Annotated in this window: 116 protein-coding genes (2 of these 116 cut by a window edge); 49 read left to right on the top strand and 67 right to left on the bottom strand. The window is 43.5% G+C overall.

Annotation, left to right across the window (positions count from 1 at the left end):
• The 8 genes from MARME_RS09245 to MARME_RS09215 all read right to left on the bottom strand — a co-directional run.
• Positions 1 to 158, bottom strand: the start of a protein-coding gene (locus tag MARME_RS09245; RefSeq protein ID WP_013660995.1) for a DUF1441 family protein. It extends 322 nt beyond the left edge of the window; only the first 158 of its 480 coding nucleotides appear in the window; it begins with the start codon at positions 156 to 158; the stop codon falls past the left edge of the window.
• 181 nt (positions 159 to 339) lie between these two features.
• Complete coding sequence (locus tag MARME_RS22280) at positions 340 to 507, bottom strand: hypothetical protein (protein WP_013660994.1); 168 nt, start codon at positions 505 to 507, stop codon at positions 340 to 342.
• Entirely contained in the window at positions 504 to 1,022 is a 519-nt protein-coding gene (locus tag MARME_RS09240) for a hypothetical protein (protein WP_013660993.1), read from the bottom strand. Before MARME_RS09240 ends, MARME_RS22280 begins: the two co-directional genes overlap by 4 nt.
• Positions 1,019 to 1,312 carry a phage holin family protein gene (locus tag MARME_RS09235; RefSeq protein ID WP_013660992.1) on the bottom strand — a complete coding sequence of 98 codons (294 nt, stop codon included), beginning with the start codon at positions 1,310 to 1,312 and terminating at the stop codon, positions 1,019 to 1,021. Before MARME_RS09235 ends, MARME_RS09240 begins: the two co-directional genes overlap by 4 nt.
• A 364-nt stretch (positions 1,313 to 1,676) precedes the next feature.
• Positions 1,677 to 1,937, bottom strand: a complete 261-nt coding sequence (locus MARME_RS09230) for a hypothetical protein (protein WP_013660991.1) — start codon at positions 1,935 to 1,937, stop codon at positions 1,677 to 1,679.
• Between the two features lie 114 nt (positions 1,938 to 2,051).
• Positions 2,052 to 3,323, bottom strand: coding sequence for a translesion error-prone DNA polymerase V subunit UmuC (gene umuC / locus MARME_RS09225; protein WP_013660990.1), 1,272 nt, complete (start codon positions 3,321 to 3,323; stop codon positions 2,052 to 2,054).
• Complete coding sequence (gene umuD / locus MARME_RS09220) at positions 3,320 to 3,763, bottom strand: translesion error-prone DNA polymerase V autoproteolytic subunit (RefSeq protein ID WP_041647849.1); 444 nt, start codon at positions 3,761 to 3,763, stop codon at positions 3,320 to 3,322. Before umuD ends, umuC begins: the two co-directional genes overlap by 4 nt.
• Positions 3,764 to 3,834: 71 nt before the next feature.
• Entirely contained in the window at positions 3,835 to 4,413 is a 579-nt protein-coding gene (locus tag MARME_RS09215; RefSeq protein ID WP_223295021.1) for a KilA-N domain-containing protein, read from the bottom strand.
• 362 nt (positions 4,414 to 4,775) lie between these two features.
• Between MARME_RS09215 and MARME_RS09210 the strand changes: the two genes are divergently transcribed.
• The gene (locus MARME_RS09210) at positions 4,776 to 5,375 is read left to right on the top strand and encodes a hypothetical protein (protein ID WP_013660987.1); all 600 of its coding nucleotides are present in this window, start codon (positions 4,776 to 4,778) and stop codon (positions 5,373 to 5,375) included.
• Positions 5,376 to 5,979: 604 nt separating this feature from the next.
• Here the strand turns inward: MARME_RS09210 and MARME_RS21410 are convergent.
• The 9 genes from MARME_RS21410 to MARME_RS09160 form a co-directional block, all read right to left on the bottom strand.
• A complete protein-coding gene (locus MARME_RS21410; protein WP_013660985.1) occupies positions 5,980 to 7,338 on the bottom strand; it encodes a hypothetical protein in 1,359 nt (452 codons plus the stop codon).
• 142 nt (positions 7,339 to 7,480) lie between these two features.
• Positions 7,481 to 8,647: a site-specific integrase gene (locus MARME_RS09195; RefSeq protein WP_013660984.1), complete on the bottom strand. Its 1,167-nt coding sequence runs from the start codon at positions 8,645 to 8,647 to the stop codon at positions 7,481 to 7,483.
• A complete protein-coding gene (locus MARME_RS09190; protein WP_013660983.1) occupies positions 8,644 to 9,171 on the bottom strand; it encodes a hypothetical protein in 528 nt (175 codons plus the stop codon). The genes MARME_RS09195 and MARME_RS09190 overlap by 4 nt, the downstream gene beginning before the upstream one ends.
• Positions 9,144 to 9,338 (bottom strand): hypothetical protein, encoded by a 195-nt coding sequence (locus MARME_RS09185; protein ID WP_013660982.1) that lies wholly within the window; start codon positions 9,336 to 9,338, stop codon positions 9,144 to 9,146. The genes MARME_RS09190 and MARME_RS09185 overlap by 28 nt, the downstream gene beginning before the upstream one ends.
• 2 nt (positions 9,339 to 9,340) lie before the next feature.
• Complete coding sequence (locus MARME_RS09180) at positions 9,341 to 9,688, bottom strand: hypothetical protein (protein WP_013660981.1); 348 nt, start codon at positions 9,686 to 9,688, stop codon at positions 9,341 to 9,343.
• Positions 9,689 to 9,697: 9 nt separating this feature from the next.
• On the bottom strand, positions 9,698 to 10,636 hold the full coding sequence (locus MARME_RS21405; RefSeq protein ID WP_013660980.1) for a hypothetical protein: 939 nt from the start codon (positions 10,634 to 10,636) through the stop codon (positions 9,698 to 9,700).
• The gene (locus MARME_RS09170; RefSeq protein WP_013660979.1) at positions 10,633 to 11,322 is read right to left on the bottom strand and encodes a DUF2786 domain-containing protein; all 690 of its coding nucleotides are present in this window, start codon (positions 11,320 to 11,322) and stop codon (positions 10,633 to 10,635) included. The genes MARME_RS21405 and MARME_RS09170 overlap by 4 nt, the downstream gene beginning before the upstream one ends.
• Before the next feature lie 3 nt (positions 11,323 to 11,325).
• Positions 11,326 to 11,766 carry a phage regulatory CII family protein gene (locus MARME_RS09165; protein ID WP_013660978.1) on the bottom strand — a complete coding sequence of 147 codons (441 nt, stop codon included), beginning with the start codon at positions 11,764 to 11,766 and terminating at the stop codon, positions 11,326 to 11,328.
• A gap of 47 nt (positions 11,767 to 11,813) precedes the next feature.
• The gene (locus MARME_RS09160; RefSeq protein WP_013660977.1) at positions 11,814 to 12,026 is read right to left on the bottom strand and encodes a helix-turn-helix domain-containing protein; all 213 of its coding nucleotides are present in this window, start codon (positions 12,024 to 12,026) and stop codon (positions 11,814 to 11,816) included.
• A gap of 113 nt (positions 12,027 to 12,139) precedes the next feature.
• Here MARME_RS09160 and MARME_RS09155 point away from each other — a divergent pair, with 113 nt between their 5' ends.
• Positions 12,140 to 12,790, top strand: coding sequence for a LexA family protein (locus MARME_RS09155; RefSeq protein ID WP_013660976.1), 651 nt, complete (start codon positions 12,140 to 12,142; stop codon positions 12,788 to 12,790).
• Here MARME_RS09155 and MARME_RS09150 read toward each other — a convergent pair.
• Together MARME_RS09150 and MARME_RS09145 are read right to left on the bottom strand one after the other, a co-directional pair.
• Positions 12,787 to 13,335, bottom strand: a complete 549-nt coding sequence (locus tag MARME_RS09150) for a DUF4411 family protein (protein ID WP_013660975.1) — start codon at positions 13,333 to 13,335, stop codon at positions 12,787 to 12,789. The two genes, MARME_RS09155 and MARME_RS09150, sit on opposite strands and share 4 nt — an antisense overlap.
• Entirely contained in the window at positions 13,335 to 14,459 is a 1,125-nt protein-coding gene (locus MARME_RS09145) for an XRE family transcriptional regulator (RefSeq protein WP_013660974.1), read from the bottom strand. Before MARME_RS09145 ends, MARME_RS09150 begins: the two co-directional genes overlap by 1 nt.
• Before the next feature lie 261 nt (positions 14,460 to 14,720).
• On the opposite strand from MARME_RS09145, the gene csrA reads away from it, so the two are divergent.
• The 4 genes from csrA to MARME_RS09125 are packed head-to-tail and all read left to right on the top strand — an operon-like array spanning position 14,721 to position 15,942.
• Positions 14,721 to 14,909: a carbon storage regulator CsrA gene (gene csrA / locus MARME_RS09140; RefSeq protein WP_013660973.1), complete on the top strand. Its 189-nt coding sequence runs from the start codon at positions 14,721 to 14,723 to the stop codon at positions 14,907 to 14,909.
• A 19-nt stretch (positions 14,910 to 14,928) separates the two neighbouring features.
• A complete protein-coding gene (locus MARME_RS09135; protein ID WP_013660972.1) occupies positions 14,929 to 15,360 on the top strand; it encodes a hypothetical protein in 432 nt (143 codons plus the stop codon).
• Positions 15,361 to 15,362: 2 nt separating this feature from the next.
• On the top strand, positions 15,363 to 15,593 hold the full coding sequence (locus MARME_RS09130; protein ID WP_013660971.1) for a hypothetical protein: 231 nt from the start codon (positions 15,363 to 15,365) through the stop codon (positions 15,591 to 15,593).
• Positions 15,583 to 15,942, top strand: coding sequence for a pyocin activator PrtN family protein (locus tag MARME_RS09125; RefSeq protein WP_013660970.1), 360 nt, complete (start codon positions 15,583 to 15,585; stop codon positions 15,940 to 15,942). Before MARME_RS09130 ends, MARME_RS09125 begins: the two co-directional genes overlap by 11 nt.
• Here the strand turns inward: MARME_RS09125 and MARME_RS09120 are convergent.
• On the bottom strand, positions 15,920 to 17,062 hold the full coding sequence (locus MARME_RS09120; protein WP_013660969.1) for a site-specific integrase: 1,143 nt from the start codon (positions 17,060 to 17,062) through the stop codon (positions 15,920 to 15,922). The genes MARME_RS09125 and MARME_RS09120 overlap by 23 nt on opposite strands.
• 192 nt (positions 17,063 to 17,254) lie before the next feature.
• Between MARME_RS09120 and dusA the strand changes: the two genes are divergently transcribed.
• The 3 genes from dusA (at position 17,255) to MARME_RS09105 (ending at position 20,663) form a co-directional block, all read left to right on the top strand.
• A complete protein-coding gene (gene dusA / locus MARME_RS09115; protein ID WP_013660968.1) occupies positions 17,255 to 18,301 on the top strand; it encodes a tRNA dihydrouridine(20/20a) synthase DusA in 1,047 nt (348 codons plus the stop codon).
• Positions 18,302 to 18,314: 13 nt separating this feature from the next.
• Entirely contained in the window at positions 18,315 to 19,265 is a 951-nt protein-coding gene (tal, locus tag MARME_RS09110; protein WP_013660967.1) for a transaldolase, read from the top strand.
• A gap of 183 nt (positions 19,266 to 19,448) precedes the next feature.
• On the top strand, positions 19,449 to 20,663 hold the full coding sequence (locus tag MARME_RS09105) for a PQQ-dependent sugar dehydrogenase (protein ID WP_013660966.1): 1,215 nt from the start codon (positions 19,449 to 19,451) through the stop codon (positions 20,661 to 20,663).
• An 85-nt stretch (positions 20,664 to 20,748) separates the two neighbouring features.
• On the opposite strand, the gene MARME_RS09100 is transcribed toward MARME_RS09105, so the two are convergent.
• From MARME_RS09100 to hrpA, 3 genes are all read right to left on the bottom strand, one after another.
• A complete protein-coding gene (locus MARME_RS09100; protein ID WP_013660965.1) occupies positions 20,749 to 23,049 on the bottom strand; it encodes a putative bifunctional diguanylate cyclase/phosphodiesterase in 2,301 nt (766 codons plus the stop codon).
• A 324-nt stretch (positions 23,050 to 23,373) separates the two neighbouring features.
• Entirely contained in the window at positions 23,374 to 24,216 is an 843-nt protein-coding gene (locus MARME_RS09095; protein WP_013660964.1) for an MlaA family lipoprotein, read from the bottom strand.
• Between the two features lie 28 nt (positions 24,217 to 24,244).
• On the bottom strand, positions 24,245 to 28,108 hold the full coding sequence (gene hrpA, locus MARME_RS09090; RefSeq protein WP_041647842.1) for an ATP-dependent RNA helicase HrpA: 3,864 nt from the start codon (positions 28,106 to 28,108) through the stop codon (positions 24,245 to 24,247).
• 290 nt (positions 28,109 to 28,398) lie between these two features.
• Between hrpA and cysK the strand changes: the two genes are divergently transcribed.
• A complete protein-coding gene (gene cysK / locus MARME_RS09085) occupies positions 28,399 to 29,364 on the top strand; it encodes a cysteine synthase A (RefSeq protein ID WP_013660962.1) in 966 nt (321 codons plus the stop codon).
• Between the two features lie 56 nt (positions 29,365 to 29,420).
• On the opposite strand, the gene MARME_RS09080 is transcribed toward cysK, so the two are convergent.
• From MARME_RS09080 to zapE, 8 genes are all read right to left on the bottom strand, one after another.
• Positions 29,421 to 29,807, bottom strand: a complete 387-nt coding sequence (locus tag MARME_RS09080; protein ID WP_013660961.1) for a ClpXP protease specificity-enhancing factor — start codon at positions 29,805 to 29,807, stop codon at positions 29,421 to 29,423.
• 79 nt (positions 29,808 to 29,886) lie between these two features.
• Positions 29,887 to 30,519 (bottom strand): glutathione S-transferase N-terminal domain-containing protein, encoded by a 633-nt coding sequence (locus MARME_RS09075; RefSeq protein ID WP_013660960.1) that lies wholly within the window; start codon positions 30,517 to 30,519, stop codon positions 29,887 to 29,889.
• A gap of 95 nt (positions 30,520 to 30,614) precedes the next feature.
• On the bottom strand, positions 30,615 to 31,400 hold the full coding sequence (locus MARME_RS09070) for a cytochrome c1 (RefSeq protein ID WP_013660959.1): 786 nt from the start codon (positions 31,398 to 31,400) through the stop codon (positions 30,615 to 30,617).
• A 5-nt stretch (positions 31,401 to 31,405) separates the two neighbouring features.
• The gene (locus MARME_RS09065; RefSeq protein WP_013660958.1) at positions 31,406 to 32,635 is read right to left on the bottom strand and encodes a cytochrome b; all 1,230 of its coding nucleotides are present in this window, start codon (positions 32,633 to 32,635) and stop codon (positions 31,406 to 31,408) included.
• Positions 32,628 to 33,251, bottom strand: a complete 624-nt coding sequence (gene petA / locus MARME_RS09060) for a ubiquinol-cytochrome c reductase iron-sulfur subunit (protein WP_013660957.1) — start codon at positions 33,249 to 33,251, stop codon at positions 32,628 to 32,630. Before petA ends, MARME_RS09065 begins: the two co-directional genes overlap by 8 nt.
• Before the next feature lie 250 nt (positions 33,252 to 33,501).
• Positions 33,502 to 33,894: a 30S ribosomal protein S9 gene (gene rpsI, locus MARME_RS09055; protein ID WP_013660956.1), complete on the bottom strand. Its 393-nt coding sequence runs from the start codon at positions 33,892 to 33,894 to the stop codon at positions 33,502 to 33,504.
• Between the two features lie 14 nt (positions 33,895 to 33,908).
• Positions 33,909 to 34,337, bottom strand: a complete 429-nt coding sequence (gene rplM, locus MARME_RS09050) for a 50S ribosomal protein L13 (RefSeq protein WP_013660955.1) — start codon at positions 34,335 to 34,337, stop codon at positions 33,909 to 33,911.
• Positions 34,338 to 34,560: 223 nt separating this feature from the next.
• Entirely contained in the window at positions 34,561 to 35,670 is a 1,110-nt protein-coding gene (zapE, locus tag MARME_RS09045) for a cell division protein ZapE (protein WP_013660954.1), read from the bottom strand.
• Positions 35,671 to 35,796: 126 nt separating this feature from the next.
• Between zapE and MARME_RS09040 the strand changes: the two genes are divergently transcribed.
• A complete protein-coding gene (locus MARME_RS09040; protein WP_013660953.1) occupies positions 35,797 to 36,246 on the top strand; it encodes a ZapG family protein in 450 nt (149 codons plus the stop codon).
• Between the two features lie 92 nt (positions 36,247 to 36,338).
• Here the strand turns inward: MARME_RS09040 and MARME_RS09035 are convergent, their stop codons facing one another.
• Positions 36,339 to 37,100 (bottom strand): Nif3-like dinuclear metal center hexameric protein, encoded by a 762-nt coding sequence (locus MARME_RS09035; RefSeq protein WP_013660952.1) that lies wholly within the window; start codon positions 37,098 to 37,100, stop codon positions 36,339 to 36,341.
• 15 nt (positions 37,101 to 37,115) lie between these two features.
• On the opposite strand from MARME_RS09035, the gene MARME_RS09030 reads away from it, so the two are divergent.
• Positions 37,116 to 38,153 carry a S1C family serine protease gene (locus MARME_RS09030; protein ID WP_013660951.1) on the top strand — a complete coding sequence of 346 codons (1,038 nt, stop codon included), beginning with the start codon at positions 37,116 to 37,118 and terminating at the stop codon, positions 38,151 to 38,153.
• A gap of 150 nt (positions 38,154 to 38,303) precedes the next feature.
• Here the strand turns inward: MARME_RS09030 and MARME_RS09025 are convergent, their stop codons facing one another.
• From MARME_RS09025 to MARME_RS08980, 10 genes are all read right to left on the bottom strand, one after another.
• Positions 38,304 to 38,876 (bottom strand): SRPBCC family protein, encoded by a 573-nt coding sequence (locus tag MARME_RS09025; protein WP_013660950.1) that lies wholly within the window; start codon positions 38,874 to 38,876, stop codon positions 38,304 to 38,306.
• An 8-nt stretch (positions 38,877 to 38,884) separates the two neighbouring features.
• Positions 38,885 to 40,195 (bottom strand): histidinol dehydrogenase, encoded by a 1,311-nt coding sequence (gene hisD, locus MARME_RS09020; RefSeq protein WP_013660949.1) that lies wholly within the window; start codon positions 40,193 to 40,195, stop codon positions 38,885 to 38,887.
• A gap of 3 nt (positions 40,196 to 40,198) precedes the next feature.
• Positions 40,199 to 40,840, bottom strand: a complete 642-nt coding sequence (hisG, locus tag MARME_RS09015) for an ATP phosphoribosyltransferase (protein WP_041647840.1) — start codon at positions 40,838 to 40,840, stop codon at positions 40,199 to 40,201.
• A gap of 2 nt (positions 40,841 to 40,842) precedes the next feature.
• On the bottom strand, positions 40,843 to 42,105 hold the full coding sequence (gene murA, locus MARME_RS09010) for a UDP-N-acetylglucosamine 1-carboxyvinyltransferase (protein WP_013660947.1): 1,263 nt from the start codon (positions 42,103 to 42,105) through the stop codon (positions 40,843 to 40,845).
• Positions 42,106 to 42,125: 20 nt separating this feature from the next.
• Positions 42,126 to 42,362 carry a BolA family protein gene (locus tag MARME_RS09005; RefSeq protein WP_013660946.1) on the bottom strand — a complete coding sequence of 79 codons (237 nt, stop codon included), beginning with the start codon at positions 42,360 to 42,362 and terminating at the stop codon, positions 42,126 to 42,128.
• A 102-nt stretch (positions 42,363 to 42,464) separates the two neighbouring features.
• Positions 42,465 to 42,737, bottom strand: coding sequence for a hypothetical protein (locus MARME_RS09000; protein WP_013660945.1), 273 nt, complete (start codon positions 42,735 to 42,737; stop codon positions 42,465 to 42,467).
• A gap of 14 nt (positions 42,738 to 42,751) precedes the next feature.
• Complete coding sequence (locus tag MARME_RS08995; RefSeq protein ID WP_013660944.1) at positions 42,752 to 43,366, bottom strand: MlaC/ttg2D family ABC transporter substrate-binding protein; 615 nt, start codon at positions 43,364 to 43,366, stop codon at positions 42,752 to 42,754.
• Positions 43,363 to 43,827 (bottom strand): outer membrane lipid asymmetry maintenance protein MlaD, encoded by a 465-nt coding sequence (gene mlaD, locus MARME_RS08990; RefSeq protein ID WP_013660943.1) that lies wholly within the window; start codon positions 43,825 to 43,827, stop codon positions 43,363 to 43,365. The genes MARME_RS08995 and mlaD overlap by 4 nt, the downstream gene beginning before the upstream one ends.
• Before the next feature lie 2 nt (positions 43,828 to 43,829).
• Positions 43,830 to 44,612, bottom strand: coding sequence for a lipid asymmetry maintenance ABC transporter permease subunit MlaE (gene mlaE, locus MARME_RS08985; protein ID WP_013660942.1), 783 nt, complete (start codon positions 44,610 to 44,612; stop codon positions 43,830 to 43,832).
• A complete protein-coding gene (locus MARME_RS08980) occupies positions 44,609 to 45,412 on the bottom strand; it encodes an ABC transporter ATP-binding protein (protein ID WP_013660941.1) in 804 nt (267 codons plus the stop codon). The genes mlaE and MARME_RS08980 overlap by 4 nt, the downstream gene beginning before the upstream one ends.
• Before the next feature lie 176 nt (positions 45,413 to 45,588).
• On the opposite strand from MARME_RS08980, the gene MARME_RS08975 reads away from it, so the two are divergent.
• The 9 genes from MARME_RS08975 (at position 45,589) to yjgA (ending at position 52,542) form a co-directional block, all read left to right on the top strand.
• Entirely contained in the window at positions 45,589 to 46,545 is a 957-nt protein-coding gene (locus tag MARME_RS08975) for a calcium/sodium antiporter (protein WP_013660940.1), read from the top strand.
• 6 nt (positions 46,546 to 46,551) lie between these two features.
• On the top strand, positions 46,552 to 47,139 hold the full coding sequence (gene lptC, locus MARME_RS08970; RefSeq protein ID WP_013660939.1) for an LPS export ABC transporter periplasmic protein LptC: 588 nt from the start codon (positions 46,552 to 46,554) through the stop codon (positions 47,137 to 47,139).
• On the top strand, positions 47,114 to 47,632 hold the full coding sequence (gene lptA, locus MARME_RS08965) for a lipopolysaccharide transport periplasmic protein LptA (RefSeq protein WP_013660938.1): 519 nt from the start codon (positions 47,114 to 47,116) through the stop codon (positions 47,630 to 47,632). The genes lptC and lptA overlap by 26 nt, the downstream gene beginning before the upstream one ends.
• Positions 47,632 to 48,357, top strand: a complete 726-nt coding sequence (gene lptB / locus MARME_RS08960; RefSeq protein WP_013660937.1) for an LPS export ABC transporter ATP-binding protein — start codon at positions 47,632 to 47,634, stop codon at positions 48,355 to 48,357. The genes lptA and lptB overlap by 1 nt, the downstream gene beginning before the upstream one ends.
• Before the next feature lie 66 nt (positions 48,358 to 48,423).
• Positions 48,424 to 49,893 carry an RNA polymerase factor sigma-54 gene (locus MARME_RS08955; RefSeq protein ID WP_013660936.1) on the top strand — a complete coding sequence of 490 codons (1,470 nt, stop codon included), beginning with the start codon at positions 48,424 to 48,426 and terminating at the stop codon, positions 49,891 to 49,893.
• 17 nt (positions 49,894 to 49,910) lie between these two features.
• Positions 49,911 to 50,360, top strand: coding sequence for a PTS sugar transporter subunit IIA (locus tag MARME_RS08950; protein ID WP_013660935.1), 450 nt, complete (start codon positions 49,911 to 49,913; stop codon positions 50,358 to 50,360).
• Positions 50,361 to 50,371: 11 nt separating this feature from the next.
• Positions 50,372 to 50,641 carry an HPr family phosphocarrier protein gene (locus MARME_RS08945; RefSeq protein ID WP_013660934.1) on the top strand — a complete coding sequence of 90 codons (270 nt, stop codon included), beginning with the start codon at positions 50,372 to 50,374 and terminating at the stop codon, positions 50,639 to 50,641.
• 9 nt (positions 50,642 to 50,650) lie between these two features.
• Entirely contained in the window at positions 50,651 to 52,003 is a 1,353-nt protein-coding gene (gene mgtE / locus MARME_RS08940) for a magnesium transporter (protein ID WP_013660933.1), read from the top strand.
• 5 nt (positions 52,004 to 52,008) lie between these two features.
• On the top strand, positions 52,009 to 52,542 hold the full coding sequence (yjgA, locus tag MARME_RS08935; protein WP_013660932.1) for a ribosome biogenesis factor YjgA: 534 nt from the start codon (positions 52,009 to 52,011) through the stop codon (positions 52,540 to 52,542).
• 121 nt (positions 52,543 to 52,663) lie between these two features.
• Here yjgA and MARME_RS08930 read toward each other — a convergent pair whose 3' ends face one another.
• From MARME_RS08930 to MARME_RS08900, 7 genes are read right to left on the bottom strand one after another with little or no spacing between them, the layout of a single operon-like run.
• Positions 52,664 to 53,485: a carbon-nitrogen hydrolase family protein gene (locus tag MARME_RS08930; protein ID WP_013660931.1), complete on the bottom strand. Its 822-nt coding sequence runs from the start codon at positions 53,483 to 53,485 to the stop codon at positions 52,664 to 52,666.
• A gap of 14 nt (positions 53,486 to 53,499) precedes the next feature.
• On the bottom strand, positions 53,500 to 57,315 hold the full coding sequence (locus tag MARME_RS08925; RefSeq protein WP_013660930.1) for a YhdP family phospholipid transporter: 3,816 nt from the start codon (positions 57,313 to 57,315) through the stop codon (positions 53,500 to 53,502).
• Positions 57,316 to 57,331: 16 nt separating this feature from the next.
• Positions 57,332 to 58,786 (bottom strand): ribonuclease G, encoded by a 1,455-nt coding sequence (gene rng, locus MARME_RS08920; RefSeq protein WP_013660929.1) that lies wholly within the window; start codon positions 58,784 to 58,786, stop codon positions 57,332 to 57,334.
• A complete protein-coding gene (locus MARME_RS08915; protein ID WP_013660928.1) occupies positions 58,779 to 59,375 on the bottom strand; it encodes a Maf family protein in 597 nt (198 codons plus the stop codon). The genes rng and MARME_RS08915 overlap by 8 nt, the downstream gene beginning before the upstream one ends.
• An 8-nt stretch (positions 59,376 to 59,383) precedes the next feature.
• Complete coding sequence (mreD, locus tag MARME_RS08910; protein ID WP_013660927.1) at positions 59,384 to 59,857, bottom strand: rod shape-determining protein MreD; 474 nt, start codon at positions 59,855 to 59,857, stop codon at positions 59,384 to 59,386.
• A complete protein-coding gene (gene mreC / locus MARME_RS08905) occupies positions 59,854 to 60,690 on the bottom strand; it encodes a rod shape-determining protein MreC (RefSeq protein WP_263053303.1) in 837 nt (278 codons plus the stop codon). Before mreC ends, mreD begins: the two co-directional genes overlap by 4 nt.
• Positions 60,691 to 60,711: 21 nt before the next feature.
• Entirely contained in the window at positions 60,712 to 61,755 is a 1,044-nt protein-coding gene (locus tag MARME_RS08900) for a rod shape-determining protein (protein ID WP_013660925.1), read from the bottom strand.
• Positions 61,756 to 61,997: 242 nt separating this feature from the next.
• Between MARME_RS08900 and gatC the strand changes: the two genes are divergently transcribed.
• Genes gatC through gatB form a run of 3 tightly spaced genes read left to right on the top strand, consistent with a single transcriptional unit; the run spans position 61,998 to position 65,209 of the window.
• Positions 61,998 to 62,285: an Asp-tRNA(Asn)/Glu-tRNA(Gln) amidotransferase subunit GatC gene (gatC, locus tag MARME_RS08895; RefSeq protein WP_013660924.1), complete on the top strand. Its 288-nt coding sequence runs from the start codon at positions 61,998 to 62,000 to the stop codon at positions 62,283 to 62,285.
• A 15-nt stretch (positions 62,286 to 62,300) separates the two neighbouring features.
• Positions 62,301 to 63,761, top strand: coding sequence for an Asp-tRNA(Asn)/Glu-tRNA(Gln) amidotransferase subunit GatA (gatA, locus tag MARME_RS08890; protein ID WP_013660923.1), 1,461 nt, complete (start codon positions 62,301 to 62,303; stop codon positions 63,759 to 63,761).
• Between the two features lie 2 nt (positions 63,762 to 63,763).
• On the top strand, positions 63,764 to 65,209 hold the full coding sequence (gatB, locus tag MARME_RS08885; RefSeq protein ID WP_013660922.1) for an Asp-tRNA(Asn)/Glu-tRNA(Gln) amidotransferase subunit GatB: 1,446 nt from the start codon (positions 63,764 to 63,766) through the stop codon (positions 65,207 to 65,209).
• A 94-nt stretch (positions 65,210 to 65,303) separates the two neighbouring features.
• Here gatB and MARME_RS08880 read toward each other — a convergent pair whose 3' ends face one another.
• Positions 65,304 to 66,527, bottom strand: coding sequence for a response regulator (locus MARME_RS08880; RefSeq protein WP_013660921.1), 1,224 nt, complete (start codon positions 66,525 to 66,527; stop codon positions 65,304 to 65,306).
• Positions 66,528 to 66,687: 160 nt separating this feature from the next.
• On the opposite strand from MARME_RS08880, the gene MARME_RS21830 reads away from it, so the two are divergent.
• Both MARME_RS21830 and MARME_RS08875 read left to right on the top strand, forming a co-directional pair.
• Positions 66,688 to 66,972, top strand: coding sequence for a YkgJ family cysteine cluster protein (locus tag MARME_RS21830; RefSeq protein ID WP_013660920.1), 285 nt, complete (start codon positions 66,688 to 66,690; stop codon positions 66,970 to 66,972).
• 21 nt (positions 66,973 to 66,993) lie between these two features.
• A complete protein-coding gene (locus MARME_RS08875; protein ID WP_013660919.1) occupies positions 66,994 to 68,682 on the top strand; it encodes a L,D-transpeptidase family protein in 1,689 nt (562 codons plus the stop codon).
• 64 nt (positions 68,683 to 68,746) lie between these two features.
• Here the strand turns inward: MARME_RS08875 and rlmM are convergent, their stop codons facing one another.
• The 3 genes from rlmM to MARME_RS08860 form a co-directional block, all read right to left on the bottom strand.
• The gene (rlmM, locus tag MARME_RS08870) at positions 68,747 to 69,802 is read right to left on the bottom strand and encodes a 23S rRNA (cytidine(2498)-2'-O)-methyltransferase RlmM (protein ID WP_013660918.1); all 1,056 of its coding nucleotides are present in this window, start codon (positions 69,800 to 69,802) and stop codon (positions 68,747 to 68,749) included.
• Between the two features lie 79 nt (positions 69,803 to 69,881).
• Entirely contained in the window at positions 69,882 to 70,568 is a 687-nt protein-coding gene (locus MARME_RS08865; protein ID WP_013660917.1) for a pseudouridine synthase, read from the bottom strand.
• A gap of 11 nt (positions 70,569 to 70,579) precedes the next feature.
• On the bottom strand, positions 70,580 to 71,683 hold the full coding sequence (locus MARME_RS08860; protein WP_013660916.1) for a GGDEF domain-containing protein: 1,104 nt from the start codon (positions 71,681 to 71,683) through the stop codon (positions 70,580 to 70,582).
• 571 nt (positions 71,684 to 72,254) lie between these two features.
• Between MARME_RS08860 and MARME_RS08855 the strand changes: the two genes are divergently transcribed.
• From MARME_RS08855 to MARME_RS08820, 8 genes are all read left to right on the top strand, one after another.
• Entirely contained in the window at positions 72,255 to 73,808 is a 1,554-nt protein-coding gene (locus MARME_RS08855) for an ABC transporter ATP-binding protein (protein ID WP_013660915.1), read from the top strand.
• Entirely contained in the window at positions 73,805 to 74,872 is a 1,068-nt protein-coding gene (locus MARME_RS08850) for an ABC transporter permease (protein ID WP_013660914.1), read from the top strand. Before MARME_RS08855 ends, MARME_RS08850 begins: the two co-directional genes overlap by 4 nt.
• Before the next feature lie 8 nt (positions 74,873 to 74,880).
• Positions 74,881 to 75,813, top strand: coding sequence for an ABC transporter permease (locus MARME_RS08845; protein ID WP_013660913.1), 933 nt, complete (start codon positions 74,881 to 74,883; stop codon positions 75,811 to 75,813).
• 67 nt (positions 75,814 to 75,880) lie between these two features.
• Positions 75,881 to 76,948 (top strand): BMP family ABC transporter substrate-binding protein, encoded by a 1,068-nt coding sequence (locus MARME_RS08840; RefSeq protein WP_013660912.1) that lies wholly within the window; start codon positions 75,881 to 75,883, stop codon positions 76,946 to 76,948.
• Between the two features lie 216 nt (positions 76,949 to 77,164).
• A complete protein-coding gene (gene xdhC, locus MARME_RS08835; RefSeq protein ID WP_013660911.1) occupies positions 77,165 to 78,010 on the top strand; it encodes a xanthine dehydrogenase accessory protein XdhC in 846 nt (281 codons plus the stop codon).
• Positions 78,007 to 79,029, top strand: a complete 1,023-nt coding sequence (locus tag MARME_RS08830) for an adenosine deaminase (RefSeq protein WP_013660910.1) — start codon at positions 78,007 to 78,009, stop codon at positions 79,027 to 79,029. Before xdhC ends, MARME_RS08830 begins: the two co-directional genes overlap by 4 nt.
• A 25-nt stretch (positions 79,030 to 79,054) precedes the next feature.
• Complete coding sequence (locus tag MARME_RS08825) at positions 79,055 to 79,414, top strand: DUF2750 domain-containing protein (protein ID WP_013660909.1); 360 nt, start codon at positions 79,055 to 79,057, stop codon at positions 79,412 to 79,414.
• 89 nt (positions 79,415 to 79,503) lie between these two features.
• Positions 79,504 to 80,304 carry a M48 family metallopeptidase gene (locus MARME_RS08820; RefSeq protein ID WP_013660908.1) on the top strand — a complete coding sequence of 267 codons (801 nt, stop codon included), beginning with the start codon at positions 79,504 to 79,506 and terminating at the stop codon, positions 80,302 to 80,304.
• A gap of 78 nt (positions 80,305 to 80,382) precedes the next feature.
• On the opposite strand, the gene gbdR is transcribed toward MARME_RS08820, so the two are convergent.
• Both gbdR and MARME_RS08810 read right to left on the bottom strand, forming a co-directional pair.
• Positions 80,383 to 81,498 (bottom strand): choline metabolism transcriptional regulator GbdR, encoded by a 1,116-nt coding sequence (gbdR, locus tag MARME_RS08815; RefSeq protein WP_013660907.1) that lies wholly within the window; start codon positions 81,496 to 81,498, stop codon positions 80,383 to 80,385.
• 447 nt (positions 81,499 to 81,945) lie between these two features.
• On the bottom strand, positions 81,946 to 83,073 hold the full coding sequence (locus MARME_RS08810) for a hybrid-cluster NAD(P)-dependent oxidoreductase (RefSeq protein ID WP_013660906.1): 1,128 nt from the start codon (positions 83,071 to 83,073) through the stop codon (positions 81,946 to 81,948).
• A 285-nt stretch (positions 83,074 to 83,358) separates the two neighbouring features.
• Here MARME_RS08810 and MARME_RS08805 point away from each other — a divergent pair, with 285 nt between their 5' ends.
• Positions 83,359 to 84,627, top strand: coding sequence for an aromatic ring-hydroxylating oxygenase subunit alpha (locus tag MARME_RS08805; protein ID WP_013660905.1), 1,269 nt, complete (start codon positions 83,359 to 83,361; stop codon positions 84,625 to 84,627).
• A gap of 135 nt (positions 84,628 to 84,762) precedes the next feature.
• On the opposite strand, the gene MARME_RS08800 is transcribed toward MARME_RS08805, so the two are convergent.
• From MARME_RS08800 to MARME_RS08775, 6 genes are all read right to left on the bottom strand, one after another.
• A complete protein-coding gene (locus tag MARME_RS08800; RefSeq protein WP_148231016.1) occupies positions 84,763 to 85,218 on the bottom strand; it encodes a hypothetical protein in 456 nt (151 codons plus the stop codon).
• Between the two features lie 269 nt (positions 85,219 to 85,487).
• Positions 85,488 to 87,116 (bottom strand): aminotransferase class V-fold PLP-dependent enzyme, encoded by a 1,629-nt coding sequence (locus MARME_RS08795; protein ID WP_013660903.1) that lies wholly within the window; start codon positions 87,114 to 87,116, stop codon positions 85,488 to 85,490.
• A gap of 9 nt (positions 87,117 to 87,125) precedes the next feature.
• Complete coding sequence (locus tag MARME_RS08790; protein WP_013660902.1) at positions 87,126 to 87,596, bottom strand: Lrp/AsnC family transcriptional regulator; 471 nt, start codon at positions 87,594 to 87,596, stop codon at positions 87,126 to 87,128.
• A gap of 223 nt (positions 87,597 to 87,819) precedes the next feature.
• Positions 87,820 to 89,826, bottom strand: coding sequence for a hypothetical protein (locus tag MARME_RS08785; RefSeq protein ID WP_013660901.1), 2,007 nt, complete (start codon positions 89,824 to 89,826; stop codon positions 87,820 to 87,822).
• 658 nt (positions 89,827 to 90,484) lie between these two features.
• Positions 90,485 to 91,684, bottom strand: a complete 1,200-nt coding sequence (locus MARME_RS08780; protein WP_013660899.1) for an IS256 family transposase — start codon at positions 91,682 to 91,684, stop codon at positions 90,485 to 90,487.
• A gap of 112 nt (positions 91,685 to 91,796) precedes the next feature.
• Positions 91,797 to 93,476: a methyl-accepting chemotaxis protein gene (locus MARME_RS08775; RefSeq protein WP_013660898.1), complete on the bottom strand. Its 1,680-nt coding sequence runs from the start codon at positions 93,474 to 93,476 to the stop codon at positions 91,797 to 91,799.
• Positions 93,477 to 93,897: 421 nt separating this feature from the next.
• Here MARME_RS08775 and MARME_RS08770 point away from each other — a divergent pair, with 421 nt between their 5' ends.
• Genes MARME_RS08770 through MARME_RS08760 form a run of 3 tightly spaced genes read left to right on the top strand, consistent with a single transcriptional unit; the run spans position 93,898 to position 99,727 of the window.
• A complete protein-coding gene (locus MARME_RS08770) occupies positions 93,898 to 95,289 on the top strand; it encodes a TolC family protein (RefSeq protein WP_013660897.1) in 1,392 nt (463 codons plus the stop codon).
• A complete protein-coding gene (locus tag MARME_RS08765) occupies positions 95,286 to 96,569 on the top strand; it encodes an efflux RND transporter periplasmic adaptor subunit (RefSeq protein WP_013660896.1) in 1,284 nt (427 codons plus the stop codon). The genes MARME_RS08770 and MARME_RS08765 overlap by 4 nt, the downstream gene beginning before the upstream one ends.
• On the top strand, positions 96,569 to 99,727 hold the full coding sequence (locus MARME_RS08760) for an efflux RND transporter permease subunit (protein ID WP_013660895.1): 3,159 nt from the start codon (positions 96,569 to 96,571) through the stop codon (positions 99,725 to 99,727). Before MARME_RS08765 ends, MARME_RS08760 begins: the two co-directional genes overlap by 1 nt.
• A 39-nt stretch (positions 99,728 to 99,766) precedes the next feature.
• On the opposite strand, the gene MARME_RS08755 is transcribed toward MARME_RS08760, so the two are convergent.
• Positions 99,767 to 100,663, bottom strand: coding sequence for a LysR family transcriptional regulator (locus MARME_RS08755; protein ID WP_013660894.1), 897 nt, complete (start codon positions 100,661 to 100,663; stop codon positions 99,767 to 99,769).
• Between the two features lie 183 nt (positions 100,664 to 100,846).
• Here MARME_RS08755 and MARME_RS08750 point away from each other — a divergent pair, with 183 nt between their 5' ends.
• On the top strand, positions 100,847 to 101,848 hold the full coding sequence (locus MARME_RS08750) for an SDR family NAD(P)-dependent oxidoreductase (protein ID WP_013660893.1): 1,002 nt from the start codon (positions 100,847 to 100,849) through the stop codon (positions 101,846 to 101,848).
• Between the two features lie 41 nt (positions 101,849 to 101,889).
• On the opposite strand, the gene MARME_RS08745 is transcribed toward MARME_RS08750, so the two are convergent.
• From MARME_RS08745 to MARME_RS08735, 3 genes are all read right to left on the bottom strand, one after another.
• Positions 101,890 to 102,342: a methyltransferase family protein gene (locus MARME_RS08745; protein ID WP_013660892.1), complete on the bottom strand. Its 453-nt coding sequence runs from the start codon at positions 102,340 to 102,342 to the stop codon at positions 101,890 to 101,892.
• 95 nt (positions 102,343 to 102,437) lie between these two features.
• Positions 102,438 to 103,385, bottom strand: a complete 948-nt coding sequence (locus tag MARME_RS08740) for an IS30 family transposase (protein ID WP_013660891.1) — start codon at positions 103,383 to 103,385, stop codon at positions 102,438 to 102,440.
• A 117-nt stretch (positions 103,386 to 103,502) separates the two neighbouring features.
• A complete protein-coding gene (locus tag MARME_RS08735; protein ID WP_013660890.1) occupies positions 103,503 to 104,504 on the bottom strand; it encodes an AraC family transcriptional regulator in 1,002 nt (333 codons plus the stop codon).
• A 145-nt stretch (positions 104,505 to 104,649) separates the two neighbouring features.
• Here MARME_RS08735 and MARME_RS08730 point away from each other — a divergent pair, with 145 nt between their 5' ends.
• Together MARME_RS08730 and MARME_RS08725 are read left to right on the top strand one after the other, a co-directional pair.
• Entirely contained in the window at positions 104,650 to 105,474 is an 825-nt protein-coding gene (locus MARME_RS08730; RefSeq protein WP_013660889.1) for an NmrA family NAD(P)-binding protein, read from the top strand.
• Positions 105,475 to 105,613: 139 nt separating this feature from the next.
• Positions 105,614 to 105,961 carry an anthrone oxygenase family protein gene (locus tag MARME_RS08725; RefSeq protein WP_317623679.1) on the top strand — a complete coding sequence of 116 codons (348 nt, stop codon included), beginning with the start codon at positions 105,614 to 105,616 and terminating at the stop codon, positions 105,959 to 105,961.
• 138 nt (positions 105,962 to 106,099) lie between these two features.
• Here MARME_RS08725 and yghU read toward each other — a convergent pair whose 3' ends face one another.
• Complete coding sequence (gene yghU, locus MARME_RS08720) at positions 106,100 to 106,987, bottom strand: glutathione-dependent disulfide-bond oxidoreductase (protein ID WP_013660887.1); 888 nt, start codon at positions 106,985 to 106,987, stop codon at positions 106,100 to 106,102.
• 194 nt (positions 106,988 to 107,181) lie between these two features.
• Here yghU and msrA point away from each other — a divergent pair, with 194 nt between their 5' ends.
• From msrA to MARME_RS08680, 8 genes are all read left to right on the top strand, one after another.
• Positions 107,182 to 107,811, top strand: a complete 630-nt coding sequence (gene msrA / locus MARME_RS08715) for a peptide-methionine (S)-S-oxide reductase MsrA (RefSeq protein ID WP_013660886.1) — start codon at positions 107,182 to 107,184, stop codon at positions 107,809 to 107,811.
• Positions 107,812 to 108,037: 226 nt separating this feature from the next.
• Positions 108,038 to 108,562: a peroxiredoxin gene (locus tag MARME_RS08710; RefSeq protein WP_013660885.1), complete on the top strand. Its 525-nt coding sequence runs from the start codon at positions 108,038 to 108,040 to the stop codon at positions 108,560 to 108,562.
• Positions 108,563 to 108,732: 170 nt separating this feature from the next.
• Entirely contained in the window at positions 108,733 to 108,915 is a 183-nt protein-coding gene (locus tag MARME_RS08705) for a DUF2986 domain-containing protein (protein ID WP_013660884.1), read from the top strand.
• Between the two features lie 367 nt (positions 108,916 to 109,282).
• Positions 109,283 to 110,299 (top strand): LacI family DNA-binding transcriptional regulator, encoded by a 1,017-nt coding sequence (locus MARME_RS08700; RefSeq protein ID WP_013660883.1) that lies wholly within the window; start codon positions 109,283 to 109,285, stop codon positions 110,297 to 110,299.
• 75 nt (positions 110,300 to 110,374) lie between these two features.
• Entirely contained in the window at positions 110,375 to 111,715 is a 1,341-nt protein-coding gene (locus MARME_RS08695; RefSeq protein ID WP_013660882.1) for an ABC transporter substrate-binding protein, read from the top strand.
• Between the two features lie 141 nt (positions 111,716 to 111,856).
• Positions 111,857 to 112,723 carry a carbohydrate ABC transporter permease gene (locus MARME_RS08690; RefSeq protein WP_013660881.1) on the top strand — a complete coding sequence of 289 codons (867 nt, stop codon included), beginning with the start codon at positions 111,857 to 111,859 and terminating at the stop codon, positions 112,721 to 112,723.
• A gap of 4 nt (positions 112,724 to 112,727) precedes the next feature.
• The gene (locus MARME_RS08685; protein ID WP_013660880.1) at positions 112,728 to 113,690 is read left to right on the top strand and encodes a carbohydrate ABC transporter permease; all 963 of its coding nucleotides are present in this window, start codon (positions 112,728 to 112,730) and stop codon (positions 113,688 to 113,690) included.
• A gap of 25 nt (positions 113,691 to 113,715) precedes the next feature.
• Positions 113,716 to 114,840: an ABC transporter ATP-binding protein gene (locus tag MARME_RS08680; protein WP_013660879.1), complete on the top strand. Its 1,125-nt coding sequence runs from the start codon at positions 113,716 to 113,718 to the stop codon at positions 114,838 to 114,840.
• A 104-nt stretch (positions 114,841 to 114,944) separates the two neighbouring features.
• Here MARME_RS08680 and MARME_RS08675 read toward each other — a convergent pair whose 3' ends face one another.
• Positions 114,945 to 115,343, bottom strand: partial view of a mechanosensitive ion channel family protein gene (locus tag MARME_RS08675; protein ID WP_013660878.1) — the final stretch only. Its footprint extends 432 nt past the window's final position; the window shows 399 of its 831 coding nt (coding positions 433-831); its start codon lies beyond the right edge, outside the window — the gene reads right to left on this strand; its stop codon occupies positions 114,945 to 114,947.

Here is a 115,343-nt window from a genome sequence, read left to right as displayed (position 1 = left end):
ATGGCCGGAGCTGCCACATTCATATGATAGTAAGCAGTATTTCCCTTCACTGTATGAGCAGATACCTCAGCTTTCCTCAATCGTTTCCTTACCGTGTCACGATGCAAACTAAACGCTTCTGCAAGCTCAGTAATATTAAAAACATATTTAGAACTCATAGTAGATTTTTAGGCAGCACCGTCAGTATGAAAGTCTTTTAATTCAGATAGTTAAGAAAGGTAGTGCTGACGATCCCTTTTTTTGCGAAAAATACGCAAAGAACGCAGGGACGGCTGCCGCCTCGCGTACATTCCAGAACGCCAGGGTCCCAGACCTTTTTGGAGCAAAAATGCACCAAAACTATGCATTCAATGCCTTTTTTACTTCCTCGACTAGCTTATCGTCGAGAGTATTCGTGGTCTTTTTTGTCAGGAATTCGGCCACATGTAGAAATACGGAAATTAACACCTTTTCCGTAACCAATTTAGTGAGTAATGTCTTCAAAATAGCTAATAAAATTGTGCTCATACGTATTGCTCCTTATCGATTCCATATAACTCATACGGGAAGTGGTTAATGAACTCGTCAACAGTCCCCGCGCCTTTAAACGTGTTGTAATGATCTTTCCAGTATTCACCTAAAGCCTTGATATTATTGGCTTCTGGCAATGTTTGAGGTTTACGCCAGTAATGAACACGGCACATTGCGACCGCATACTTGAGGTTGGTAATTAACTCTGTGTCATCAGGAACACCACACACTTCAAACACATCGTCGGCTTCTGCTGAGAGCAATGCTCGTAGATCTACCGTTAATCGCTTTGTATAACGTACGAAATTACGCCAAATATCGGCGTGTGTGGCGGGTTCCATCTGGATCAAACCCAGTGCGGGGCCTTTTCCGAGTTGCTTTAAGTACGTTCCACGCGACTCTTGAGCAATCGTCCCCATTACAAGCTGCTCCGCTGCTAGGCTGTACATTCCTAGGTTTGAAAGCGTTGGAACGACCACAAGGTCACGTAACTGCGCAAGGTCTAAGCTCATGAGAGGCCTCGTTTAAAACGGTTAATAAATAGTTTGATTGCTTCGTCGCCCATCAGACCTGCGACACCTGCCATAAAGCCAGTAAGTGGGCCTCCCATATTCATGGAAGTACATAAAAAATACGTCAACATCCCTAAGAAACCACCTGTAAACACGGCGATAAGCATATGAATTAATGAGAATTTTTTAGCTTTATGCTGAAAATCACGGAGGTATTTCACAGCGCCACCCAGCACACCGACCACCACAAATACTGCCGTTTGAAGAAGCTCATCCGGTAGGTACTTCATACAGTGCGTCCAGTCCAGAAACGAAAAAGCCCCGCAATTCGCGAGGCTAGAAATGAAAAAGCCCAACACATTGGCTGGGCTTAAATGATTTGCGTGCCGCTCAGATACAATCTTCACAGCTTGAGGAAACTTTAACGTCTAATTCCCGAGGTCGCAAGCGTTACGCGCGAGATTTTAAAATGTCGTTCTCTTCTTATGAAAGCGACATTTTGTATATAAAGCCTTGTGTTTATTGGGCTAGAGCAAAGCGGTTTCACAACTCAATGGCGGCATGTTGGCGGCAAAACACATATCTTTTTTGATGGATATGTTTAGTTTAGGCATAAAAAAACCACCCGAAGGTGGTCTAGATTTTACTAATACTTCAATGATACCCTTTTCCGAAACATACCATACAAGCCTCTTCACGCCGCTTTTGAACCATCCTTGCCCCTGATAAGTTATTTTCAGGCTCTGTATATGTTTTCCAAACCTTCCCAGTACCAGCACAATTCATACACGCAATCGGCTTTTTTTGAGCGCTGCCAGAATTTTTTGAATGGGTACTGTTAGATTTCGCTGACCCTGAATTAGTTAAAGCATTAATAATTACAACGACTACAATAAAAACGATTATTAATTCCATCTGAATCCCTCCGCAAATAAAAAAAGAAAAACGATCAAACCGCAATTTAAGATTAGACTAAAAATCACTCAACATCTTACGATTAGCAGCGACATTTAGAAAAATTTCACCCCCTCACCTCACCCTAGGCAAGTCCTCCCACCTAGTCGTATAAGCCGGTGATAGATGGTCGCGTTTCATTGACCATTGTGGTGTCGTGCCTTGGGCGGCGAAGAAGACGTTACCAAGGCCGCTGTGGTTGATTCGGTCAACCACTTCCATTAGATGTTTTGCATTGTCGCGTTGAGCGTTAGATCGAAATAAATCAGCCTGAAAGGTGCCGTGTTCGTAAAAGTCGCTAAGCATTACGCCTGCTTTTGCGTAACGAAACCCCGCTTTGAAAATTCGCCGAAAGAGAACATCGGTGGCTTCTAGCAGGTCTCTCGTATCGTCCGTCGGGTTTGGAAGTTCAACGCTTAACGAATTGGAATATCGAGGATCATTCGGGTTAAACACACCTGTCCGAATAAACACCTGTACCACTCTTGCGAGCCGCTTCTCCCCTCTTAGCTTTTCCGCCGCGCGGGTCGTGTATTTGGCAATGGCTTCTCGTAGCTCGGCTTTATCCGTTATTCGGTTCCCAAACGAGCGACTGCATACAATCTGCTTTTTAGTGGGGGCCACGCTTTCAAGCTCAAGACACGACACGCCATTCAATTCACGGATCGTGCGCTCCAACACAACGGAGAACTCACTTCGTAAAGATTTAGGGTCGCTGTCTGCGAGATCCAACGCAGTGTAAATGCCTAGCGCTCTCAACTTCTCAGAGATTCGACGACCGACACCCCACACGTCTCCAACCTCCACCAATGCCATGAGTTTTCTTTGTCGCTCTGCATTCATTAAATCCACCACGCCACCCGTCGCGGTGTACTTTTTGGCGGCATGGTTAGCAAGCTTGGCAAGTGTTTTAGTGGGCGCAATGCCGATACCAACCGTAATGCCTGTCCATGTATCAATCTTATGTTTTACACGACGAGCAAAGGCTTCGTAATCTATCGCGGTTTCAATGCCTGATAAATCCATAAACGCCTCATCAATCGAATACACCTCAACGCGGGGCGCCTCCTCTTCTAATAGCGTCATTACCCTATTTGATAGATCCGCATAAAGCGCATAATTCGACGAGAAACAGACAATACCGTGCTTTTCGATCTCGTCTCGAATCTTAAAGACGGGCACGCCCATTTTAATACCGAGCGCTTTTACCTCTTTTGAGCGCGCGACAATGCAGCCGTCATTATTCGACAACACCGCAACGGGTTTGTATTTTAGATCTGGGCGGAACAGCTTTTCACAGCTTGCATAGAAGTTATTGCAATCAACCAACGCAAAGACCGTACTCATCGTTCTATCTTACGCACGACACCAGTGACAACACCAAACACCTCTAAACCGCTTTCTTCCGAGATAGGGATAACAGGGTACGCTTTATTACGTGGTCGCAACGCGACAGCAGGCATTAACTCCAATACCTTAACAGTCATTTCCCCATGCACACACGCAATAACGATGTCGCCATGTTTAGACGTTAGCGAGCGATCGACCACCAGAACATCCCCGCAATGAATCCCCGCTTCTATCATCGAATCCCCCTGAGCACGTACAAAAAACGTTGCACTGGGGTGTTGAATGCACAGCTCGTTTAAATCAAGCGTACGCTCAACAAAATCCTGCGCTGGAGACGGAAACCCGGCAGACACAGACTCGACATAAAGCGGGATCTGCATCTTGTTCGAAGACAAAAAAGCCGACGATTCCGCCGACCCAAGGTAAGTCACACGCATAGCAAGCACCATATACTGTATATTTATACAGTATAGCGATAACTATCACATTCGCTCAAGAAAAAGTTGTGTTATATCCCATCACCAAAACCCCGTCCTGTTGCGGTTTTCACACGTTCGATGGTTTGGTCGACCCATGCGGGGTTGGTTTGGATTCTGGCGAGTTGTTGTTGGTAGTTTCGGATGGTTTGGATCATGGCCATGATGTCGGTGGCGGAGACGACGGCGATGCTTTCGGTAATGCCTAAAGATTTGGCAACGTCGTTAATGAGTTTGAGTTTTTCGTCGTCTTGGATTGGGGCGGGTAAGCTTTGTTGAATGGGTTCTGGCGGTTGTTCTGTTTGGGCTTGATCGAAGGCGCGAATTACTTCTAGATTGAACTTCGGGCTGATCCACATGGCGTAAGCATAAACCAGTTCTTTGCAGACCCAAGTGCCACCGCTTCTACCCTGATTTTTATTTACCGCTAAACTATGCGAATTAGCATAGTTATCAATTTCAGCTATTAATTCTTTTGTTTGTTGGTTTCTTAGGAACTGAGCGGGTAAATGGCGCGATTCTGAGCCAGACGCTTTATGAAGATCATTAAGGGAATACAATCCGTCGAGTGTGCGGATGTCTTTTGAAGCAATCATTAAGTGAGCCATCATTGGCCTCCTACGGTCGAAGTTTGACCACCCTAAAGAGGTACTAATCTCTATTAAGGTGGTGGATCTAAATCAGGTTAGTACTACCGCCCGTAGGAACGGCCTAGCCGAAGCTAGCCCAAAATAGACCCACCATAACAGGCGGATTTCGGCCACAAAAAAACACGCGGTGCGTGTCTTAGGCCGCTACGGTTAAACGGGGTACTAATCCCGACACTGGATTTTGCCAGTGCAGGGTAATGTTAGTATTAGCTTGAATGCATTTCAAGCATTAAGCCCTTTAATTTAATAAGTGCTATATTAAACGCCATAAAATTTAATACGACGATTACAATGCAAAAACAGTCAGAAAAGGTGTGAAAAGTATGTTCAAGGATGCTAGTTGGTGGGTGTGCAGTTTTTTTATTGGGTTATTTTGCTACATGCTAGGGGCTGTCGGAGGAGACATTGCTCTATCCCACATTGCTAGTTTCGCAGGCATTGTTGCCGGATGCGCCACCGCCTTCGCGGCATTTTTTGCTTATAAATCTTTCAGCACTTGGGAAGAGAGAACAAAAAAACAGCATTTCTTAGAGAATAAAACAGCCGCTATTAAAGAGCTTAGCCTTTGCTATGAAATGCATATTTCGGAGCTATTTGTGTATCTTGACGAGCTATATCACTTTAAAAAATACATACGTCAAAATAGAACCCATGATGAAGGGCATAGCAAAAAGGAAGACGATACTAAAAGAAAACTTCAGAAAGTTAATGAAAGTTGGGCCAGATATAAATCTTCTTTAATTTTCACGCAATCATTCTATACAGAAACGATACTGAATGGCTATCAACCTAATGACCTAATTAGCCTTCAAAAAAGTGTATGTAAAATTGCCAAAGATGGTGGTTCTTGGGATGGAGAGCTGAGGAATTTTGCAAATGAAGGAACCAAAAAAATCTTAGCATTGTATAATAACCAAGACTAGACCACATCGTCCAACTTGCCTGTGATTCCCAAAACTAAGGTCTCAATCTCAATAGAGGTGGTGGGTCAAATAACAGGTTGAGACTACCGCCCAAAGGTACGGCCTAGCCGAAGCTAGCCTGATACCGACCCACCATACAGGCGGATTCCGGCCACAAAAAAACACGCGGAGCGTGTTCTAGGCCGCTACGGTTAAACGGGTACTAATCCCGACACTGGATTTTGCCAGTGCAAGGTAATGGTAGATCAGGACGATGGCACGATCAATACACTTAAGATTTAATATCTGTAATATTAAATAACAACCCCACCTCTTGCCTTCACGATGAAAATTTAGCGAATAATCAAGACCCACTCAATCACAAAAACATATTATTGAAAGCGATTCCTTAATATTTTAACTAGGTTAAAATCAGATTCTGTATAGTTAACTTGATATTGACAAAGCTCGTACACAGACTTTTTCTTCTTTAATTTTTTATTAGGACTTAATATTTCACTATCTTCAAAGTTAAAAGATGATGGTGATTGACAAATATGAATTTTTCTTTTCATAAACTCCCCCTATCTCTACCCCATTATATTATAAAGGCACTGAGACAGCTCTATTTATTTTCTTTTAATGACTCTGTTTCAAAGTTATTTAAAGGGATATATTCCCAGTCAAGCGCTTGTGAAAACGCGGGAAAAACCTTCTTTAAGGATATTAAATATTTAATAATATTAATGCCTTTTTCGTCCAAAATTTCTATAGCACAACTGATATCACTATGATCACTACTTTCCCCTCCCATTGAGTAGACTAAATAATCTAAATAGCAAGTCCTTTTCATATTGCTTCGATTCACTGTATTGAAATGATAATCAGGGTATTCCGACATCAAAATTATCTTTTTTTTCTGATGCGACACATCAATCAAGTTTACGGACTCAATTGGAATATCGCCTGGATACCTATGACCGTCTGGTCGAGTTGAGAAAACACAGCGATAAACCCCATCATCTTCAATACGCAACCTCACAGACAGATAAGTAGAATTCTGTGGTAGTAAACATTTATTAAAGCTCGTGGTTATCAAGCTAATACGTTCAGCGTGAAGGCAGTTTAGTTTGCGGCCAAATTCACCTCTATTTAACCAAAAGCCTTTCTTAAGTTTTGCAAACTTTTCGCTGTAATCGGCATTAATATTATTAGCCTGCGAAATAAAACAACAAAGACTAAAATCTATTTTTTCGAACAAAGTTAGCTCCTCATTGCTCTTAGAGCAATTAAAGAAAGTATATCGAGCACTTTCAAGAGACAGTAAATAGTTTCGAGGCAAGTCGTCTGGCTCTGGGATAAGGCGACATTCCTCCTTTTGATTTCTGGTAAAGTAGGAAGGCGAATTCTCTGTAAGTGGCTCAAAGGGATAGCCAAAGACCTCGTCCTGCTTTGGAGTAAAACAGGACGGTTGCTCATCATTCTGTGAATTTGTTAAGCAAGGTTCCGAAATGTTCTGATGTTTATTCTTCCGCTTGTAGTTGTACACACTATATTTACGACATAAACAATTAGTAATCCATGCTGATGCCATAGCATATAACAAGTAGCATAGTAACATACCTGCGAAGTCAAGATCGGATAAAACAAGTGCAATTGAGGCTTTACTAAATTTACTAACTTCACTGACTTCACTGACTTCACTGACTTCACTGACTTCACTAACTTCACTTAGTTCACTAACTTCACTTAGTTCACTAACTTCACTACTATCCTTATTGTACATATTAAGAAAGTTCAGCGTCACAAAAATTAAAGTTGGTAATAGAAAGACACTTGATTTTAAAAGAAGAATATTTGTAGAGTGAGAGTTATTAAGTTTGAAATAACTACGTACAAATATAGTAAAAATTATTGGGAGAAACAAAAAGAAATAATTATTTTCTAGTAAATTACCATAGCTATTAAAAAGTACAATATCCATGAACATCCCCAAAAGAATAAATGAACCTCAAAATTCAATATCTCTCACTACAATGTTAGAATACGTCTGTTTCCATGCATTTTGTTAGTTTAATATTGGCTCATTGTTTTAGATTGTCAAACCCAAAAGAGAAGTCATTACATTAAATAACACTACATACACAAAATACATCCCCCCACTCTCCCAACGCCCTTTTCATCTGTTCTCTGGAATGGGCGTGCATGTACCGTTTATCCAACCCATCCCGTTCGTGGTTGAGTAGCATTTCCCCTATTACCCAGTCGATGCCCATGTCTTGCCAGCAGTCACGGGCGAGTTTGCGTATGTCGTGGCTAGTGAATTTGATGCCGACTTCGTCGCTTAGGCTTTGATACCAACGCTCTAAAGTGCGTATGGCATAGGGTTTGTCGCCGTTGGAAGAGAAGATATAGTCGCCGCGCTTTGGCAGTGTGTGTATGAGGTCGTAAGCGTGTTGGGTGATCGGGAGCCGGTGCTCGGTGTTGTTCTTGGTGTTTTCTTCGGGAATGCTCCATTCCAATGGCGCGTTGGAAAATTGCTTCCACTCTGCGAGCGATGTCTCCCCTATTCGGGTTGCGTGGAGCAGTTGCGTCATGAAGAACACGCGCTTTTGTGTCGGCTGGCCGTTTATGGCTTTTATCAATGCCTTTAAGTCGTGAGGTTTCAGTTTGCCGGGCTTGGCTTCGGGCTGTGTGGTGGTGAAGCTGCTAAAGGTGATGTCTGCAATCGGGTTTCTGGCAATCAACCCTAGTTCGTATGCGCGGGCGAATGCGGTTTTTAATACACTTATTACACCTTTTATCGTTGAAAGCGCGTAATCGGCCTGCATAGGCATGTAGAGCGTTCTGTATAAGCGTGTTTTGTTTAACTCGCTTAGGGTCGCCTCTGAGAGCTTAGCAAGCAAGTGATTGCCAATGTAGCTCGACGCGGTAGAAACGTATGAGACGGAGTACGTTTTGTCGGCATCGATATGTTGCATAAACCACATGAGCACTTCTCCCGCTGTATGATACGTAGAGACGGCAAGGCGCGCTTTACGATCGGCCAACGCATTGGCACGGATCGCGGGTAACTCTTGAAACAAACTCGCGGCGGTGATCGCTGGCCATTTGGCAAGCTTGGTACGTTGGCGCTTTTTCCCTTTGTATACGACATCGTAAAAGGTGCCACCCGTGCGGGCGGCATTGATGTGGAATTCGACTCGGCGGGAGTCGTAGAGGTATCGCACCTCTTTTTTAAACGCCGCTCGAATCGATGCGTCGGTTATTTTCTTCGTTACAGCTTTGGTCATGCAATCGCTTTCAGCTCGTCCTCTGAGAGTCTTGATTGCAACTCTTCTTCTAACGTTGCCAAAAAGCGCTTTCTACCTTCTGAGACGTTGTTCGCGAACGTCTTTTCAGACGGCACGGTATGCGCTGGGCCTAGCCTGAGTTCTGCGGCGAAGGTGGGCAGGGTTGCTGCTATACGGGCGTTTGAGAGCGGTCGTCCTTTTATTGTTCGTCGCCCTTCTGCAAGTACTGCGGCAAATAAGCAAAGCTTTTGCATGCGTGACAGGTCACGAAAGAGCCAACTGAACCCTTTGTCTTTTACTGACAGGGCTTTTATATGGCGGATCATTGCGGCGTTGCTGTCACCGCCACCACTAAAGGTCGGGGAAACGCCAAACATCAAGGATTCACAAATGCGCCCTGTGTTGCCGACCCCTTTCCATCCTGCGTCGGCTGTGCTCGATATGAGGTACGTTACGTGGTCGTTTATGATCCGCCATGAGAGCGAACCGAGTGTGTTTAGTTTGTCTTTGTCTTTCCAACGCATGGGTTATATCCGTATTGTTGGGCGACGGCTAGGCACTGATATTGAAGCTTTGCTTTTACAACATCCTCGTGTGCCTTGCTCATTAACGCTTTCCAAGTTGTATCGACATCCTGTTGCGATACGGCGTGTGTTAGTTGCTTTACTCTGATTCGGGGTTTGTGTTCCATCGTTATCCTTCTAATATCGCTCGTATATCTCCAATTCGTTCACGGCCAATCTGACGACGGGCGTGCACTTCTCGTGCAGTGAGTTTTTCGCCTGTGTTTTGCGGTTCTATCACGGAGCGAGGGAAGCGCTCTCCTCGCATATGGGCTTTGCAAACTTCTTTGTATATTTTGCCAAACGCCCGTTTCCCCGCTCCGGTGTCACGTCGCCGAATTTTGGAGAACCCAACTCTGCGCCCCGCTTCGTACAAAACCTCGTGGCTTGGTTTCCAGCGCGCTAGGTCGTGGGCATTGTTCGCAACTTCAAGGTAGGCTGCTTCGGTGTCTGGAAACTCGTTGAATAAATCTCTCATGTTCGCTCCTTACCAGTTTGTGTCGTGAATGTTCGACAGACTGTTCTGAACTTGATCCCGCGCTGTGGCGGGCGGTGTCGGTCGCTGCTGGGAGAATTTCATGGAGTTACGCATCCACAGCCGCCACGCGGCGACCCAATCTTTTTTCGTCGAGCCGTTCGCTTGGTGGTAATCCATAAATTTCTTGGTTTCGTTTTGCCAGTCGGTCGTGATTTGGTTTTGAACGAGCCAGTCGAGCATTCGCTGATCGACGATGAACTGATCGGGAACGTTCGAGGCGCGTTTTGATTTCGGCTTGGGGTTTGCCGGAACGGGCAAACCAATCTCATGTGTAGTCTCTGAGTTAATCTCTGAGTTAATCTCTGTATACGTCCCCCGTTTTTTTGTGGGAGGTGTCCCAATTATTTGTGGGGGGTGTCCCAAATTTTTGTGGGGGGTATCACAATTATTTGCGATAGGGGTCACATCGTCGTGTTGGGGGGTATCACAAATATTTGTGATAGGGGTCACATCGGCGGTCTCAACCGCTTTAGGAAAAGTGATCTCTTCTATTTTTTGAGCAACAGGTTCGATATATAAAACATTGGATAGCTGAGTTCCATTGACTTGTTTGTTACGCAACTCACAACGAATCAAGCCAGCATCACGCAACCTTTTAATGGCTTCTTGTGCTTCACGCTTTGTCATCCCAAAGTCTTCAGAAAACGAAGCGTAAGAGCGGTGTAACATGTCATCGCTGAATCGCCTCTGATAACCTGTTACCGCACCTGTATGCTCGTCTCTCAGCTCTCTTGGGCGATACCAATAAACAATCTCTGACAGCAACGCAACCGCTTTAAAGTCAGGCTTACCAGAAGGTGTTAAGATTTGTTTGTACCACACTTTAGGCGTCACATTACCAGTAAAACCTAAACGCCCAATATCGGCGACTGCCTTTGTAATTGTCATGAAAGTCCACCAATACGAAGTTGTGTGGCGCGTTGGCTTGTCGTCGCATTGTTAAGCTTCGCGCTCTGTCCTGCTTTGAACCCAAGCGCTCCGCAGGTAAGTCCATCTTTCGAATCGTCTAGTTGAATGCTTTTAAACTTAACCGGTTTATGATCTTTGGAGACTTTAGTACGGTGTTTCGTTACGTCCTCTGGTACGTTCTTTTTACCAAAGACATTGATCAACTTCTCACATGCCGAGTACGCCCAACCCAAACAAAACTGGTCTTGTAGCATTGCATTGGCGTTATACTTCTTTTTGAAGTTTTTTCTTTCACGCTCTAACTGAGTGTAAAGCACATCAAACGAATAGCTGGCAAGTTGAGCGTGCGTATCAAATCCAATAAATACAACGCTTGAAAGCCATTGATAACGATTAGATTTGACATCGACAGTCTTTTCGATCGTGCAATATGTACCGGAAATTTGAGTGATCGCTTTAATCAGGTAGCACTCAAACTCTTTTAGCGACTTTCTACGGATCGTTCGTGATTTCATTTCTAAGATAGAAAGATCCCCTTCATCCATCTTATGCTTCTTCATCAACGCCATGGCTTGACGTTTAGCGATTTCCGCTTCATGTGGATTATCGCTTTGTGAAAGAGCGAGCAACTTACGAATTTTTTCTTCATACCGACGATTCGACATAACTCACCCCTTGAGTTGATCAATTCCGTGCTGTAGCACGGCTTTACGTAGAGCCATCAAAGCTTCTATCGCTTCTGTGATTTCGCGCTGACACTGCTCTTGTTCACGAAGAGTCAAACGGCCGTCGGCAAGCGCTTTTTGTATCGTCGAAAGCACATCACCGTGTTCTTTGCCCGCGTTGAGCACACATTCGAGAATGCTTAAACTTTTGCTCTCCTCTGCTTTGATCGACAGCTCTAGCCCCATCGCTCGGTAGATGGCGTGATTACCTGTAAGCAACTGAATCGCGACGGATTCGCGTAGTGTGAGTCGGTGCGTTTCGTTTTGTGGGTTGGCTTTGTTAATCATCACTTGATAATTCGACCCCAAACGTCGTGCAATTTCCTTCGGCGGCATATCAGAATCGTGAACCGTGTCATAAATGGCCTGATCAATATGGTCCATTGTTTTCTCCTTGATTAATGAAACGTGGCTGAATACGGTAAAGTTAGTTAGTCTTTAATGGCTTGCTGTTCGTGATCGCGTAACAAGTCCGATTCCGACACTGAGCCATTCGTTGCTTTGGAGATCTGGCGAATATATTTGGCTGGCGCACGTTTGTTCCGCCATAACCAGTTCCAAACATGTGCCTGCTTTACTCCTAAATTTTCAGCCAATGCGGTTTGACCTCCAACGGTCTCTATAGCTTTTTGTATTGCGGTCATATTCCATCCCTACATATTTTTGTTGTATTTAAATACAACTTATATGTGTTTGTCAAATACACGTAAAGTTGTAATCATCACAACAAGAAGTTAACTAGACTGAAAAACTAAAAATGAACATCGCAGAAAGAGTTAAAACCCAACGAATACACTTAGGACTAACTCAAACAGAGTTGGCTAATAAAGTTGGAATAAGCCAACAGTCATTGCAGAAAATTGAAGATGCTCGGACAAGCAATCCAAGAAAGCTATTAGCACTTGCGAAAGCCCTTGAATGCACGCCTGAGTGGTTGCAATTTGGTATTGAGGGAGTCAGTTCAGGTGAAGCCGAGAGCAATGTTGAAGCAGCGCCGTTTAAAGCTCCTAGTAAAAAGCTGCCTGTTGTAAGCCATGTTCAAGCTGGTGCATGGAGCGAAGCTATTGATTATCGCTCATTGGCAGACGATATTGAGTGGGAAGAAAGCCCATTCTCTGCAAGTGATAACGCTTTTTGGCTAAAAGTCGTGGGCGACAGCATGACATCACCCGTTGGAACTAGCATTCCAGAGGGACATTTAATTCTAGTCGATCCTGATATTCCGGCTGACAACGGAAGCCTTGTTGTGGCGAAACTTGACGGCACAGATGAGGTAACTTTTAAAAAGTTATATATTGATGCTGGGCAGAAGTATCTAAAGCCACTTAACCCGAACTACCGCCCTTTTGAAATCAACGGGAATTGCCGTATAGTCGGTGTTGTAAAAGAAGCAAAAGTGAAACTTTAAGCGCTAAGGCTAAACCTTGCTTCAAGCGTACGAAGTAAGGTAAAACAGTCAATTACCTCAATACCAAAATGTTTACATACATTAGGTACTTTTACTTTGGTTGAGTTTTCAGCAACTAGCTTTTCGTGAGTGACTACAGCAACTTCCCCACCCAATTCCTTTATTGACATTGCTTTAGAAATTATCCAAGGGTCAGCGCCATCCAAGAAGCTGTCTCTATTAGCCTCATTTAAGTGCGGTTGATCCATTAAATATTCCACAACTTCTACAAAGCAATTTTGTGTTAAGTCGTCCTCATCATCAATGAAATGCTCATCGCGTTCTTTAACCCAAAGACTAAGTTTGTCCTCTTGCTTTTGAGTTTCACCAGCTCTGGCTTTCGCTGGCTTCGGTTGTTTCAGCTCTTTTTGAACTTGCTTAATTGACGTTATTTGGCCACTTTTGTACGACTTGTCTAAGAATGCCCAAAATCCAGGACAAAAATCCATATCGTAATAAGACCCTTGTGCCTGAATGTAAATATTCGCATCTAGTAAGTACAGCATTAAATACCTAGTTCCTTGGCTAAATTTTTTACGTTTAAAGGCTTGGTGCCTAATAAATGCCCTGCATCGCGCAGTAACATACGTCCGCTTAGTGCTTCGGATACAACTGCACTAGCAAAACTCTTTCCAAGCCGAGAAATTTTGGTCGTATAGTAAGATGGCCCACCATTGGAGTTACGCTCATGATCTTTCTTGTAGCTTTCGATCATTGAGTAATATTGAGCTTCCGTAATCAACCCTAGCGTTAACGCCCTTCTGACAATAACCCATCGACTCACATGGAAATGCTTAGCAATTGCACTAACATGTAGTCGCCAATCTTTCTCAATCCAGACTTGAAGGAATTCATCTTCTGGTACTAGAAACTCAGCGGCAATTGCGTTGCATTTGGCTTCTTCTTTACGATGGTTGCTTGGACTAACATCTGAAAGGCCGCTCTGACCGATCCAAATGTGAGCCAACTCATGAAGCATGGTGAAAAGTTGCGCCGTTTGCGCATCTGCACTGTTAATAAAAATAACTGGGGCAACGTCATCACAGATAGCAAAACCTCGAAATTCTTGAACTAATAGCGGTTTACTTTTCCCACCAAGGTCTCGTTCTCTCATTACCATTATGCCCAACTTCTCAATGTGTTGGCGCACAACTCTTTCATAATCATCCCATCTACCTGAACGTTTCGCTGGCAATGAAAGCCTGTTGCGCATATCAGCAACGACCGAAGACGTATCACTATCCATAGTAAATTGAGTTATAAAGGAATTCTCAAGCTTAAGGTTATCTTTACGATATTCCTTATACCACTCTTGGCGCTCTAACACTTTTCGGATTATTGCTATCAAAGAAGCGCTAGGTTTTTGTAGCTCTCTTCCATCAATAGTTCGTAAATCTGGTATTGGTAGATCGTCGGCTGGCGGCTGCTTGGCAAAAAGTAAACCGAAAGAAATTAAGGTTTTATCTGCAATATTTCTGGCTTGTGCCATAGATGGCGCATTTTCACCATTTTCCCAAGCTATTACTTTTTCCTCCTTAACACCTAAGGCATCTGCGAGTTGAGACACAGACATACCCGCACGCACGCGCGCCCAAATAATATTGGCAGGGTTAATAAGTGCTTTGCTCATAGTAGATAAACCTAGATAGATAATTCTTAAAGTATAGCCAAAGAAAGGAGGTCGAAAAGAAAGCCAATCCATGACTGTAGACAGATTAAAACTTAACTATAAGCGTCTTGGCAATACATTCAGCATTAAATAGATAAAAAACGAAATTTTTAAATTTACACAAACAACATAAGAAATCTGCATAACAACTTTTTAGTGTTGACTAAACCTAATATTTGGTTGTATATTTGTCTAACACTTTACAACCAAAGGATAGGAATCATGCTTGTAATCACACGTAAACTTGGCGAAGTAATCAACATCGGTGACGACATCGAAGTCACTGTCTTAAGTGTTAAGGGGAATAGCGTGCGCCTAGGCGTTGAAGCCCCCAAAGAAACTACAATCCATCGAGAAGAAATCTATAAGCGAATCCAAGCTCAAAAAGCCTTGGATGCGGAAGTAGCGTAGCAATAAGGGGGACTTAGTTATGAGTTTCGCTGTATTCGGAGCATCAGTTGAAGATGCTAAAAAGCTTGCCCATAAGCGCCTATCAAAGATTGAGAAGGATGGCATGAGCACTTGCCTTGAGAAGGTTGGGAAATGGAATCCTCAGAAAAAGCTAACTATTTCCGACCGCTGCATAGAATCCGTCGCAAAGACTGGAGAGATTCCTCAGACACTTTGGGTCGAAGCGTTTCAGGAACTTGTACAAGTCAACATGAAGTCGATGAAACCCAAACAGGTCTCTCCTCTTTATGGGGCACCGGAGCGTTGCTATGAGTTTATTAGTCTCGCTAAACGCTTTGGGGCTTTGAGAATGACGATTAGACAACGAGTACGCTGCGAATCCTCAAAGAAACCCGGTAAGTTTGAAACTAAGTGGGAAGACTTTAATCCAACACAAAAAAGGCGTCATTAATCATGACCGAGCGACAAATTCAACGATATAGAAACCTGCTACTCAAGTACCTTGAAGACGAAACGCCGGAAAAGCAATGCTATTCACCGGAGCTCATCTTTCAGGATGTTTTGTATTTGATGGGCATTGCCATTGATGAACAAAAATATGGCGCCGCGCAAGGGTTTGATGAATTCAAGCTGCTGTTAACAGAAATAATAAAAGGACAGAACAGGAACAAATATGACTTCTAAAACGTTATTTTTACTAATGGCTGAGTTTGAGGGGCGAACGGCAGTCCCGCTTGCTGAGGCCTTGCATTACACAAACTACACAACCCTAGCAGAAGCCAACAAAGCTGCTAATGCAGCAACATTGTCTATTCCTGCATTTCGTATGGCGGATTCACAAAAGAGCCCGTATATGGTTCATTTGGAAGATCTGGCTGTTTGCATCGATGCAGCGCGCAAAAAAGCGATGGAGAGCAGTTATTTGCTCTCTGGTAAAGCGCCGATTATCGAGAGAGCGTCTAAAAATCCCCCGCCTGTTATTTCTAATAGACGAGGCAGACGAGAAAAAGCTACGGTGATGGCTGGCCAATAAGCCCAGCCTCACCAAGCTCTTTACCCAATACTGAATATTTGTCGTAATAACCTGCTTGGGTTAAATGCGTATATCGAGCAAGATTTGACCAGCTTCGATGCCCTGAAACCATGCTTACCTCTGGCACACTGAGTTGTAGCTCAAATAGATGACTCACCCCTTCGTGCCGTAGATCGTGAAACGTTAAATCTTCTATATCAGCCCAGCGACACGCTCTTTGAAATGCGGCACCTATTGTACTTTCAGCATACGGAAATATCCGAGACTCACCTTCTACTTTAGGCTGTTTTTCGATCAATTTAATTGCGCGGCGCGGAAGAAACAATGTCATATTGTTCCCTATTTTTTTACGAGGATGCTTCATGTCTTTGACGAGAATGGTTCCCTTCAGTGCATCAAGGTCATTCCATTCCAATCGAACGATCTCTCCTAAACGACGCGCTGAAAACACGGCAAATAGTACGATGTCGTCGAGAGGTGTTTTAAATTCAGACATGCGACCTTTGCCATTTTTTTCCCTGTGCTTGTATGAACAGATTTTTTGCAGTTCGTCATAAGTCGGTCGTCGGTCTCGGCATGTTGAACGATCGACGATGCCAAGCTGAGAAGCAACGCCTGATGCGTCCTCTATCTCTTGTAGGTTAACCGGTATTGACCAGGCAACTCTTGCATATTTGGCTAACACTCGAATGTACGCTAAATCTTGAAGTACTGTTGCAGGTTTAGCGTTGTCCTCGTCATGACGTTTTCGTAAATAATTCAAAATATCAGACGCTGTTATTTCTGCTAAAGCAATCGTAGATAATATGGGCTCTTCACTCATTAGCCTCATTGTTCCACGCTTTGTCTTACCTAAAGGTTTCGGTACGTTTTCATGCTCTTTTAGATACCTTGCCATAGCCTGCGCAATCGATAAATCAGACAATGACTTTCCATTTGCCAACAGTTTTTTAACTTCGGCTTCTCTATTTGCTGCCCACAATCGAGCATTTTTTTCAGCACCACGCCCTTCAAAGCTTTTAGCCTCACTAAAAGCTTGCACTCCAGCTTTCATTATTCGAATCTGAGCAGAGTGAACAACTGTCCCATCCTTTTTTTTCCTAGTTTTAAATGTAGCCATGCTGGTTAGCATCCTTGTAAGTATGTGACATAATAGAGCGACAAAATCTGGTGTTATGCGTTGCTGGTGTAAAAAAATTACACACCAATACATAGGCTTCTCAACAAGCAATTTACTACAAAGATTTTTGTAGTAAATGAGTAGCAACATACTACCTAGAACGCCAAAAAACACCCAATAACAGACTTAAATATGCTACAAGAAAACAGCGAAAAAACAAGCTCAAACCCTTATAAATCAAGGGATACAATAGACAGACGCTTTAGCGTTGCGCCCATGCTCGACTGGACAACCCGCGATTACAGAGTCTTTGCACGTACTCTGACGAAACATACTCTGCTTTACACTGAGATGGTAACAACGGGCGCGATTTTACAGGGCGACAACCCTGAGCGTTTTTTAAAGTATGACGATTGTGAGCACCCTATCGCATTGCAGTTAGGCGGTTCTGATGCGGTGGCATTGGCGACGTGCGCTAAAATAGCGGAGACGTTTCACTATGATGAGGTGAACCTCAACGTTGGTTGTCCGAGTGACCGCGTTCAAAACAGTCTTATTGGAGCCTGTTTGATGGCCTACCCTGATAAGGTCGCCGATATACTAAAAGCAATGCAAGACGCGACGTCTATTCCAGTTACTATTAAACACCGAATTGGGTTAGACGATCAGCAAGAATACAGTATTTTAAGAGACTTCGTGGGGACCGTCGCTGATACGGGCATTCAGACTTTTATCGTGCACGCACGAAACGCCATTTTGCAGGGGTTGAGTCCAAAAGAAAATCGCGAAATTCCGCCGCTTAAATACGATTATGTTTATCAGCTAAAGAAAGATTTTCCTGACCTTGAAATCATTATTAATGGCGGCATTAAGACAATAGATGAGACTATTTCTCACTTGGATCATGTAGATGGTGTTATGATGGGCCGAGAAGCCTATAACAACCCATGGATTCTAAGCGACATTGATACAAAAGTGTATGGTGCGTCTGCTTGTGTAAATAACCGCTTTGAAGCCTTGGAAAGATTTGTTCCCTATGTTGAGGAGCAACTGGCTAAAGGCGAACGGTTGATGCACATGACACGCCATATTCTGGGCATTTTTCACGGATTGCCCGGTGGAAAGCAGTTTAGACGCTACCTTTCCGAAAACGGTCACAAAACCGACGCGAAAATCGATATATTATTAGAAGCAATTGAAATTGTTCGCAAACAAACAACGAAACACACATGCATATAAAAAGGATAAAGCAATGAGCAATAAGTTATCCCAACTAAAAGAATTCACGACCATTGTTGCTGATACTGGCGACATTACCGCTATTAAAGAGTTTTTGCCTGAAGACGCGACAACCAACCCTTCTTTGATGCTCAAAGCATCGCTTATTCCTGAGTATGCTCCTTTTATTGATCAAGCGATTAGCTGGGCGAAAGAACAAAGCGATGATGCAGCGCAACAATTGATCGACGCAGGAGACAAGTTAGCCGTTATTATCGGCTGCGAAATTCTAAAATACGTGCCTGGCCGCGTTTCTACCGAGGTTGATGCTCGTTTGTCTTACGACAAAGAGGCAACAATCGAAAAAGCACGTCGCTTAATTGCGCTGTACGAAGAAGCCGGCATTACACGTGACCGCATTTTGATTAAAGCCGCTTCCACTTGGGAAGGGATTAAAGCAGCAGAAGAGCTGGAAAAAGAAGGCATTAACTGCAACCTTACTTTGTTGTTCTCTTTTGCTCAAGCGCAAGCGTGTGCTGAAGCCAATGTTACTTTGATCTCGCCTTTTGTAGGTCGAATTTTAGATTGGTACAAAAAATCGACAGGCGAAGCATACACAGCTGAAACAGACCCAGGCGTTGTCTCCGTCACGAAAATCTACGACTACTACAAGCAACACGGTTACAAAACCATTGTAATGGGTGCGAGCTTCCGTAACATCGGCGAGATTGAGCAACTGGCCGGCTGTGACCGTCTAACCATTAGCCCTGCACTTCTAGAAGAACTTAAAAATGACGAGGGCACATTGGAGCGCAAATTGACGCCAGTGTCTTCGACAACACCGGCTGGCGAATCTATTACTGAATCCGCTTTCCGCTGGGAAATGAACGAAGACGCAATGGCTACGGAAAAGCTAGCGGAAGGCATTCGTAACTTCGCTGTTGACCAACGTAAGCTGGAAGACCTACTTACTGCTAAATTGTAAAACTTTCTTGACTCACTAAGAAATAAAAAAAGAAAGAAAAAAGAGCAGATGCCCATCTAGGCATCTGCTCTTTTTGTTTAAGCCGAACATCAAATATGAAGGAAATAGCAACAACTTAAAAAGGCATCTACTATAGTAAAACTGTACATACCTTAAAGTAGCCAAACGATAAGGCAGGACTCGATGACTTTTTTCACTGTTAAAAACCGATCAAACATTTTATCGAAATTCGAGTACCGTAACGTCGCTCGTCGTATGGTTTTGAAAACGACACTGCTGCCACTTTGTTTTTTATTCTCTGCTTGCTCAGCCAGCGCTCCTCAGCAAAATCCGTTTTCACCAAACCAGTCAATCACAGTAACCGAACTCGCTCGATTTAACGACATTCCTTGGGGAGCTGATTTTCTCGATAGTGACACCCTCCTCGTCACTCTGAAGAGCGGAAAACTCGCTACCATCAATCTAGAAACAGGAAAGATTCATTATATTGAAGGCCTACCGGGTGTGGTGAATGTCGGTCAAGGCGGACTACTCGATGTTGCCGTTCTAGATACTACTGCTCCAGACCATCAAACCAAAGAAGCGCCACCCTTTTGGATTTACTTCACCTACTCCGCAACAGCATCGAACAGTCTCACAACGGCGCTTGGGCGCGCAAAGCTAGATAAAGACCGCTTGGTTGAATGGGAAACGTTGTTTATCGCAGATACCCATTCAGACGCTACGGTACACTTTGGCTCACGCATTGCTTTCGATGATAACAAACACCTTTATATTTCAATTGGTGACAGAGGCGCCCGAGACAGCGCTCAAGACCGATCAAATCACGCTGGTAGTATCATCAGGCTGAACTTAGATGGCAGCGTTCCTAAAGACAACCCGTTTTATAATGATCTAAATGCACGTGCCGAAATTTGGAGTTACGGCCATAGAAACCCACAAGGGTTATTTTTCGATAAGCGTACTCAAACACTTTGGTCAAATGAACATGGGCCAAGAGGCGGTGACGAAATCAATAAGATTCTAAAAGGGGAAAATTACGGTTGGCCCGTTGTATCTTACGGTAAAGAATACTGGTCGTTTAGTGCGGTTGGCGAAGGCACTCAGAAGAAAGGAATGGAAGATGCCAAAAAGGTATTTATTCCATCCATCGCGCCCAGCGATCTTTTAATTTATCACGGTCGTCTTTTTTCAGATTGGAATGACGACATTATCTCGACGGCCCTCGCTCTTCGCCATATAAACAGATTACGTCTGAATGAAAACGATGATGAAGCACAACAGGAACAACGCTATTTGCGTAATCTCGACGAGCGCTTTCGCAGTATTACTCAAGCGCCGGATTCGTCTTTGATCGTCACTACGGACTCTGGAAAGGTATTGCGACTCACCCCTTAGTCTGACTTTAGACTATTCGAGTTCAATAAATGAAATGGGGCGAATAAAATACACATACTTTATATAAGTGCTTTATATAAGTGCTTTATTCGCCATTTGTATATTCTTTGTACCAGTTTCCGAGATCTTCTAATGTCATTGGCACAGCTAGCCAGTACCCTTGGAAGTAGTCACAACCAAATCGATGGAGGTATTGATGCTGCACATCGTTTTCTACGCCTTCTGCCGTCACACTAATGTTTTGTAGATGACATAATTGAATCGTTGGCTCCAATAGCATCTTATAGTCGGCGTGGGTAATACGGTTCACCAACGCTTTATCCAGTTTCACTTTATCCACTGGGTAGTCGATCATTTGTAGCAGTGGTGTATAGCCAATTCCAAAGTCATCAATCGTGATACCGAACCCTAATGAGCGAAGATCCACCAGCACTTCAAGCACTTGCTCTACCTCGAAGTAACCAAACGTTTCGGTAATTTCCAGCTCGATCACACCAGCCGGTAAGTTAAACTGCTTTTGCAGCTCCACAAGACGCTCGACTAGAGAAGGTCTTCCCAACTCGGCCGCAGAAAGATTAACGGAAACGATGATGTCATCATTAAGCAAACCTTGAAGCGCAGAAATCTGTTCGAACGCCTTCTCGAATACCCAACCATCGATTTTAGAAAAACTGCCCGTTTGCTCAGCAATGGGGACGAACTCATCAGGTTGAATCACCCCAAGAGAAGGTGAAAACCAGCGCAGTAGCACTTCAACGCCCACTACTTTGCCATCTCTATTGGTATACGGCATGTAAACCAATGAGAACTCTTTATCGCAATCTACAAATTTCAAAGCGTCTTCGATCGCTTTTGTTCTGCGCGCTTCTTGAGCAATATCTTCGGAATAGACGTCAAATCGATTTTTTCCTGAGCGTTTGGCGTGATACATGGCCATATCGGCGTTGGCAATCAAGCCTCGCAACTCATTTCCATCTTGAGGGTAGGTCGCGATCCCCACACTGGCTGAAACAGGCATGCGATAGCGGTTCGTCTGAAACCCGCCTTCAAAAAGAGACACGATACGCTCACCCAGCTCCTCACGCTCTTTCAGCTCGTTATGAGACAATACGATGGCAAATTCATCACCTGAAAGTCTCGATACCATTGACCCGTATCGTCGCCTGCCACCCTGCTTTATCAATTCGAAGAAGGAGGTGGATGCTTCGACTAGCAGTTCGTCACCCGCTTCATGACCAAATCGATCGTTAACAAATTTGAAGTTATCGAGGTCAATGTAGATGAGCGACAAAAACGTCTCTTTCGATTTACTTCTTGTGAGTGCTTTTTTGGCGAATTCATGGAATCGCAGACGGTTGGGCAACATTGTTAATGCATCGGTTACCGCCATATCGCGAGAAGCTTGAAGGTTTTGATTAAGTTGCTCATACAGCTGATGAAATTTTACGCCAACACGGCTGACTTCATCTTGCCCAGTAGGCTGTAGGATATTCTCTTGTCTGTTAGACATGACAAGAGAAAGCTGTCTATCGAGCGTCCCTATCGGTTGAATGATGTAGCGCTTAATAAGGAAAAGTAACACGCAAAAGGTCAGTAAACCTAATATTGTTCCTGCACCGAGATACCAGTACAAAAAGGTCTTAAGTTGCTGATCAACATAGCGGTCAGTGAGTGAAATATTGACATAGCCGCCCGCCAACATAGGCATCGAGACCGTTAAGGGCTCAACCGTACTGCTTTTGACAACCTTTGCTTGGACACCGTATTTTTGATTGATGTTTCTTAACGCACTGTCAAATTCTGGGGAACTAATGGTCACAAAAATATAACGCGCGTCGTTAAATCGTGATAACACGCCAGAGTGAGTCGATGAGCCATTGAGTGAGTGTGAATGAAGAATAACATGATGGTCTTCAGGGCTTTTAAACACCTCGAAGTTATCTAAATCTGCAATGGCATTGCTGTTTCTGCTGAGCTTATCAATAAGCCAATCTACGCGATCGTTATTTTCAGATTTTCGTTCATAGGTATAAAGAGGCATGCCCTCTTCATTCAAAATATAAACAGCGATATCACCTGCCAAACGATATGCGACATCATTTGTGTATCGATCAACCAAATCGGTCAATGACGCTTGCGAGTTCACTTGTGCCTGCGATGGCATACGTATTTCACGTTTTTCCGTTAGCATACTCATAATGCCGGTCGCGAAATAGATTTCTTCTTCCATGGAGTATCGAAGGTTAAGCAAATTAAAGTTTAACTTCGACATTTCCAGTTCGATAAGCGAGCTTTTTTGAGCGGAAAATACACCCCAGGTTGCCCCGCCAAAGCCTACAATGAGAACTGGCAATACAAGCATAATTAGGCGTTTAGTTAGGGTCATAAGTTCCTGATCACATTCGTTTTATATATATGATTTATATATATGGTTTGACGTGCCTTCGTGTCGCGCACCCAAACTCTTATTCATGACTAACGCCGCTCATAGATATTAAGATCTACGCTTTATTTGATCGGCCATCTCTATCCAAAGAAATCAACTCAATACTCAATGATCCAATTGATATGCTCTTGATTTCTAACAACTGGCATCACGCGGCCTATTATGAGTGTAATATTACTGCTCAATGATAATTTCGAAAGCAATAGTTTGTTGAATTTTGTTTCTCTACTGCACACGACTATGCTGACTTACTTAAATTTGAGCTTAATTTACAGCCTCTTCGTCACCAAACTCCTCGTCGCCCCAGCTACTTTCATCTCCCCAACTGTCATCGTCACCCCAGCTATCGTCCTCTCCCCAACTGTCATCAGACTCTTCGTCCCAACTTCCCTCTTCCTCATTACTAACTTTTGCAGGTTGACCGCCGACTTCGCCGTCGTAAATAGCGGCGTTTCTGGACTGTAGGTAAACATCCCGAATAAAGCTGTATCGGTCTCCGAAAATCAAACGCTCGGACGACAACAGTTTTGATCGAATTTGAACGATTTCAAGCGCCTTTGCTGACCAATATTCGTTCGTCGTCGGGTCTAAAAGCTCAATTGGATCATAGTTGAAATAATCGACCGCTGTACCTGTCGCATCTCTTACCGTCGATGGCCCTAAAAAAGGCAAAACAAGGTAAGGCCCTGATCCAACGCCCCAATACCCTAATGTCTGACCAAAATCTTCGGGTTCACGCTTTAGTCCCATTTCACTGGCGACGTCAAAAATCCCTAAAAAGCCTGCCGTGCTGTTGATCAGGAAACGAAACGTTGACGCCGCCGTTTCATCCCATTTTCCTTGCAGAAGGTTGTTCGTGATATTGCCAACTTCACCTAGGTTGTTAAAAAAGTTGCCGACACCTCGTTGAACTGGGCTTGGGGTAACGTAATCGTACCCTTCAGCCAAAGGCTTCAAGGCGTACTTATCAAGCGTATCGTTAAAACTCGACATCGTCCGGTTATAACCTTCCCACGGGTCTTCTGGCGCTGTTTCAGCGCTTGAAATAGAAGCTCCTATCGAAAGTCCCACGATCAACAGTACTTTTTTCACATTTACCAACAACATCTTCAACCTTCTCATTGGTACAACCATCCTATACAAGTTTTTTAACCAGCTGCCATTGTTTATTCAAACGTTTATCGGATATGGGTTCGAGTGTACCGACCGTCTGCGCAAACAATGAAATCCTATATTCTTCTAACATCCAACGGTATTTCGTTAGTTCTGGATCATAAATTCCCTTTTTGATATGCGCTTGTTTTTGTTGATCATATTGAGACCAAAGCCCTTCGAGCTGTCCTACGAGCGCATTTTCTTTGTTTAGGTGGTTCTGAAAGCGCTCTAGTCGCACTTCAATTCCTTTAAAATAGCGAGGCAACTGCGACATCCAAAATAATGGTGTCGCACCTATAAATCCCGGGTAAATCAGGCATTTTAGTTGCGTGCTAATGTCTCCATAGACTCTCGTCCAAGGCAAAGGTATGTTGCCTTTCATTTTCTTCGCGACTTTTTGATACGAACTAAGCACCTTATACAGCTGCTCTGCCATGGTATTTGCTGTGAGAATAAGCCCTGCTTTATTATCGCTTAATGTTGCTTCAAATTCCGCTTTTGTCCGTGGCAAACGCTTACCATCGATAAACACTTTATCGAGTATCGCATTGATTAGGTCATCAAGTAGCATCTCTTTTTTTCCAATCGGAGAAAAAATCAGCAGAGATTCACGAACGTGAGGTAAGTTTTTCTGTAAATACTTCACCTCTTTATTTAATGTCAATCTTAGCAGAGCAATCACACCTTTTCTGTGCTCTTCTATCGCAGTTTGCTCATCATCGAACATTTTCAGCGACACTTCGCCAGTGTCATCCGCGTTTACCAACGCTGGAAATGCCGTGACAGAAATTCCGGCTTGCTTGATCTCCTTGCGTTCAGGTACGTCTTGATCTGGCCAATGCGTTAGTCCAACTTGCTCGTGTTTTTTCGTACCAAACTTAGCAAAACTCTGATCCACTAGCGCCGCAAACTTGTCCTGAAGCTCCGCTAGATTTTTCCCCTCGCCGATGACTTTTCCTCTTTCGTCTACAACTTCGAGGTTAAGCGTAAGGTGCGCATCAAGTTTTTCTTCAGCCCATTCGTTTAAAGGAATATCGATCAAGGTTTCACGTTTAATTTGGAGACTTAACTGCTCCAACAACGCTCCTTTTTCTTTCGACAAATTGGGGTAGATTCGGTCCACAAACTGCGGGATAGGCACAAAGCGCCTTCTCAATACTTTAGGCAGAGCACGAATCAGCGCTTCGCTGCGCTCTTTAATATAACCAGGCACGGCCCAACCTAAATCATCAAGGCTAAGCTGCCTTAGTAGGCCAACAGGCACTTTAAGTGTCGCACCATCTTTGGCTTTGCCCGGCTCAAATTGATAATCAATCGGCAGCGGGACGCCATTTAGCAAATAACTGTCTGGAAAGGCATATTCGTCTACCGTCACAGACTGATTAACAAGGTATTCTTTGCTCATCAGCAGCGCGTTAGGCGACTCTTTAGCGAAAAATTCGATGCCTTTTTGGTTGCGGATATTCTCCGGTAAATTTTCGTGATAGAACTGATAGACCGTTTCATCATCAACTAAGATGTCGCGTTTTCTTAGCTTTGCTTCCTGGCTCTCGATCTCATCCATCAATTTATTATTGTGGCGATAGAACATGGCTTTCGAACGCAGCTCGCGCTCGACCAATGCCTGCCTAATAAACACGTCACGCGCATCTTCTGGGTTAACATGCCCATAATCTACTCGGCGTTTTGGCACAATCACAAGACCATACAATGCAACTTGTTCGTTTGCCATCACTCGACCTTGATTGCGCTCAAAGCGCGGATCGAAGTACTGTCTTTTAACAAACGGGGCGGAGTATTCTTCGATCCATTTAGGATCAATCTTTGCCACCATACGGGCGTAGAGTTTGGAGGTTTCCACCAGCTCCGCAGCCATTATCCATTGAGGAGGCTTTTTAAATAACATCGAGCCTGGAAAAACCGCCAATTTACGGGAACGACAACCCAGCATCTCTTTGCTGTCTTCTAGCTTATTCGCGACTTGAGTGAATAACCCTGCCAATAGCGATTTGTGAATCGATTCGTAGTCTCGCTCATCTCTATTCGTTTCTTTAAATCCGAGCTGTTTGCACGCGATCATTATTTGTCTATGGATATCGCGCCATTCGCGCATTCGTAAAAAGTTAAGAAACTGCTTACGACAAAACTGACGCAGTTGGTTCTGAGAGAGCGCCTGTCTTTGGTCTTCAAATCTGTCCCATAAATTAAGCAACACGATAAAATCTGAATCTTGATCTTTGTCGACGGCATGCGCTTGATCAGATTGAGTCTTTTTGTCTTGCGGACGCTCGCGCGGGTCTTGAATGGACAGTGCACTTACGATCACCGCGATTTCTTTGAGCGTTCCCATCGTATTTGCAGCAATGATCATTCGACCAAGTTTCGGGTCGATCGGCAGTTTTGCGAGCTGTTTACCAATCTGAGTCAAACGCTCATTCTTTATGGCACCGAGTTCTTTTAACGCTTGATAACCGTCATTGATCAGGCGTCTATCTGGCATTTCAACAAAAGGGAATTTCTCCACTGCGCCGAGGCGGAGGTTGGCCATCTGCAATATAACGGACGCGAGGTTTGTACGAAAAATTTCTGGATCTGTAAATTCGGGCCGATTGATAAAGTCAGACTCTTCGTATAATCGGATACAGATACCATCCGCGACACGACCACAGCGTCCCGCTCGTTGGTTTGCGCTTGCTTGGCTGATTTTTTCAATCGGTAATTGCTGTACCTTTGACCGAACACTGTAGCGGCTGATTCGCGCTAAACCTGGGTCAATCACATAACGTATACCAGGTACCGTTAATGAGGTCTCCGCAACGTTCGTTGATAAGACAATACGACGACCACCGTGAGGTTTGAAGACTCTCTGCTGCTCAGCACTGGATAAGCGAGCATACAATGGTAGCACTTCGGTATTTCTAAACTCTGCGCGCCTTAACTGTTCAGCCGTTTCTCGTATCTCACGCTCACCAGGTAAGAACACAAGTATGTCGCCTGCGCCTCGATAACCTGATTGCCTTTCTTCTTCGATCAACATAGCAACGGCATCGCATATACCTTGTTCCATGCTTTGATCTTCGTCCAGCTCTTCGTAGTCCGATTTACTGAGTAACGGTTGATAGCGAATTTCAACAGGGTATGTTCTGCCCGAGACTTCAAAAACCGGTGCATCACTAAAATGCTTCGAGAAACGTTCCACGTCAATCGTTGCTGAGGTCACAATGATTTTAAGGTCTGGTCGCGATTTAAGAACGCGCTTTAGGTACCCTAAAAGGAAGTCTATGTTTAGGCTTCGTTCATGCGCCTCATCAATAATGATAGTGTCGTACTTTTGAAGAAATTTATCTTGTTGGATCTCAGCCAATAAGATCCCGTCGGTCATCAGTTTAACCAGCGTTGTTTCCTGACTTTCATCAGTAAAACGGACTTGATAACCCACGGCGGTGCCAAGTTCAACATTGAGTTCTTCAGAAATACGCTCTGCCACGCTTCGTGCGGCAATTCGTCTAGGTTGAGTGTGCCCTATTTGACCCGCAATGCCTCGACCTGCTTGCAAACACATTTTCGGCAGCTGTGTTGTTTTACCAGATCCGGTTTCGCCTGCAATAATAACCACTTGATTCTCTTCAATGGCTTTAACAATATCCTTGGCTTTTGCTGCAACCGGCAACGACTCGTCGTATTTAATGTCAGGCATCGACGCTTCACGCTCTTCAAACATCCGCCGAGAGCGTTCAATTAAGTTATTTAACTCGTTTTGAAGCTTGTCTGTTGGGCTATTTTCGGAAGATCGTTTGGATATTGTGTCAATTTTTCTCTGAATGGCGTGACGATCTTTCGCCATCAATTTTTCTTGTATGTCAGTATGCAATGCTAAACCCTAAATACATAAAAGCGCGCAAAGAAATATCGGGGCGCTTTTATTAGTCACTTTAATTAGCAAACATTCTACCTGATTTAAACAAGGGACGGGATAGTGCAACTTCTTTAAGACTGCGACTTTTATAAAATTGATCGTCTCTAAAGCAGACAAATGAGAATTTTTGCTATTTAGACATTTTTATCGTTATATTGGATTGAAAATACACCGTCCTGCCCCATCATAATGAAAACAAACATACAGAGGAAAAGGCTATGTCTGAAAAAGTATTTAACGACAACTCACTTACAATTGGCGATACACCACTTGTTAAATTGAATCGCATCGGAAATGGAAACATTTGGGCCAAGCTCGAGTCGAGAAATCCAGCCTTTTCTGTAAAGTGTCGTATCGGCGCAAACATGGTTTGGGATGCGGAAAAAAGCGGTGTTTTAACGGAAGGTAAATCGCTTGTTGAGCCCTCCAGTGGTAATACGGGAATTGCATTGTGCTTTGTCGCAGCGGCACGAGGCTATCCAATTACCATTACGATGCCTTCAAGCATGAGTCTAGAACGCCGCCAAGTAATGAAAGCTTTAGGAGCAACAATTGTCCTAACTGAGCCAGCAAAAGGCATGAAAGGCGCAATCGAAAAAGCAAAAGAGATTGCTGAAGACCCAAGCTTTGTGTTGCTGCAACAATTTGAAAATCCAGCAAACCCAGAGATCCATGAGAAAACAACAGGCCCTGAGATTTGGAAAGACACTGACGGCGAGATCGACGTTCTGGTTTCCGGTGTCGGAACTGGTGGGACGATAACTGGTGTTAGTCGCTACATCAAAAACACACAAGGGAAAGCCATTATCAGTGTCGCTGTTGAGCCAACAACATCGCCTGTGATCACTCAAACGCTAAATGGCGAAACACCAACACCTGCTCCTCATAAAATTCAAGGTATCGGCGCGGGCTTTGTTCCTAAAAACCTTGATCTGTCTGTTGTTGATCGTGTCGAGCAAGTCTCAAATGAAGACGCTATCGATATGGCAAAACGCCTAATGAGAGAAGAAGGCATTCTTTGCGGTATCTCATGTGGCGCTGCCGTTGTTGCAGCAGAAAGGTTAGCGGCTTCTGATGAATTCGCTGATAAAAAGATCGTTGTGATTTTGCCAGACTCAGGCGAACGCTATCTTTCTACCGCTCTTTTTGAAGGTGAATTCTCAGACAACGAACTTGTTCAATAAAGCACATAAAAAAGCTCAGCCACTAGGCTGAGCTTTTTTCATACAAGTCTGACTTACTATTTAACGACTTTTAACTGAAAGCCTTTTTCTGGCTTCGGTGGCTCTGGTTCAGGATCCAATTCCTCTGGCTCAAACGCTTCATCAGGAAATACAAGGCCATCACCGCTTTCTTTTGCGTACAAGGCCAATGCCGCTTCAATTGGAACGTACACCTGCATAGGTTTACCACCAAATCGCGCCTCAAAACTCACGCCCATTTTATCCATTAACAGATTGCGCACGGCCGACATACTAATATTTAAAACAATCTGTCCGTCCTGAACAAATTCTGTTGGAACGACCGCTTTCTCATGCTCTGCATCAACAAGTAAATACGGAGTCATATTGTTATCAGCTACCCACTCATAAGTTGCATTCAATAAATACGAGCGTTTTGGGATCATGTTTCAACCTCGGTAGTATAATAAAAAAGGGGCTTAGGCCCCTTTTGAAAAATATAAAAACTATAAGACGTATAGACGATCAGTCTAAACGCATTTCCTGTTCTGCTTCAGACAGGCTTTCTTTGAAAGACTCACGATCAAAAACAAGGTCCATGTATTTGTATAAACCTTTCGCCTGCTCTTTAGGAATATCAACACCTAGAATTGGCAATCTCCACAAGATTGGAGCAAGGCAGCAATCAACCATTGTGAATTCTTCGCTCATGAAATAAGGCTTCTCTTCAAAGATCGGAGAAACGTTAATCAAGCTTTCACGCAACTCTTTCTGAGCATTTTCAACAGCGTCTTTGTCTTTGCTCGTCAAAATCAAATCAACCAATACCGCCCAGTCTCTTTGGATACGGTACATGTAAAGACGGCTTTCACCACGCGCAACAGGATACACTGGCAACAACGGAGGATGAGGAAAACGCTCATCCAAGTATTCCATCATCACGTTTGGCTCGTACAAAGACAAATCTCGGTCTACTAAAGCAGGCAGTTCGTTGTATGGGGTAACTTCCACAAGCTCATCAGGTTTGTTGAAAGGATCAACATCAATAATTTCCACTGTTACCGCTTTTTCAGCTAATACAATGCGCACACGATGGCTGTAATGATCTTCCCCGTCAGAGAAAAATGTCATGGAAGAGCGTTTGGCAATCACACCCATGTAAAACCCCTATATAAAAACCAATGGAATCCCATTAATTGGGACGCAGAACTATTTATTCAAGCCTTTGAGCATGAAAATATACTTAGAAGTTTCTACTTCGAAATATCCTTCCAAAACTCTCTTTTGAGCAAATAGGCAATCAAACAAAATACGAGCAGGAATAATAACACTTTTGGGGCTAAAATTTCAGCTTCTAATCGACTAGGTTCACTTAAGTAAACAAAAAAATTCACTAAATCCTGAATCAAATCATTAAACTCTTGATCGGTCATTGTTCCTTGCTCAGTTTTTACTAAATTAAAACACGCTTCGACCTTATTTTGATTATCGCTTCCACATGACTCTTTCTCTAGGGTGCCTTGCATAAACGCCAATACGTTTGGCATTTTTACATTTGGCGCTAACACATTGTTGCTGCCATACAATTGAGCATCATCTTTATAAAATGAGTGAAGATATCGATACACCCAGTTGGGCTCTTTTTGAGAAGCAATTAAACTTAGGTCAGGAGGAACAATACCAAACACTTCTTTTGCTGATTCGAATGTCCAAGAGTTAGTAAGAAACGCACTTGTTGGTTCACTACCACCCAACCACTGATCTTTATATTCCTTCCATGAAATGTGTAAATCATCAGAAATACGCTTATGCCTAACGAATTCAGACTTATGGCAGCTCGCACAAAACTGCATGTAGGTTTCAAAACCTCGCTTAATCGAGGCTTGCTCGTGAGAAACGACATAGTCAGGAATATCATATCGCTTACCCTCCTCTGCCGCATAACTCAACAAAGAAAACGATATTCCACAGAAAGCAAGACTGCTAAAAAACGTTAGACGAAATAGAAATGAGATCACGTTATGCTGCGCTGCTTTCATTTTAGCTAGACCCTGTCCGGAACATCGTGACAACGCTCAAACCTTGTATACCAAGGCATAAACACAAAATAAGAGAAATAGACGACCGCAGATACCTGAGCAACCAGTGTTGTTAAGGCTGTGGGCACCATAACACCACATAGTCCCAATACCAAAAAGCTCGCAACAAACGCAGCCAACATAGACTGACTTATTTTTCCTTTGTAGCGCATCGCTTTTACTGGACTGCGATCCAGCCATGGTAAAAGCACTAATAAAAAGAGAGAAAGGAACATTAACAACACACCCCATAGGCGTGCATCAACACCAAACAAAGGAAACGTTACTGCCCGCAATATGGCGTAGAACGGCGCAAAATACCACAACGGGGCGATGTGCTCTGGCGTACTGAGAGTATTCGCTGGAGAAGCATTGTCAGGCTCAATAAAGTACCCCCAGAAATCCGGCACATAAAACACAACCACTGTAAAAGCGGTTAACATGAGCAAGACGTAAAATAGGTCTTTCACCGTATAGTATGGGTGGAACGGGATCGCATCCAATGGTTTACCATCACGCCCTATCAACGATTTTACGTCTATTCCTTTGGGGTTATTCGCACCCACATGATGCAAGGAAGCTAAATGAAGGTAAACAAGAATAGTAATCAGCAGCGGCACGCCAATGACATGCAAAGCAAAAAACCGCTTCAACGTTACTTCGGATACGACATAATCCCCTCGAATCCACTGAGCAATACTGTCACCTATAAAAGGTACGACTTCAAACAAAGACGTAATAACTTGCGCACCCCAATACGACATTTGTCCCCATGGAAGCAAATACCCCATAAACGCCTCCGCTGAACACAATACGAACAACATCCAGCCACATACCCAGACCAACTCCCGCGGTTGTTTATACGACCCATATAACATCGCCTTGAACATATGAGCATAAAGAACCGCGAATAAAAACGACGCGCCTGTCGTGTGCATGTGGCGAATGAGCCAGCCGTAGTTGACCTCCCTCATAATATATTGAATAGAATTAAACGCATCATCGACTGTCGCTGTATAACTCATGGTCAACCACAGACCCGTTATCAACTGATTGAAACACAGCACCAATGCGAAGACACCAAATACATAGAAGAAGTTAAGGTTTTTGGGGACGTAATACTGAGTAAGATGTTTTCGTAATGAAGATAAAATCGGCAAGCGTTCGTCGATCCACTTTAGCAGGTTTTTAGACATTATCGCCGTCTCCTGTTATTCCTATTTCGAGCACATCATCACTAATAAAGCGATACGGCGGCACTTCTAAATTGGTGGGCGCAGGCATATTTTTGTAAACCCTTCCCGCTAGGTCAAATTTAGAACCGTGGCACGGGCAGAAGAAGCCACCATACCAATCTTCACCCAATTCTTTAGAAACCATCCCTTCAGAAGCAGAAGACGCAATCAAGGGCCGGTAGTTTGGAGTACAGCCTAAGTGCGTACATCGACCAACATAAACAGCAATTTCTGGTCGGATAGAACGGAATGTATTTCGGGTGTTATCTGGCTGTTGTGAGCGACTGGATTCTGGATCTGCAAGTATAGAAACATGCTCTTCTAAAGCAAGCAAACTTGTTTTTGCCCTCCTTAAAACCCAAACAGGAAGGCCATGCCAAGCCACTGTCACGATCGCGCCCGGCTCAATTTTAGATACATCGACTTGGACGGGTAAGCGCTGTTGTTTCACTTTTTCGTTGGGTGCTAGCGCACAGACAAAAGGCGTAGCAACGCCTATTGCACTCGCCACTCCCATCGCGCCAGTGGCCCCAACTAAAAAACGTCTACGTGAAGATTGATGCAAATGACGAGACACTACTGGACTCCGTTCGTCATGAAAAGAATAAGGTTAGGAGATTATATACTTGATGAAACAGACTAAGAAAGCAAAGGATCAACCCAAAGACACTCTCTTATGATGCATTGCAGATATTCACTAAAAAGGGCTTCAAAAATCCCCCTCAGACCTAAATCCACAACTCTTTACGCAAAAGCAGTGCTAAAAATAGCGCAAAAAAAACGCCTGCATATGGCAGGCGTTTGTTCGAAATCCGAAAGCGAAAATATTAACGCTTAGAGAACTGAGGACGACGACGTGCTTTACGAAGACCAACTTTCTTACGCTCAACTGCACGAGAGTCACGAGTAACGTAACCGGCAGAACGTAGAGAGCGACGTAGAGTTTCGTCGTATTGCATCAATGCGCGAGTGATACCGTGACGGATAGCACCTGCTTGACCAGAGATACCACCACCTTTAACAGTGATGTATACGTCGAATTTTTCAGTAGCTTCAACAAGCTCAAGAGGCTGACGAACAACCATGCGAGCAGTTTCACGACCGAAGTATTGGTCTAGAGTACGGTTATTGATAACTAGGTTACCAGTACCTGCTTTAAGAAAAACACGAGCGGTTGACGTTTTACGACGACCAGTACCGTAGTATTGAGTAGCTGACATATTGACCTTCCGTATTAAATGTTAAGTTCTTGAGGCTGTTGAGCAGTGTGTGGGTGCTCAGTACCAGCATACACTTTCATTTTCTTGTGCATTGCGCGGCCTAGAGGACCTTTTGGCAACATACCTTTAACGGCAAGTTCAAGAACACGCTCTGGAGCGTGGTCAATCAACTTCTCGAAATTCATTGAACGTAAGCCACCTGGGTAACCAGTGTGACGGTAGTATTGTTTTGCAGCAGCTTTGTTACCAGTAACGCGAACTTTCTCTGCGTTGATAACGACGATGTAGTCGCCAGTGTCAACGTGTGGAGTGTATTCAGCTTTATGCTTACCGCGTAGACGGCGAGCGATTTCGGTAGCCAAGCGACCTAGAGTTTTGCCATCAGCATCAACCACGAACCAGTCGCGACGTACTTCAGCAGGTTTAGCAGTAAAAGTTTTCATTAAAAAAACCCTTTCAATTACATGCTTATAGCATGTCAATACCTATTATTATTGGTTAGTAGGTTGAATGCCCCACTAACGTACCGTGCTCAAAATAAGCGGTGCGAATTATACTTAAAATACAACCTATTAGAAAGCCTTTTAGCAAATAAAAGAAATAAATAAAAGACAAACACCTTCATCACCGATCAGTTGTAACGGTGATGAAGCAAAACCGCCGTCATTAAGGCCTATGCTCTAACGACAGATACTCTTCCGACTGCATCTCCAACAACCTAGAAACGGTTCTATCGTATTCAAAGGACAAACGAGTCCCTCGGTAAATATCAGGAATCGCCACCTCAGCTGAAAAGATAACCTTCACGTGACGGTCATAAAACTCGTCCACTAAATTGATGAAGCGACGAGCCATGTCTTCACGTGAAGTGTCAAATTGCGGCAAATCCGAAATAATAATGGTTGAAAACAGCTTCGCTATCTCTATATAGTCGACCTGACTGCGAGGCCCATCACAGAGCGCTTTGATATCAAACCAAGCCACATCTTCGCAACTTTTAATCAATGGAATATTGCGACCTTCTATCTCAATCGCGCCACCGATTTCTGTGCTAGCACTGTTTGGTGCCAAACTTTTAAAACGCTCTTCTAATGACGTTTTAGCTGCATCGTCTAACGGAAAATGATAGAGCTTAGCCTGTTTTAAAGTCCGCAATCGATAATCAACACCACCGTCTACATTCATCACACGTGTATGCTTATTAACTAAATCAATGGCTGGCAAAAAGCGTGCACGTTGAAGCCCATTCTTATATAGGCCATCTGGTTCAATGTTGGAGGTTGCAACCAACACTGTACCATTTATAAATAACTGTTCTAGCAAACCAGCAAGAATCATCGCATCCGTAATATCAGTAACGAAAAATTCATCAAAACACAGCACTTCTGCTTTTTCTGATATTTGCTTACCGACAATTTCCAATGGATTCTTAGTATCTTCGAGCTTACGTAACTCTTGATGTACCATCTGCATAAAACGGTGGAAATGCAATCGAAGTTTGCGCTCAGTTGGAAGGCACTCAAAGAACGAATCCATTAAGTAGGTCTTGCCGCGCCCTACACCACCCCAAAAATAAAGCCCTGTTTCAACGCTTATTTCTGGCTGCTTTTTCTTAAAAAGCCCGAACAATCCATTTCCTTTGTCACGCTTTGCTCTTGGCTTATTTGTAATTCGATCAAATAGCTCTTGTAGCGCTTCAACAGCTTCTTCTTGAGCCGGATCATAATTGAAGTCGGGGCGGTTAAGGTCTTCTTTGTAGCGAGATAAAGGCGTCATTATTCTATATCGTTGATTTAATGTAGGTATAAATTCTAACAAAATCATACGTAAACTAAAGCTTTATCTGTACTACCCAGAGGCCAATTCAGCTATAATCAGCATAATGATTTTTGGGAGTAAGTCATGAACTTAGAAGTTTTCGATATCATCGTATTTTTAACTGGGGCCGTTTTAGGCTTTATCATCGCAATTGTAGCTAAAAACGTTTCGCAAAAAGGCGCACAAAATCGCGCAGCGTCCAAAGGGTTAACTATTGATTCAGTACAACAAGAGCTCGATCGTAAACAGGTCATGGTTGATGACTACTTTACGGCAACAAACGAGCAACTTATTATGCTTGAGAAGCGCGTATCAGAGCTTCGCAAAAGCATAACAAAAGGAGCTGAGCATTTAAGCACTGCAACCATCAGCGCACAACCGACATCTATTGACGAATCTGACGTGGAAAAAGTTGCTGAAGCTCAACCACCAAAAGACTATGCGTCCAAAGAAGACAGTGCAGAAGGCATGTTAACTGAAGGCTATGGATTAAAACCTCAGCCATCAGAACTCGAACCAAACAGAAGCATTTAGCACAAACACAAAAAAAGAGGCTTTGCCTCTTTTTTTAGTTATACATCTTAGAAACGCCAATAACCCCTAAACAGCACACCTCCTATTCTTCGCTATGCAGGGTTATCAATATCAACAAACTCTGCATCCAACCCTAGCTCCTCTGAAATAAATTCAGCTAACCCCATAGGTCCGAACCGTTCTGTAGCATGATGTCCCGCTGCAATAAAGTGTATACCTAACTCACGCGCTTCGTGTATGGTTTTTTCAGACACCTCCCCCGTTATAAATACATCCGCATCACATTCTACTGCTTTCGTAATATAGCCCTGAGCTCCCCCTGTGCATAATGCCACTCGCTTAATGGCGGCATTGCTTGTCTGCTCAAACAAAACATCACGACCAACGGCCTTCTCTACACGCGCCTTAAAAGCCAAACCACTCTCAGGTTGGGCTAACTCTCCAACCAAACCAATGGATTCATTCAATGGCTTTCCTTGCTCAAGAGAAGAAAAGTCACTTAAGGACAACGCCACTGCGAGACCTGAATTATTTCCATAAGTTGGATGAGCGTCCAAAGGCAAATGATAGCCGAACAAATTAATGTCATTTTTAATCAAAGCACTAATCCTACGATACTTCATCCCTTTGATTTCTGGCGCTTCCCCTTTCCAAAAGTAACCGTGATGCACAACTAAGGCGTCAGCCTCTAATTCAATCGCCCTATCAATTAAAGCCTGAGACGCGGTCACTCCTGTAACGACTTTTGATATGGTATCCTTACCCTCAACCTGCAAACCGTTTGGCGCATAATCACGAAATAAGTGCGGGGTTAGCAAACTTTTTAAACGTTTTTCAAATTCAACTCGCTGCAAGGTAACTCCTTATCAATGAAACGTCAGCATTATTCACATTGGGTTATTTATATTTTAGCAGGCATCTGCTTTGGCCTAGCAACCTTATTATGGCAATTAAAACATACGACAGAGGTTGATAGCTATGCAGATGCAGCCTCACAAGCAAGCCCAGCGGTTGTTAACATATACACGAGTCGAACGCGATCCACGCCACTTTCAAACCAACAACGAAAAACCATCTCCAGCTTAGGTTCAGGCGTCATCATTAGCTCTAATGGTTACATCCTAACCAACCACCATGTAGTACAAGGAGCGACGGATATCATTGTAGCCCTCCCCAGTAAAAGACAACTATTAGGGAAGCTGGTTGGAAGCGACCCTGCCACCGATCTTGCTGTCATCCGCATTGACAACTCAGACCTTCCAACCATTCCACTTGGAAACAGCGATAAACTGCGTATCGGAGATAAGATATTAGCCATAGGCAACCCTTTTGGTATAGGACAAACGGTTACCGCAGGCATAATCAGTGCAAAAGGACGAAATACAGTGGGCCTAAATACCTATGAGAATTTTTTACAAACGGACGCTGCAATCAACCCGGGAAATTCAGGCGGCGCACTCATCAACATGAAAGGCCAGCTCGTCGGCATCAGCTCCGCTATTTATTCAAGTTCAGGTGGATCTCAAGGAATTGGGTTCGCTACGCCAATCAATGACGCAGTCAAAATCATGAATGAAATCATATCATCAGGAAAAGTGATTCGTGGCTACCTCGGCATCGAAGTCGAGCAGATAAACTCAGCGCTTGCATCTACCTTCCATCTGGCAGCCAAAAAAGGGTTACTGATCACCAAAGTTGCTCCTCACAGCCCAGCGAAGAAAGCAGGTCTAGAGGTAGGGGACGTCATTATCAACATCAATGGAAATGAAACAATCGAGGCCAAGACTACACAATCTTACGTCGGCTCTTTAAAACCAAAAGACGAAATAACAGTCATAGGAATTCGCGGCACTCAGTCTTACCAAACAAAAATAAAACTGGAAGAGCAACCAACATTAGGCACATAGTACATAAGATCTTGGAGACCTTAAACGAAGGTCATGAGCGAAGCCTTATTTCACACTTTCAGTGATAAGGCGACGCAATGGACGAAGAGGGAAACAATCATCGCGGAATAACTTGATAGTACCAAGCTTTAATAAAAACTTAATGAGAACCTATGACTGCTCAACCAAGTTTTTTAGATTTTTAAGACTGATTTCAAAGTTTCGACCCGCTACTCTATTAGCAAACATCGCAATATAAGAACTAAACAAACCAGCATTAAGCTCTCCGTTTACAGTCCAGACCACCTGAATCCCGTCATCTACCTGAGAAGCTTGAATTAGATTATCAACAACTGCTGCATTCTGGCGTGGCACCACCTCAAAATGAAGACTGGAACCCGACACAGAAAGCACATGCAATGTCCCAACTTTATTGGGGTCATCATAAGAGATATCAAAAGCCAGACCAGACTTAAGCTCATTGCCCACTAACAGGCCGTCTAACGCCGCCTCACTAGTTACGACTCGACCCTCTTTGACATACATCCATTTTTGTAAAGCTTGCTCTGAATGAATCACATCCATTACATCATCAAGCGTAGAGTCGATGATCACAGAGCGAGTCACTTTATAGGTCGAAGGCAAGAACAGACCAATAACAAAAACCACTAGAATGGCAATGGCTAAATAGCGCATCACCATTCGCAACTGATAATAAAAACTACCGGGGCGCACTTCAGGCATAAATAAAATTAGCCTTTAATACGATATTCAGCAGACATTGCATGGGCCTCTAAAGACTCCCCTCTCGCCAATGGCGACGCAATTTTTCCGAGCTCACTGGCTCCTTCAGGAGAGCAATAAATCAATGAACTTCTCTTCTGGAAGTCATATACACCCAGTGGAGAAGAGAACCGAGCTGTACCGGAGGTTGGCAAAACGTGATTCGGCCCCGCACAATAATCGCCCAGCGCTTCAGGCGTGTGACGCCCCATAAAGATTGCACCAGCATGCCTGATTTTAGGAAGCCACTCCTCTGGAGACTCCACGGACAGCTCTAAATGCTCTGCTGCGACGATATTAGCAATCTCAATCGCTTCATTCATATCAGAAACATGAATAAACGCTCCGCGCCCTTCCAAAGAAGCCTTTATAATATCTTTTCGACTCTGATCTTCGATAAGCAATTCCATAGACGCCTTCACAGCACCTATGAAATCAGCATCTGGAGATATTAGAATCGATTGAGCATCTTCATCATGCTCAGCTTGCGAGAACAAATCCATCGCTATCCAATCTGGATCGGTCTTGCCATCACAAACAACCAATATTTCGGACGGCCCAGCGATCATATCAATCCCTACCGCGCCAAACACCATGCGCTTTGCTGTCGCAACATAGATGTTACCAGGCCCGACTATCTTATCAACTTTCGGCACGGTCTCTGTCCCATATGCCAACGCCGCCACAGCTTGAGCACCACCCACAGTAAAGACACGACTAACACCTGCGATATAAGCAGCTGCCATTACAATATCGTTGACTTCACCATCTGGCGTTGGCACAACCATGATAATTTCTTTTACGCCAGACACATGTGCAGGAAGCACATTCATAAGTACTGAAGAAGGGTAAGCCGCTTTACCACCAGGCACGTAGACACCCACTCGATCTAAAGGCGAGACCTGTTGACCCAGCATGGTGCCATCAGCTTCTGTATATTGCCAAGATCGCTGACCTTCCATTTGCTTTTCATGATATGAACGTACGCGCTCCGCGGCCTTTTCTAGCGCTTCTAGAACATCAGCAGGAACTCGACCACTTGCTGCTTCTAGATCATCGCGGCTTAATTCCAGTTCTGACGACACACTTACAGTGCGGCGATCAAACTTATTTGTAAACTCAATGAGAGCCTCGTCGCCACGTGAGCGAACAGCGTTGACAATATTTTCCACGCTAGACTGTACACCAGCATCTGAAACCGAGTCCCACGCTAAAAGCGCATCTAACTCTTTCCTAAAGTCATCTTGAGTCGTCGAGAATGATCTTATATCAAGTTTCATATTCTACTCTCCCTCGTTACGAACAGCAGAACGCAGCATCTCAATAATTGGTTCAATTTGCTCGTACTTTGTCTTGTAGGCTGCTTTATTGACCACAAGTCGAGTACTGATATTCGCAATAAGGTCACGGGCTTCTAAACCATTCGCTCTAAGCGTGTTACCTGTATCAACTATATCAACAATTAAATCTGCTAAACCCATAATAGGTGCAAGTTCCATCGCACCATATAGCTTGATAACATCCGCTTGAATACCCTGTTCAGCGAAGTATGATTTTGCTGTTTTAGAGAATTTGGACGCAACCTTTAGACGTCGATTAGGAAGCGCCTCCCCCACTACACCAGCCGTCATTAAACGACACTTAGAAATTTCTAGGTCTAACAATTCGTACAGGTTTTTTGCACCGGCTTCCATCAATACATCTTTACCGGCCACACCAAAATCAGCAACGCCATGCTCTACATAAGTCGGCACATCCGTCGCTCGCAATAAAACCAATTTGATATTCAGGTGATTGGTATCAAAAATGAGTTTCCTGCTTTTTTTCATATCCTCTGCTGGAATAATATTAGCTTTCTCGAACAGAGGTAACGTTTCATCTAAAATGCGCCCTTTTGAAAGCGCTATCGTTAATGTTTCTTTCATGATCAGTTCACAACCCTTGAAATACGTGCACCCAAAGCCCCGAGTTTTTCTTCGATACATTCGTATCCACGGTCAATATGATAGATACGATCAATCTTAGTATCGCCCTGTGCCACAAGAGCAGATAAAACCAAACTCGCAGAGGCACGTAAGTCTGTCGCCATCACTGGCGCCCCTTTTAGGCCATCACAACCTTTGATGATCGCTGTATTACCGTTTACTTCAATATCCGCACCCATACGAACCATTTCATTTACATGCATAAAACGGTTTTCGAAGATGTTTTCAATGACACGACCGACACCCGTCGCAACAGAATTCAAAGCCATGAATTGAGCCTGCATATCAGTCGGGAACGCAGGATAAGGTGCAGTACTAATATTCACAGCCTTAGGACGCTGTCCCTGCATATCAAGTTCAATCCAATCGTCGCCTGTTTCCACCTGAGCACCAGCTTCTTCAAGCTTCGCTATAACCGCTTCAAGAGACTTTACATTTGTCTCCGTGACTTTAACTTTGCCACCAGTAATCGCTCCGGCTACCAAAAACGTTCCGGTTTCAATGCGATCAGGCATTACTGAGTAATTAGTGCCATGTAGCGTCTCAACGCCATCGACAACAATCGTATCCGTACCATGACCCGTGATTTTAGCCCCCATCTTGATCAAGCATTCGGCAAGATCTACCACTTCAGGTTCTTTGGCAGAGTTTTCAAGAATCGTTTGGCCGTCTGCCAACGCTGCCGCCATCAATAGGTTTTCTGTACCAGTCACCGTTACTTTATCGAAAAAGATACGCGCACCTTTAAGGCGATCGGTCACTGTCGCAACAATGTTTCCATTTTCGACAACGATGTTTGCCCCCATGGCTTCTAAGCCACGCAAATGAAGATCGACAGGTCGACTACCAATGGCGCAGCCACCGGGAAGAGAGACTATTGCCTTACCAAAATGACTCAACAATGGACCCAGTACCAGTATGGATGCCCTCATTGTTTTAACTAATTCATAAGGCGCTTCACAGTTATTAAGAGTGGACACATCTAACTGCACATTCATACGCTCATCGACGACAACACCACAACCCATTGAACCAAGTAGCTCAAGCATGGTGGTAATATCGTGCAAGTGAGGCAGATTTCGAATTGTAATTTCTTCTTTTGTCAGCAAAGTAGCAGCAAGAATAGGCAACGCAGCGTTCTTGGCTCCAGAAGCGCGCACTGTACCGTTCAGCGTTTTACCGCCGATTATCTGTAATTTATCCATTGATTCACTCGCGAATTTGGTTAGAGCTGGCTGTACTGAGCCAAAGTGTATGTCTTCATAGTGACAGCATGAATAGCACCAGAGGAAATAGCGTCTTGTAGATGAGAATAGACGAGTTGTTGACGCTTAACTGTATTTAAACCCTCAAATTGGTCGCTAACAACGACCAATTGAAAATTACAACCTTCACCGTCAGCGTATACCTGACAGCCTTCGATCTTGCTTTCTAGCAACGCTTTCACTTCACCTGCGTTCACTTTCACTCCAAAATAGTGTTTTTTTGATTTTTATTTATTCTACACGATAAGTAATCGTTGATTAACTAACTTTTATGAACTTCACGAGCAAAAATAGTGAATCTAAGTTCTGAATGTCAAAACCTGATCAACGCCATACAACTTTGCCATATCCACCAGCTCATCGCTTGCGCCAACCACCTCTAAGCGCTTACTCTTTTTTACAACTTGAACAAGCAACGCAAATAAAGGCGCACCAGCACCAACAAGCGCAGAAACATCGACTATGTTCGCAAGCTCCTTTTCTTTACTCAATTGTCCAGAAAAGCCCTTGATTGAATCCAATGCATACATACCAGACAACACAATCTGATCAGGCGAAATCGTCATTTTCATGGTATTAATCCTCTTTATTTAGCCGCTAAGGAAGATTCCCACGCAGAGATCGCATCATCTAAGTTGTTTTTATTCTTCTGCATCATAACGCCAAACTGCTTGCGAAATGTAAGCCCAAAATTAATTCCATTTATAATGATATTACTTAACTGCCAGTTACCTGATTTACTTTGCGCCATATAAAAGGCGATATCTATCGCAGTGCCATCGTCTGTTTTAAAACCAACATCAACTTTAGTTTCTTTACCTCGCTGATTTGACGCCAATGGTTTAACTTCAATCGCACTCGGATCAAAATCCAACAAAGTAGTGCCGTATGTATTAATGAGTGTCGCTTTCGTCACGCTCGAAAAACGCGATCTCTGATCAGCGCTTGAGCGGCGGTAATATTTCCCCATTACTTTCTTAGCAAAGTCATTGAAATCAATAACCGGATCCAACACCCCAGACACTGTTTCATAAAGTCTTTGCGGGTCTTTCGAAAGCACTTTTTTCTGATCAACAATTTTCGTTTTAAACTGATCAACCACAGCTAACACAGCATCTCTTGCACCCTCATCTGGCGCAGCACTTACACTTTGCACAAAAAAAACAGCGAATAGAGCAAAAAATCTGATCATATGACTCATTGTTCTTCCTCATCTGATTTAAATAAGAACTGACCAATTAAGTTTTCCAGCACGAGCGCAGACTGAGTATCGAAAATTTCGTCACCGTCTTTTAGCGATTCCTCTTCAGCCCCAATGGTTATACCAAGATATTTTTCTCCTAGCAGACCACTGGTTAAAATAGCAATTGAACTGTCTGTTGGGATATTATCGATATCACTGTGAACCGACATTGTCACCAGCCCCATGAAGTATTCTTTATCAAAAGAAATACTCTCGACTTCACCAACCGTCACACCCGCAATCGTAACTTTAGCACGTTCAGTTAAGCCACCTATATCGTCAAAGCGAGCAACAATATTGTACGTATCTTTCTTATCAGAAAACGCTAGACCACTTACTTGTATTGCAAGGTATCCGAACGCAGCAATACCCAACACAATAAAAACACCTACCAAAAGTTCCGTATGTTTATTTCTCATTCCTAAAAATCCCCAAACATTGCCGCAGTTAGAATAAAATCAAGAAATAGGACAGCTAAAGATCCTAGCACTACCGTTCGCGTTGTCGCCTTACCAATACCTTCTGACGTAGGGTCACACTCGAATCCTTGATAAACGGCTATCCATGTAATAGCACAAGCAAAAAAGATTGATTTTATAATGCCGTTAAACACATCGATATCAAAATAGACTGATTGCTGCATCAATGACCAAAATGAGCCATCATAAATACCCAACCAATGAACTGATACTAGCATACCGCCTAAAATACCTGTCGCAGAGAAAATCAAGCAAAGTAGCGGCATACAAATCATACCAGCGATAAACCTAGGCGCGATAACTCGGCGAAGAGGATCAACTCCCATCATTTCATAACTGGATAACTGTTCCGTCGCCTTCATTAAGCCTATCTCGGCCGTTAACGCAGACCCTGCTCTACCCGCGAACAACAATGCAGTAACCACGGGCCCCAACTCACGCAACAAACTCAATGCCAACAATTGGCCCACCGCCTGCTCCGAGCCAAACTTTGCCAATATGGTGTACCCCTGAAGCGCAAGCACCATGCCGATAAAGCACCCAGAAACTATAACAATCACTAAGGACAAAACACCAACGGAATAGACTTGATTGACAAGCAAGCGACAACTTTCATCCCACCTAACAGGTAACCTAGCAAGTGTTTGAAATAGGAATATTCCTGCGCGCCCAATCGACTCCAATTGGTCAAATAACGATTGCCCGACATTTCGTACTTTTTTCAAGTTGAACTCCCTATCAGGTCTCCAGCATAGCTGCACGCTGGAAAATGGAATGGAACAGGGCCATCTGCTTGGCCATTTAGAAACTGAATAACGCGTGCATCATCCGACGCCTTTATTTCTTCAGGTGTTCCTTGAGCAACAACAGTACCACCCGACAGAATACACACATGATCAGATATTGACAGAGACTCTTCAACGTCATGAGAGACGAGAACGGATGTTATACCAACCGCTTTATTTAGTTTTTTGATCAATTCGACAAGCACGCCTTTTGAGATTGGATCTTGCCCAGCGAATGGCTCATCATACATAACAAGCTCTGGATCGAGTGCGATAGCCCGCGCTAGAGCAACGCGACGTGCCATACCACCAGATAACTCCGAAGGCATTAGATCAACCGCCCCCCTCAAGCCCACACTTTGCAACTTCATTAAAACAATATCTTTAATAATGTCATCCGGAAGGTCCGTGTGCTCCTCCAAGGGAAAGGCAACGTTTTCATAGACAGACATATCACTAAACAGCGCCCCACTTTGAAACAACATGCCAATTTTCTTACGTGTGTCATACAAAGCAGAACGATTGGCTTTATGAATATCTACGCCATCAACCAACACTGAGCCTTGATCTGGATGGAGTTGAGCGGCGATTAAACGCAACAGTGTCGTTTTCCCTGTGCCACTCGGCCCCATAACGGCGGTTATTTTTCCACGAGGAATGTTAATAGACACTCCTTCATAAATCGCTCTCTCTCCACGAGTAAACGATAGATTGCTAATTTGAACGTAAGCGTTTTTCACGACTTTTATACTTCCATTTAAATCTATTGTACAAATAGTAGCATTCGCCCTCCCCAAATTAAACGCTATAACTATTATGTTGTTTGTTTTATAAAGGATCGCGCACGTCAAGTCTTGAATTTAGTTGGTAAACCACATTAAATGGAGCACTTTGCTATCCATGGAATAAAAGATATATGTTTTTGTTTGCTGCGGCGCTCGTAACTGGCCTTATTTTATTAGTATTAAGCTCAGATAAGTTTATCGAACATGCGGCACTTGTCGCCGAAAAATTAAATGTTAGCCCAATTATAATTGGTGTAACGCTCGTCGCCCTAGGAACCTCTGCCCCTGAGATGGTTGTGTCGGCCACCGCCGCACTAGATAATGCACCAGGGATAGCGATTGGTAACGTCCTAGGATCAAATATAGCCAATGTTGCCTTAGTATTAGGTGCAACACTTTTTTTCTCGTCCATTCCAATTGCGGGAACGCTCGTAAAAAAGGAGATACCTCTCGTTGTCGCCATCACACTGATAGCAGGCGCTCTGTTTTACGATGGGCACCTCTCCAAAGTGGACGGCTTAATACTGATTGCTTCATTTGTTATTGCTTTAATTATCTTACTTAAGGGTACGAAAGACGGTGAAGACGAGCTCACAGAAGATTTACCTGAAGATGACGGTAAGAGTGTCTGGTACTCATTGCTTATGGCGACATTAGGTCTCGCAGTATTAATTATTTCATCAAAAATATTGGTATGGGGAGCGGTCGGAATTGCGACACTAATGGGAATAAGCGAACTTGTTATAGGCTTGACCATTGTCGCAATCGGCACAAGCTTGCCTGAATTAGCCGCTTCGATTACAAGCGTTAAAAAAGGTCATCATGATATTGCCATTGGCAATGTATTAGGATCAAACCTATTCAATTTGGCAACCGTATTACCAATGCCAGCGATCCTAGCCCCAGGATTGCTAAACGAAGAGGTGTTAAATCGCGATTATTGGTGGGTTTTAGGACTTACCCTTACATTAACACTTCTTGTCCTTGTATACTCTCGCACTAGATCTAAAGAAGTTCCTCGCTGGATTGGCTTCCCCTTGTTGGGCAGCTATGCAATCTACTTATATACTCTAATTGCATATAGCTAATTAATTATGAATATACTTTCGTCTAAAGACTGGGCAAAAAAGCTCCTTATTCTTTTAGCAATAGCGGCGTCTGCAACGGCATTCTTTTGGTATGGGGCGTCGCCGACTCTGACACTCGTCTCAACAGACGAACTTTCCGACTCCCCTGACTATTTTTTAGAAAATGTCACGTCAAGAGAATATACCATTGATGGAAAGTTGGAACAGACGATCAAGACATCAAAATTGAGTCATTTCAACTCAAACAAACAAACAGAAGCAATATCACCAAAAATAGAAACGGTTACAAATGATATCGCTTGGTACGCTGAGGCAGACTTTGGAAAACTAAATGACGCCAACAAAGATATATTACTAACCTCCAATGCATTCGTAACCCGAAAAGACAGCACAACAACATCCAACCGCTTAAATGCAGATTCAATTCACTACAATGATGTCGACAAGTCGCTGATCAGCCTTGGAAATGCGGAACTCATTACACAGCAAGGCATAACAAAAGCGGACACCATTCGCTCATTCGTAGACCTTGAAACTGCTCAATTTAAAGGAAACGTATCTGGACATTATGAACAAGCTACTCAAAATCAATAAGGTCACCTTGTTTCTAACAGTAAGCGCTTGTTTAAGTGCTAGCTCAAACTACGCTTTAGAAAGCGACACTAGCCAACCTCTTGAAATCCAAGCGGATGAAGCATTTTACGATCAGAAAGCGGGCGAAGCCACCTACAAAGGCGACGTTCTAATAAAACAAGGCACGATCGAAATAAAAGCAGACTTTCTAAAGGTGTTTACCGACCCAGCCACCAACACTTTTAGCTCTTTACAGGCCACTGGCACACCAGCGAGATTCACGCAGCAATTAGACGAGGCCGGAAACAGAGTAACAAGTCGCGGAGATCAGATCGACTACATTACAGATGGACGCTTAGAAATTAATGGCAAAGGCTATTTAAAGCGAGGGTTAGATGAAATAGATGCGGATTTCATCCTCTATATGATGAAAAATGAAACCTTTACCGCAGAAAACAGAGGCAATGGACGAGTAAAAATGACTTTGCAACCAGCTCAAGAGAAGAGTGAATAATGGCAATATTGGAAGCCAAACATCTCGCTAAGGCGTACAAAAAACGAAAAGTTGTGCTCGATGTGTCACTGTCCGTCGAATCTGGACAAGCAGTTGGCCTGTTAGGTCCAAACGGCGCGGGCAAAACGACCTGTTTCTATATGATTGTTGGCATGGTAGCAAATGATGCTGGAGGAATATTCATCGATGGCCTGGATGTAACTAAGGATGCGATGCACGCGCGCGCGCAAAAAGGCATTGGCTATCTCCCTCAAGAAGCATCTATCTTTAGAAAAATGTCTGTTGAAGACAACATTGCAGCCATTATAGAAACTAGAAAAACACTGACTAAACAAGAACGAAGCGACTTACTAGAAAAATTGCTTGAAGAATTTCATGTTACTCATATTAGAAAGAATTTAGGCATGGCTCTCTCGGGTGGAGAGCGACGAAGGGTAGAAATCGCACGCGCACTGGCAATGAACCCTAAATTCATTTTACTTGATGAACCTTTTGCTGGTGTCGACCCTATATCGGTCGGCGACATTAAGCAAATCATAAAACACCTCACAGACAGCGGCATTGGTGTTTTAATTACCGACCACAATGTTAGAGAAACGCTAGACATTTGCGACAAGGCTTACATTGTAGGAAATGGACACATCATCGCCTCAGGAAATGCAGATGACGTTATTAACAATGAACAAGTAAAAAAAGTCTACCTAGGCGACGACTTCAAGCTTTAAGCTCTTATTTTTCAAATAAAAAGGGAGTAATATGCATAACGCGTTCCATAAAAGAAGAGTTGCTCCATGAAGCAGTCATTACAGCTAAAAATCGGTCAGCAGTTAACTATGACTCCACAGTTGCAGCAAGCGATACGCTTACTTCAACTCTCAACTATTGACCTGCAACAGGAAATACACGATTTTCTGGAATCTAACCCACTTCTTGAACTAGATGAAGACGAGAGTGCAGCTGCAGCGTCATCAGAATCCAGCAATCAAACCGAAAAAAAAGCAGAGAGCGACACTAACTCAGAAGAAGCAAGAGTAGAGTCTGAATGGACGGAAAGTATCCCTGAAGAACTCTCTATCGACAGTAGTTGGGACGACACGTATCAAAATACAGCAGCGGCCTCTGACGCACCTTTATTTGATGGTGATTTCGACTTAGACAGTAGAAATTCTGAATCCGAAAATATACAAGACCATCTAATATGGCAACTAAACCTTACTCATATTTCTGATAGAGACATTGAAATTGCATATGCTTTAATTGAATGCGTTCAACCCGATGGCTACCTATCGATCAGCGTGCAAGAAGTCTTTGAATCCCTTGCCTCTGAACTTGAAGACTTAGAGCTCGATGAAGTTGTCGCTGTCCAACATCGCGTCCAACGATTTGACCCCGTTGGCGTTGCGTCGCAAGACCTAAGAGAATGTCTATTAGTCCAACTGGAAGGCTTTCACAATCACCAATTGTTTAAACCCGCCCATAACGTTATCGATAACTATTTACCACTTCTCGGGAATCGCGACTTTGCCCAGCTATGTAGGAAAACACGCTTAAAGGAAGAGGCGCTTAAAGACGTTATCGCGCTTATACAACAACTAAACCCAAAACCCGGCTCGACAATTGACACCTCAGACACTGACTATGTTATTCCTGATGTTTCAGTAAAAAAGAAAAATGGTATTTGGCAAGTTGAACTAAACAATGATGCGCTACCACCAGTAAAGATCAACGAAACCTATTCAGCAATGGCAAACAAGTCAGCGTCTTCGGAAGACGTAAACTACATAAAGACCTCGCTACAGGAAGCCAAGTGGTTTATAAAAAGCCTTCAAAGTAGAAATGAAACCCTACTAAAGGTCGCCAGCTGTATCGTAAATAGGCAGATCGAATTCTTCGAGTATGGCGAAGAGGCAATGAAACCGATGGTACTCCATAACGTGGCAGAAGAAGTCGGAATGCATGAATCAACAATATCTCGTGTCACAACTCAAAAATACATGCATACTCCTAAAGGTATCTTTGAGCTCAAATATTTCTTTTCGAGTCATGTTAATACAAGCTCTGGCGGAGAATGCTCCTCAACGGCTATTCGTGCCATGATTAAAAAGCTTATTGCAGAAGAACCGGCTAAAAAGCCTCTTAGTGACAATAAGCTAGCTACGATACTTGCCGAGCAAGGAATACAAGTTGCGAGACGTACCGTCGCAAAATATCGCGAGGCGATGAACATCCCTCCTTCCAATGAACGAAAGCGCCTTATTTAAGGTAGGTCATATCAACAATGTCTTTAGAAAAATTAGTCAATAGTGAGCTGGTTTTTGCTAATCAACCAATTGCCAGCAAAAAAAGAGTTCTGGAATTTTTAGCCGAGGCTATTGGGGCGAGGCTGCATTGTGAGTCAGAAGCAGTCTACGATGCGCTTTTAGCAAGAGAGAAGCTCGGCAGTACTGGCGTCGGAGCCGGAATAGCAATTCCGCACTGTAGATTTGAACAAGCAAATCATGCTGCCCTTGTTGTTATGTCTCTAGAAAAACCCATTGATTACGACTCAATAGACAGACAACCCGTTGATTTAATATTTGCACTGATAGCCCCTCCTAACGAATGCGAGGGACATCTTAAGACGTTATCTCAAATTGCAGAAATGGCACAATCTCCAGATAAATTAAAGAGACTACGTGATACTACAACAAACGAAGAATTGATAACCTCATTTCTACAACAAGTATAAGGGCGACTGCCATGCAGGAAAAGACCGTCACTATTGTAAACAAACTAGGCTTACATGCTCGGGCAGCCAGTAAACTGGTTGAAACAACGACTCGCTTTTCGTGCGATATTACCATCGAAAAAGATGGTCGAAACGTAGACGGAAAAAGCATCATGGCTATGATGATGCTGGCGGCTAGTAAAGGAACAGATTTAAAAATAAAGGCGAACGGCGATGATGAAATAGACGCTATGGACGCAATCGTCGAGGTCATTGCTAATCGATTCGGCGAAGCGGAGTAAGCCCACTACATGACTGAGCAAACCACTCAAGAACACCTCCAGACAGTAAATGAATCACTTGAGTCTGGAACAACGATGCAAATCCGGTATTTGCTCAATGGTGCTCTACCCGCTCAGGATGTAGCAAGACTTCTAGAATCTTCTCCACCAAAAGAACGTAAGCTGCTTTGGGACCTAATCGACGATAAGAACGAAGGTGAGGTTCTTCAATATTTAAGTGAAGACATCAGTGCTCAGTTCATGAAAACAATGGATACGGAACGACTTGTTGCCGTATCTGAACAGTTTGAGCACGACGATTTAACCAATATTCTTCAACATTTACCTGAGACTCTTGTAAAAGAAGTTCTCGCGTCAATGACAGCGCAAAATCGCGCCCGTGTAGAAACCCTGCTGAGTTATTCTGAAGACTCCGCAGGCGGACTCATGAACACGGACACCATTACGATCCGACCCAATATAACGGTCGATATCGTTTTTCGTTTTTTACGACGACACCAAGAACTGCCTGACATGACTGATAATCTATTAATCGTCAGTCGATCGGACAAATTTCTAGGCACCTTACCTCTCACAAAACTATTAGTCGCAGACACCTCTTCTACTGTTCGCGAAATAATGGAAACGGAAACGACCACAATCACTTCGGACATGCCTGCCAGCGAAGTAGCTCAGCTTTTCGAAAAATTAGACTTGGTCTCAGCGCCAGTGATTGATCCAGAGACAAAAAAACTATTGGGACGAATTACAATCGATGATGTCGTTGATGTCATTCGAGACGAAGCTGAGCACTCTATGCTATCGATGGCAGGTTTAGAGGATGACGAAGACACGTTCGCTCCCATTTTAAAAACAACTCGGCGACGCGCTGTATGGCTCGGAGTCAATTTAGTCACCGCTTTCATTGCTTCTTACGTTATAGGACTGTTTCAGGACACGTTAGATCAAATCGTAGCGCTCGCCATTCTAATGCCAATAGTAGCCAGCATGGGCGGAATCGCTGGTTCACAGGTTTTGACTTTGGTTATTCGAGGAATCGCCCTAAATCAAATCGGTGCAACCAATACAGGGTGGCTACTCAATCGAGAGATTGTGGTCGGAGCCCTCAACGGGATATTATGGGCAACCGTTATCGCAGCAATGACAGCTCTTTGGTTTGACAATCTCCAGATAGCCTATATCATTGCCGCAGCAATCATTATCAATCTATTATTTGCCGCCATCACGGGAACCATGCTCCCCGTCATTCTAAAGAAACTAGGCGTTGACCCAGCACTTGCGGGAAGCGTAATTCTTACAACAGTGACCGATGTCGTCGGCTTCTTATCATTCTTAGGTTTAGCAACTTTATTTTTAGTGTAAATACAATGACAGAATTTGAACAATACGACGAGTTTGACGACGAAAACTATAAGAGCAAAACTCAGATCAAGCGAGAAATGGAAGCGCTTCAGGACCTCGGTAAGCAACTGGTCGCTCTGAGCAAATCACAAAGAGCAAAAGTCCCCATGTCCGAAACCATGCGAGACGCACTGGATGAGGCAGACCGAATCAAACAGAGAGAAGCGCAACGCCGCCATCTTCAATATATTGGTAAAGTGATGCGCAGCGAGGATCATGAAGCGATTCAACATCGAGTTGATCTTTTTGATACCACCTCAGCACTGCATAACAAGCTATTTCATCAACTTGAAGCAACACGAGATCAATTGATTAATGCAGATAGTAGTCAAGAAGTATTCAAAAAATACATTGAAGAAAACCCTGATGTCGACATCCAGCAATTTCGTCAACTTATAAGACAATCTCAAAAAGAAGCGGAACAAGGCAACAAAACAACCAGTAAGAAAAAGCTTTTCAAACTATTACGCGAGATACAAGAGAAGAAGCTCAATCTATAGATTACTAGCCACTAGATTTAAATACACCTAGAATCAGCACAAAACGCATTTCAAGGTGTATTTAATCTATTTTACCTGCACTTTCAGACCACTACATCAAACACTACACAAAAGAAACACGCTAAATACGCCTATGAAGCAAACATGGCATTTTTTCTCTAACTACCTTCAAAACATCTAAATCAAGCACCTCTAACAGCTCACCAGGCTCTTCTCCTAGCTCACTAACAACCTCACCCCAAGGATCAATCAATTGCGAATGACCATAGGTTTGACGTGTTTCAGTATGCCAGCCACATTGATTTAAACCTAAAATATAGCACTGATTTTCAATTGCCCTAGCACGCAATAACGCTTGCCAATGCGCCTTACCCGTCTGATAAGTGAATGCAGCCGGAACAACAATCAACTCAGCACCTTTTTGAGCCAATTCACGAAAAAGCTCAGGAAACCTCAGGTCATAACATATAGATAAGCCCACCTGCACTCCAGCAATATTCACAACGACCGAAGTTAAATCGCCAGGCTCTATATAATCAGACTCTCGATATTGACCCGCTTTATCCGATACTGCGGCATCGAACAGATGTATTTTGTCATACCGCGCACACTGCACCCCAGTGTCATCAAATAAAATACTCGATTGACGAACCCTGCCTCTTGGCATTTGGGAGCCGTCATATCTCGTAGCCTTGGGATGAGAGCCAATTAAAATAGGCAAACTATATTGCTTCGCTAAACCAGAGATGCTGCTCAACAACCCTAATTCGAGCTCTTCATCAGCAACCACTTTAAGCTTCCGACCAGAGAACAACAGAACATTTTCAGGTAACACGACAAGATCCGCACCTTGCTGCGCAACTTTTGCTACTGCTGCTTTAACATACTCTAAATTGGAGGCTATATTTGCAGTGCTGGTCATTTGAATTCCGGCAATACGCATCACTTATACCTCGATCAATTTGGTTTGAATTTGACAGGTTCAACATTGGGATCAGAAAATGGCCCCACGATCGAATACTGAACACTTGTTACTTTAGATATCTGCTTACCTATAAGCTTATCCGTAATAAAAAGCAGCCCAGCTATTTGAGGTGTCGCAAGTAAAAAACCAGCGATGGGCAATGTGCTTGAAATTGGAAGTGTAATAGTCAATCTCTCATCTAACGTTTCATCAATTAAATTAGCACTGCCATTTAGCTCAATTTCAGCGGTTGGCGCGCTCACTGTAACTGGCTCCGTGGTTTTTAACTGCCCATTATTTAAGGTCAACAACCCTTTGAAAGAGTCGAAAGGTAAACCTGGAGCATAGAGATCTGAAAAATCAAACGTCAAGCGCCTAGCCAACGTATCAATATTAAATATCCCCAACACCCTCAAAAAGGGCGGAAGCTGATCAACTTGATTAAAGTTACCATCTTCAACGTCAAACTTTATACGCCCAGATAACGTCTCTCTGTCGAAGTCAAACGGTGTCCCTTGCCACGCCAAAGCAATATCAAATTGATAGTCATCAGACTTAATAAAAGGAACATCCGAGAACTTCCTCGTTATTTCCTCAGCCTTATTACCCGTTAACTTTAAAGACAGCTCTACACTACTCTCTTCGCCAGTTTCCTGCCAATACAAGCTACCGTCAACGCTACCATTATCAAGTTGGGTGACTATAGGGCTTACTTTTACACGCCCACCGCCAAGTCGATTGATCTGTAAATTCCAATCACCTAACGGCTGCTGATTTAGATAAAACTCATCTAAGATAAGCGTCACATTTGGAACTTGGCGAGCGCTAAGGAAAGCACCTTGCTCGGCGCTCGTGTCAGATGATTTATCTGACGTATTCCAACTCAAAAAGCCAAAATGAAAAACAGGACCATGTTGGTTTGAAGACCAACGCAACTCCATTTCATCAGAGTTCACAAAGACAGTATCGGCGGCGGAGGCAGTACGATGATCGATCTTAACATTGTTCAATATATTAAGTTCATTCACAATAACCTGATCGAGCACCACATCAAGCCCTTTCAACCATGTTGGCTTCGTTAACTGAATAGGTGTATCAACATTGGAATCAGTACCAGAGCCTGGCATTATATCGGACATGGCATCACTCCATTCAGGCACACTGATACTGTGGAGCCGCCCTTGTATATACACCCCTTTATTTAACGCCATGTCGTCAACTGACTGATCTATTCCAATATTTGCCCCAACCAACTCATTATTGGATAAAGCCATCTCTGCCGTTACAAAATCATTGTAATTAACATCAATAATGACATCATCCTGATGAAATTTGAGATCAACCTTTGCAAAAGCTTCACTCCCCTTTGCCTTATCCATAGGGGAAGGCAGCGATAACTCTAATTGATCAAGGGATGAGTAGATATCCAAATCGATTTGATTGGATTGCGATTTATTAATACTAAAACTACCTTGGTATGTCGCATTTCCATCGATTTTACTTATTACCGCTTGTGACAACCCTCTCCACTGAGCCAACTCTCTCGCTTTATAGGTGCCTTTCAGCTCACCAGCAATAGCGAGCTCACCGTCGCGAACGTAATCCGACAACAACTCGATGTCAGTCCTTCCACCTAAGCTATCAACAACAAGGTGAGAATCGTGAAGACCCTCTTTTGAACTAAAGGAAAGCACCCCCTCTATAACTCGCCCCTCAAAATTAAGGTCACGAATATAAATATCATTGTCTTTGAATGACAAATCGACATCCACAATCGGTGCATTCTCCCCAGATAGAGGAACCGATACCGAAAACTGTCCCGCCACCTCACCGCGCAAACTCCAATCATCAAACGCCTTCAATACACGATCATTTAACGGTGTTGCGCGCAACGAGGTAAGCACTTTATCAGCATCATCTTTAACGCTGCCTTTAATATTAATCCAACGAGCCTTACCTGACGAAATAGGCACAGCAACGAGTAAGTCCGAAATATCAAGGTCGCCAAACTTCGCCGATTCAACATCAACATTCACGGAGTCATTTTGAATATTTAGTACGGCCTTAGTATTTCTAGCCACTGGCCAGTCATTGGCAAACTTGATATCCAAACCTTCAGTTTCTAATTCTAATCGTATCTGTGGGTCAGCATGTTGCAGTGTAGTTTGAACGACCACCCCCGTTTCCAACACTCTCCCGTTCGACAAAGAGACCTTTATCCACTCCTTTAAATCCGAGGTAAGACCCCGCTTAGGTATATAATCCAATCTATCTTGTGTAGGAATGTTGCGCCCTGATATATTGAGAACCATCCAATCCTCGTCATTTGGACGCACCTCTAAGCGGAATTCACCACCGATATCAGCACCATGTCTACTGACACTAAGATCCGTGCCGACGACCGTCGTTCTCTTATCTTGCGTACGCCATTCAACAAGCCCTTCCAGCGCATCAGTCTCCCAACTTATGTCATAGACCTCATTAAACTGCAGGGTGGAATTTAGCGCTTGATATTGGATATACCCGTTCGTTTCAGTCAGACTAAATATAGCGTTTAGGTGATTTACTTTTGGAATCCCCCTAAAACCGACTACAGCAACGTCTTCAAGATTGCTTATATATTGAAAATGCTGATGCCGATCACCCCATATTCTTACCGAAGCATTTTTTAGGTAACCTTGCCCTTCCAACCCTTTTATAAGCTTTGAGGCCATCCACGATTCTGGCAAAAACTTTACGCCAACAGCACTCGCAAACTGAGCATCCAGCTCATCAAATAACAATAGTGCTCGCTTTTCATCGAGGTCATAATCAAATGTTAGATTCGTTCTAGGAAGTACCTCCAAACCTGTAAAACTTGGCACCATGTTCGAAACAGAAATACGAAGATCATTAGACGCACGTCGATATTGGGTATAAAAGTCACCTTGCACGCCTAATGAAGAGCCATCGTTACCATTTACTACTAAACGACTAGGTATAAACCGCAATGACCAAGAAGAATCAGGCACATAGGCAAACCACGCCTCTCCCCCAACTTTCACTTGATCAAGAAACGTAAATCGCTCACTCTCAATCCACTCCAAAGATGCCACTTGCTCTGGAATTCTTGCATACACGTCCACTTTTCCGGAACCAAACCCAGCAAAAGACTCCTTAATTCTTGCTTTCAGTTTTATTGGCGTTATTTGATCATTAACAAAAACCTCGGCCTGCCCCATCGTACGATCGGCGTATTCACGTATTACAAATGTTGGGATACGAAGCATTTGAGAATCAAAGTTTTCACTTGTTAACGATATCTTCGAGTCATTAATGATCCATTGCTTCTGGCTTGATAAATAATCAATCACTCGCTCCGCAACGACTTCAGGGTCAGACACGGAATCAGGCGAAGCATTCGAATTAAAGCCAACAAGACCGATCTTACCGTGCGACTCTTTGAGGTGAAGGGAAAGCCCATTTACGCGCACATTACGAAACTGAGGAGAAAGAGTAAGCAGGGACTTAAAGGTATCGAAGGACAGAGCGACTTGATCAACAGAAGCAACTGCTTCGCCGCTTACGGTACTAATACCTAACTTTGAAATGTTAATCGATATATCAATACCATTTAGGCTCCCGCCAAACGTTTCGATTTGAACGGGCAACCCAATGATTTGACTAATATTGCTTTCTATTTGAGGGCGGTAACGATCTGCTAAAGGTAAAAGCTGCTTTACGCTAACAACAATGGCAGCGAGCACGACGACAAAGCCGACGGCCGACCACCATAGCAAATTCACAATCCATCGAGAAACATTTTTCACCTCTTTACCCTCTGGATCACCTCAATACGACATCATATTGATCCTGCGTATAAACAGGGTCAACCTGGAATCGAATTGTTTTACCTATAAAAGCTTCCAACTCAGCGACTGCAACACTCTCTTCGTCTAAGAAACGCTCAACGACCGAACTCGAAGCCAACACAGTATACGTTTGAGAGTTATATGCACGATCGGCACGAAGAATCTCTCTAAACACTTCATAACATACCGTCTCAGGCGTCTTTACCAAGCCACTACCACGGCAAGCTCGACATGGCTCACACAAAACCTGACCTAGGCTTTCTCGCGTTCTTTTACGCGTCATTTCGACTAACCCTAGCTCAGACACACCCGTGATTTTCGTTTTTGCGTGATCCACTTCAAGTATTTTTTCCAACATGCGAAGAACCTGACGCTTATGCTCTTCATCCTCCATGTCGATAAAATCGATGATTATAATTCCACCAAGATTACGTAACCTAAGCTGTCGACCAATAGCCGTCGCTGCCTCTAAGTTGGTCTTATAAATGGTCTCTTCTAAGTTTCGTGTGCCGACATACGCCCCAGTATTGACATCGATGGTTGTCATTGACTCAGTTTGTTCGACTAACAAATACCCTCCAGACTTCAATGACACTTTTCGGTCTAAAGCCCTTTGAATCTCATCTTCGACACTATAAAGATCAAATATCGGGCGCTCACCAGGATAATACTCAATATGATTGGAAAGTTCTGGAATGAAATCGTCAGCAAATGATCTAAGTTTGGCAAAATTTTCTTTAGAATCGATCTTGATTTTTTCGGTTGTCAGGCTAATAAGGTCACGCATTGTCCTTAAATGAAGCGGTAAATCTTCGTAAATAACCGACGGAGCTTTAGCGCTCTTCATCCTCTTTTTGACGGACTGCCATAACCGCGTGAGAAACTTAATATCCGAAAGAATCTCTTCTTCTCCAGCCTTCTCTGCAGCGGTCCGTAGAATATAGCCGCTTGTTTCATCTGCATCCGTCAAGGCTTTAGACACAAGCGACTTCAGGCGCTCTCTCTCACTTTCATCTTCAATACGCTGACTTACACCGACATGTGCTTGGTCAGGCATATACACCAAATATCTTGAAGGAATAGACAAGTGAGTGGTTAGACGAGCACCTTTGGTACTAATTGGGTCCTTCGTAACCTGAACAACGAGCGATTGACCTTCTCGCAAATAGTCGCCTATTTGATCACTGGGATTAACCGCATCACGGTCAGCAATCTCGGAAACGTGTATAAATGCAGCCCGCTCTAAACCAATATCAACAAAAGCGGCCTGCATACCTGGTAAAACTCTGACAACTTTACCTTGATATATGTTACCTACAATACCTTTGCGACTAGAACGCTCAATATAGACTTCTTGTAACACGCCATTTTCGACTAATGCTACCCGTATCTCCATTGGCGTTACATTAATGAGAACATCTTCACTCATCGTTATTCTCCTGAAAAATTTGAACACCAAATTCATTTAAACGTTTAGCGGTTTCGAAAAGCGGCAAACCAACAACAGCGGAATACGAACCGGACATAGACTTAACGAAGCTAGCTCCAATACCTTGAATAGCATATGAGCCCGCTTTATCTATCGGCTCACCAGTACGCCAATACAACTCAATCTCCACATCGGAGATATTCCTAAACTCTACGTTCGTTGTAACAACATCTGTCACCACTCTTTGTAAGCGAGAATCGCAAATACATAACGACGTCATAACGTCATGAGAGCGATTAGCAAGCAAGCGCAGCATCCTTTTAGACTCATCAAGATCATCAGGTTTCCCTAAAATTTCACCGTCTATTACGACACTCGTATCCGATGCAATAATAATGGCATTTGAGTCTATGTTGAGCTTATCAGCAATTGAAAAGGCCTTCTCTTTTGCTACTCTTGCAACATACTCTTTAGGTAGCTCTAGCGCTAATGGCGTCTCATCAATATCGGCAGGCATCACGTCAAATGAGCCGACAAACGTACCAAGTAGCTCTTTGCGCCTAGGGGATGCGGATGCGAGGATAATCATTATAATTCCTAACTAATAGAATAGAGTCGACGAATACTTCTCAGCACCACGAAAGACCAAGGCCATAAAAAGCCGGTAATAATCGCTGGCATAAATATCATTAGAGTCGGTTCAGCATTGCCAACATAGTGATCCAACCAAAAATTAACCAGTTGATTGATACTAACAAGCAAAAATATAAAGACACCTTGCTGCCAACGCATGTACATACGAAGCCTTTGATAAAACAATGCACAAGCATAAGCAATGATGACATACGTTAAAGAGTGCTGACCAATTATACCACCTTGCAATAGGTCAACCATCAGCCCAAGAAACCACGCCACTCCTACACCTACTTTATAAGGCAACGCTATTACCCAGTATAGTACGACAAGTAGTGCCCATTCTGGGCGAAACCAAACAAGATCATCGGGAAAAGGAAGAGCTTCGAGCATTAACGCGACAATAAAGGTCAATAGAAAAATAAAGCTAGATTTCATTGTCTCTTTAGCTCCGGACGATCAATTAGCATAACATGGCGACTGCGACCTAGCTGAGCCAATGGAACAACATCAATCTCAGAGTAAGGATTCCCTGCAACATGCTTGACGGAGCGCACAACACCAACTGGATAACCAATGGGAAAACGTTTATCGAGCCCTGACGTAGTCAGTATATCGCCTTTCTTAATATCGGCCGTATGCGGCACACTCATTAGCTCCATGCGCTTCAGATCACCCGTACCACGAAGCACACTTCGAAGCCCAGTACGAGCAAGCTCTACAGGAACAAAGTGACTAGCGTCGGCTATTAAGAGAACGCGACTAGTATAAGCGGCGGTCTCTACCACTTGACCTAAGACCCCTGTTGCATCTAAAACAGGTTGTCCAACATAAGCCCCAGAGGAGAACCCTTTGTCAATTAATACCTTATGGCTGTAGGCGTTCTGATCAAAGCCTATTACTTCCGCCATAACGACTTTCTCGTCTACACGCTGCGAAGCATCAAGTAACTCACGCAGGCGCACATTTTCAGCACGAAGCGCATTAAGTTTTTGCAACTTACTGCGTAATATCAACAGCTCTTCATTTAGCCCTTGATTTTCCAGCACCAAGTCTTCACGACTTTCTAAATGATCGCCTGCCCAACTTAGCATCTGCTTAGGCGCATTAACCACAAGCTGTATGGGCGTGACTAACCAAGTAAAATAAGGACGAACCGTTGTAAAAGCATGATAGTGAGCATCTGCCACTATCATGCCAATGGACAAAGCGGCCAACATAAAAAACCTTACGCCGGAGACCTTACCCGTGAAGAAAAATGAGTTTTTAATAGCAGACCCCTAATTTACAGACTATTCATTATCCGCTGTAAATAACTCAGATGCATGCTTATCCATCATTTCTATTGCAAGACCACCGCCTCTGGCGACACAAGTCAACGGATCGTCAGCAACAATAACAGGCAACCCTGTTTCCTCACTGATTAAACGATCGATCTCACGTAACAACGCACCACCACCGGTCAATACTAGACCTGTTTCACCAATATCAGCAGCAAGCTCTGGAGGAGACTGTTCAAGCACACCTTTGACCGCTTGAACAATTTGCGCCAATGGCTCTTGCAGCGCATCCAGTATTTCCGTGCTTCGCAATGTAAACGAGCGAGGAATACCTTCGGCAAGATTTCGACCACGAACGTCGATTTGAAGCTCCTCTCCCGTATGGTATGCCATGCCAATCTCAGTTTTTATACGCTCTGCCGTAGCATCACCAATCAAACTACCATACTGACGTCGCACATACGTTGTAATCGCTTCATCAAATCGGTCACCACCGACTCGAATAGACTCGCGAGTAACAATGCCGTTAAGAGAGATAATTGCAATTTCCGTGGTACCACCGCCGATATCAATAACCATTGAGCCAGACGCTTCAGCAACAGGTAGCCCTGCCCCGATCGCCGCAGCCATTGGCTCTTCAATAATATACACTTCCCTTGCACCTGCACCCAACGCGGATTCTTTAATGGCTCTTCGTTCAACCTGAGTCGACTTACAAGGCACACACACCAATACGCGAGGGCTTGGTTTTAATAAGCTATTTTCGTGCACTTTAGAAATAAAGTACTGCAACATTTTTTCGGTAACATGAAAATCTGCGATGACACCATCCTTCATAGGGCGAATCGCTGTAATATTGCCCGGTGTACGACCCAACATACGTTTGGCGTCTACACCTACTGAGGCTACCGTTTTCTGATTTCCATTGTGACGAATCGCAACCACTGAGGGTTCGTCAAGCACAATACCGCGATCGCGTACATAGATAAGGGTATTTGCCGTTCCTAGATCAATCGACAAATCGCTTGAGAACATTCCCCTGATTTTCTTAAACATGAATTCCTACACCCTGAACAAAAAAACGATATGAACAGCGACAAAATGTACCAACCAGCGGTCATTTGAGCAAGGTGATTCCACTATGATTACGTAATAAATGTGTTCTATTTCTTTGTTTATTCGATTTTTTTTGTTTCTTGGGATTAATAACCAGTTTTTCATTACTAGATCTTTCTCGTATACGCAGATGCGGATACAATAAAAAGTATTTTTCAAACGTAAAATAAATTAGGTGGATCATGTCCCTAGAGAAACAAGACGTGCAAAAGATTGCACATCTGGCGCGCTTATCACTTAGCGATCAGGATGCAGAAGAATATCAGCACTCATTATCCAGCGTGCTTGATTTAGTAGAACAAATGCAGTCAGTCGATACAGATGGAGTTGAACCCCTTTCTAATCCACTAGAGGCGACCCAAAGACTGCGTGAAGACGTCGTGACTGAACAAGATCGTCGAGAGGCATTTTTATCCAACGCCCCTCAGACTGAGTCTGGCTTATTTCTAGTACCGCAAGTTATCGACTAATTAGAGTACCTATAAATGATTGATCAAAACATCCGATCTCTCGCGCAGAAACTGCGCAAAAAAGAGCTTTCAAGCGTTGAGTTAACGCAAGACTACCTAAAACGCATCAACGAAATTGATCCGCAGTTCAACAGCTTTATTACGGTCACCGATGAGCTAGCATTGGCGCAAGCACAAGCCGCAGACAACGCAATTGCAAACGGAGAGACCTCTCCGCTGACTGGCATTCCTGTTGCCCACAAAGACCTATTTTGTACCGAAGGCGTACTTACAACATGCGCCTCAAAAATTCTCCATAATTTTGTACCTCCATATGAGTCGACTGTCACCGCACGCATTAAAGCAGCTGGCGCCGTCGCACTAGGAAAAACAAATATGGACGAGTTTGCAATGGGCTCATCCAATGAAAACAGCTACTTTGGCGCAGTAAAAAACCCTTGGAATATCAATACTGTTCCCGGAGGTTCTTCTGGCGGCTCCGCAGCAGCTGTTGCAGCAGGACTCTGTGTTGCCGCGACAGGCACAGATACCGGCGGCTCTATTCGCCAACCTGCGTCATTTTGCGGCATCACCGGCTTAAAACCCACTTACGGCCGAGTCTCTCGCTTTGGCATGATTGCCTATGCATCTAGTCTTGATCAAGCTGGCCCTATGGCACGAAGCGCCGAGGACTGCGCGTACTTATTGCAGTCTTTTGCAGGTTTCGATACAAACGACTCAACCAGCTCCGAGACAGCCACAGAAGGTTATCTTGCGTCCATAGACTCACCATTAGCAGGCTTAAAAATTGGCCTTCCTAAAGAATATTTCGGTGACGGCTTAGACTCTGACGTTGCACAGGTCATCATGGATGCAGTGAAAGAATTTGAAAAATTGGGCGCTACCGTCCAAGAGATCTCACTCCCTAACCTAAACCTTAGCATTCCTTCTTACTACGTCATCGCGCCATCTGAAGCCTCTTCAAACCTTTCCCGCTTCGACGGTGTTCGATACGGGCACCGCTGTGAAGACCCTAAAGACCTGCTTGATATGTATATGCGCACTCGCTCCGAAGGGTTCGGTAAAGAAGTACAAAAGCGCATCATGGTTGGCACCTATGCACTGTCTGAAGGTTACTACGACGCCTATTACGTAAAAGCTCAGCGCATACGCCGACTTATCAAAGAAGACTTTGTTAAAGCCTATCAAGAAGTCGATGTTATTATGGGGCCCGTAGCACCAACGACCGCCTTTGGCCTAGGTGAAAAAACAACAGACCCAGTAGCAATGTATCTGGAAGATATTTATACATTATCGGTCAACCTTGCTGGCATCCCAGCCATGTCTGTTCCTGCAGGCTTCAGCAACGGCATGCCAGTTGGCCTACAAATCATGGGCAATTATTTTGACGAAGCCAAACTACTTAACGTCGCACACAAATTCCAGCAAGCGACTGACTGGCACACTCAAACCCCTAGCTTAGTAAAAGGAGCCTAAACATGAACTGGGAAGTCGTAATCGGCCTAGAGATTCATGCTCAATTGGCGACAAAATCGAAACTATTCTCTGGCGCCGCGACCAGCTTTGGCGCCGAGCCAAACACCAACACAACACTCGTTGACCTAGGAATGCCTGGTGCACTACCGGTCTTCAACAAAGAAGCATTACGCATGGCAGTTATGTTTGGTCATGCTGTAGACGCAGAAATCGGCATGACATCGGTCTTTGCACGTAAAAACTACTTCTACCCAGACTTGCCGAAAGGCTACCAGACAAGCCAAATGGATCATCCTATTGTCGGCCCTGGACACCTAGACGTAACACTTGAAGACGGAACAGTAACGCGAGTAGGCATCACACGCGCCCACTTAGAAGAAGATGCAGGAAAATCACTACACGAAGATTTCCACGGCATGACAGGTATCGACCTCAACCGCTCAAGCACACCGTTACTAGAAATCGTCTCAGAGCCAGACATTAGATCTGCCAAAGAAGCCGTCGCCTATGTAAAAATGATTCACTCAATTGTTACTTACCTTGGGATTTGTGACGGAAACATGGCGGAGGGCTCTATGCGCTGCGACGTCAACCTTTCCCTTCGTCCCAAAGGACAAGAAGAGTTTGGTACGCGAACGGAAATCAAAAATGTAAACTCATTCCGTTTCATTGAAAAAGCAATTTACTGCGAAATCGAGCGCCAAATGGACATTCTCGAAGATGGCGGAAAAATCGTACAAGAAACGCGCCTCTACGATCCAGATAAAGACGAAACCCGAAGCATGCGAAGCAAGGAAGACGCTAACGATTATCGCTACTTCCCCTGCCCAGACCTACTCCCTATCGTGCTTGACGATGAGTATGTTGAGGAAATTAGAGCCAATTTACCTGAGCTGCCTACACAAAAAGCGAAACGTTTCGAAGCAGAATACGCACTTAGCGAATACGATGCAGGCGTTTTATCCAGCTCACGCGCAATGGCAGACTACTTTGAAGACGCAGCGAAAACCGCTAAAAACTCAAAGTTGGCAGCCAACTGGGTAATGGGCGAAGTGAGTAAGTTCCTTAACCAGGAAAACCTAGACATTACAGAGAGCCCAGTTTCCGCGCAAGCATTAGGACAACTATTGAGCCGTATAGAAGACAACACAATCAACGGTAAAACGGCGAAAGACGTATTCCAAAGCATGTGGCAAGGCGAAGGCTCAGCAGATGAAATTATTGAGAAAAAAGGCCTTAAACAAGTAACAGATACTGGCGCAATAGAAACCCTAATTCAAAGCGTTATTGATGCAAACCCAGCTCAAGTAGAGCAATTCAAAGCATCAGAACCTGACAAGCAGAAAAAAATGATCGGTTTCTTTATGGGACAAGTCATGAAAGCTTCTCAAGGCAAAGCCAATCCTGGACTGGTTACCCCAATCCTAAATAAGTTACTAAACAACTAGAAAAACAAAAAAAGCGCACCTTTAAAACTGGGTGCGCTTTCTATTAAAACCGCAGCGGTCTAATAAAACCAAATAAGCAATAAACTCAAAAAACCTACTCTTCTGAAAGAACAATCCGATCCCTTCCAGTACGTTTTGCATCATATAGATAGTTATCAGCTAAATTCACAGCCTCTCCCAACGTGGATTGCTGCTCCGAGCAAACACCAATACTACAAGTAACAGAGACCTCAGCAGTTGTGAACGTACGCCCTCGAACAAGATCCATAAATTCATCCAACTTTCCAACAACCTCATCGACAGACAACGCTGATATCAAACAAAACTCTTCACCACCAAACCGAGCAATCAATGCATCATTAAAAACATCGATCAAAAGAGAGGAAAATTCCTTTAAAAGCTCATCTCCGACAAAATGGCCGTAGGTGTCGTTTACCTTTTTAAAGAAATCCAGATCCAATACAGCAGCTACCGCTCCCTTTTGATAGAGAGCTTCACCCTCTTCAAACAGATAACGCCGGTTATATAGCTTGGTCAACGGATCTAAGTTCGCCAAATCACGAATGGTCTCAAGCATCTCCTGAGACTCCAGGTTACTAATAACGCGACAATGAAACTCTTCATGGTAAAACGGCTTCTTTAAGAAGTCGTTGGCACCCGATTTAATAAACTTAGCAGATAAAGACGTATCACCTTCGGCAGACAGACCAATAATAACCAAATCTTGAAACCGTATATTACGTCGAAGCATTCGAACCAAATCGTAGCCATTTACAACCGGCATATTATGGTCCGTTATCAACATTTTTATTTCACTGTCAGCTTCAAGTTTGGCCAGCGCTTCTTGACCATCGTTTGCCTCAATCACGTTAAAACGGTATTGCTCTAACAAAATTTTAATAAACAAACGACTCGTCGAAGAGTCTTCGGCGACGAGCACTTTTATATCTTGATTTTTTTTGAGTCGATTAACCACTTTCATCACATGATTAAACGAATAGCGAGACTCTTTGGTAACGTAATCAAGAACACCTTTATTTAGAAGGCCAACACGCAGGCTGTCATCGAAGTTACCTGTCAGAACAATACAAGGAATCTTTTGCTCTAAAACCAAATCAACAATTTCACCATTCTCAGCATCTGGAAGGTTTAGATCCACTATCGAAGCGAAGAACGACTCACCTTCAGCAAGTTTCTCCTCTGCTTCTTTGTAACAGGAGCACAGAACAGGTTCAAACTCTTGAGATTGACTAACAAGGTGCTTCAAAACCTTCAGCACGACAGGACTATCTTCAACAACGAGTATACGATATTGCATGTATAAATTAGCTCTCAAATTGGACTAGCATCAATACGTCGAATGTCTTTTTCACCATTCAGTCCTTCGAACAAACAAAATGGTAGCACGATATCATGTAGTAACATAACATAGTGATATATATAAAATTATATTATTTACGGTATAAGTCAAAAACTAGATGAACTGCAGACCGCTATGTGGAGCATGCTGTACAGCCCCCTCCATCTCAAGCCCAATACCAGGAATGCCAGAAGGAAAGCCTGCGGGCATGCCTTGTATTCATCTCTTGAACGATCGTCGCTGCGCGATTTTTAGCGACCCTTCGAGACCAAAAGTATGCAGTGACTTCTTACCTGCAGAATATGTATGCGGTAACACAAGGGAAGAAGCTATAACCATCCTAACCGATTTGGAAAATGAAACCACCCCATTCCCAAAATACAGTCTAGAATCAAATGAATAATACGCCTCAAAGGAGTTATAAATGACGTCCAGAGTTCAGCAGCTTGCAGTAATAGCAATTACCAGCGCCTTATTAAGCGCCTGCTCGTCTTCACCTCAACCCAAAACCAGCACCGCAAAAAACTTTGTCGTTGTTCCGCCAACTGAGGATCAAATTGAGGCGAGCGTCAAAGATCAATTGGCAATAATGCTAGAGGCATTCACCCCTATCGCTGGTCAAGCACTGCCGAACAACACCGTTTTCGAGGCTTACAAAGACCGAGAGTTCAATCCAATATGGATCGAAAACAACCAACTCAACATGTCGATCTATAAACTTATTGATATATTGGAAAAAGCGAACACGCATGGCCTAAACCCAATCCATTATCATGCAGACACGCTAAAAGAATATCTAAATATTAACACGCCATCACAACAACAACTTGCCGAGATAGATGTTATCGCAACCATCGCCTTGTCGAGCTACGCGCACGATCTATCTAATGGACGATATGAGCCTCTACTTATTGACCCGAACTGGCAGCTAGATGCTCCAAGCGAAGACTGGAAAAACATTCTTTGGTTAAGCTCAGCAACCGATATGGTGAATTCGCTACCATTATTGGCACCTCGCCACCCTCACTATCAAATTCTACAAAAATGGCTGGTTTACTATCAGGAGCTTGCAGATAAAGAGCCCGACATAAAGGTAAATGTAGGTGTTCCTTTAACATTAGGCGATGAAGGCCCTCGCGTTGCCCAACTTCGAGCAAGGCTCATTCAGTTGGGCGACATTCGATTTTCAACCAGAAAAGTAAATGAAGATCAGTTCGATGAACGATTAAAAGACGCCTTAATCAATTTCCAACGTCGCCACCATTTAACAGCCGACGGCGCCGCAGGATCAAAAACAATACAAACACTGAACATCCCACTTAAAGAGCGAGTCAAACAGATCAATTACAACCTCGAACGATGGAGATGGCTTCCAAGTCGATTGGAAGCAGATCGAATTTGGGTTGATTTAACGGACTATAAAGTACACACACACCTAAATGGTGAAACACAGTCAATGCGCGTCGTCATTGGTAAACCGGCCCGTAAGACCCCTGTATTTTATGGCAAAATGACTTACATGGTCACCAACCCCACTTGGCGCGTACCCCATAGAATTGCTCGCGAAAACCTACTCCCCAAAATAAAAGAGAACCCTGATTACCTTGCAAAACATGGTTATAAGGTTTTTGCGAACTGGAGCGCTAGCGCCAAACAACTAGACCCAACAACCATAAACTGGAAAGCCATTGACCAATCAAAACTAAGCTACCGCTTCGAACAAAATGCAGACGATGGCAACGCTCTAGGACTGTACAAGTTTATGTTCCCAAACAAGAACGACATCTACTTGCACGACACACCTGCCAAGCATCTCTTTAAAGAAGTCGATAGAGCCTACAGCTCGGGCTGCGTAAGACTAGAACATCCAGATGAGTTCGCAGAACTCCTTCTAGAAGGTTCTGATAGTGAAGATAAGATGAATGAAGCAATGAACAGTGGTGAAACAAAAGTGATCACCTTGCCACAATACCTACCCGTTTACTTGGTATATTTCACCGTCGTTCCAAATGACAACGGGATGCCTGAATTCAGAAATGATGTTTATAAAAGGGATAAATTAATGGAAGAAGCAATGGGGTACGCACCTTTTAGCCCATCAGACTCTATTTGATACATACTTATCATCAGATACCCGTTATACAACTGTATAGCGGGTATCTATCATAGATAGCAACCTATGCACGCACCATGACACAGACAGTAACTTCCTCTCTATCGTGGTACAAGTGCTTTGCTTGCATCTCAAACACCAATCCCGCGTCATCAAGTGTTCTAGAAATCTCTTCCAAACAAAGCGATACCTCTTGATGCCTCTTTTTCATCGGCAGCTTAAGGTTGAAGATAGCACGTTTTGTCCAGCCCTCAACCAACCATTTCGACATTAGCTTCGCCACCATGATAGGCCTCTCGACCATATCACATACCATCCAATCAACCGGCTTTTCAGGCTGAAACTTAAACCCATCCACTTTCTGGTGATCAACAAGTCCAGTTGCCATCAACTCTTTCTGCATTGGGCCGTTGTCGACAGAAATGGTAAATATACCGCGTTTAACAAATTGGTAGCTCCAACCACCTGGAGCAGCCCCTAAATCAACCGCCACCATTCCTTCATTCAAGTCTCTGTCCAGTGTTTTTTCAGGAACAAACTGCAACATCGCCTCCTCCAACTTTAACGTAGAGCGACTCGGCCCTGCTGAAGGAAAACGTAACCTGCGAATCCCCATGGGGAAGTCAGAGCGACATTCTGAGAACGACACACCAAGGTAGGCTTTGTCGCCCTCCATAAAAAACGCGTGATGCCTAACCCCTACTGCTTTTTTTCTCAGCAGCCCCGCTCTTTTCCAAGCTTGCCTTAGTGGCTTATCAATTTTTTTTGTTAATGCAGAAAGCGCCTTTCCATCATTTGTATCTGCAACTTCTAACCACAATTCTTCCGCTAAAGGTAAAGATTTTGCAGACTCTAAAAACGACTCCACCCTAGAACCGGATGCAAATTCAATAAGGTCGGTCACGGCAATAAGCTGTCGAGCAAACACAACTTCATTAAAAGACAGGGATTTGATGACTTTTTCAGCATCACCTTGATTTGCTCCATTAAAAACAACGTAACCGTCACTCTCGCGAGCCTGACAATAGCCATAGACGCCAGCATTTTCAGCAACCTCTTGTAACTCTGCCGCACAGTCTTTTTCAAATCCTATTCGACAATAGGCAAGTATATTTTTCATTAATGCTGTCTTCTTTCGTTTTTAATCCAATTTACGAGCGCCGAAAACATTCAACGCACTCGATGAGTAAAACAATTTGCTAGAGGACCCTAGGCTTATGGCCTGCTTCTTTTGGCCAACTCAATTCGCTTTCATTTAAAGTATCCGTTATTGCGTTTACTACAGCATCACTAAAATACTCGCCACGTGAGGGTAACACAGAAAAGTCATACGCAAGCTGATCAAGTTCAAACGCTAATTTGTATGCATGTAAATAACCACGATCAGACCGACCACCGCCATATCGCTCATCACCTAATATAGGCGAGCCAACACTTTTTAAAGCGACTCTAATTTGATGCGTTCTACCTGTAAGAGGCCGCAAATAGAAAAGCCGTTTCCCTTCAACAAAACAAGAATGAAATTGAGTAATCGCCATCTTCCCTTCGCCTGAAAGCTTCCATTGACCTTTTCTACTCGGAGCCATTTTCCCTTTAACAGTACCCTGCTTTTTTCTCGGTTTTTTATTCGATATAGCCAGATACCGCTTTTCGACTTTTGTTTCCATGAACAACTTCGTCAATTTTGCTGCCATCACTTTATTACAGGCGACAAGCAAAAGACCCGAAGTTAACTTATCCAACCTATGCACAGGGAAAAAAGATTCATTAGGGAAAGCGCAACATAAGCGCTGGAAAAAACCGATGCCAGATTCACTATGAAAACTTTCATTAGCTGGCTTTACAACGACCCAAAAGTCGGCAGACTGGTACAAAACAGATATCATAAAAGATCTTTTTAGGCGTGAAAGTAAGCGGACGGCCCAACCACGCGGTTCCGACCATTATCTTTGGCTTGATACAGCGCCTTGTCCGCTTGTGTGATGATTTCTTCGTACCGAGAGGTATCAGAATCAAGCGATGCGACGCCAATACTGATGGTAACCGGAATCACAATGCCATTTGGCGTAGATATCTCCAAAGACTCAATAACCTCTCTTAGGTGCTCCATTTCACTCGTTGCGTCATTTAGATTGGTCGAAGGCATGACAAAAATAAATTCCTCACCACCATATCGCCCCACCTTAACCTCACTTGGCAGCTGACGAAGCATTTCACTTGCGACGGCCTTTAGCACCGTATCGCCAGCATCGTGACCATAGGTATCATTTATTCGTTTAAAGTGATCTAAATCCGCGATTGCCATAGCGCATGGCTCGTAATTTATAATCGAGTCTGCAAAAACATTTACTGCATCCGCCAACACTTTACGACGATTAGACAGACCAGTTAGCTCATCCTTTTCAGCTAAATCTTGAAGTGATTTATTTAATGTTCTCAAGCGCCCCACAACATGATTGGTCACAATAGCAACCACACCAATTGCAACAACAAACGAAAGAATTGAGAACAAAGGTTGCTGGCCTTCCAACAAATAAGGACCAAATTGCGCTCCGAGCGTTTCACACAGAAAGAATAAAAATACCGCTAGTGTAAAGAGGCTGATTTGCATCATCCATTGAGCACTTCGAAACGCAGTAAACGTGTAAGCACCGACTGTCGCCAACATCCAATGAAAGTGGCTATCTGCGCCATAGAAAAACAAACAGGAAAACGCAATGAAAAACATTGCCAAAAACGGTAGCACCAATTGGGTAATATGAAGCAAACCCTTAGCGGTTACCCATAGACCAAGCAACGAGATAGTCAGGCCAACAAAATTAAAAAAGGCGATAGTTGACACACCTACCCACGCGAACGCTACGAATAAAACAAAGCAGACTAATCCACACAACAAACACGCTAAATTAACCGCCTGTCGTTGACTTAACTCGATACCCGTTTCATGCTCGCTTCCAATGCTTAGCAGTTGTTCTAAATAAGTTGGAATTCTTGTTAGCACTAATGTTTATTCCGTTTTCGGACGTTATTTGATCACATGGATACGTTAAGATGCATGCTAATGAGATACAGGCCCGCATTTTAACTAATTTACAACGCTTTTCCCATAGACAGTTCTAACTTACTTCGTCTACAGGGCACGATGCCATTGCCATTTTTTCTGACTAACAGCGACAACACAAACGCTTCGATTCAAACCTTCACCTACAACAGTGCTTAAGGAAGGTGCGAATAAGTCTTCCTGAAACACATACTTCTGTTACCCACTCTCAATACATTAGACAATAACATGCATTTTCAATACTGACCAAGGAGACAAATATCTCAAAATTACGTATCCTTGCATCAAAATTTTAAATAGCTTGGCATGCTATTTGATACTAATCGGGAAAATACAGGAAAAAACGACCTAATTAACCGATCGGTCAAAAAAAATAACAACTATCGAGCACCAATTTGATCCGGAGAGCATCCTGAATCGAACCAAAAAAGTGCCACTAACTACAGTTTAAATCACTCTCGCGCCCGTAAATCGGGCGTCGTGAGCACAGTTTAGTCTACGGTGATCTACATTGAATAAGACATTAACACCACGTTTAGAACTACTAAACATCACCAAGCAATATCCGGGATGTCTCGCAAATGACGATATCTCAATGCGACTATCTCCAGGAGAGATTCACGCATTGTTGGGTGAAAATGGCGCAGGCAAAAGTACACTGGTTAAAAGCATCTATGGTGTTGTTTCACCTAACTCCGGGCAATTCCTCTGGAACGGGAAAGAGGTTGAAATAAAATCCCCTTCCAACGCACGAGAGTTGGGCATTGGCATGGTGTTCCAACATTTCTCTTTATTTGAAACCCTAACCGTCAGTCAAAACATAGAACTTTGTTTAAGTAAGGCACAACTGGAAGCGATCGGCAGTCTAGCGGAAAAAATAACGGAATTATCGACGGCATATGGACTCAATGTCGACCCAGAGCGCTTAGTACACACACTCTCCATTGGCGAAAGGCAACGTGTCGAAATAATGCGCTGCCTGGTTCAAGATGTTAAGTTGCTTATCTTGGACGAACCAACGTCTGTTCTAACGCCTCAAGAAGTATCAGGGCTTTTTAATGTGCTAAGAACCTTATCATCACAAGGCTGCTGCATTTTATTCATAAGCCACAAACTCCACGAAGTGACTGAAATTTGCCACAGCGCGACCATATTGCGCGGCGGCAAAGTCATCGATACGTGTGACCCCCGTGTAGAGACACCTGCCACCATCGCAAAAATGATGGTAGGAGACCTTGCAGAACAAGACGCTGGTTATTCGAAAAAGACGGGGACCGAGAACCTATTGAGCGTTAGCTCATTGTCACAAGACAGCAGCCAACCTTTTGGAACAAGCCTTAAACAGATCTCTTTTGAACTGAAAAAAGGTGAAATTTTAGGAATAGCGGGCGTCGCAGGCAACGGGCAGGATGAACTCATGGCCGCTGTGAGCGGAGAAGACAACCGTAAGCTTAAAAATACATTATGGCTAGATGGGGACGACATCAGTACGTTAGGCGCTGCCGCTAGACGAGAGCGCGGCATGGCGTACGTACCGGAAGAACGTCTCGGAAGAGGCGCTGTTCCTGACATGAGTTTAAGTGAAAATACCTTACTTACTCACAAAGAAGGCTTTGTCAAAAACGGTTGGGTAAGTTGGAATGCTGTGAAACACTACGCAAAGTCCATCATTGAGCAATATAAAGTGAAATGTCACGGTGAATTTTCGGAAGCAAAAAGCCTCAGCGGCGGTAACCTTCAGAAATTTATCATGGGGCGTGAAATAGGACAAAAACCAAAAGTACTTATTTGCGCTCACCCAACATGGGGAGTGGATGTCGGTGCTGCACTGGCCATTCATCAGGCCCTCCTAGCATTGCGCGACCAAGGAGCTGCAATTTTGCTAATTTCAGAAGATATTGATGAGTTATTTCTTCTCGCTGATCGCATGGCTGCTCTGTGTGACGGCCACTTATCGCCTGTCGTTAAAACCGAAGAAACAACCATTGATCAAATTGGACAATGGATGGCAGGCACTTTTATTACGCCAGAAACGTCAAACAACCATCAGGAGACGGCAGCGTGATTCAAGTTCAAGCCAGAACCGATAGCAGCACCTTGATGCAATTTGCTTCACCAATATTGGCCATACTCTTAACTCTTATATTTGGTTCAATTCTGTTTGTTGCGCTAGATAAAGACCCACTACAAGCGTTACACGTATTGCTAATCATGCCGCTAAGCGACGCTTACAATGTTGGCGAGATGCTCGTTAAAATGGGCCCTTTGCTATTGTGCGCCGTTGGGTTGTCACTTTGCTATCGCGCTAACCTTTGGAACATTGGGGCTGAAGGACAACTTTTAGCAGGCGCATTAGGCGGAAGCGCAGTTGGTTTGATGTTTGTTGATTCAGACTCTTCGCTAGCACTCCCAATAACATTAGTTGCTGGCATTTTATCTGGTATGTTTTGGGCAGCGCTACCAACCTACCTAAAAATAAAGTTCAACTCCAACCTCATCCTCACAACCATAATGTTTAACTATATTGGTCTATATCTTCTCGTATGGGCGGTCCACGGCCCTTTAAGAGACCCTGATGGATTTGGTTTTCCTGAATCGGCGATGTTTTCCGATGCGACATTACTGCCCACATTGGTTGAAAGTGGACGCGCGCACTGGGGCGTCATTGCTGCCATTCTATCTGGCATCGTCGCTTGGTTAATCATGTCTCGCACACATTTAGGGTTCCAAATTCGAGTCTTTGGTTCTGATGCCCCTGCTGCCAAATACGCGGGGTTCTCAAGCAACAAGATCACTTGGTTTGTCATGCTATTTGCAGGCGCATTAGCTGGTCTAGCGGGCGTCTCTGAGGTCATAGGCCCTATTGGCCAGCTTGTACCTGTTGTATCACCCGGATATGGCTACGCAGCTATCATCGTCGCGTATCTCGGTAGGCTGCACCCAATAGGTGCGATAGCCGCCTCCATCTTTCTCGCTGTGCTGTATATGGGAGGCGATCTCGCTCAGATAGAAATGTCTATTCCCACAGCGGTTGTAGGTATGTTTCAGGGCATTTTATTATTCTTTTTGCTTGCGTGTGATTTCTTTATTCGCTATCGCATTGTTCTAAGTAAAGACGCTAACGCATAGGAAAGCTGATGGACATCGACTTAATTACCCAAATACTCTTTGCAACAATCAAAACAGGCACGCCACTGTTGTTTATCGCGTTAGGCGAAGTTATCTGTGAAAAATCAGGCGTTTTAAACCTAGGTCAGGAAGGCATGATGCTCATGGGCGCAGTTGTTGGTTTCATGTGCGCCTTAGCAACCGGAAACCTTGGCTTCGCCATCTTTGCGTCGATGGCAATGGGAGCAGCGATGAGCCTGATTTTCGGCTTCTTAGTGTTGCATTTAGGCGCCAATCAAGTCGCGACTGGATTGGCGTTGACGATTTTTGGCACCGGCTTAAGTGCATTTATAGGATCAGGTGTTGTAGGCCAAACACTTCAAGGCTTTCAGCCTATTATTATTCCTGTTTTGTCAGATATCCCCGTGATAGGAAAGATCCTATTTACGCACGATCTTTTGGTCTACCTCTCGTTTATTATTGCTGCTGTTCTTGCTTTTGTAGCAAATAAAACACGCTTAGGACTGACTCTACGCGCAGTTGGAGAAAATCCTCATGCCGCAAATGCGATCGGCATCAAAGTACTGAGAGTACGTTACCTCGCTATCATGTTCGGTGGTGCGATGGCAGGTCTCGCAGGTGCTTACATGTCGTTATCCTATACACCAATGTGGGTAGAAAATATGACATCTGGCCGCGGTTGGATTGCCCTCGCCTTGGTCGTGTTTGCTTCATGGAGAATCGGAAACATTATGCTTGGCGCTTACCTCTTTGGTTTGGCAAGCATTATGCACCTTGTTCTACAAGGAATGGGTTGGACAATATCCCCCAACCTACTCGCCATGCTGCCGTACATCGCAACCGTCGTAGTCATGGTCATAATCAGCGCCGATCAGTTTAAAGAAAAGCTGTTGGCACCTAGATCGTTGGGCAAACCGTTTGACCCAAGACAAATGGCATAAAAACACGAAATTAACGTTAAACAATTGATTTAAAGTAAAAAGCCAATCGGCACAAGAGGAGTAAAAAATGAAACTTAAAAGCTTACTTGTGGGTGTAGGGTTACTAGCTGGACTAGGAACCGCACATGCAGAAGATCCCTTTAAAGTCGGATTCGTATACGTCGGCCCTGTTGGCGACTTAGGTTGGAGCTATGAGCACGATCGTGGTCGTCAAGAGATGGAAAAATACTTCGATGGCAAGGTTGAAACCACCTATGTTGAAAATGTTCCAGAAGGGGCTGATGCAGAGCGCGTTATTACGCAATTGGCGAAGTCTGGGAACGACCTAATATTCACAACGTCATTTGGTTACATGAACCCGACCTTAAAAGTGGCAAAGCGTTTTCCTAAAACAACCTTTGAACACGCGACAGGTTACAAGCGCGCTAAAAACATGGGAACCTATGTTTTACGCACGTACGAAGGGCGCTATGTATCCGGTGTCGCTGCAGGATTGCTAACTAAAACCAATACGATCGGCTATATCGGCTCTTTCCCTATTCCCGAAGTTATCCGTGACATCGATGCGACTTATATGGCCGCTAAGAGCGTCAATCCTGATGTAAAAATCAAGATCGTGTGGGTAAACTCTTGGTATGATCCAGGTAAGGAAACCGATGCGGCAAATGCACTAATGGACCAAGGCGTCGACGTTATGTTGCAACATACTGATAGTCCCGCCCCATTAATTGCGGCAGAAAAACGCGGCATCCGCGCCATTGGACAAGCATCTGACCAAAGCTCATTTGCACCAAATGCACATGTCTTCTCCGTACGCGATGATTGGGCTCCTTACTACATCAAAACAACGAAAGCGGTGATGGACGGAACGTATAAGCCAACTGACTTTTGGGGTGGATTCCAAGACGATATGCTGTCTCTAGCATCGATCAATGACAACCTACCAAAAGAGGTTCGCGCCAAGATCGACGAAACATTCGAGAAAATTGATTCTGGCGAATTCCATCCGTTCACAGGCCCAATTACAGATAACAAAGGCAACCTTGTCGTCCCAGCTGGTCACACACTAACGGACGTCGAGCTAGCTCAAGTTAATTGGTATGTTGAAGGTATTGCTGACGAAGTACCACGTTAATTCTGCTTGGTAATTATTCGATTAATTAACATTGGGTTGGCTGTCACAGACGCCAACCCAATAGACAGGCAGAAAAAATAGTAAAAAGCCACTTTGGTGGCTTTTTACTATACATCAATTAAATACTAGACTCTTTTATAAAATAGCATCGTCTATATAGCGTTTCTGTTTCGGCTATTTTCTAAAACAGTTTTAACAATAAAATTGAGAATTAAGATGAATACAGACTGGATTCAAGAGGCAGCAAGACTTGAAGCATCAGGTATCGACTTCATCATGGTATCGGTACTCAATATTAAAGGATCTACGCCACGCGAAGTTGGTGCGAAAATGCTCGTGAGTCAGCATGGTTTATTTGGCACGATTGGAGGTGGGCACCTTGAATACAAAGCCATTGAGCATGCGCGAGCGCAACTTTCAAGCAATATAGAGGGAATCACAACCGAAGATTTTCCACTTGGCGCGACATTGGGACAATGTTGTGGCGGTTTTGTGACCGTTCTCTATGAGAGTGCTATACATAGCGTTCGCCATATCGCCATTTATGGTGCTGGCCATGTTGGAAAAGCCGTTGTTCACTGCCTAGGCAACATACCAGCACGCATCAGCTGGGTAGACAGTAGGGAAAACGAGTACCCTACAGAGGTTCCAACCAACACCACGAAAAGACTGTATGACCTTCCCGTCGATTCCGTAGCAGACATGCCGAAAGACACTTATTTCTTAATTCTAACGCACAATCATCAACTGGATTTAGAACTGGTCGAAACCATTCTAAAAAGGAACGACGCCAAATTTTTGGGCGTAATTGGATCCAAAACCAAAAGTGCTCGTTTTAAACACCGACTTAAAGCTAAAGGCTTTAGCAATCAACAAATTAATACAATGCAATGCCCCGTCGGCGACCCAGATATTATCTCTAAACAGCCCGGGGAAATAGCGATATCCATAGCCGCTAGCATTTTGAAGGTGCCCTTTAGATCAGAGAAAAGCACCACTAAACAATCAAAAGATACAACTAAACAAGACTTATCTAACATTCAAACGGAGGCCAACTCATGACGACCACCGACACGCTTCTCAATCTTGCGTACCAAATGCCAAAAACCGAGCTTCACCTTCACATCGAAGGCACATTCGAACCAGAGCTTATGTTCGCTATCGCCAAACGCAACAACATCCCCTTCAAATACGACTCAGTAGATGCTTTGAAATCCGCATACCAATTTGAAAACCTTCAGGACTTTCTCGATCTATATTACCAAGGCATGTCTGTTCTCTTAAAAGAGCAAGATTTCTATGATCTAACCATGGCGTATCTTAAACGCGTTCACCAAGACAATGTCGTCCATGTAGAAATATTCTTTGATCCTCAGGGGCACACTTCTCGTGGCATATCGTTTGAGACGCAAATCAATGGTATCTATCGCGCCTTGAAAGATGGCGAACAACAGCTTGGCATTACCTTTAAACTCATTATGTCATTTTTGCGCCATTTATCTGAAAGTAGCGCCTTCGAAACCCTAGAACTTGCTAAGCCCTATTTAGACTGGATAGATGGAGTCGGATTAGACAGCTCTGAAGTGGGCCACCCTCCTCAAAAGTTTGCCAATGTTTTTGCCGAGTGTAAAAAACTGGGGCTTTCCATTACCGCTCATGCTGGAGAGGAAGGACCACCGGAATACGTATGGGAAGCGATAGAAACCATTCAGGTCAATCGAATCGATCACGGCAATAGAGCTCTTGAGGAATCAGATCTCATTGCTGAAATCAAAAAGCGAGGGCTAACTTTAACTGTCTGCCCGCTTTCAAATCTCAAGCTATGCGTCGTCCCCAATATGGACAACCACCCGATCAAGAGCATGCTAAAATTCGGCCTAAACGCGACCGTAAATTCAGATGATCCCGCTTATTTTGGTGGGTATATTAACGACAATTACAAAGCGTTAATTAAAGACAGTGGTATCTCAAAAAATGAGCTGTATACTCTGGCCTGTAATTCTTTCAATGGTAGCTGGCTAAGCAGCGAGCAAAAATCAAGACACTTGAAAACAATAAAAGAGTTGTTTGAATGTGCCTAATCACCCAAGAAAAAGCAGTTATATAATGCCTGACCAGAACATAAACGACTTTTTTGGCCAACCAAGCCAAACACGCTACAACCACACTGTTGACGCTTTAAAAGCAACACAAAGCGTTTTCGCCCTCGCTGATACAGACGGCTGTTTAATTATCCCCATATCAGGAGAGAATATTCTTCCGATCTGGTTAACAAAAGAGCAGGCTGAACATTGGCTAACGGAAGAATACGAAGGCTTTTCTGCACTCGAAATAGAAGCTCAAGCCTGGCTTGAGAAATGGCTACCCGGCATGGCTAACGACCAGTATAAAGTGGGTGTTTGTCCTAATTTGGCGGGCGAATGCATTACGGTTAGTGCAGCGGAGCTTCTTAGCGAATTAGCTTAAACAATGACATTGATTCATTCTGACTCTTGCGTGAAAAATATCTAAACGTAATGGCGCAAATTCAGGAAAATAGAACAACAGGAAACATCATGAAAGGCATCAAGGCACTTACGCTTGCACTTGCCGCATCGACGTTGATTTCAGCATGCAGCACCTCTCCAACTGGACGAAAACAATTCGTCCTACTCCCTGATTCAAAATTAAATGAAATGGGGGTTGCCTCCTTCAACCAGATGAAGGAAGAAATACCAGCCACTCAGAACGAAGAGACATCACGAAGCGTCCAGTGTATCGCAGATCGAATTATTGCCGTACTGCCAGATCAATATCGCAACCAAGAGTGGGAAGTAAGAGTATTTGAAAGCGATCAGGTTAACGCCTTTGCGCTGCCCGGAAATAAAATCGGTGTTTATACTGGACTGCTAAATGTTGCACAAAATCAGTCTCAACTCGCAGCTGTCATGGGGCATGAGGTCGGACACGTCCTAGCACGACATGGCAACGAACGTGTTTCCACCCAATTGGCAACCAGCCAAGCGCTCGCCATCGGGTATCAGGTTAGTGGTGAAGACACACCAGAGAAAAAGGCTATTTTTCAAGGTTTAGGCATTGGCGCTCAGGTCGGTATAATTCTTCCATTTAGCAGAACACACGAATCTGAAGCCGACTTGATTGGACTTCAGTTAATGGCAAAAGCAGGATTCGATCCACGCGAGAGCGTGTCACTTTGGCAAAACATGAGCAAAGCGGGCTCAAGTAAGACCCCAGAACTGCTGTCGACTCACCCATCAAATAACACGCGTATAAATGATTTAAACACGGCGATGAGTGGGCCACTCAATGTTTACAACGATTTAAAAGCCCAAGGAAAGGTCGCAAACTGCTATTAAGATTCGAAAGATCAAAATCATATTAAATATGCTTTTAATCTTCCTTACACCTCAGCAGCTTAACGGCACCTAGAAAGCTTAAATGGCAACCGAGCCATAACTTGGCTCCGCTTGAGCATTACACAGCGCAGAGGTTGCATGCGCGGCATACACTACTGTTGACTCAGGAGTGGTACCTATACTGCTTGCCGCGCCAATACTCCATGCCATTTTTCTCTCGTCACGAGGCGAGCTTCCTAGGTGCTTTCTGTAACAGCGACTAAAGTGAGGCGTCGATATAAATCCACACGCTGCTGATATTTCGACAATAGACATATTGGACTGTTTCAGCAATTGGCGAGCTCGGTTAAGACGCAACTTAAGGTAGTACTTAGACGGCGAGCAATCTAAATATTTGTGGAACATTCTTTCTAGTTGACGCCGAGAAACACTGACAAAACTAGCCAATTCGTCGAGCTCGATCGGCTCTTCTAAATTGTTTTCCATAAGTTCAATAACATCAACGAGCTTGGGCTTAAAGTTCCCCCCGTTGCCATACTGACGTAACGGAACTCGTTGTTGCTCTTGGTCAGAGCGAATTCGATCGCAAATAAGCATATCCGATACGGCACTAGACAACTTCGCCCCGTGCGCTCGAGCAATGATGTTTAAAAACATATCTAACGGGGCATTGCCGCCAGAAGACGTCACGCGCTTATTCTCAATAGAAAACAGACGATTGTTACAGTTTACTTTAGGGTAGTTCTCTTGAAGTGCTGTCATGCACTCCCAATGAACGCTACAGCTGTAACCATCAAGTAAACCTGCATGAGACAACATATACGCCCCTGTGCATATACCACCGACAACAATACCCTTCTTGGCTTTCTGCTGAATCCATCGCACTTGCGCTTTTGTATAAGACCGAGTGATATTCAACCCACCCGCGACAATAATCATGTCAAAGTCAGGGCAATTTGAAAAACCATAGTCTGCAGCCAGACTTAATCCATCACTCGCTTCAACTGGCTCACCCGTTTCCGATATCACATCCCAAGTATAGAGCTCTTCACCCGATAGTTGATTTGCCATTCTCAACGGACCAATTGAAGACGCTAAAGCAATCATAGTGAATTGATCTAATAATAAAAAACCTACACGTGTTGTGGATTGCTTCGCTCCCAAGAACGAAACAGAATCATTTGCTGCGACCATTGTTTATGCCCTCTTATAGGTATTATTTCCAATAAAGCAAAAAGCGAACCAAAGATCGACAAATCAATAAAAAATTCACTAAAAGCATCTAAAATCGAAAAAAACACTTATTTATTATTGTTTTAGGAAAACTCGTTCAGCAGAAAAACAGATAACATCCACCAATTAAAAAATGCCAGAGTCTCTATTCATATACTGAAGCACCTTAGAAGATCAGATATAACCTTATAACGCACTTTTATTGAACACTCATTTAATAAAAACCAATATGGCACTTTTTACAAGAAAAAAAAGCCAATCACTCATGAAACTTAGTGATTGGCTTTTAGGAATTCAATAACGCACGCTATTTCTGGATAGCTTGATGAGCAACTAGGAAAACCAAAATGAGGTCACCTAAGACTTTATCTTTCGCGAGAAGCTCCTCTGTGAAAGCTAAGGTTGTATTTAAAAGTCAATAACAACATCCGACTGTGGCGTCGTACAGCAAGACAGCACATAGCCGTCATCGATGTCTTCATCCGTAATACCGCCGTTGTGTTCCATGTTTGTCTCTCCTTTAATCACTTTGACTTTACAAGTACCACAGATCCCCATACCACACGCCTTTGGTATATGAAGATCCAGTTTCGCCGCGGCCGTATGCAATGTTTCATTAGGCGCCAACTGAATACTCTTGCCCTGACTCTCAAAGTCCACTCGAAGCAAATCTTCGCGCTCTATTGCATCTGCCTCAATGACTGCAGCCTCGGCATTCTCAATGGCATCCTCCACAACAGACTCTGGCGTCTCTCCAAAAGACTCTTCGTGGTAACGAGCCATATCAAAGCCGCTCTCTTTCAACATCGCACGGACGGCGGCCATATAAGGGGCCGGACCACAGCAGAAGACTTCTCGTTCTTTAAAATCAGGTGCCATCATCTCCAGCTTAGGCAAATCAAGAAAACCTCGATAACCATTCCAAGGTAGGCCGTTTTCCATCTTTTCAACAATAAGATTAAGCTTGAACTGCTCAACCCGAGACGCCATATGATCTAGCTCTCGAGGGTAAACAAGGTCACGAGGGGTTCGAGCGCTGTGAATAAACACCGTATCAACGCTCGCATTAGTGTCGAACCACCAGCGCGCCATTGACATAACAGGCGTAATACCTACACCACCGCTCAGTAACAACACCTTCTCCGCTGGAAAATCGATGCAATTAAAGTTACCAACCGGTCCATGCACCGCAAGCTCCGAGCCGACAACCATATTGTCGTGCAACCAGTTAGACACCAACCCGCTAGAGACTCGCTTAACCGTTATGGAAAAACTGTATGGCAATGATGGAGAACTAGAAATAGTATAGGAGCGCATGACTTGCTCTCCGTTTATCTCTAGCTCCAATGTGACGAACTGCCCAGGCTTAAAAAAGAACATGACAGGCTGCTCTGCCATGAAACAAAAAGTGCGAACATCCCATGATTCTTGAACCACATTCACACAACGGACATTGTGACGACCATTTACCCAAGTCTGAGTATTAATGGGGGCTAAATAATCCGATCCTGTCACATCATTTGTAGGTTGCGTCATTTGATCCTCGCTTAGTATTTTTAAAAGCACCTATTTGAGCTCATTTTGTTCGCACCTAGGCTTCTCAATTTAACCATAGGCGACATTTTATTGCTCGAAGCAGCCAATCCCTCTGCCACCAAGGCGAAGACCTTCATTAGAAGTCGATATAGATGCTTACTCGTGTCGTAAATAGGCATTCCGACCGAGCAACATTGAGCGAGCATAGCGAAATCTAAGAAATACAAATATCACGCTCGACGAGAGATAAAACCTTCTATTTTTACGTCATTTGGGAATACTGCGATGAATCAGAATGATTTACTAAACATACGCCATGCCACGCTCCAAGAAGCAAAAGCGGAAATGAAGACCCTACTAGAAACACGCCAGCACAACTATTCATTAGATGCAGCACTTTATAATGATCCGCACATGTTTCGCGTCGATATGGAAGAAGTATTTCAAAAGGAATGGTTATTTGTCGGCATGACAAGTGAAATTCCAAAGCGCGGAGACTATTTTACGGTTGAAATTGGACAGAATCCTGTTTTGATCGTTCGTGACGCAGATGGTTCTGTTAATGCATTCCACAATACATGCCGACATAGAGGCTCTCGAATTTGCACAGAACACCGCGGTAAAGTTGCAAACTTAGTCTGTCCTTATCATCAGTGGACGTACGACCTAAAAGGCAACCTGCTGTTTGCTGGCACTGAAATGGGAGGTGAGTTCGATCTAAAGCAACACGGCCTCAAAAAAGCATTTTGTAAAACAGCAGGTGGCTTTATTTTTATAAGCCTTGCAGACAAAGAACCAGTTGGAGATTTCGACGAATTTCTTCAAACACTTGAAGAATACATGGAACCCTATGATGTAGAAAACACCAAGCTTGCAGTTGAGTCGAATATGTATGAAAAGGCTAACTGGAAGCTGGTGTTGGAAAACAATCGAGAATGCTATCACTGTTCAGGCAGCCACCCAGAGCTGTTAAACACCCTATTAGAGTGGGATGACATTAATGACCCTCGCGCTTCTAAAGAATTCATAGATCACTACAACACTCAAGCCCAACAATGGGATGCTGAAGGCATTCCACACGAACACAAAAGCTATGGGCCCGGCTTAAGAAATCGCATTGTGCGTATGCCATTAAAAAAAGGCACAAAGGTCATGACCATTGACGGCCAAGAGGGCTGTAAAAAAATGCTGGGGCGTGTCAAAAATCCACAACTCGGATCTATGCGGATTTTGCATTTACCCAATTCATGGAATCACATGCAATCTGACCACTTTATTGTCTTCCGAGTACTGCCAATCTCCGCACAGGAAACAATGGTCACAACCAAATGGTTTGTACATAAAGACGCTGTCGAAGGGGTAGATTACGACGTAGAGCGCTTAAGAAAAGTGTGGGATGCAACTAATGATCAAGACAGAGTACTTGGGGAACAAAACCAATTAGGTATTAATTCGGTGGGCTATCAACCTGGACCTTACTCTGAAACCTATGAGTTCGGTGTCATCAACTTCTTAGAATGGTATAGCGAGACAATCAAAAGCAATTTAGCGTAGCCCCCTTTACAGCTAAAATCCTGCATAGCTAAGGAGATAGACATAAAACTATCGCCTTACATAGAAACTCTCAAATAGAACGTGTCTATTAGAACGTGCCTATGCGAGAGTTTCTGCCGTTAGAGCAACAAAAATTTAGTGAAAACACACTAACGATGGTGAGTATCGATTCCAGCATTGATAAAAGTCAGAAATGACCGATTTTGCTTTCTCTGATCGACAACATTTAGCAACTAAGTAAGACAGGCGAGCAATATCTGCATAGGCTTCCAATGCCGCCATTCTCATCGTACTTTCATGATGACCAGCAACAATTTCAGTCAGCATTGATGACACAGAATCCAAGTATTCATTCTGCTCATCATCTTCTGGGTTATTGCAAAAATCAAAACAATTGGCACACGCATCGACGCAACGCTTTAATGTTTCATTAGAGATGGTAGGAAAAGAAAGCAAGCGAGTACTAATCTCACAGGCCTCTTTGTAGTAGGCACTTGCCTCTTCAATAAAGCCGTCCATATACGCCCTCTTAGCCTTAAGAGTCGTATCTTCATAGCTTTCCAATAAAGAACTAATTTGTGACTGATACATTAAACTGTCTTTTTTAAAAGTAACCCATTGTCAATTCAATAAGAAATGCAGCATAAAGCGCACCACCTAACTTCTTATCGAACCCAATTGACCACTGATTCCTTCAGACAATATTAAGAGTATCTTCCACAATAAAGCGCCATCCATGGATGGCCAAGCCATTTTTTCTAGGTATTATTCTAGAAACGGATTGAAAAAAATGCAAATGAGATTAATTACACTTAAAATTTACTTAACGAAGTATATTGACCTCTAGTAAGCAATCAACACTATTCGACAACAAATCTTTTCTTAACATGGGCACTACCAGAACTCTCACCAGCCTTAGAGTTAATGATTTGATGCGCTTCAACAAAATATTGCCTCAAAAGGTTAACAGTTAAAGAAGGATTAAAATCACTTTGCCCTTCTTTTAACGTCTCTTTTTCTATAGAGCTATTAAAAACGTGAGCCAAACTTGCACTAGAGCGAACAAACTCAATGTGATTCCACGTATCCTGAGACTCATCATATTGATATAATACAGACAGTTTTTCTGCATGTTCAGCCGTAAACTGGATCGCAGATAAGATGTAGTCCGCTTCGTTATCTGAAATAAAATAGTTAAGATTAAAGCGAACCCAACCAGGTTTAACGAATTTGTTCCCACTCTCAAGTTCAGATTGAATTAAATCAGAAATATCAGAGTCTAATTCAAGCAAATAATGACCATAAGGGCCGGCGCAAGAGCAACCTCCTCGAACCTGAATGCCAAATAAATCATTCAAAAGTGCCACAATTAACCCATGGTGAATATATCGACCCGCTTTGGTTTTGACCCGATAAGACGTAATCGTTAACCTATCGCGCTGAGTTTCACCAAGTAGATCTATATGAGGGTCATTTCCTATTGTTTCTTGAATTTTCAGGTTCAACTCATGCTCCCGTTGTTCAATCCATTCAGAACCTACAGCGAGCTTAAGTTGAGCCACTAAGCCAGCCCTGATACTGCCCACAATATCAGGGGTACCGCCCTCTTCCCTTCTTTCACCTATAGGTAAAAAAGTGTGATTTTCTGGCGTAACAAAAGATACGGTCCCTCCTCCAATAATACTGGGCTCATGATTGACGATAACCGCTTTTTTTACCACCAAAATTCCCGGTGTACCAGGACCTCCGACAAACTTATGCATTGAAAAAAATAATGCGCTTTTTTGCGCACAATCACCTACTCTTTGGCTGGCAGGGTTCATATTCACATCGACATACGGCGCTGCTGCGGCATAGTCCCAAACAGAAATTGCGCCATATTTGTTCAATAGTGTCGTGACAGCATAATCATCTGTTCTAACTCCAGAAACATTAGACGCCGCACTAAAGCTCGCGATAATCCGTTTTCCTTGATTAAGCCTTAAAAGCCCTTCAAGAGACCGCATGCACAAGGTGCCGTTTTCGCCGATTGGCACACGCAATAGCTCGATATCGAGCGAGCGCCATGGAAGTTCATTGGAATGATGTTCGTAAGGTCCTAGGATAATAACGGTACCGTCTTTCTCACTTTGACTTAAATTATGTAGATTTAATTGTGAAATCAGCACATTTACAGCAGCTGTCGTACCGCTACCGCAAAAGAGAATAAGGTCATCTTCGTTTGCATTGGCCAATGCTCTTATGGCATTACGAGCCTCTTCTCTATAAGCCGTCGTTTGACTGCCTGTCGCATTGGCTTCAGTGTGCGTATTGGCGTAGAAAGGCAAAATATGCTCTTGGATAGCCTCTTCGATGAAATCCAGCGCTCGACCCGATGCGGTATAATCAGCGTACGTAATCTTTCTCTGACCAAATGGCGCATCTATTATGGGTGACAATTTATCCATTGAGCGTTGAATTTTTTCAACCAAAGAGACTTTATTAAACATGGTATTTTCCTACGTTTTTGGAGTCACCAAAGGCACCTCCGTTGTATACTTAATTTGCTCCATCGCAAAGTTTGAAGTGACATCCGTTAAAGACGTCGAACGAATGAGCTTCTTATAAAACTCATCATAGGCTCCGATATCTTTCACCAATACTCGAAGCAAATAATCGTATTCCCCAGCCATTCGATAGAACTCTACTACCTCTGGAAACCCCTCAATTAAATGAGTCAGTTCGTCCGCCCAATCAGCGTCATGCCGGTTTGTTTTAATCTGTACAAACACGGAGACACCAACCTCCAATTTATTGGCATCTAACAAAGCTACTTTTTTCTTTATGTAGCCGAGCTTTTCAAGACGCTGAATTCGACGCCAACAAGGTGTTTTCGAAATTCCAACGTGCTGGGAAATAAATTCTGTGGAAATACTAACATCACGCTGAATAAGAGCAAGTATATCTAAATCAATCAAATCCAAGTCCAATTTATTCTCCATAAAAGACAAAATAAGGAAAAATATTCCAGTTTCATCAACCAATTTCTCATAATTCGAGACATTATTCTAATAAATTAAAATATTACGAATATAATTTTTTGAAAACACCCGATAAGAAACCATTTTTTTTCAAAAAAACAAAAAAATAGCAAAAAAAAGCCATCTTCTACCGAAAGATGGCTTCTAAATTAATAGTGTTTTGAAAGTAGCGTCACTCTGTATGATGAAGGGATTGCAAACCACTCGCAGAGGGCTTAGTAAACAATGTATCACTCGAAAACGTACTTGATACACCACTAGCAGTGGCGATATCTCGACTAGAAGAAGTCACATTTCTACGCTTTAGATTGACAGCAATTATTAAAAACAGCGCAAAGCAGCTTAGTGACACATTTCCAAGAAACAATACCACCTTCTGCTGCTTGGATAAAAAGCCCTGCTCTATTTTAGTCGGCTCACCAAGTTGCCTATAAAGCGTATTAACTAAGCCGTAACGTTCATTATTTAGACTTGAAATGATTCTTTCTACGGTTTCTGAATACCTTAAAAGCTCATCTTTTAAAGGTATTAAAGGAGAAGCACTCGACAATGTGGTAGTGGTATCCTGCAAGTAAGCATCTAAAGGCAATAGAAAAGCGGAATCACCGTATACCCCCTGAATGTCCGCAGCATAACGAAGACGATTTGATATACGTTGAGTAACTGAAGCATATTCTTCTAAACGCTTAAAAAGTTGAGGAATTACCCTGTCGACTTGCGACGTATACTCCTGCTTAAGACCTTGTTTCGTCTTATTGACAATCGCTTGGGAAAACAGAGCAAGAAATCCTTCTAAGCGCTGTATCTCTTTATTAACCTCGATAGATTGCTTTTCTATTTGAATGGTGTCAGCACTCAATGCTTGCCGGTAGGTTGTGTCAGTCGATTTATTACTCATTGAAACAATTTTATCAAGGAATGCAGCACCCATCGGGTTTGCAGACGACTCCCCATTTCCTTGATTACCCAAAGCATGAAGGTAGCGATCTTCTGCATTCTGCAACGAAGCAACTCGCAAACCCAGCGACTCTCGCTCGCGCTCAAGCTCTTTAATACGAGTTCGATAGTATAAGGGCACTTTAGAGCTATCTTTACTAATGCCCAATTGTAATAAGGGCGCTCTCAACTGATCAATATCGTACGCTTTCATATCGTCCAACAAACGCACCAAATCGTCCAAGGCCATACCTGTTAGAGGGTCTGTTATGACACCACCATACTCAGTCGAAATCAATTTATTGACATTCTGCTTAACCAAATCAATTCGATCTGAAATGACATCAATCAGAATCAAATAATCTAGATTTTTTACTAAGTCTAATTGAAACAATCTTGACGAATACATTGCTTCATCAATAACCAACAAATTATCTGGATTACGAGACCAGTAAATCGGCGCATAAATTAGCTTCTGTTCTAGATCACTCATTAAGGAATTCACGTCAACTAGACTCAACCCTGTCTCGACATCGAGCGCCCCTGCCCCCTCTGACTGAGCTAATAGCACTGACACCTCACCTTTCAGAGCCATATAATAAGACCAAAGTTGACGTAACGACGACAAAGAACTTTTCGCATCACTGTCTTTTATGACATGGGTAGATAAAGAAGAAAAACCATTAGACGACACACCGCGAACAGAAACCGCCTGTTCGACCCATTGTTTAGGGATGGCATTAATTAATCTTAGCGCGTCGTCTTCGGTCATCATGAAGCTCGAAGTATCTAACCGAATCACTGCTGCGACTTGAGCAGCCTGACTAAGCTCCTTAGTTAACGTTTGACGAGCATCGTCAATGTCCGCAGCAATAACGCGTCCGTCCGCCAAAATAGAATTGTATTTGTCAATTAATACATCACGCTGAGGGGAGTAGGGAAATATTGAAAAGCGCGTCTCTAGAGCAGTTAAGTCATCGTATTTATGACTTAACCCTAACTCTTCAAGTGCCGCTTCAACAACACTTTTAGAGATCACATCTTCCAAACGAAAACGATCCCCATTCGGATAATGATGATTCTCAAGACCTTTAAATGTAAACCCAATCAGCTGACTGTATGCTGTTTCCACAGGCTTGGTCATATAAACAAAGCCCAAGTAAAACAATGTAAATAGAAAAATAGGAATCAGTACTACTCTTAATTTTATTCTCATATTGTTGTTGGGTAAAACCGTTGACATTTTTCAGTCCTTTTCTCAAAGAGAACAACGTTAAGAGCAATCATCGCAAATGGTATACAGAAAAACAGCGAGAAAGCGCGTTTTATATACATCTATGATACACCGACCAAAAGATACACAGGCGACCCAAGGTTTTTTTTTGTTAAAAAAAGAATATTTTATGTAAAAAAATTGTAAATTATAAATTATAAAGCGTAACATCAAGATACATATATTTACAATTAGGGTGCGATCAATTATTAGACCATAACGATCAATTGTGACTTCAATCATGAAGAAAAAGGCTCTAACACTTTCTGCACACCAATCAAGTCAGCCGACAAAGCTATACATAACTTACTTTAAATTTAAATAATGAGAAGAAAAAAGAAATAGCAGTCAAAATCTAAGGAAAACGCAAACAAAAAAAGAGAAAGAAAAGTTCCTTAAAAATGCAAGAAAAAGGAAAAAATATATGGATTTAGAAATACGAACGGAAGTATGGCTTACACAAAGAAAAAACTAGAAATATACAAAAACAACCATTTCAACGAAGTTAGTAGTGCAGCGAATGACTTGAGAAAAATACAAATTTAGGGGTGCATACTTAAAAGGAGGCGCCAAGCTTACTTACTGACCCTGTAAATAATTCTGTGTAACTGCTCTTGGTTACAAGTATTCAGATAGTCTGATCTTCGAACATAATTATAAAACGGTTTAGAGCTTGCTTCCAGTGATGGATCGGCATTGTCCACCTCTTGGAAGCATCCATTATCGCTAGGTACACCACTTTTCTAGCCGATTCATCTGTCGGGAACAGTTTACGTTTTTTGGTCGCTTTTCTGATCACGCTGTTCACAGATTCAATCGCATTCGTTGTATAGATAGCTCTACGGATATCTTGAGGGTAGCTGAACAGAGTATTGAGATTATCCCAATGAGCCGTCCACGAGCGACTGATTTGAGGGTACTTCTCATCCCATTTATCACCAAAGTTCTCTAGCGCCAACAGAGCTTCATCTTCAGTCGTAGCTTGATAGATTTCCTTTAGGTCTGCGGTAATGGTCTTGTAATCTTTCCACGGAACGTATTTCAGTGAGTTTCGTACCATGTGTACGATACAGAGCTGGATTTGAGTTTTTGGATAAACTGCATTGATGGCATCAGGAAAGCCCTTAAGGCCATCAACACAAGCGATGAGGATATCATTCACACCTCGATGTTGAAGCTCGGTGAGTACACTGAGCCAGAACTTCGCCCCTTCAGTTTCGGACATCCACATCCCAAGAAGCTCTTTCTGACCTTCCATATTGACGCCGAGAGCAAGGTAAATAGCTTTGTTGATGACTTGCTTATTTTGGCGCACCTTCACAACAATGCAGTCCAGGTAAACGATAGGATAAACCGAATCGAGAGGGCAAGCTTGCCACTCAACAACTTGTTCTAAAACAGCATCAGTGACTTTAGATATTAGACTGGCGGAGATATCAGCATCGTACATTTCTTTGAAGGTTGCGACGATTTCTCGGGTAGTCATTCCTTTGGCATATAAGCTTAAGGTCTTGTCGTCCATCGATTGGAATCGAGTTTGATGCTTACGAACGATCTTGGGTTCAAAGGACGCGTCACGGTCACGGGGGATTTCTAACTGGATCTCACCATCGTCAGTAATTAGGCGTTTAGATGAGTAGCCATTTCGACTGTTACTATCGTTGGTCGGTGAGTGTTTTTCGTAGCCAAGGTGATCATCAAGTTCAGCATTTAAAGCTGTCTCAACCGTCACCTTGGTTAACATTTTCCTGAAGTCATCAAGATCCGAAGGCGTCTTAATTGACTTAGCGGCTTCGCGAGCGAAGGCTTCTAAAGCTTTCTTAGCCATATTGCTTATCCTTAGCCATGACTGGCTTAATTATAAGCAGATACACAATTTAAATTACAGGCTCAATGAACTTGGTCACACCTCCCTTAAGCATTATAGATAGATCCGCGTGTTATATAACTTTAAATTGACCAATCATTGTTTTTAGATTTTCTGACAACACAGAAATCTCTTCAGCGGCTTGCGCAACCAACTTCGCGCCATCTGAGTTTTCCTTGGCCGTCTCGCTGACTTTATTAATAGAAACATTGACTTGTTCTGAAACTGCACTTTGCTCCTCAGCGGCACTAGCAATCTGCAAGTTCATATTATTAACCTCTGTCACGGTCTTCGAAAGACCACTTAGAGCTCGTTGCGCCTGACTCGATACTTCCACTGTTTTTTGGGTTTTCAAGTGTCCTTGCTTCATTGCACTAACTGAAGAGCTTGTTTCAGTCTTCAAGCGAACCGTCATTTTTTGAATTTCATCAATCGATTCCTGAGTACGACTCGCCAGAGTTCGAACTTCATCAGCCACTACAGCAAAACCCCTTCCTTGCTCCCCAGCTCTTGCCGCTTCAATCGCCGCATTCAAGGCCAACAAGTTAGTTTGTTCAGCAATATTGGTAATAACATCCAAGATTGCGCTAACGTTTTCAGTTTCTATGTCCAGCTTACTCACTGTTTTTTGCGTTGAATGAAATTCTTGCGCAAGATCGTTAATAGAACCATTAACAGCCAAAACAGCCTCATTTCCCTGTTGCACGTTCACCTCAGCGTCGCTAGTTATCTCAGCGGTTTTGTAGGCATTCGTCGCAACATCCTGGATGGAAGCAGTCATTTCATTCATCGCCGCGACCACTTCATTAAGATTATCAGCTTGAATATTTAAATTGCTCGCTGATTGACTGGTTACCGCCGTTACTTCATTCGTGGCACCTGTTAATTGCTCTGATGCAGACGCAATTTGATGAATCATGTCATGCAGACGTTCAATCATCACTTTCATTGCATAAAGCAACTGGCCCGCCTCATCATTAGAGTAACTTTCTATTTTAGGCGTTAGATCACCTTGAGCTAACTGATTTGCGATACTGGCTGCCTGCTTGATCGGCTTTGTAATTAATTTTGTCATCACCACACCTAAAGCCACACCAATAACAATGGATAATGCACACATCGCTATCATTTCTATTAAGGCTGACTCTTCATGATGCAAAGCCGTCTCCATTGCATGTGATGTCATTTTTCCAATATCAACGAGTAGCGTTTCCAAATGCTGATTAATCTCATGCTCTGCTTCTTCAAGCTGCAAAATTTCTTCGTCGTGGACCGGAGAGCGAGAAGCCAATTTAGTTAATATTTTCTCCACCTTCATTTCAAAAGCGGCATGCTCTTTTTCAATAGCAAAAAGGTTACCTTCCAAACGCCCCAACTCTCTTTCCAACTCACTTGAAATAGCATGACTTTTGGCGATACGTAGAATACCCTCCCCTTGCTTAATCTCTTTATCAATCTCGCCTGCAAGGCTTTTTATCGAAACAGATAACTCATCAACTGTTTCGTGAGCCGTGTGCAACCCTGCAATACGCAGCGCACGTTCGAGCAATATCGATTTCTCAAGCTGCTTTACTGTAATGTCGGACACAAGCGCAGTAAGAGGAATATCTTCTTTATGAACAGTATTCATCTCATACCCTATCGAAGTTACACGACTAATAGCGAATGCGGACGTAATAACCAACAGTGCAATCAACACACTAACAATGGCGCCTATTTTTTGGCCAATCGGGCGGTCCTTAAAAAACTTCATAGGGAAACTCCTAACTACTTTCACCAAATGGACACATAACTATCTGATAATTAGTTATATTTATTGATATAGATCATTGCAACTTACAAATTTCTAAACATCTTAAAGATTTAATTACAATACTCAAACAATTTTTCACCTTTTTTTCTCTAATTTTCCGTATGTAAATTAGTGCAAATTTTGAGTGCAACCAGGTATCACTGTGGCAAAATGCCTAGCGAGGTTAATAACTCCTTGTTACAAAGTGATTTAATCTCAAGCGAGCGGCTATAGCAGTCGCGTTAAGTATGTTTTCAGACATTTCAACACTTGGCTATTTCACTTCGTTACACGAAAAACAGAGTAATCGGTAGTATTCACAGCTCAATGCACTTACATACGTTGTAATAATGGTATGCGCCAGCGCAACTAGGGCAGGAAAATGACAGTTAATGCCATAAAAAAATTAGGGACACTTGCAATCTGCTTACCGCTTTTAGCCTGCAGTACGTTAGGCACTGAAGAAAATAGTAGAGAAAACTTTGCGGAAAAAGCGCAACAAGACCTAACGAACGTAGAAGAGAGTCGATCTATTGAGTGGCAAGCGTTAGACACCGCCACTCAAAATAACTACCTCACGGACCTGATCCAAGACAGCACTCTAAATAAAGTCATTCAACAAGCATTGAATGCCAACCCTAGCTTGCAAAAAACAGCACTTACTCTAAAAGCCAGCCAGTGGAAACTAAAAAGCAATCAAGGCGAGCACCTCCCTTCTGTGGAAGCGGGTCTAGGAGCTGACAGAAGTAAATCCAGTGACACTAACTATTCAGCCAAGATCAGTGTTAGCTGGGAGCTTGATTTATGGCAAAAGTTAGCAGATTCAGAAAAAGCCACAGCGAAAAGCTTAGCCAGTGAAGCCGCGCTATATCAAGCGAGCAAAGATGCGCTTGTCGCCAATGTAATGAAGACATGGCTCGCACTGACAGCAAAACAACATGCGATCGCAATAGAAGAAAAACGCTTAGCACTGCTCGAATCTAATGAAGCATTAATCGTAAAGCGATTCAAAAATGGCTTGGACAACTTAGAAAAGCTGGATGAGGCGCGTACCTCTTCATCACAATCACGCGCCAGTTTACTAGAGTATCAAGAGAATCTAGCGATCAAAAAAAGAGAACTAGAGATCTTACTCGGAAGCGATGAAGCAATACTGATCCCCATTAACAATCATTATCCTAATGTGGATCTGACATTTAACAACCTACATACACAACGACTCCAACGCCGCCCGGACTTGAAGTCTGCCTTCTTAGATATTCAAGCGGCGGATCTTAATACGTCCGTCGCCTACAAAGATATGCTGCCCTCTTTTAGCCTAAGCGCTGCTCTCAACGACTCAGCAGACTCACCAAGCTCGGCTTTATTCACAGCACCAATTTGGTCTCTCGCCGCACAGTTAACTCAACCGCTTTATAAAGGCGGACAACTCAAAGCAGCGGCTGAAGTTGCTAAGCTCAATACAGCGCAAGCTTATCAGGCCTATAGGGACACACTACTCACCGCAGTAAATGAAGTTGAAAATGCATTAGGGCAAGAAAAAGTCTTGCAACAACAGGTTCAACACATTTCAGCCGCACTCAAGAGCTCGCAGAGTAATTTAGATCAATATCAAAAAAAGTATCGATCAGGGCTGATTGAATTAAGCGAGCTAATAACAGTGCAAAAAACAACCTTTGACCTTGAAGCTCAACTCGATGAGCTTATTTACAACCACCTTGCAAACAGGGTGACGTTAGGACTGGCATTAGGGCTAGGAGTCGCAGAACAATGAAATATATTACCCAATGGGCAGTGCTCTGCCTTGCCCTGGTTATCGCGGCCGGAAGCTATTGGTACATTAACGACGCATTACAAGACGAGTCTGGAAGTACTGCGTTTTTAGGTGAAGGCGGTGGACCGCGACCAGGCAAAGGCCCGGGAGGTCCAAAAGGCGAAACCGGCGGTGGATCTCGCAGAGGGGAATCAGCACAAACAGGTAAACAACAGTCTGTCAGAGCAAACGAGCAAGAATCCGAAAAAGCCATTGTTATTAGCGTCGTAACAGTATCACCCTCCTCTTATGCGCCGACGATTAACGCAACGGGTCTAGTAAAACCAAGGTATGACCTCACATTGACCAGTAAAGTGAGCGGTGAAGTCACTCACATTTCCTCGCAATTTGAGTTAGGGAAACGCGTTAAAAAAGGCGACGAACTGATCCGACTGTCCAATAAAGAGCTTAACTCTGCTGTTGCCGATGCTCGAAAAACGCTCGCAAGCGCAGAATTAGCCCTAAAAGAAGAAGAGCGCCAAGGAGAACAAGCACAAGCAGAATGGAAGGCGGCAGGCTTTGCAGGAAAGCCTGATTCAGACTTAGTTTTAAGAAAACCTCAACTCGCCGATGCGAAAGCCACTGTCAACGCAGCCAAAGCCTCTCTATCTGAGGCAATAGACGACCTAAAACACACGAAGATCACCGCACCGTTCGATGCGTTGATTGTGTCGCAAGATGTCACCCCAGGCGCCAATATCAGTGCAAATGGTGAGCTAGCAACACTGTACAGCACTGATCGAGCGGAAATATCGTTAAATCTTTCAAGCTCCGATTGGGCCAAACTTCCAGAGACGAAAACACTATTAGGATCAAATTGGCTAGCCCTAATAACCAGCATTGATTCCGATATACGTTGGGACGGCAGTGTGATTGCGGCCAGCCAGCATATCGACACCTCAACACGAATGCGCAGCCTAACCATCGGTCTAATGTCTCCACTAGACCAAGCACAACCGCTTCTCCCCGGAGCCTTTGTTTCCGTGAGCCTTAAAGGAAAGCAAATTGATCAACTCTGGAAACTGCCTTCAACGGCATTAAGCCAACAAAGCGAAATTTGGTATTTAGACGATGAAAACCGCCTTAACGCGTTTGAAGTCACGCCCTTATTCTCCGACTCTGACTCGATCTATATTCCCGTACCCATTGCATTTCTAGAGCAGCCGTACCATGTACTTGTCAAACCGTTTAGCAGTTACCTAAAGGGTATGCTTGCTAAGCCAGCTGAGGTAAATGAATAATGTCGAGCGACCCACAACACAGAGGCATTATCCCTTGGTTTGCTGGCAACCCTGTTGCGGCAAACCTGTTAATGCTGCTCGTTATTGCATTGGGCGCCATCAGTGTAGGAAGCCTCAACAAAAAGAGCTTCCCGACTCTTCCTCCTAACGGCATCGACGTTTCCGTTAGCTACGACAGCGGTTCCGCTAAGGCAAGCGAAGAAAGTATTGCGATACCGATAGAGCAAAAACTGCAAGGTGTAGAAGGCATTAAAAACACCATGTCTTCCTCCAGCGCAAGCGGTGCAGGCGTCAATATAGAAGTCAAAGACGGCTATGACTTAGACGAGGTTTACACCAGTATAAAAGAAGAAATTGGAGAAATGACCTTCCCAAGTGAGGCCGATCCCGCGAGCATTACCAAAGACACGCGCTCAGAACTTGCCATTATCATCCAAATGTTTGGCGACACTGACCGACGCACATTACAAAAGCTGGCGTATGATTTAAAAACGGATTTACTGACCGATCAAGAAATCAATTCCGTTTCGATATCGGGTGCACTCGACCTCATCATGGCAATAAGTGTCGATAAAAACAAATTAGACGCCTATGGGTTAACACTGACGGAAGTCAGCACCGCGATTAACGCCGAATCTTCCACCGCTAAAGTAGCCACACTGAGCAATAAAGACATTTACCTGACAATAAGTGCATCAGAACAAGATTACTTCAAAAGCCAATTTGCCTCCATTCCCATAAAATCCTTTTCCAACGGTGGACAGCTTTTACTAGGAGAGATAGCGTCGATAAAAGACACGTTTGACGACAGCGACTTCGTATTATCTCGCTTTAATCAAAAAAACAGCCTTGCATTGCGGATCAATACCATAGGTCAAGACGACATCATAAACACGGTTGAAGCAACCAAAAAAGTCGTCGATAAATGGCAAAACTCAAATCGTTTGCCGCCGAGTGTCGAGTTAGTCACGTGGAATGACCGAAGCACTTCCATTAACCAACGACTCGAACTGATGGTAAAGAACGCGTTAACAGGCGTATTTCTAGTCTTTGTTCTTTTGGCTGTCTTCTTAAATATTACGGTCGCATTTTGGGTCGCAATGGGATTGCCGTTTATTTTCTTCGGCACCTTATTCGCAATGGGAAGCGAGTTAACCGGTCTCAGTTTAAACTTGATAACCACATTTGGCTTCATTCTAGCGCTTGGCATTGTCGTCGATGATGCTGTTGTCGTTGGTGAGAGCATCTACGATGTTCGTTCCAAAGACGGTGATACGCTGGGCAATACGATTAAAGGAACGATGAACGTCGCTGTGCCTACGCTATTTGGCGTGTTTACTACCGTTGCTGCATTTTGGGCATTATCGAATATTGACGGACGTTTGGGCCAAATTTATTCACAATTTGCGATTGTCGTCGCCATTTGTCTCATTTTGTCGGTGGTTGAGTCCAAAATTATTCTGCCAGCGCACCTTTCACACATCAACACTCGTAAAAGTGCACCTAAGAATATTCTTTCGAAAGTGTGGCATTACATCCAACATGGTGCGAACTCTGGACTCTCCTTCTTTAGTAATGTTGTGTATCGACCAACAATACAATTTGCCTTAACACACAGATACGCCATGCTGATTGGGTTCATTTCAATCTTCTCTCTTGTTATGTCGATGCCGTTTACGGGCGAAATTCGAACCAGCTTTTTCCCAAGAATTCCGGGGGATACGGTACGAGCATCACTCACTATGTACAGTGATGTAAGCTATGGTCAGACACAAAAAGCACTGTTAGAAATCGAACACAAAGCGTATGAAGCAGACGCTTTGCTTATCTCTTCGGGTAAAGGTCAACCTGAAAAATCTGGTATAAAGAACATAGAAACCAGAGCCAAAGGGGATCAAGATGGCGACTTCCGCATCGAGTTACGCAGCGATGCGCCCTATACCCCACGACAATTTTCGGCGAAGTGGCAACAATTAGCAGGAACGCCAGAAGGCGTGAAAAGTCTGCGTATACGAAGCGCAGCGGAAACCGTCGATGCGCTGTATATCGAAATAACCAGCAGTGATTCATCCGCACTCGATGGTGCAATGGACACGTTAATCTCGGCACTCAATCAACTACCAGCCGTCACCGGAATCGAAAAGTTTGATGCCCCCCTTGAAGACAGATTAGCACTCGAACTTAACGAGCAAGGAAGATTACTCGGGCTATCAACCCAAAACCTTGCAACCCAAATCACCACCAATTTTGATGGCGATACGGTGCAAAAGTATCAAAGAGACAATGACGAAATAAAAGTCAAACTAGGCTATGTAAACAATCAACAATCGACTGCCAACGATATATTAAGCACACAAATCACCCTCGATAGTGGAACGAATATCCCCTTAGAAACAGTGGCGTCCTTCGCTAAAACAGAAGTAAAGACAAACATTATTCGAATCGATGGAAAGCGCTCTTATTATCTGTCTGCCGAAGTCGATAAAGACATTCTTTCGTCTACGGAAGTCGTGGAGTTTCTTCAGAAAAATATCATGCCGAATATTGAGAAACAGTTTTCCAGCGTGACGTTCGACTTTGGTGGAGAAGCAGAAGAGCAAGCGGAAACGGAATCTTCTTTACTTGATATGTTCCTTCTAGCGCTTCTCATCATTTATGCGCTTCTCGCCATTCCACTTAAATCCTATACGCAGCCTGCTATCATCATGATGGCGATTCCGTTTGGTATCATCGGCGCGCTATTGGGCCATTGGATGAATGACCTTTCGATCAGCATTTTTTCACTTAACGGCATTATTGCGTTAAGCGGCGTCGTCGTTAACGATAGCTTATTGTTAGTTTCGAGGTTTAATACGCTTCGAAAAGAAACAATGCATGTGAAGAAAGCCATCATTCTAGCCTGCCAAGGTCGTTTAAGAGCGGTGTTGCTAACCTCTTTCACAACGTTCGCTGGCCTTATCCCGATTCTTTGGGAAACCTCACGACAAGCACAAGCCTTAATCCCAGCGGCCGTGTCGTTAGGTTATGGCATTATGTTCGCCACCTTCATCACGCTTGTTTTAATTCCAGTTCTGCTTCTTATTCAAGAGGATATTCATTTAGTTTGGATAAAAATCACTAAACGAACGACCAAGGAAACAAGCGACATCGTCAGCTAAGCACAAAATCAATTTAAGCAAACCTCGCCAAGGTGGTGCTTAATCTGGATACACCTTTTTCAGATTAAGCACCAAGGCATCAAACACTGCCTTATACAATGGGTTATTCCTCAAGTCTTCATGCATGGTTACCCAGACATCAAGCTCTAATTTGATGGCCCCCTCCAGTATAGGTATTAAATTGTTATCGTATTTAATAACGGCAAGCTGACAAATCCCTATACCAAGCCCAGCCCTTATTAAAGCAAGCTGAACAATATTACTGTCAGCTCGATAATTGAACACACTGCGGTCGACATCAAAACCAAGGTCACGTGTATTGCGTCGGATAAAGTCTGTTTCTTTGTCATAACCAATTAATGGATGCTGCCGTAGTTCTTCAGCCGTTTTTGGTAGCGCGTGGTTTTCAATATATCGTTTGCTCGCACAAAAACCAAACTTACATGTGCCGACCTTTCGTGCAATCAGTTGGCTTTGTTTTGGTCTAAACATCCTTACCGCGATGTCTGCTTCCCGATTCAATAAATCTTGTGGCATATCAGACAACACGAGTTCAATCTCTATTTTAGGGTTATCTTTTTGAAACTCACTTAATACAGCAGGTAATACTTCAACACCTACAATATCGGAGGTTGTTAGCCTCACCGTACCGTTTATAATACCGTCTTCATTTGATAGCGCTACTCGCTCGAAGGTCTGTGCGAGGTGCGACATATCCAAAGCAAGTTTTTCAAGAGAAACAGCACGCTCAGTAGGTACTAATCCACTTTGCGTACGAATAAACAACGAATAACCTACATGGGTTTCTAGCTCATCAATATGTCGCCCTAAAGTGGGCTGGGTTGATCCAGTTGCACGCGCCGCAGCAGACAGTGAGCCCTCCTGCAAAACAGCCAAAAATGAACGATACAACTCCCAACCGATTCGTTTCTTCATTAACTTCTGTCCCGTTTAATACAGTTGATCATTTAATTAACAAACTTCAACCCTGTTAATCGGCTTAAAGCGAATATACCTATACGTTTATGTATAGTAGCAACATCATATTAAACAATTTAAAACAACACCGTTAGTCTCTAACATTCCTTCAGACCCAAACACATATTCTCTGGAGGCAATATGACCAACATAAAAAACCAAGTACTTATACTAGGTATAACAGGCGGCATCGGAAGCGAAGTCGCTCGGCAATTATTAGAGCAAAACTGGAACGTAATCGCGCTACACCGTTCACCAGAACTCGTTTCTAAAGAAATAAATCTCAAAACAAAACACATCATCTGGATTAAAGGCGATGCAATGAATTCTGAAGATGTTTTAAGAGCCGCAGAAGGATGTTGTGTTATCGTCCATGCAGTCAATCCACCGGGTTATAAAAAGTGGGAAAAATTCGTCATTCCTATGATAAAAAACAGTATAAATGCGGCCAAAAAACAGCGAGCCACCGTCGTATTTCCTGGCTCAATATACAACTACGGTCCGGATGTGTTACCCAATGATGTGTTGCCCAATATTTCTGAATCAACACCTCAACATCCGATAACAAAAAAAGGATCGCTTAGAGCAGAGATGGAACAGGAATTAAAACGCTTTGCAAATGACGGCGGAAGCGTCATCCTAATCCGAGCGGGCGATTTTTATGGCCCTTATGCCAAAAATAACTGGTTTTCACAAGGACTGATCAATCCCAATAAAGCCGTTAAATCCATTTACAATCCCAGCAGTAAAAATGTGGGTCATCAATGGGCCTACTTGCCAGATGTCGCTCAAACAATGATATCTATGATCAAAAAGCGACATGAACTTGAGCCATATGCCGTCTATCACATGAAAGGTATTTGGGATCCAGATGGCACACTTATGGTTAATACAATTCAAAAAATTATTCATGAAAAATCAGGAAAAAAACCAAAAATTGCACCTTTTCCATGGTGGCTTGTTTGGTTAGCAGCTCTCTTTAACACCACGGCAAAAGAACTCTTGGAAATGAAATACTTATGGGCGCAACCAATCAAAATGGAAAATAACAAACTTAGAAAGAAATTAGGAGAAGAACCTCACACTCCCATTGAAATTGCGGTCGAAAAGACCCTGAGAAGTCTCGGAGCGCTAAACGATTAAAATAGCCTTATAAGGCAGCCTTGCAATACAGTAAGACGGAATTAGATCCACCGTCTTACTGTATTGCAATAGTCTTTATACTCGCTTCCGAACTTTCTCTGGAGCATTCGTTCTTCTGGTTTTATTTGAAATTGAGTTATATACAAAATAAATACTGCGGTCGTCACCACACCAACCACCAGCACACCAAAACACACACTGATGCCAAATAAAACAAGCGCCATTGCCAGATACATAGGATTACGAGAAAACTTAAACACACCAGAAGTAACCAGTGCGCTCGCATTTTCAATTTTATGTGGATTAACGGTTGTTTTATGACGCCTAAATGTCATTACAGCACTTGCGGCTACTACAACACTCAGCAAAAGTATAACCGCACCTGCCCCACGGGTGACATCATTTGCTTGATTAATAAGATTTTGATTGGCGAGATACATAAAACTCAATAAAAACAGTAACACAACCACGGGTGGAATTTTTAGATTTAACATAGTTTACTTCCGTTTAGAAAAGCGATCTATTACTCATTAGAGACGATAATAAAACATCAGCCTGAATTCAAGTTCGAAGTGCGACACTTTTCATTTCAAGCCGCTAAGCACATCTCTTTAAATACGACTGCTGGCTGCTTGAACTCTAAACACTTTCTTGGACGATAATTGATACGTGTCATCGCCCAGTGAATGACGCCATCTTCAATCTCTCTTAAATCTGTTCCTTTCCGCACATATTGCCTTAAAAGGCCGTTACTGTTTTCGTTCGCGCCACGCTCCCAAGAACTATAAGGGTGGGCAAAATAGACTTTTGTATCCAGCGCTTCTTCAATCGTCGCATGATGAGCAAACTCTCTACCGTTATCTGCTGTAATCGTATGCACGTGATCTTTAAAGGGCATTAACAACTCTATTGTCGCTTGGGTAACATCTATGGCAGATTTTGAATTCACTTTCTTTATCAAGTAAAAATGCGTCGTTCGCTCAAGTAGAGTGACAATCAAGCCTGTTCCACTTTTACCTAAAACCGTGTCTATCTCCCAATCCCCAAAACGTTTTCGCGTATCGACAATATCAGGACGCTCTTCTATGGATACAGCGTTCTTTATGACGTCATCTTTTGTTCGTTTGCCTTTCCGATAGCGCTTATGACCCTGTCTTAAGTGTCGGTAAAGTGTTCCTTTGAGCCTTTTATCATCATGAATGTACTGATAAATCCACTCATGACTGACTGGAACGCCACATAGCCTCAATACATTAAAGACTTGCTCTGGACTCCAGTCAAACTCAATAAGAGTCCGTATATAATTGATCGTTTTTGTTGGTATTCGATACTTTGCAGACCTCTTTCGTCTTGTTAGACAAAGAGTGTGTGCTTCCTTAGGGCAATAGCGTTTTGCTTGCCTGTTACGCTTTAATTCACGATAAACCGTGGCTTTATGACACTTAATGGCATTGGCTATATTGGGCACTGACATTTTTTGTTCTAAAAGAGCGGAAATCTGGTATCGTTTCCCTTCGGTCAACTGCTGATAATTCATGTTTGTACTGCTTGTTTTTGTGGTGAAAAGAAGTGTACCAACTTCAGCAGTTGGCTTCTTCTACACCTGTCTTGCAGTGTCGCACTTATTATCTGAATTTAGGAGAAAGAGCCTTCACTAGTGATTATGTCGTATCGGAGATACGCCCATAATACGCTTATAAGCACGAGAAAACGCCGCTTCAGACTGATAACCCAACGACTCAGATAGCTCCCCTAATGTGATCGCGGTGTTCTTTAACTTTGATTTTGCAATATTCATTCGCCACTCAGTGAGATATTGCTTTACCGACACACCGACAACCTGAGTAAATCGAGCGGAAAAGCCCGAACGAGACATCCCAGCCTCACTCGCTAAAGATTCGACAGACCAAGGCTCAGCGGGAGATCGATGTACAGCCTTAAGTGCTTTACCAATTTTTGGGTCACGTAGTGCTCCTAACCAGCCTTGTTCGGCCTCTTTAGATCCTATGATCCAATGTCTGATCGCCTGAATAACAAGAATATCGGCTAAATGAGACATAATCGTTTCGCCTCCCACCTTTGCCTGCTCAGCCTCAGCCGCAATAAAAGAAAGCGTACTCTGCAACCAAACGTTTTGCGCCAAACTCATCTCTTCCAAATGAATAATAGACGGTAATTGAGACAACAACCGAGCACCGATAACATGGTTAAAACTTACCACACCACAGGTCAATCGTGTTAACGCCCCTCCTTCACCATGTTTCATAATTTCATAACGTTCATTAAGTTGCTCGACCTCAATGTCAAACAAGGGAACAACCTCAGACGCGTCAGGTGATAGAATGCAATGCCCTTTTCCGTGTGGTAGCAAGACAAAACTACCCGCTTTGAGTAAGACTTCTGCAGCGCCTTCCACCTTAAGCAAACATTCGCCATGGGTAACGATATGGAACATCATGTTGCCCTCAAACTCAGGCATTTGAATCCCCCAAGGTGCGGTTAACTCAGACTGGCAATACAAACTGCCATCGAGTCGCAGTTGATAGAGAGCTTCGCCCAACAAATCAGTCGACGCAGGTATACTGCGACTCTTATGTTCTGACTTTATATGAAGGCGATTCGAGGACGAAAAACCATTAGTAGCTGAACTCATCATAACGACATATTCCCAAATACTCTGATTCTAAAATAAGCACAATTTAGATAATCTGCAAAGTATATAAGACAAATAGGCATTAAACGAACGAATTTAATCCGTCACACTGTACATACATTAAACAAACAATCAGTGGAGACACAACATGAAACAACATCAATACGCCATCATTGGAGCAAGTGGGAAAACAGGTGTACGCGTAAACCAACGTTTACATCAAGCTGGATACATAGCAAGAGCGCTGTCTAGAAATACTGATATTCCATTTGACTGGACACAACCTAGTAGTACATGGAATCAAGCTCTAGAAGGAGTCGATGCGCTCTACATTACGTTTCAACCAGACCTAGCCATACCAGGTGCAGACACGTGTATCGAGCAACTGGTTGATGTCGCCAAACATGAGGGAATAAAACATCTCATTCTGTTGTCAGGGCGTGGTGAAGAAGGCGCAGAAAAAGCGGAAAAGATTGTTCAGTCTTCGGGGCTTTCTTGGAACATCGTTCGAGCTAGCTGGTTTATGCAAAACTTTAGCGAAAGCTTTATGCTCGATGGAGTCTTATCTGGACAGCTCGTTTTGCCTAAAACAGAGGTACCCGAGCCCTTCATTGACGTTGACGATATCGCAGATGTTGTTTTCGAATTAATGACTACCACCGCGTTTCGTAACCAACTAATAGAAGTCACGGGGCCAACCGCAATCTCATTTCAAGAGTGTGTTGATGAAATAAATAAAACAATAAATACATCGATTCAATACATTCCCGTCGACATTGACTCCTATCTAAAAGGCGCGTCTGAGCAAGGGATGCCCGAGGGAATGCTTTGGCTATTAAAAGAACTCTTCACTGAAGTATTAGACGGTCGAAATGTACACACTACGAACGGAGTGGAAAGAGTACTTAAACGAAAACCCTCTTCTTTCAAGGACTATGTAGTGAACACAGCCAAATCCGGTGTCTGGAACTAATAGGTCACTACGTATGCTTCACTATTACCTCATCGTCCTAACCATAATAACGGGCATCATGGCCGGCGTTTATTTTGCGTTTTCGAGTTTTATAATGCGCTCTCTTCGCTCCCTCTCTCCCCTTGAGGGAGCGAAGGCTATGATTCGCATCAACGAAGTTGTCTTGAAATCCGCATTTATGCCGCTATTTTTCGGCTCGACACTCGGTCATACTTTATTGGCCTTATGGATGAGTTTAGCACCACCAGCAATGCCTAGTGCGCTCTTAATCACCGCAAATATGGCTTACCTAATAGGTATGTTTGTCTGCACAGCTATCTTTAACGTACCGCTCAATAACCGGTTGCTGTCATATAAGGATGACGAGGAACAACTAAAACACTATTGGCGGACGTATCAATCAGACTGGGGAAAATGGAACCTAGTCAGAACCCTAGCCTGCACCCTATCCGCACTGATGCTACTCATAGGATGGACCTATATTTAAAATCGAAAATATTTAGAAGAAAAATTACTTTGAATAGAAAATACTTAGAAATAGAAAGGGCACGTTGGTCGGATAAACGTGCCCTTTTGTACTTTGAAATACCTAATGAGACCGTCTCGCGGGGCCTCATAATGCTTATCACTCTGGCTTAAGGGCCATGACTTTATCAATGTCTTCGGCCGAATGACGCTCAATCACTTGCTCCCAAGCTTCGCCAAACGGTCGGTTAACAATACGTCCACGCTGAACCGCTGGACGTTGTTCAATTTCCTTCGCCCAACGCATCACGTGCATATAGCTTTCGACATTCAGAAACTCCGCCGCATCGTATAAGTTGCCAAGTACAAGGTTTCCGTACCAAGGCCAAATAGCAATATCAGCAATGGAATAGTCATCGCCAGCCATATAGTTATTCTCGGCCAAGTGCTTATCCAGAACGTCTAACTGGCGCTTCGTTTCCATCGTAAAACGATCTATCGGGTACTGCTGCTTAGTTGGCGCATACGCATAAAAATGACCAAAGCCACCTCCTAAGTATGGCGCAGACCCCATTTGCCAGAACAACCAATTGCGACACTCCGCTTTTCCAGCGGGGTCTTTTGGCTCCAACAGGCCAAACTTTTCTGACAAGTACTGAAGGATGGAGGCGGATTCAAACAAGCGCGTGGCCGGCGTCGTGGTTGTATCTAACATTGCAGGGATTTTAGAATTCGGATTGATTTCAACAAAACCAGAAGAAAACTGATCACCTTCCCCTATATTGATCAAGTACGCATCGTATTCTGCTTCTGATACGCCCGCGGCAAGTAACTCTTCAAGCATTATGGTGACTTTTTGCCCATTCGGCGTCGCTAGCGAGTGCAACTGAAATGGGTGCACTCCGGCGGGTAGCGTTTTTTCATGCGTCGCGCCTGCTGTGGGTCGATTCGTACTTGCAAATTTCCCACCGCTCTCAGCCTCCCACGTCCACACTTTAGGCGGTACATAGTCGTCGTTTTTAACTTCTGTATTGGAATCACGGCTCATGTTGCACCCTCAAATTTAAATTTGATCGTAACAAATCTCGATCATGTTACGTCTTATTTCCTATAGATAGCATTTATAGATAGTTCGTATAGATAGTTCGTATAAATAGTTATATGGGACGACTATCGAACTTAACAAGCGTTGTTCGGAAATCGTACCGAGATTCGCCTTTTTTGCATAATTTAGGATCCAACATGAAACTGAAAAATAAGATCAACGCCACCTTGTTATTGGGCACGATAGCAAGTGCCTCACTTTTATCGGTTCCCGCAAACGCGGATGTTCAGTCCATGATCGTCGCTGGAGGCTGCTTTTGGTGTGTCGAATCCGATTTTGAGAAAGTAAACGGCGTACTGGACGTGGTATCAGGTTATACCGGCGGACACACAGAGTCCCCCAGCTACAGACAAGTCGCGGCAAAAAAAACAGGCCACTTTGAAGCCGTAAAGATCACCTTTGAGGATTCCGTTGTGTCACTCGAAACGCTCTCAAACTACTTCTGGAAGACCATTGATCCGACCGACCCTCATGGGCAGTTTTGCGATAAAGGCAGCCCATACAAGACCGCGATGTTTTATCAAAATACCCAACAAAAAAGCTTATTTGAAGCCTCTTTGGCACACATAAATAAAACAAAACCCTTCGCAGATGAAATCGTCACACAATTACTACCTGCTAGTACTTTTTATCTCGCAGAGGATTACCATCAAGATTATTACACGAAAAACCCTTTGCGATATCGCTTCTATCGTTCGAGTTGCGGAAGAGACAGCCGGATAAAAACATTATGGGGAGAGATTGCGAGCAAATCACATCACAATTGATTTAAATGCTATGCTAATCTTTGCGAAGCGCGGAATGCAAAAACGCTGCTGAACAAAAAATGATTCATCTTGAGAGCTTTGCACGAAATCGCGAGTCAAGACGAGGCAGAAATAGACGACAAAGCCGCGTTTATGAGTTGTAAATGACCACTTTGAGTCTTTTTAACACTGTCTTGGAGAGCACAGTGGTCGCGCAAAGATCTCATCTTAGTATAAGGGATACAAAATGATTACCAACGTACCACATGTCGTGTTTAAAACACGTATTCGTAATGAAGCTTTAGGTGGCCCAAACCCATTTGAGTGGAAAGACGTAACGACTGACGATTTATTCAAAGATAAAAATGTGGTTGTTTTCTCTTTACCAGGTGCCTTTACACCAACTTGCTCAACGTCGCACCTACCACGTTACGAAGAATTATACGAAGAGTTCAAAGGCCAAGGTATCGACGCCGTTATTTGTATTTCGGTCAATGACGCATTCGTGATGTTTCAGTGGGGCAAAAGTCAAAACGCACAAAATGTCTTCTTACTACCCGATGGAAACGGTGACTTCACTCGCCAAATGGGTATGTTAGTTAAGAAAGACAATTTAGGATTCGGTATGCGCAGCTGGCGTTATGCCATGCACGTTGAGAACGGCGAGATCAAAAAAATGTTCTCAGAAGCTGGGTATCAAGATAATGCTCCTGAAGACCCATTTGAAGTATCGGATGCTGACACTGTTTTAAACTATTTAAAAGCTCGCTAACGTAGAGAGCAAAATCAGCATTCATGAAAGCCTGAACAACCCGTTCAGGCTTTCATGAATGCTGATTTCAAGATTAAGGCTTAAAATCTAATTAAAGTAGGTGCTTAGCGCGCTACAACCTTACCGCAATCAGTTATATAATAGACATTCAAACTACCAGTTGGATATCTATGAACCGTCGTAAAAAAATCAAAGGCATTCTTACTAAGAAAGCCAAACGTGCCAACCTTAAGGCCAACCCGAAAAAAGCAAAGCCAAAATACATATCAAAGGCGGATCGTGCGGCGCTTGACGATCAAGCGACGGAAACGACAACAATCGACACGTCTTCTACTGAAACAATCGAATCATAACGCGATTGCGCCCATCGCCGCTTTTAATCTAGGCGTTCATTCCAAATATTGCTCGCTGCGTCAAAAGCCGCTTGGCTTATCGTCTTCAAAAGGATATCAGCCTTCTTTGATATCCTAACTTTCTTCTCTTAATCACTGCTTCGACTCTCGAAGCCTACTTTCTCGTCTACTAGACTGAAAAACAGACTTAAAACCCACATCGAAAACGCCCTAAAAAAGCGCAATAAAAAAAAGTTGCATCGAAACTTTTTCGGCTCTAACGTCGATAGACAATGATCAATAAATACACAGATTGAGCTTTAAAAATACGCTCAAATGATAGACAGTGATAAGAATAATAATGTTAAGAGTGTAATAACAAGACACGATGTCTATTAAAGAGATAGCAACTCAGCTGGATCTGTCTGTATCGACGGTGTCGCGTGCACTGAACGACTACCCAGATATCAGTCCACGGACAAAAAGGCGCGTACTAAAAGAGGCGGCCAAACAAGGATATAAACTCAAAGGTGCTGATTCAGCCCATTGGGTTCAAGCAAAACGCATCATTACCGCCGTATTGCCGAGTCAGGATGCACAGTATATTGATGCAACACTGTCAAAAGTGTTATCCGGCACACGACGAATTCTTGAGGAACAAGATTATATTCTCAAGATTGTCGTCATTGATTCTGGTCGATTGGAGTTGAGTGAGTTCGAACGTTTGATAAAAACCGGTGACCAAGACGGCTTTATTTTGCTTCGTACCAAGGTAAACGATGCCAAGGTTCACCGATTATTAAAATTGGACATTCCGTTTGTTTGCTACGGGCGGATAGAAAACAACAAGCGCTTTGCTTGGTTAGATCTCGATAATTATGCCGTCGGTAGAATGAGTGTCGAAACACTAAACGAAAACCAACGTGCATGCATCGGCATTGTTTCGGTTAACGAGCGATACTTTTTTGCAAAAGAAAGATTACGAGGAATATTCGAGCTTGCCGCTGAAAAGAATCTCAATCTAACAAAGCAAGATTTAATAGAAGTCAGTTTCGACGAAGAAGAAAATTATCTCGCATGCGCAGAGCTGTTGATACGCAAACCCACAATCACGGCGCTTATTTGCTTAACGAGTACAGCGGCAAAAGCGGCAGCATTAGCGGTGATGAGGCTGCAAACTGTCGGTCGAAAAATAGCGATTATAGGTTGCGATACGCCAATTGATGAGCTGACCTCCAGCATGGGTATTACCAGCATACAGCCAGCACCTCCGGCTCAAATAGGAGAAAAGTTGGCAACCATGATGGTGTCTCGCATCAAGGGTGTTGCAATTGAAGAACTTCAGGAGACACTTACTCCTGGTGTTGTGGCCTCAGGGTTTTCTAGCCCTTTTAAGTCGTATTAGGGTAATGATCGTTAGCGCCCTTTTTGAAAGTCATGGAAACCCATTAAAAACAAAAAATAGGACGGGGAAGACAAAATGAAGAATCAAACAGCTCTCATCATTTCAGGTGGCTTGTTGTTTAGTCAGCTTGCTAACGCAACGACGGTGGAGTTTTGGACCGCTCAAACTCAAACCGACAGAATGCAAACGATCGAATTGCTCGCGAGCACTTTTGAGGCGCTAAACGACGGGGTTACGGTAAACATAGTGCCAGTCGATGAGAACGAGATGGCAACTCAAATGGCCGCCGCAGTCGCTGCAGGCACCACGCCCCAACTGGTCGAAGTGAACTCTGAAATCATCATGGCATTGGGCGAAGAAGGTATCGTCAATACTAAAGTCCATGATTCCGTCGTAGCAGATATTGGTAAAGAACGCTTTCATAAAGGTGCTTTAACCACACTAACCTCCCCTGATGATCAGTATTACGGGCTTCCATACCATGGCTGGATTCAAGGCATTTGGTATCGTAAAGACTGGTTTGATGAAAAAGGCCTAGCCGCGCCGAACAGTTGGGAAAACATCGAAGCAGCTGCAAAAGCATTAACCGACAAAGCAAACAACCAGTACGGTATTTTAATTGGTACTAAGCAGGACAGCTATACTGAACAAGTCTTCACACAATTAGCGCTTTCAAATAATGCCGCTGAATTTGATGAAAAAGGAAGCCTTATCTTTAACAGCCCAGCGACGTTAGAAACGATCGAATTCTATAAGACGTTATCCCAATACAACCCACCAGGGCCTCAGAACTGGCGAGCTAGAGATTATTATCTACAAGGCAAAATGGGCATGTTCTTCTATTCAACCTACATAATGGATGATCTTGCACTTGCCGAAGTGGCAAAAGGCTCACTCACCTCTGAAAATTTCAAGGAACTCAGTGGCGGTACCTTTGACCCCAACCTTGTTAAAAATACTGCTTTCGCGCCCATCATCAGCCATAAAAGCGCCGCATCTTACGGAACGTTATCCGGGCTCGTCGCATTAAAAACCTCGGACATGACGCAATCCGATGCAACCAAAGATTTCATCGAGTTTATGTATGATCCCGCGAGTTATATCACCTTTTTACATATGGCTCCGGGCGGTATGAACCCCATGCTAAAAGGTATAGCAGAAGATCCAGCGTATTTGGATGACCCTAATGGCGTTTTCAAACTGTACGGCGCAGACAAGATGAAAAAAATCGTTTCTGGGTTTGACGACATACGCTCATTCTCCGTGGTCAAAGGCAAAACCTTCCCAGAATCCGGCGAAATTTTTGCTAAATCTGTTATCCCAAGAATGCTGTATAGCGTCGCCATCGAAAACGAAGCACCGCAAGCAGCATTGGATGAAGCGGAGCAAGAAATGAAAGCGATCATAGCGAAATAACCAAAAGGTTAAACCACCCCCGCATTCATTTAGTGAAAGTGACGGCGAGCTGTTTTCTTGTCAAGAGCACTTGGCACGAAGCGCGTCTGAAACCAAAAGCGCCGTCACTTATTGATCTCTAGCTTGTTTTAGGAAACGGACATGTCGTCGTTGTTGAAAAAAAGTGAATCGCAACTTGGCTTAAAACTAGTGGCACCAGCGGTTGGGATTATTGCCTTACTTGTCATATACCCAATTGCCTTTAACGTGTATTTAAGCTTTTTTGATGTCCAGCTAAATGGTAACCGAACCTTCGTTGGTCTTGATAACTACACAAACCTATTGAGCAACCCAAGATATTATCACTCTGTTGGTATTTCCATTGTCTATCTAATTGGCACGGTGATCGGAACAACCATCCTTGGTTTAGCCGCTGCTATCTTGATGAATCAAGACTTTCGGTTTAGAAACCTCGCACGAGGGTTAATTTTACTGCCCTACTTCGCCCCCGTTATCAGTGTTGTATTCGGATGGCAGTTTATCTTTGATCCGGTCAACGGGATATACAATCATATGGTTGTCGATGTTCTTGGACTAACCGACACTCGTGATAATCTCATTGGTAACCCCGACTCTGCGCTCTTTGTTGTCATCGTCTTTGACATATGGAAACACTTCCCGATTGCCTACCTCTTATTCCTTGCGAAGTTACAAAGTGTTCCAAAAGACCTGTATGAGGCCGCAGCCATTGATGGGCAAAACGCATGGGGACGTTTCTGGCACGTAACACTTCCTGAACTTAGATTCGTGATTGCGACCGTCGTATTACTGCGCGTCATCTGGAACTTAAATCGCTTTGAAGATGTGTATTTACTGGCTCCAAACGTCGAAACATTGCCCATTTTCACCTATTACCAAGCGTTCGCTGGACTCGTCGATCAAGGCATTGCCGCCGCGATATCCGTTATTCAACTGCTCGTGCTCGTCGGTCTTATTTGGCTGTATGTTCGCAAAGTTTTGAAGTGGTGAAGTTATGATGAACAAACGAACAAAACTGCAATCCTTTATTCTCTATGCCCTTGTCATTTTTTTAGTGGTCTTTTGCATCTTTCCCTTTCTACAAATATTGTCGACGTCTTTGAAACACCCTATCGATTGGGGAAACCCATCGCTTATTCCTAAAGTTCTACACCTTGATGCTTATAAAGAACTGCTAGGTCTTATGCCTCCCAAAGAAATAGAGGTCCCAGCCAGTATTCAGCGGCTTCTCGATAACCCTGCTTTGTCAGAAACGAAAAGGCAGGCGCTTCTTGCAAAATTTACTTCCGGTGGTGATGTCTTTTCATTTGGTCGCTATATGCTCAACACCTTCGTTATCTCTCTTGTTACCGGCGTGTGTGCAACCTTTCTAGCATCATTAGCAGCCTATGCCATTGCGCGACTCAGGTTTCCCGGACAATCGGTCATGGCGAACGGCGTTCTATTTGTTTACATGGTCGGTGGTGTCTTACTCATGGTGCCCCTCTATCAAATGAGCGTTAGCGTCGGCTTAGCCTCGAGTGTTGGAGGAACTCTCTTAAGCTTATTCCTTATTTATTTAATACAAACACTTCCAGTCGCGATGTACATGCTCGGAAACTACTTCCGAACCATTCCCTTTTCATTAGAGGAAGCGGCCATGATGGACGGTTGTTCACGCGTGGAAGCATTTTGGCGCATCATTATGCCGCTTTCAAAACCAATGCTGTTTACCGTATTTATCTACTGTTTTGTTATTGCTTGGAATGAGTACTTGTTTGCCTCCGTCTTTCTTAAGCAATATCAGGACTTTCATACCTTACCACTCGCCTTGCAGACCTTGTTTACCTCGAAAAATGCAATTTGGGACCGCATTATGGCCGCCTCCATGCTAACACTCTTGCCCGTCATTATTTGTTTTATGCTGGCAAATCGACATTTGTCGGGTGGGTTAACAGAAGGCGGCGTGAAGGGCTAACCATGATAATAAAAAGGGAAACACTATGAGTTCGGTTATTTTAAGAAACGTGAATAAATCCTACGGTACCTTGCCGATTGTTAAGAGCCTCAATTTGGAAGTTCAAGACGGTGAATTTGTCGTACTCGTCGGTCCTAGCGGTTGCGGGAAAAGCACGACTCTAAGAATGGTGGCGGGGCTTGAAGACATCACCCAAGGTGATATTCATGTCGGCGGTCGGCCCGTAAACGACTTACCGCCACACAAACGCAATATTGCGATGGTGTTCCAAAACTACGCACTATACCCACACATGTCTGTGAGAGAAAACATCGTATTTGGATTAAAGAAATCGGGGGCAGATGCGCAAACCATCCAAAACAAGCTTGCCGATGTATCGGAAATGCTGAAGCTTGAGCCCTATTTAGACAGAAAGCCTGCCGATTTATCAGGCGGACAGCGACAACGCGTCGCCATGGGTCGAGCGCTTGCTAGAGACGCAGATGTGTATCTATTCGACGAGCCATTGTCCAATCTCGATGCAAAACTTAGACATCATATGCGAACGGAAATCGCGCGAATTCAACATCTATACAACATGACAGCCATTTATGTCACGCACGATCAAATTGAAGCAATGACGCTGGGGGATCGTGTGGTTGTCATGCGGGACGGCATTGTTGAGCAAGTAGGCTCTCCTATGGAAATCTACTTACAACCCACCAATACCTTCGTCGCGACGTTCATCGGTTCGCCAGCCATGAACTTGATAGAGGCCTCAGTAAAGGGAAGCGATCTGCTCATTGACCAATACCGGATTCCCGCCTCCAAAGTAGCAAACATTGACCTCGAAACGCTCGCAAAACACGAATCAGTGCTTGTCGGCATTCGCCCCGACTTTTTTGAAGACAGCTCGCTGACCACGCCGAGCGACAACGTATTTGAATTCGACAACATCCACATTGATTTAGTCGAAAATCTAGGATTCGATAAAGAGATTCTCTTTAAACTGGGTGGGGAGGACGCAAAAGCTCGGCTGGATCTTCGTTCAAACAATCAACGACATGACCACATTTCTCTGACCGTCGATTTCAACAGGGTGTTGCTTTTCGATACCAGTATAGAAGGCGTTCTGCTTAACCCTGGCGAAATAGAGAAAAGCGATGATTAGACGAAGGAATACTGACTGCACTCGCAGATCTGATCAAGTATTGCTACGCCAATCGTCGCGTCATGTGGCTATTAAAATAGACATTAGAATAGAAAAATGTCTATCTACGCATTCTCATTCACGACGATTACTTTACGATGCGGGAATGGGATTTCGATATTATTGTCATCCAATGCTTTCTTAATTTGTTCTGGCACTGTGTAGAGAATATCGAAGTAATACTCTCCCTTACAGAACGGTCGTACAAGAAAATCGACTGAGCTGTCATTTAAGGTTTCAACTTCTACAAATGGCTTTGGATCTTTTAAGATATGCGGATGAGAAGACAACACTTCCTCGATCACCGCACGCGCCGCATCGGTATTCTCGCCATACGCCACACCAAATCGCATATCCACACCACGCACAGGGTGATGCGAGTGATTGATAATCTGGTCGCCCCAAATTTGACTGTTCGGCACAATAATTTGCTGATTATCAAACGTCTGAAGCACGGTGGTAAA

The organism is Marinomonas mediterranea MMB-1, assembly GCF_000192865.1.
In the GTDB taxonomy this organism is placed as follows: Bacteria; Pseudomonadota; Gammaproteobacteria; order Pseudomonadales; family Marinomonadaceae; genus Marinomonas; species Marinomonas mediterranea.
The sequence above is the reverse complement of the archived record's forward strand: the minus strand, read 5'-3'. Positions and strand labels throughout refer to the sequence as shown.

Bases quoted from the DNA above. Each gene is read 5' to 3' on its own strand.
- MARME_RS22280 (WP_013660994.1), bottom strand. From the start codon at position 507: ATGAGCACAATTTTATTAGCTATTTTGAAGACATTACTCACTAAATTG.
- MARME_RS09240 (WP_013660993.1), bottom strand. From the start codon at position 1,022: ATGAGCTTAGACCTTGCGCAGTTACGTGACCTTGTGGTCGTTCCAACG.
- MARME_RS09235 (WP_013660992.1), bottom strand. From the start codon at position 1,312: ATGAAGTACCTACCGGATGAGCTTCTTCAAACGGCAGTATTTGTGGTG.
- MARME_RS09230 (WP_013660991.1), bottom strand. From the start codon at position 1,937: ATGGAATTAATAATCGTTTTTATTGTAGTCGTTGTAATTATTAATGCT.
- umuC (WP_013660990.1), bottom strand. From the start codon at position 3,323: ATGAGTACGGTCTTTGCGTTGGTTGATTGCAATAACTTCTATGCAAGC.
- umuD (WP_041647849.1), bottom strand. From the start codon at position 3,763: ATGCGTGTGACTTACCTTGGGTCGGCGGAATCGTCGGCTTTTTTGTCT.
- MARME_RS09215 (WP_223295021.1), bottom strand. From the start codon at position 4,413: ATGATGGCTCACTTAATGATTGCTTCAAAAGACATCCGCACACTCGAC.
- MARME_RS09210 (WP_013660987.1), top strand. From the start codon at position 4,776: ATGTTCAAGGATGCTAGTTGGTGGGTGTGCAGTTTTTTTATTGGGTTA.
- MARME_RS21410 (WP_013660985.1), bottom strand. From the start codon at position 7,338: ATGGATATTGTACTTTTTAATAGCTATGGTAATTTACTAGAAAATAAT.
- MARME_RS09195 (WP_013660984.1), bottom strand. From the start codon at position 8,647: ATGACCAAAGCTGTAACGAAGAAAATAACCGACGCATCGATTCGAGCG.
- MARME_RS09190 (WP_013660983.1), bottom strand. From the start codon at position 9,171: ATGCGTTGGAAAGACAAAGACAAACTAAACACACTCGGTTCGCTCTCA.
- MARME_RS09185 (WP_013660982.1), bottom strand. From the start codon at position 9,338: ATGGAACACAAACCCCGAATCAGAGTAAAGCAACTAACACACGCCGTA.
- MARME_RS09180 (WP_013660981.1), bottom strand. From the start codon at position 9,688: ATGAGAGATTTATTCAACGAGTTTCCAGACACCGAAGCAGCCTACCTT.
- MARME_RS21405 (WP_013660980.1), bottom strand. From the start codon at position 10,636: ATGACAATTACAAAGGCAGTCGCCGATATTGGGCGTTTAGGTTTTACT.
- MARME_RS09170 (WP_013660979.1), bottom strand. From the start codon at position 11,322: ATGTCGAATCGTCGGTATGAAGAAAAAATTCGTAAGTTGCTCGCTCTT.
- MARME_RS09165 (WP_013660978.1), bottom strand. From the start codon at position 11,766: ATGGACCATATTGATCAGGCCATTTATGACACGGTTCACGATTCTGAT.
- MARME_RS09160 (WP_013660977.1), bottom strand. From the start codon at position 12,026: ATGACCGCAATACAAAAAGCTATAGAGACCGTTGGAGGTCAAACCGCA.
- MARME_RS09155 (WP_013660976.1), top strand. From the start codon at position 12,140: ATGAACATCGCAGAAAGAGTTAAAACCCAACGAATACACTTAGGACTA.
- MARME_RS09150 (WP_013660975.1), bottom strand. From the start codon at position 13,335: ATGCTGTACTTACTAGATGCGAATATTTACATTCAGGCACAAGGGTCT.
- MARME_RS09145 (WP_013660974.1), bottom strand. From the start codon at position 14,459: ATGAGCAAAGCACTTATTAACCCTGCCAATATTATTTGGGCGCGCGTG.
- csrA (WP_013660973.1), top strand. From the start codon at position 14,721: ATGCTTGTAATCACACGTAAACTTGGCGAAGTAATCAACATCGGTGAC.
- MARME_RS09135 (WP_013660972.1), top strand. From the start codon at position 14,929: ATGAGTTTCGCTGTATTCGGAGCATCAGTTGAAGATGCTAAAAAGCTT.
- MARME_RS09130 (WP_013660971.1), top strand. From the start codon at position 15,363: ATGACCGAGCGACAAATTCAACGATATAGAAACCTGCTACTCAAGTAC.
- MARME_RS09125 (WP_013660970.1), top strand. From the start codon at position 15,583: ATGACTTCTAAAACGTTATTTTTACTAATGGCTGAGTTTGAGGGGCGA.
- MARME_RS09120 (WP_013660969.1), bottom strand. From the start codon at position 17,062: ATGGCTACATTTAAAACTAGGAAAAAAAAGGATGGGACAGTTGTTCAC.
- dusA (WP_013660968.1), top strand. From the start codon at position 17,255: ATGCTACAAGAAAACAGCGAAAAAACAAGCTCAAACCCTTATAAATCA.
- tal (WP_013660967.1), top strand. From the start codon at position 18,315: ATGAGCAATAAGTTATCCCAACTAAAAGAATTCACGACCATTGTTGCT.
- MARME_RS09105 (WP_013660966.1), top strand. From the start codon at position 19,449: ATGACTTTTTTCACTGTTAAAAACCGATCAAACATTTTATCGAAATTC.
- MARME_RS09100 (WP_013660965.1), bottom strand. From the start codon at position 23,049: ATGACCCTAACTAAACGCCTAATTATGCTTGTATTGCCAGTTCTCATT.
- MARME_RS09095 (WP_013660964.1), bottom strand. From the start codon at position 24,216: ATGTTGTTGGTAAATGTGAAAAAAGTACTGTTGATCGTGGGACTTTCG.
- hrpA (WP_041647842.1), bottom strand. From the start codon at position 28,108: ATGGCGAAAGATCGTCACGCCATTCAGAGAAAAATTGACACAATATCC.
- cysK (WP_013660962.1), top strand. From the start codon at position 28,399: ATGTCTGAAAAAGTATTTAACGACAACTCACTTACAATTGGCGATACA.
- MARME_RS09080 (WP_013660961.1), bottom strand. From the start codon at position 29,807: ATGATCCCAAAACGCTCGTATTTATTGAATGCAACTTATGAGTGGGTA.
- MARME_RS09075 (WP_013660960.1), bottom strand. From the start codon at position 30,519: ATGGGTGTGATTGCCAAACGCTCTTCCATGACATTTTTCTCTGACGGG.
- MARME_RS09070 (WP_013660959.1), bottom strand. From the start codon at position 31,400: ATGAAAGCAGCGCAGCATAACGTGATCTCATTTCTATTTCGTCTAACG.
- MARME_RS09065 (WP_013660958.1), bottom strand. From the start codon at position 32,635: ATGTCTAAAAACCTGCTAAAGTGGATCGACGAACGCTTGCCGATTTTA.
- rpsI (WP_013660956.1), bottom strand. From the start codon at position 33,894: ATGTCAGCTACTCAATACTACGGTACTGGTCGTCGTAAAACGTCAACC.
- rplM (WP_013660955.1), bottom strand. From the start codon at position 34,337: ATGAAAACTTTTACTGCTAAACCTGCTGAAGTACGTCGCGACTGGTTC.
- zapE (WP_013660954.1), bottom strand. From the start codon at position 35,670: ATGACGCCTTTATCTCGCTACAAAGAAGACCTTAACCGCCCCGACTTC.
- MARME_RS09040 (WP_013660953.1), top strand. From the start codon at position 35,797: ATGAACTTAGAAGTTTTCGATATCATCGTATTTTTAACTGGGGCCGTT.
- MARME_RS09030 (WP_013660951.1), top strand. From the start codon at position 37,116: ATGAAACGTCAGCATTATTCACATTGGGTTATTTATATTTTAGCAGGC.
- MARME_RS09025 (WP_013660950.1), bottom strand. From the start codon at position 38,876: ATGCCTGAAGTGCGCCCCGGTAGTTTTTATTATCAGTTGCGAATGGTG.
- hisD (WP_013660949.1), bottom strand. From the start codon at position 40,195: ATGAAACTTGATATAAGATCATTCTCGACGACTCAAGATGACTTTAGG.
- hisG (WP_041647840.1), bottom strand. From the start codon at position 40,840: ATGAAAGAAACATTAACGATAGCGCTTTCAAAAGGGCGCATTTTAGAT.
- murA (WP_013660947.1), bottom strand. From the start codon at position 42,105: ATGGATAAATTACAGATAATCGGCGGTAAAACGCTGAACGGTACAGTG.
- MARME_RS09000 (WP_013660945.1), bottom strand. From the start codon at position 42,737: ATGAAAATGACGATTTCGCCTGATCAGATTGTGTTGTCTGGTATGTAT.
- MARME_RS08995 (WP_013660944.1), bottom strand. From the start codon at position 43,366: ATGAGTCATATGATCAGATTTTTTGCTCTATTCGCTGTTTTTTTTGTG.
- mlaD (WP_013660943.1), bottom strand. From the start codon at position 43,827: ATGAGAAATAAACATACGGAACTTTTGGTAGGTGTTTTTATTGTGTTG.
- MARME_RS08975 (WP_013660940.1), top strand. From the start codon at position 45,589: ATGTTTTTGTTTGCTGCGGCGCTCGTAACTGGCCTTATTTTATTAGTA.
- lptC (WP_013660939.1), top strand. From the start codon at position 46,552: ATGAATATACTTTCGTCTAAAGACTGGGCAAAAAAGCTCCTTATTCTT.
- lptA (WP_013660938.1), top strand. From the start codon at position 47,114: ATGAACAAGCTACTCAAAATCAATAAGGTCACCTTGTTTCTAACAGTA.
- lptB (WP_013660937.1), top strand. From the start codon at position 47,632: ATGGCAATATTGGAAGCCAAACATCTCGCTAAGGCGTACAAAAAACGA.
- MARME_RS08955 (WP_013660936.1), top strand. From the start codon at position 48,424: ATGAAGCAGTCATTACAGCTAAAAATCGGTCAGCAGTTAACTATGACT.
- MARME_RS08950 (WP_013660935.1), top strand. From the start codon at position 49,911: ATGTCTTTAGAAAAATTAGTCAATAGTGAGCTGGTTTTTGCTAATCAA.
- MARME_RS08945 (WP_013660934.1), top strand. From the start codon at position 50,372: ATGCAGGAAAAGACCGTCACTATTGTAAACAAACTAGGCTTACATGCT.
- mgtE (WP_013660933.1), top strand. From the start codon at position 50,651: ATGACTGAGCAAACCACTCAAGAACACCTCCAGACAGTAAATGAATCA.
- yjgA (WP_013660932.1), top strand. From the start codon at position 52,009: ATGACAGAATTTGAACAATACGACGAGTTTGACGACGAAAACTATAAG.
- MARME_RS08930 (WP_013660931.1), bottom strand. From the start codon at position 53,485: ATGCGTATTGCCGGAATTCAAATGACCAGCACTGCAAATATAGCCTCC.
- rng (WP_013660929.1), bottom strand. From the start codon at position 58,786: ATGAGTGAAGATGTTCTCATTAATGTAACGCCAATGGAGATACGGGTA.
- MARME_RS08915 (WP_013660928.1), bottom strand. From the start codon at position 59,375: ATGATTATCCTCGCATCCGCATCCCCTAGGCGCAAAGAGCTACTTGGT.
- mreD (WP_013660927.1), bottom strand. From the start codon at position 59,857: ATGAAATCTAGCTTTATTTTTCTATTGACCTTTATTGTCGCGTTAATG.
- MARME_RS08900 (WP_013660925.1), bottom strand. From the start codon at position 61,755: ATGTTTAAGAAAATCAGGGGAATGTTCTCAAGCGATTTGTCGATTGAT.
- gatC (WP_013660924.1), top strand. From the start codon at position 61,998: ATGTCCCTAGAGAAACAAGACGTGCAAAAGATTGCACATCTGGCGCGC.
- gatA (WP_013660923.1), top strand. From the start codon at position 62,301: ATGATTGATCAAAACATCCGATCTCTCGCGCAGAAACTGCGCAAAAAA.
- gatB (WP_013660922.1), top strand. From the start codon at position 63,764: ATGAACTGGGAAGTCGTAATCGGCCTAGAGATTCATGCTCAATTGGCG.
- MARME_RS08880 (WP_013660921.1), bottom strand. From the start codon at position 66,527: ATGCAATATCGTATACTCGTTGTTGAAGATAGTCCTGTCGTGCTGAAG.
- MARME_RS21830 (WP_013660920.1), top strand. From the start codon at position 66,688: ATGAACTGCAGACCGCTATGTGGAGCATGCTGTACAGCCCCCTCCATC.
- MARME_RS08875 (WP_013660919.1), top strand. From the start codon at position 66,994: ATGACGTCCAGAGTTCAGCAGCTTGCAGTAATAGCAATTACCAGCGCC.
- rlmM (WP_013660918.1), bottom strand. From the start codon at position 69,802: ATGAAAAATATACTTGCCTATTGTCGAATAGGATTTGAAAAAGACTGT.
- MARME_RS08865 (WP_013660917.1), bottom strand. From the start codon at position 70,568: ATGATATCTGTTTTGTACCAGTCTGCCGACTTTTGGGTCGTTGTAAAG.
- MARME_RS08845 (WP_013660913.1), top strand. From the start codon at position 74,881: ATGGACATCGACTTAATTACCCAAATACTCTTTGCAACAATCAAAACA.
- MARME_RS08840 (WP_013660912.1), top strand. From the start codon at position 75,881: ATGAAACTTAAAAGCTTACTTGTGGGTGTAGGGTTACTAGCTGGACTA.
- xdhC (WP_013660911.1), top strand. From the start codon at position 77,165: ATGAATACAGACTGGATTCAAGAGGCAGCAAGACTTGAAGCATCAGGT.
- MARME_RS08830 (WP_013660910.1), top strand. From the start codon at position 78,007: ATGACGACCACCGACACGCTTCTCAATCTTGCGTACCAAATGCCAAAA.
- MARME_RS08825 (WP_013660909.1), top strand. From the start codon at position 79,055: ATGCCTGACCAGAACATAAACGACTTTTTTGGCCAACCAAGCCAAACA.
- MARME_RS08820 (WP_013660908.1), top strand. From the start codon at position 79,504: ATGAAAGGCATCAAGGCACTTACGCTTGCACTTGCCGCATCGACGTTG.
- gbdR (WP_013660907.1), bottom strand. From the start codon at position 81,498: ATGGTCGCAGCAAATGATTCTGTTTCGTTCTTGGGAGCGAAGCAATCC.
- MARME_RS08810 (WP_013660906.1), bottom strand. From the start codon at position 83,073: ATGACGCAACCTACAAATGATGTGACAGGATCGGATTATTTAGCCCCC.
- MARME_RS08805 (WP_013660905.1), top strand. From the start codon at position 83,359: ATGAATCAGAATGATTTACTAAACATACGCCATGCCACGCTCCAAGAA.
- MARME_RS08800 (WP_148231016.1), bottom strand. From the start codon at position 85,218: ATGTATCAGTCACAAATTAGTTCTTTATTGGAAAGCTATGAAGATACG.
- MARME_RS08795 (WP_013660903.1), bottom strand. From the start codon at position 87,116: ATGTTTAATAAAGTCTCTTTGGTTGAAAAAATTCAACGCTCAATGGAT.
- MARME_RS08785 (WP_013660901.1), bottom strand. From the start codon at position 89,826: ATGTCAACGGTTTTACCCAACAACAATATGAGAATAAAATTAAGAGTA.
- MARME_RS08780 (WP_013660899.1), bottom strand. From the start codon at position 91,684: ATGGCTAAGAAAGCTTTAGAAGCCTTCGCTCGCGAAGCCGCTAAGTCA.
- MARME_RS08775 (WP_013660898.1), bottom strand. From the start codon at position 93,476: ATGAAGTTTTTTAAGGACCGCCCGATTGGCCAAAAAATAGGCGCCATT.
- MARME_RS08770 (WP_013660897.1), top strand. From the start codon at position 93,898: ATGACAGTTAATGCCATAAAAAAATTAGGGACACTTGCAATCTGCTTA.
- MARME_RS08765 (WP_013660896.1), top strand. From the start codon at position 95,286: ATGAAATATATTACCCAATGGGCAGTGCTCTGCCTTGCCCTGGTTATC.
- MARME_RS08760 (WP_013660895.1), top strand. From the start codon at position 96,569: ATGTCGAGCGACCCACAACACAGAGGCATTATCCCTTGGTTTGCTGGC.
- MARME_RS08755 (WP_013660894.1), bottom strand. From the start codon at position 100,663: ATGAAGAAACGAATCGGTTGGGAGTTGTATCGTTCATTTTTGGCTGTT.
- MARME_RS08750 (WP_013660893.1), top strand. From the start codon at position 100,847: ATGACCAACATAAAAAACCAAGTACTTATACTAGGTATAACAGGCGGC.
- MARME_RS08745 (WP_013660892.1), bottom strand. From the start codon at position 102,342: ATGTTAAATCTAAAAATTCCACCCGTGGTTGTGTTACTGTTTTTATTG.
- MARME_RS08740 (WP_013660891.1), bottom strand. From the start codon at position 103,385: ATGAATTATCAGCAGTTGACCGAAGGGAAACGATACCAGATTTCCGCT.
- MARME_RS08735 (WP_013660890.1), bottom strand. From the start codon at position 104,504: ATGATGAGTTCAGCTACTAATGGTTTTTCGTCCTCGAATCGCCTTCAT.
- MARME_RS08730 (WP_013660889.1), top strand. From the start codon at position 104,650: ATGAAACAACATCAATACGCCATCATTGGAGCAAGTGGGAAAACAGGT.
- MARME_RS08725 (WP_317623679.1), top strand. From the start codon at position 105,614: ATGATTCGCATCAACGAAGTTGTCTTGAAATCCGCATTTATGCCGCTA.
- yghU (WP_013660887.1), bottom strand. From the start codon at position 106,987: ATGAGCCGTGATTCCAATACAGAAGTTAAAAACGACGACTATGTACCG.
- msrA (WP_013660886.1), top strand. From the start codon at position 107,182: ATGAAACTGAAAAATAAGATCAACGCCACCTTGTTATTGGGCACGATA.
- MARME_RS08710 (WP_013660885.1), top strand. From the start codon at position 108,038: ATGATTACCAACGTACCACATGTCGTGTTTAAAACACGTATTCGTAAT.
- MARME_RS08705 (WP_013660884.1), top strand. From the start codon at position 108,733: ATGAACCGTCGTAAAAAAATCAAAGGCATTCTTACTAAGAAAGCCAAA.
- MARME_RS08700 (WP_013660883.1), top strand. From the start codon at position 109,283: ATGTCTATTAAAGAGATAGCAACTCAGCTGGATCTGTCTGTATCGACG.
- MARME_RS08695 (WP_013660882.1), top strand. From the start codon at position 110,375: ATGAAGAATCAAACAGCTCTCATCATTTCAGGTGGCTTGTTGTTTAGT.
- MARME_RS08690 (WP_013660881.1), top strand. From the start codon at position 111,857: ATGTCGTCGTTGTTGAAAAAAAGTGAATCGCAACTTGGCTTAAAACTA.
- MARME_RS08685 (WP_013660880.1), top strand. From the start codon at position 112,728: ATGATGAACAAACGAACAAAACTGCAATCCTTTATTCTCTATGCCCTT.
- MARME_RS08680 (WP_013660879.1), top strand. From the start codon at position 113,716: ATGAGTTCGGTTATTTTAAGAAACGTGAATAAATCCTACGGTACCTTG.